Annotated in this window: 102 protein-coding genes, 2 tRNA genes and 1 riboswitch (1 of these 105 only partly in view); of the genes, 51 read left to right on the plus strand and 53 right to left on the minus strand. The window is 72.2% G+C overall.

Features of this window, described 5'->3' with window-relative positions:
- Positions 1–167 precede the first annotated feature (167 nt).
- Positions 168–238: transfer RNA gene (locus ACIQ9E_RS24405), tRNA-Gln, on the minus strand.
- A 298-nt stretch (positions 239–536) separates the two neighbouring features.
- Here ACIQ9E_RS24405 and ACIQ9E_RS24410 point away from each other — a divergent pair.
- Entirely contained in the window at positions 537–1880 is a 1344-nt protein-coding gene (locus ACIQ9E_RS24410) for a sensor histidine kinase (RefSeq protein WP_403710333.1), read from the plus strand.
- Between the two features lie 232 nt (positions 1881–2112).
- On the opposite strand, the gene ACIQ9E_RS24415 is transcribed toward ACIQ9E_RS24410, so the two are convergent.
- Positions 2113–2604, minus strand: coding sequence for an SUKH-3 domain-containing protein (locus ACIQ9E_RS24415; protein ID WP_403710335.1), 492 nt, complete (start codon positions 2602–2604; stop codon positions 2113–2115).
- Between the two features lie 10 nt (positions 2605–2614).
- Positions 2615–3130, minus strand: a complete 516-nt coding sequence (locus tag ACIQ9E_RS24420; RefSeq protein ID WP_403710337.1) for a YwqJ-related putative deaminase — start codon at positions 3128–3130, stop codon at positions 2615–2617.
- 295 nt (positions 3131–3425) lie between these two features.
- Here ACIQ9E_RS24420 and ACIQ9E_RS24425 point away from each other — a divergent pair, with 295 nt between their 5' ends.
- From ACIQ9E_RS24425 to ACIQ9E_RS24445, 5 genes are all read left to right on the plus strand, one after another.
- The gene (locus ACIQ9E_RS24425; RefSeq protein ID WP_403710339.1) at positions 3426–4466 is read left to right on the plus strand and encodes an SMI1/KNR4 family protein; all 1041 of its coding nucleotides are present in this window, start codon (positions 3426–3428) and stop codon (positions 4464–4466) included.
- Between the two features lie 7 nt (positions 4467–4473).
- Positions 4474–6882, plus strand: coding sequence for an SUKH-4 family immunity protein (locus tag ACIQ9E_RS24430; RefSeq protein ID WP_403710341.1), 2409 nt, complete (start codon positions 4474–4476; stop codon positions 6880–6882).
- Positions 6883–7079: 197 nt separating this feature from the next.
- Positions 7080–8015, plus strand: coding sequence for a cellulose-binding protein (locus ACIQ9E_RS24435; protein ID WP_403710343.1), 936 nt, complete (start codon positions 7080–7082; stop codon positions 8013–8015).
- 847 nt (positions 8016–8862) lie between these two features.
- Positions 8863–9651 carry an ABC transporter ATP-binding protein gene (locus ACIQ9E_RS24440; RefSeq protein ID WP_366258120.1) on the plus strand — a complete coding sequence of 263 codons (789 nt, stop codon included), beginning with the start codon at positions 8863–8865 and terminating at the stop codon, positions 9649–9651.
- Positions 9648–12221, plus strand: coding sequence for an ABC transporter permease (locus ACIQ9E_RS24445; RefSeq protein ID WP_403710345.1), 2574 nt, complete (start codon positions 9648–9650; stop codon positions 12219–12221). The genes ACIQ9E_RS24440 and ACIQ9E_RS24445 overlap by 4 nt, the downstream gene beginning before the upstream one ends.
- Before the next feature lie 101 nt (positions 12222–12322).
- On the opposite strand, the gene ACIQ9E_RS24450 is transcribed toward ACIQ9E_RS24445, so the two are convergent.
- The 3 genes from ACIQ9E_RS24450 to ACIQ9E_RS24460 form a co-directional block, all read right to left on the minus strand.
- Positions 12323–12667, minus strand: coding sequence for a hypothetical protein (locus ACIQ9E_RS24450; RefSeq protein ID WP_403710347.1), 345 nt, complete (start codon positions 12665–12667; stop codon positions 12323–12325).
- The gene (locus ACIQ9E_RS24455) at positions 12664–13380 is read right to left on the minus strand and encodes a DUF6232 family protein (protein WP_403710349.1); all 717 of its coding nucleotides are present in this window, start codon (positions 13378–13380) and stop codon (positions 12664–12666) included. Before ACIQ9E_RS24455 ends, ACIQ9E_RS24450 begins: the two co-directional genes overlap by 4 nt.
- 101 nt (positions 13381–13481) lie before the next feature.
- Entirely contained in the window at positions 13482–13646 is a 165-nt protein-coding gene (locus ACIQ9E_RS24460) for a hypothetical protein (protein ID WP_403710351.1), read from the minus strand.
- Positions 13647–13891: 245 nt separating this feature from the next.
- Here ACIQ9E_RS24460 and mfd point away from each other — a divergent pair, with 245 nt between their 5' ends.
- Positions 13892–17422 carry a transcription-repair coupling factor gene (mfd, locus tag ACIQ9E_RS24465; RefSeq protein WP_403710353.1) on the plus strand — a complete coding sequence of 1177 codons (3531 nt, stop codon included), beginning with the start codon at positions 13892–13894 and terminating at the stop codon, positions 17420–17422.
- 85 nt (positions 17423–17507) lie between these two features.
- On the opposite strand, the gene ACIQ9E_RS24470 is transcribed toward mfd, so the two are convergent.
- From ACIQ9E_RS24470 to ACIQ9E_RS24485, 4 genes are all read right to left on the minus strand, one after another.
- Positions 17508–18356 (minus strand): phosphotransferase, encoded by an 849-nt coding sequence (locus tag ACIQ9E_RS24470; RefSeq protein ID WP_403710355.1) that lies wholly within the window; start codon positions 18354–18356, stop codon positions 17508–17510.
- Positions 18353–19099, minus strand: a complete 747-nt coding sequence (locus ACIQ9E_RS24475; RefSeq protein ID WP_403710357.1) for an ATP-binding cassette domain-containing protein — start codon at positions 19097–19099, stop codon at positions 18353–18355. Before ACIQ9E_RS24475 ends, ACIQ9E_RS24470 begins: the two co-directional genes overlap by 4 nt.
- A gap of 7 nt (positions 19100–19106) precedes the next feature.
- On the minus strand, positions 19107–20138 hold the full coding sequence (locus tag ACIQ9E_RS24480; RefSeq protein WP_403710359.1) for a radical SAM/SPASM domain-containing protein: 1032 nt from the start codon (positions 20136–20138) through the stop codon (positions 19107–19109).
- 239 nt (positions 20139–20377) lie between these two features.
- Positions 20378–20794 carry a DUF4259 domain-containing protein gene (locus ACIQ9E_RS24485; RefSeq protein WP_403710361.1) on the minus strand — a complete coding sequence of 139 codons (417 nt, stop codon included), beginning with the start codon at positions 20792–20794 and terminating at the stop codon, positions 20378–20380.
- A gap of 143 nt (positions 20795–20937) precedes the next feature.
- Between ACIQ9E_RS24485 and ACIQ9E_RS24490 the strand changes: the two genes are divergently transcribed.
- The 17 genes from ACIQ9E_RS24490 (at position 20938) to ACIQ9E_RS24570 (ending at position 41776) form a co-directional block, all read left to right on the plus strand.
- Positions 20938–21690: an HNH endonuclease family protein gene (locus tag ACIQ9E_RS24490; protein ID WP_403710363.1), complete on the plus strand. Its 753-nt coding sequence runs from the start codon at positions 20938–20940 to the stop codon at positions 21688–21690.
- Positions 21691–21794: 104 nt separating this feature from the next.
- Positions 21795–22790, plus strand: coding sequence for a hypothetical protein (locus tag ACIQ9E_RS24495; protein WP_403710365.1), 996 nt, complete (start codon positions 21795–21797; stop codon positions 22788–22790).
- 749 nt (positions 22791–23539) lie between these two features.
- Complete coding sequence (locus ACIQ9E_RS24500; protein WP_403710367.1) at positions 23540–25663, plus strand: N-6 DNA methylase; 2124 nt, start codon at positions 23540–23542, stop codon at positions 25661–25663.
- 163 nt (positions 25664–25826) lie between these two features.
- Positions 25827–26495, plus strand: coding sequence for a hypothetical protein (locus ACIQ9E_RS24505; RefSeq protein ID WP_403710369.1), 669 nt, complete (start codon positions 25827–25829; stop codon positions 26493–26495).
- Positions 26492–28018: a protein kinase gene (locus tag ACIQ9E_RS24510; RefSeq protein ID WP_403710371.1), complete on the plus strand. Its 1527-nt coding sequence runs from the start codon at positions 26492–26494 to the stop codon at positions 28016–28018. Before ACIQ9E_RS24505 ends, ACIQ9E_RS24510 begins: the two co-directional genes overlap by 4 nt.
- Positions 28019–28175: 157 nt before the next feature.
- Positions 28176–28619 (plus strand): GtrA family protein, encoded by a 444-nt coding sequence (locus tag ACIQ9E_RS24515; RefSeq protein WP_403710373.1) that lies wholly within the window; start codon positions 28176–28178, stop codon positions 28617–28619.
- A 298-nt stretch (positions 28620–28917) separates the two neighbouring features.
- Complete coding sequence (locus tag ACIQ9E_RS24520; protein ID WP_403710375.1) at positions 28918–29574, plus strand: SurA N-terminal domain-containing protein; 657 nt, start codon at positions 28918–28920, stop codon at positions 29572–29574.
- A gap of 56 nt (positions 29575–29630) precedes the next feature.
- On the plus strand, positions 29631–30602 hold the full coding sequence (locus ACIQ9E_RS24525) for a nucleoside triphosphate pyrophosphohydrolase (RefSeq protein WP_403710377.1): 972 nt from the start codon (positions 29631–29633) through the stop codon (positions 30600–30602).
- 291 nt (positions 30603–30893) lie between these two features.
- Positions 30894–32195, plus strand: coding sequence for a cytochrome P450 (locus ACIQ9E_RS24530; RefSeq protein WP_403710379.1), 1302 nt, complete (start codon positions 30894–30896; stop codon positions 32193–32195).
- A 161-nt stretch (positions 32196–32356) separates the two neighbouring features.
- Positions 32357–33292: a transglycosylase family protein gene (locus ACIQ9E_RS24535; RefSeq protein ID WP_403710381.1), complete on the plus strand. Its 936-nt coding sequence runs from the start codon at positions 32357–32359 to the stop codon at positions 33290–33292.
- A gap of 288 nt (positions 33293–33580) precedes the next feature.
- Positions 33581–33760: riboswitch (cyclic di-AMP (ydaO/yuaA leader) on the plus strand.
- A 3-nt stretch (positions 33761–33763) separates the two neighbouring features.
- Positions 33764–34474 carry a transglycosylase family protein gene (locus ACIQ9E_RS24540; RefSeq protein WP_403710383.1) on the plus strand — a complete coding sequence of 237 codons (711 nt, stop codon included), beginning with the start codon at positions 33764–33766 and terminating at the stop codon, positions 34472–34474.
- 458 nt (positions 34475–34932) lie between these two features.
- Positions 34933–36219 carry a phosphopyruvate hydratase gene (gene eno / locus ACIQ9E_RS24545; protein WP_403710385.1) on the plus strand — a complete coding sequence of 429 codons (1287 nt, stop codon included), beginning with the start codon at positions 34933–34935 and terminating at the stop codon, positions 36217–36219.
- Positions 36220–36361: 142 nt separating this feature from the next.
- Positions 36362–36844, plus strand: coding sequence for a septum formation initiator family protein (locus ACIQ9E_RS24550; RefSeq protein WP_366258062.1), 483 nt, complete (start codon positions 36362–36364; stop codon positions 36842–36844).
- Between the two features lie 74 nt (positions 36845–36918).
- A complete protein-coding gene (locus ACIQ9E_RS24555) occupies positions 36919–37458 on the plus strand; it encodes a DUF501 domain-containing protein (protein WP_403710387.1) in 540 nt (179 codons plus the stop codon).
- A complete protein-coding gene (locus ACIQ9E_RS24560) occupies positions 37455–38369 on the plus strand; it encodes an exopolyphosphatase (protein ID WP_403710389.1) in 915 nt (304 codons plus the stop codon). Before ACIQ9E_RS24555 ends, ACIQ9E_RS24560 begins: the two co-directional genes overlap by 4 nt.
- Before the next feature lie 390 nt (positions 38370–38759).
- Complete coding sequence (locus ACIQ9E_RS24565) at positions 38760–40142, plus strand: NAD(P)/FAD-dependent oxidoreductase (protein WP_403710391.1); 1383 nt, start codon at positions 38760–38762, stop codon at positions 40140–40142.
- A 326-nt stretch (positions 40143–40468) separates the two neighbouring features.
- Positions 40469–41776 carry a class I SAM-dependent methyltransferase gene (locus ACIQ9E_RS24570; protein WP_403710393.1) on the plus strand — a complete coding sequence of 436 codons (1308 nt, stop codon included), beginning with the start codon at positions 40469–40471 and terminating at the stop codon, positions 41774–41776.
- Positions 41777–41890: 114 nt separating this feature from the next.
- On the opposite strand, the gene ACIQ9E_RS24575 is transcribed toward ACIQ9E_RS24570, so the two are convergent.
- Both ACIQ9E_RS24575 and ACIQ9E_RS24580 read right to left on the minus strand, forming a co-directional pair.
- Positions 41891–44431 (minus strand): ABC transporter permease, encoded by a 2541-nt coding sequence (locus tag ACIQ9E_RS24575; protein WP_403710613.1) that lies wholly within the window; start codon positions 44429–44431, stop codon positions 41891–41893.
- A gap of 47 nt (positions 44432–44478) precedes the next feature.
- The gene (locus tag ACIQ9E_RS24580; RefSeq protein WP_403710615.1) at positions 44479–45240 is read right to left on the minus strand and encodes an ABC transporter ATP-binding protein; all 762 of its coding nucleotides are present in this window, start codon (positions 45238–45240) and stop codon (positions 44479–44481) included.
- A 452-nt stretch (positions 45241–45692) separates the two neighbouring features.
- Here ACIQ9E_RS24580 and ACIQ9E_RS24585 point away from each other — a divergent pair.
- Together ACIQ9E_RS24585 and ACIQ9E_RS24590 are read left to right on the plus strand one after the other, a co-directional pair.
- Positions 45693–45778 (plus strand) — tRNA-Leu (locus tag ACIQ9E_RS24585).
- Positions 45779–46228: 450 nt separating this feature from the next.
- A complete protein-coding gene (locus ACIQ9E_RS24590) occupies positions 46229–47113 on the plus strand; it encodes a Bax inhibitor-1/YccA family protein (RefSeq protein WP_403710395.1) in 885 nt (294 codons plus the stop codon).
- A gap of 163 nt (positions 47114–47276) precedes the next feature.
- Here the strand turns inward: ACIQ9E_RS24590 and ACIQ9E_RS24595 are convergent, their stop codons facing one another.
- Positions 47277–47513: a DUF4287 domain-containing protein gene (locus tag ACIQ9E_RS24595; RefSeq protein WP_403710397.1), complete on the minus strand. Its 237-nt coding sequence runs from the start codon at positions 47511–47513 to the stop codon at positions 47277–47279.
- Positions 47514–47611: 98 nt separating this feature from the next.
- On the opposite strand from ACIQ9E_RS24595, the gene ACIQ9E_RS24600 reads away from it, so the two are divergent.
- On the plus strand, positions 47612–47950 hold the full coding sequence (locus ACIQ9E_RS24600) for a hypothetical protein (protein ID WP_403710399.1): 339 nt from the start codon (positions 47612–47614) through the stop codon (positions 47948–47950).
- Between the two features lie 7 nt (positions 47951–47957).
- Here ACIQ9E_RS24600 and ACIQ9E_RS24605 read toward each other — a convergent pair whose 3' ends face one another.
- From ACIQ9E_RS24605 to ACIQ9E_RS24615, 3 genes are all read right to left on the minus strand, one after another.
- Complete coding sequence (locus tag ACIQ9E_RS24605; RefSeq protein ID WP_403710401.1) at positions 47958–48863, minus strand: hypothetical protein; 906 nt, start codon at positions 48861–48863, stop codon at positions 47958–47960.
- A 404-nt stretch (positions 48864–49267) separates the two neighbouring features.
- Positions 49268–50488 (minus strand): acetyl-CoA C-acetyltransferase, encoded by a 1221-nt coding sequence (locus ACIQ9E_RS24610; RefSeq protein ID WP_403710403.1) that lies wholly within the window; start codon positions 50486–50488, stop codon positions 49268–49270.
- 122 nt (positions 50489–50610) lie between these two features.
- Complete coding sequence (locus ACIQ9E_RS24615) at positions 50611–51663, minus strand: SGNH/GDSL hydrolase family protein (RefSeq protein ID WP_403710617.1); 1053 nt, start codon at positions 51661–51663, stop codon at positions 50611–50613.
- 151 nt (positions 51664–51814) lie between these two features.
- Here ACIQ9E_RS24615 and ACIQ9E_RS24620 point away from each other — a divergent pair, with 151 nt between their 5' ends.
- Positions 51815–53215, plus strand: coding sequence for a cystathionine beta-synthase (locus ACIQ9E_RS24620; protein ID WP_403710405.1), 1401 nt, complete (start codon positions 51815–51817; stop codon positions 53213–53215).
- Between the two features lie 605 nt (positions 53216–53820).
- On the opposite strand, the gene ACIQ9E_RS24625 is transcribed toward ACIQ9E_RS24620, so the two are convergent.
- A complete protein-coding gene (locus tag ACIQ9E_RS24625) occupies positions 53821–54261 on the minus strand; it encodes a hypothetical protein (protein WP_403710407.1) in 441 nt (146 codons plus the stop codon).
- Between the two features lie 347 nt (positions 54262–54608).
- Here ACIQ9E_RS24625 and ACIQ9E_RS24630 point away from each other — a divergent pair, with 347 nt between their 5' ends.
- Complete coding sequence (locus ACIQ9E_RS24630; RefSeq protein WP_403710409.1) at positions 54609–55454, plus strand: MurR/RpiR family transcriptional regulator; 846 nt, start codon at positions 54609–54611, stop codon at positions 55452–55454.
- A 108-nt stretch (positions 55455–55562) separates the two neighbouring features.
- Positions 55563–56144: a hypothetical protein gene (locus tag ACIQ9E_RS24635; protein WP_403710411.1), complete on the plus strand. Its 582-nt coding sequence runs from the start codon at positions 55563–55565 to the stop codon at positions 56142–56144.
- Positions 56145–56258: 114 nt separating this feature from the next.
- Here the strand turns inward: ACIQ9E_RS24635 and ACIQ9E_RS24640 are convergent, their stop codons facing one another.
- The 3 genes from ACIQ9E_RS24640 to ACIQ9E_RS24650 all read right to left on the minus strand — a co-directional run bounded on the left by ACIQ9E_RS24640 (position 56259) and on the right by ACIQ9E_RS24650 (position 58446).
- Positions 56259–56468, minus strand: coding sequence for a hypothetical protein (locus ACIQ9E_RS24640; protein WP_366258041.1), 210 nt, complete (start codon positions 56466–56468; stop codon positions 56259–56261).
- Positions 56469–56562: 94 nt separating this feature from the next.
- Positions 56563–56952: a roadblock/LC7 domain-containing protein gene (locus ACIQ9E_RS24645; protein WP_403710413.1), complete on the minus strand. Its 390-nt coding sequence runs from the start codon at positions 56950–56952 to the stop codon at positions 56563–56565.
- A 153-nt stretch (positions 56953–57105) separates the two neighbouring features.
- Entirely contained in the window at positions 57106–58446 is a 1341-nt protein-coding gene (locus ACIQ9E_RS24650; protein ID WP_403710415.1) for a diaminopimelate decarboxylase, read from the minus strand.
- A gap of 160 nt (positions 58447–58606) precedes the next feature.
- Between ACIQ9E_RS24650 and hutU the strand changes: the two genes are divergently transcribed.
- The 4 genes from hutU (at position 58607) to hutI (ending at position 64320) form a co-directional block, all read left to right on the plus strand.
- On the plus strand, positions 58607–60325 hold the full coding sequence (gene hutU, locus ACIQ9E_RS24655; RefSeq protein ID WP_403710417.1) for a urocanate hydratase: 1719 nt from the start codon (positions 58607–58609) through the stop codon (positions 60323–60325).
- The gene (locus ACIQ9E_RS24660; RefSeq protein ID WP_403710419.1) at positions 60322–61554 is read left to right on the plus strand and encodes an allantoate amidohydrolase; all 1233 of its coding nucleotides are present in this window, start codon (positions 60322–60324) and stop codon (positions 61552–61554) included. Before hutU ends, ACIQ9E_RS24660 begins: the two co-directional genes overlap by 4 nt.
- Positions 61539–62921: a formimidoylglutamate deiminase gene (locus tag ACIQ9E_RS24665; RefSeq protein WP_403710421.1), complete on the plus strand. Its 1383-nt coding sequence runs from the start codon at positions 61539–61541 to the stop codon at positions 62919–62921. The genes ACIQ9E_RS24660 and ACIQ9E_RS24665 overlap by 16 nt, the downstream gene beginning before the upstream one ends.
- A 211-nt stretch (positions 62922–63132) precedes the next feature.
- On the plus strand, positions 63133–64320 hold the full coding sequence (gene hutI, locus ACIQ9E_RS24670) for an imidazolonepropionase (protein WP_403710423.1): 1188 nt from the start codon (positions 63133–63135) through the stop codon (positions 64318–64320).
- A 19-nt stretch (positions 64321–64339) separates the two neighbouring features.
- On the opposite strand, the gene ACIQ9E_RS24675 is transcribed toward hutI, so the two are convergent.
- Positions 64340–65581 carry an MFS transporter gene (locus ACIQ9E_RS24675; protein WP_403710619.1) on the minus strand — a complete coding sequence of 414 codons (1242 nt, stop codon included), beginning with the start codon at positions 65579–65581 and terminating at the stop codon, positions 64340–64342.
- 162 nt (positions 65582–65743) lie between these two features.
- Positions 65744–66484, minus strand: a complete 741-nt coding sequence (locus tag ACIQ9E_RS24680; protein WP_403710425.1) for an ArsR/SmtB family transcription factor — start codon at positions 66482–66484, stop codon at positions 65744–65746.
- Between the two features lie 65 nt (positions 66485–66549).
- Here ACIQ9E_RS24680 and ACIQ9E_RS24685 point away from each other — a divergent pair, with 65 nt between their 5' ends.
- A complete protein-coding gene (locus ACIQ9E_RS24685; protein ID WP_403710427.1) occupies positions 66550–67209 on the plus strand; it encodes a flavin reductase family protein in 660 nt (219 codons plus the stop codon).
- Between the two features lie 21 nt (positions 67210–67230).
- Here ACIQ9E_RS24685 and ACIQ9E_RS24690 read toward each other — a convergent pair whose 3' ends face one another.
- The 3 genes from ACIQ9E_RS24690 to ACIQ9E_RS24700 form a co-directional block, all read right to left on the minus strand.
- Positions 67231–68124, minus strand: a complete 894-nt coding sequence (locus ACIQ9E_RS24690) for an SDR family oxidoreductase (RefSeq protein WP_403710429.1) — start codon at positions 68122–68124, stop codon at positions 67231–67233.
- A gap of 118 nt (positions 68125–68242) precedes the next feature.
- Positions 68243–68374: a DUF397 domain-containing protein gene (locus tag ACIQ9E_RS24695; protein ID WP_403710431.1), complete on the minus strand. Its 132-nt coding sequence runs from the start codon at positions 68372–68374 to the stop codon at positions 68243–68245.
- Positions 68331–69275, minus strand: a complete 945-nt coding sequence (locus tag ACIQ9E_RS24700) for a Scr1 family TA system antitoxin-like transcriptional regulator (RefSeq protein ID WP_403710433.1) — start codon at positions 69273–69275, stop codon at positions 68331–68333. Before ACIQ9E_RS24700 ends, ACIQ9E_RS24695 begins: the two co-directional genes overlap by 44 nt.
- Positions 69276–69463: 188 nt before the next feature.
- Here ACIQ9E_RS24700 and ACIQ9E_RS24705 point away from each other — a divergent pair, with 188 nt between their 5' ends.
- The 5 genes from ACIQ9E_RS24705 to ACIQ9E_RS24725 all read left to right on the plus strand — a co-directional run bounded on the left by ACIQ9E_RS24705 (position 69464) and on the right by ACIQ9E_RS24725 (position 73006).
- Complete coding sequence (locus ACIQ9E_RS24705; RefSeq protein WP_403710435.1) at positions 69464–69880, plus strand: ATP-binding protein; 417 nt, start codon at positions 69464–69466, stop codon at positions 69878–69880.
- A gap of 283 nt (positions 69881–70163) precedes the next feature.
- Entirely contained in the window at positions 70164–70601 is a 438-nt protein-coding gene (locus ACIQ9E_RS24710) for a hypothetical protein (RefSeq protein ID WP_403710437.1), read from the plus strand.
- 124 nt (positions 70602–70725) lie between these two features.
- Positions 70726–71112 (plus strand): hypothetical protein, encoded by a 387-nt coding sequence (locus tag ACIQ9E_RS24715; protein ID WP_403710439.1) that lies wholly within the window; start codon positions 70726–70728, stop codon positions 71110–71112.
- Between the two features lie 377 nt (positions 71113–71489).
- Positions 71490–71936, plus strand: coding sequence for a hypothetical protein (locus ACIQ9E_RS24720; RefSeq protein ID WP_403710441.1), 447 nt, complete (start codon positions 71490–71492; stop codon positions 71934–71936).
- A 92-nt stretch (positions 71937–72028) separates the two neighbouring features.
- The gene (locus tag ACIQ9E_RS24725) at positions 72029–73006 is read left to right on the plus strand and encodes a hypothetical protein (RefSeq protein ID WP_403710443.1); all 978 of its coding nucleotides are present in this window, start codon (positions 72029–72031) and stop codon (positions 73004–73006) included.
- Between the two features lie 129 nt (positions 73007–73135).
- Here the strand turns inward: ACIQ9E_RS24725 and ACIQ9E_RS24730 are convergent, their stop codons facing one another.
- From ACIQ9E_RS24730 to ACIQ9E_RS24755, 6 genes are all read right to left on the minus strand, one after another.
- On the minus strand, positions 73136–73708 hold the full coding sequence (locus ACIQ9E_RS24730; RefSeq protein WP_403710445.1) for a dihydrofolate reductase family protein: 573 nt from the start codon (positions 73706–73708) through the stop codon (positions 73136–73138).
- A 111-nt stretch (positions 73709–73819) separates the two neighbouring features.
- Positions 73820–74305 carry a hypothetical protein gene (locus ACIQ9E_RS24735; RefSeq protein ID WP_403710447.1) on the minus strand — a complete coding sequence of 162 codons (486 nt, stop codon included), beginning with the start codon at positions 74303–74305 and terminating at the stop codon, positions 73820–73822.
- Between the two features lie 61 nt (positions 74306–74366).
- Positions 74367–74591 (minus strand): DUF397 domain-containing protein, encoded by a 225-nt coding sequence (locus ACIQ9E_RS24740; RefSeq protein ID WP_403710449.1) that lies wholly within the window; start codon positions 74589–74591, stop codon positions 74367–74369.
- A 105-nt stretch (positions 74592–74696) separates the two neighbouring features.
- On the minus strand, positions 74697–75539 hold the full coding sequence (locus ACIQ9E_RS24745; RefSeq protein ID WP_403710452.1) for a helix-turn-helix domain-containing protein: 843 nt from the start codon (positions 75537–75539) through the stop codon (positions 74697–74699).
- Complete coding sequence (locus tag ACIQ9E_RS24750) at positions 75529–76053, minus strand: DUF6879 family protein (RefSeq protein WP_403710454.1); 525 nt, start codon at positions 76051–76053, stop codon at positions 75529–75531. The genes ACIQ9E_RS24745 and ACIQ9E_RS24750 overlap by 11 nt, the downstream gene beginning before the upstream one ends.
- Positions 76037–76243, minus strand: coding sequence for a hypothetical protein (locus ACIQ9E_RS24755; RefSeq protein WP_403710456.1), 207 nt, complete (start codon positions 76241–76243; stop codon positions 76037–76039). Before ACIQ9E_RS24755 ends, ACIQ9E_RS24750 begins: the two co-directional genes overlap by 17 nt.
- 230 nt (positions 76244–76473) lie before the next feature.
- Here ACIQ9E_RS24755 and ACIQ9E_RS24760 point away from each other — a divergent pair, with 230 nt between their 5' ends.
- Both ACIQ9E_RS24760 and ACIQ9E_RS24765 read left to right on the plus strand, forming a co-directional pair.
- A complete protein-coding gene (locus tag ACIQ9E_RS24760; RefSeq protein WP_403710458.1) occupies positions 76474–76980 on the plus strand; it encodes a DUF6879 family protein in 507 nt (168 codons plus the stop codon).
- Positions 76981–77147: 167 nt separating this feature from the next.
- On the plus strand, positions 77148–77918 hold the full coding sequence (locus ACIQ9E_RS24765; protein WP_403710460.1) for a glyoxalase: 771 nt from the start codon (positions 77148–77150) through the stop codon (positions 77916–77918).
- 113 nt (positions 77919–78031) lie between these two features.
- Here ACIQ9E_RS24765 and ACIQ9E_RS24770 read toward each other — a convergent pair whose 3' ends face one another.
- The 5 genes from ACIQ9E_RS24770 to ACIQ9E_RS24790 form a co-directional block, all read right to left on the minus strand.
- Positions 78032–79285, minus strand: coding sequence for a cytochrome P450 (locus tag ACIQ9E_RS24770; protein ID WP_403710462.1), 1254 nt, complete (start codon positions 79283–79285; stop codon positions 78032–78034).
- Positions 79282–79836 (minus strand): ATP/GTP-binding protein, encoded by a 555-nt coding sequence (locus ACIQ9E_RS24775; protein ID WP_063838401.1) that lies wholly within the window; start codon positions 79834–79836, stop codon positions 79282–79284. The genes ACIQ9E_RS24770 and ACIQ9E_RS24775 overlap by 4 nt, the downstream gene beginning before the upstream one ends.
- Before the next feature lie 178 nt (positions 79837–80014).
- Positions 80015–80398, minus strand: coding sequence for a DUF742 domain-containing protein (locus ACIQ9E_RS24780; protein WP_006348887.1), 384 nt, complete (start codon positions 80396–80398; stop codon positions 80015–80017).
- On the minus strand, positions 80395–80841 hold the full coding sequence (locus ACIQ9E_RS24785; protein WP_006348888.1) for a roadblock/LC7 domain-containing protein: 447 nt from the start codon (positions 80839–80841) through the stop codon (positions 80395–80397). Before ACIQ9E_RS24785 ends, ACIQ9E_RS24780 begins: the two co-directional genes overlap by 4 nt.
- Positions 80838–82790, minus strand: a complete 1953-nt coding sequence (locus ACIQ9E_RS24790; protein ID WP_403710465.1) for an ATP-binding protein — start codon at positions 82788–82790, stop codon at positions 80838–80840. Before ACIQ9E_RS24790 ends, ACIQ9E_RS24785 begins: the two co-directional genes overlap by 4 nt.
- Positions 82791–83165: 375 nt before the next feature.
- Between ACIQ9E_RS24790 and ACIQ9E_RS24795 the strand changes: the two genes are divergently transcribed.
- From ACIQ9E_RS24795 to ACIQ9E_RS24805, 3 genes are all read left to right on the plus strand, one after another.
- Positions 83166–84314, plus strand: coding sequence for a GNAT family N-acetyltransferase (locus ACIQ9E_RS24795; protein WP_403710467.1), 1149 nt, complete (start codon positions 83166–83168; stop codon positions 84312–84314).
- Positions 84315–84751: 437 nt separating this feature from the next.
- Positions 84752–86122 carry a glycosyltransferase gene (locus ACIQ9E_RS24800; RefSeq protein WP_403710469.1) on the plus strand — a complete coding sequence of 457 codons (1371 nt, stop codon included), beginning with the start codon at positions 84752–84754 and terminating at the stop codon, positions 86120–86122.
- A complete protein-coding gene (locus ACIQ9E_RS24805; RefSeq protein ID WP_403710471.1) occupies positions 86119–86934 on the plus strand; it encodes a polysaccharide deacetylase family protein in 816 nt (271 codons plus the stop codon). The genes ACIQ9E_RS24800 and ACIQ9E_RS24805 overlap by 4 nt, the downstream gene beginning before the upstream one ends.
- Before the next feature lie 85 nt (positions 86935–87019).
- On the opposite strand, the gene ACIQ9E_RS24810 is transcribed toward ACIQ9E_RS24805, so the two are convergent.
- The 6 genes from ACIQ9E_RS24810 to ACIQ9E_RS24835 form a co-directional block, all read right to left on the minus strand.
- Entirely contained in the window at positions 87020–88018 is a 999-nt protein-coding gene (locus tag ACIQ9E_RS24810) for a glycosyl hydrolase (RefSeq protein WP_403710473.1), read from the minus strand.
- A gap of 95 nt (positions 88019–88113) precedes the next feature.
- Entirely contained in the window at positions 88114–89526 is a 1413-nt protein-coding gene (locus ACIQ9E_RS24815) for a hypothetical protein (RefSeq protein WP_403710475.1), read from the minus strand.
- Positions 89523–91421 (minus strand): glycosyltransferase, encoded by a 1899-nt coding sequence (locus tag ACIQ9E_RS24820; RefSeq protein WP_403710477.1) that lies wholly within the window; start codon positions 91419–91421, stop codon positions 89523–89525. The genes ACIQ9E_RS24815 and ACIQ9E_RS24820 overlap by 4 nt, the downstream gene beginning before the upstream one ends.
- 345 nt (positions 91422–91766) lie before the next feature.
- Entirely contained in the window at positions 91767–94016 is a 2250-nt protein-coding gene (locus ACIQ9E_RS24825; protein WP_403710621.1) for a lipopolysaccharide biosynthesis protein, read from the minus strand.
- 46 nt (positions 94017–94062) lie between these two features.
- A complete protein-coding gene (locus ACIQ9E_RS24830) occupies positions 94063–95469 on the minus strand; it encodes a DegT/DnrJ/EryC1/StrS family aminotransferase (protein ID WP_403710479.1) in 1407 nt (468 codons plus the stop codon).
- A gap of 303 nt (positions 95470–95772) precedes the next feature.
- Positions 95773–96732 carry an RNA polymerase sigma factor SigF gene (locus tag ACIQ9E_RS24835; protein ID WP_403710481.1) on the minus strand — a complete coding sequence of 320 codons (960 nt, stop codon included), beginning with the start codon at positions 96730–96732 and terminating at the stop codon, positions 95773–95775.
- Between the two features lie 254 nt (positions 96733–96986).
- Between ACIQ9E_RS24835 and ACIQ9E_RS24840 the strand changes: the two genes are divergently transcribed.
- The 6 genes from ACIQ9E_RS24840 (at position 96987) to ACIQ9E_RS24865 (ending at position 102248) form a co-directional block, all read left to right on the plus strand.
- Positions 96987–97358 carry an STAS domain-containing protein gene (locus tag ACIQ9E_RS24840; RefSeq protein ID WP_403710483.1) on the plus strand — a complete coding sequence of 124 codons (372 nt, stop codon included), beginning with the start codon at positions 96987–96989 and terminating at the stop codon, positions 97356–97358.
- A gap of 171 nt (positions 97359–97529) precedes the next feature.
- On the plus strand, positions 97530–98078 hold the full coding sequence (locus tag ACIQ9E_RS24845) for an ATP-binding protein (protein ID WP_403710485.1): 549 nt from the start codon (positions 97530–97532) through the stop codon (positions 98076–98078).
- A 260-nt stretch (positions 98079–98338) separates the two neighbouring features.
- Positions 98339–99058 carry a peptidase gene (locus ACIQ9E_RS24850; protein ID WP_403710623.1) on the plus strand — a complete coding sequence of 240 codons (720 nt, stop codon included), beginning with the start codon at positions 98339–98341 and terminating at the stop codon, positions 99056–99058.
- A 3-nt stretch (positions 99059–99061) separates the two neighbouring features.
- On the plus strand, positions 99062–99889 hold the full coding sequence (locus ACIQ9E_RS24855) for a hypothetical protein (protein ID WP_403710487.1): 828 nt from the start codon (positions 99062–99064) through the stop codon (positions 99887–99889).
- Positions 99886–100926 carry a neocarzinostatin apoprotein domain-containing protein gene (locus ACIQ9E_RS24860; protein ID WP_403710489.1) on the plus strand — a complete coding sequence of 347 codons (1041 nt, stop codon included), beginning with the start codon at positions 99886–99888 and terminating at the stop codon, positions 100924–100926. The genes ACIQ9E_RS24855 and ACIQ9E_RS24860 overlap by 4 nt, the downstream gene beginning before the upstream one ends.
- Positions 100927–100964: 38 nt before the next feature.
- A complete protein-coding gene (locus ACIQ9E_RS24865) occupies positions 100965–102248 on the plus strand; it encodes a hypothetical protein (protein WP_403710625.1) in 1284 nt (427 codons plus the stop codon).
- 13 nt (positions 102249–102261) lie between these two features.
- On the opposite strand, the gene ACIQ9E_RS24870 is transcribed toward ACIQ9E_RS24865, so the two are convergent.
- From ACIQ9E_RS24870 to ACIQ9E_RS24920, 11 genes are all read right to left on the minus strand, one after another.
- Positions 102262–102774, minus strand: a complete 513-nt coding sequence (locus tag ACIQ9E_RS24870) for a beta-carotene isomerase domain-containing protein (RefSeq protein WP_403710491.1) — start codon at positions 102772–102774, stop codon at positions 102262–102264.
- 157 nt (positions 102775–102931) lie between these two features.
- Positions 102932–103519, minus strand: coding sequence for a GNAT family N-acetyltransferase (locus ACIQ9E_RS24875; protein ID WP_403710493.1), 588 nt, complete (start codon positions 103517–103519; stop codon positions 102932–102934).
- Positions 103516–103797 (minus strand): acyl carrier protein, encoded by a 282-nt coding sequence (locus ACIQ9E_RS24880; protein WP_403710495.1) that lies wholly within the window; start codon positions 103795–103797, stop codon positions 103516–103518. Before ACIQ9E_RS24880 ends, ACIQ9E_RS24875 begins: the two co-directional genes overlap by 4 nt.
- Entirely contained in the window at positions 103787–105319 is a 1533-nt protein-coding gene (locus ACIQ9E_RS24885; protein WP_403710497.1) for an AMP-binding protein, read from the minus strand. Before ACIQ9E_RS24885 ends, ACIQ9E_RS24880 begins: the two co-directional genes overlap by 11 nt.
- On the minus strand, positions 105316–107322 hold the full coding sequence (locus ACIQ9E_RS24890; RefSeq protein WP_403710499.1) for a class I tRNA ligase family protein: 2007 nt from the start codon (positions 107320–107322) through the stop codon (positions 105316–105318). The genes ACIQ9E_RS24885 and ACIQ9E_RS24890 overlap by 4 nt, the downstream gene beginning before the upstream one ends.
- Positions 107319–108407 carry an NAD(P)/FAD-dependent oxidoreductase gene (locus ACIQ9E_RS24895; RefSeq protein ID WP_403710627.1) on the minus strand — a complete coding sequence of 363 codons (1089 nt, stop codon included), beginning with the start codon at positions 108405–108407 and terminating at the stop codon, positions 107319–107321. The genes ACIQ9E_RS24890 and ACIQ9E_RS24895 overlap by 4 nt, the downstream gene beginning before the upstream one ends.
- Before the next feature lie 77 nt (positions 108408–108484).
- The gene (locus ACIQ9E_RS24900) at positions 108485–109804 is read right to left on the minus strand and encodes a lysine N(6)-hydroxylase/L-ornithine N(5)-oxygenase family protein (protein ID WP_403710501.1); all 1320 of its coding nucleotides are present in this window, start codon (positions 109802–109804) and stop codon (positions 108485–108487) included.
- Positions 109794–111149 (minus strand): saccharopine dehydrogenase C-terminal domain-containing protein, encoded by a 1356-nt coding sequence (locus ACIQ9E_RS24905; protein WP_403710503.1) that lies wholly within the window; start codon positions 111147–111149, stop codon positions 109794–109796. The genes ACIQ9E_RS24900 and ACIQ9E_RS24905 overlap by 11 nt, the downstream gene beginning before the upstream one ends.
- Positions 111139–112236 carry a saccharopine dehydrogenase gene (locus ACIQ9E_RS24910; RefSeq protein ID WP_403710505.1) on the minus strand — a complete coding sequence of 366 codons (1098 nt, stop codon included), beginning with the start codon at positions 112234–112236 and terminating at the stop codon, positions 111139–111141. The genes ACIQ9E_RS24905 and ACIQ9E_RS24910 overlap by 11 nt, the downstream gene beginning before the upstream one ends.
- A gap of 160 nt (positions 112237–112396) precedes the next feature.
- A complete protein-coding gene (locus tag ACIQ9E_RS24915) occupies positions 112397–113599 on the minus strand; it encodes an acyl-CoA dehydrogenase family protein (protein ID WP_403710507.1) in 1203 nt (400 codons plus the stop codon).
- A protein-coding gene (locus ACIQ9E_RS24920) for an FAD/NAD(P)-binding protein (protein WP_403710509.1) crosses the window boundary here: on the minus strand, positions 113596–113949 show its 3' end. Its footprint extends 1533 nt past the window's final position; the window shows 354 of its 1887 coding nt (coding positions 1534–1887); its start codon lies off the right edge, out of view; it ends in the stop codon at positions 113596–113598. The genes ACIQ9E_RS24915 and ACIQ9E_RS24920 overlap by 4 nt, the downstream gene beginning before the upstream one ends.

A 113949-nucleotide genomic window follows, 5' to 3' on the forward strand; every position in this document is an offset into this window, starting at 1 on the left:
ACCCATCTCCGCTCCATCGAAGGCCGCCTTGACTCCACCTGGTGGTAGGGCCCCCCCCCCCCCCCCCCCCCCCCCCCCCCCGCCCGGGGGGGGGGGCCCCCGCCCCCCCCCGCCGGCCCCCCGCGCCCCCTGCCTGCGGATGCCGTGAGGCTCCCGCGGCGGTACGGCTCCCAGGGAAGGAATCGAACCCTCATTCAATGGACCAAAACCATTTGTCCTGCCATTAGACGACCTGGGATCGCCAACCCGAGGTGATACGGGTCTCATGACCGGGGAGCACCTGGGCAGCCCCTACTATGCCGTACGGGCAGCCTCCCCCGCGACGGTGTAAGGCGCCCGATCCCCGCCGCCCGTCCCGAACCGGCCGCCGCGGCACCGGGTTCCGGCCCTTCGGCAGCGGCCCGCCGGGCTCCGGCACCGGCTTCCCGCCCCCGGTCGTGGCGGGCGGCCGGAACCGGCCCGAGGGCCGTGATATCCCGGGGAATCGCGGAAAACACCCCGGGTGTTCGGTGCCCGCCGCCCGTAGGGTGGACGGCATGACCATAACGGGGGCACACCGGGACGCCGCGGGCACGAGGCCCCGCGTCGGGGGGTGGTGGGAACGCCGGCGGAGCGCCGCGCTGGACGTGGGGCTCGCCCTGGTGTCCGCGGTGGAGTGCGCCTTCGAGGGCGCGAGATTCGCGGACGGTACGGGCGCCCCGCTGCCGCTCGGGGTGCTGTTCGGCGTGCTGGCCGGATCCGTGCTGGTCGTACGGCGCCGGTGGCCCATCGCGGTCGTGCTCGTCGGCATCGCGATCACGCCCGCCGAGATGGGCTGGCTGATGACCCTCGTCGGCCTCTACACCCTCGCCGCGTCCGAGGTCCCCAAGCGGATCACGGCCACGCTGACGAGCATGTCGCTGGTCGCCATGTTCATCGTGGCCTACGCCCAGATGGCACAGGACGTACGGGACGCGCCGGAGGACTTCGGCGACCCCGGCGTCTGGTTCGTCCCCGCCATGTCCTCCTTTGTCGCCGTCGGCCTGTCCCTGCCACCGGTCCTCTTCGGCCTCTATATAGGTGCCCGGCGCCGGCTGATGGAGAGCCTCCGGGAGCGCGCCGACAGCCTGGAGGCCGAGCTGTCCCTCCTCGCCGACCGCGCGGAGGAGCGTGCCGAATGGGCGCGTACGGAAGAACGCACCCGGATCGCGCGCGAGATGCACGACGTCGTCGCCCACCGGGTCAGCCTCATGGTCGTCCACGCCGCGGCCCTCCAGGCCGTCGCGCTCAAGGACCCCCCGAAGGCCGTCAAGAACGCCGCCCTCGTCGGGGACATGGGGCGCCAGGCACTGACCGAACTGCGGGAGATGCTCGGGGTGCTCCGGGCGGGCGAGGCCGACCGGCCCCGGAGCGCGGTGATACCACTGGCCGCGGTGGGCGTCGCGGCGGCAGCGGCGGCAGCGGCGGCCGCCGGGGGCGATACGGACGGCCCCTGCATCGCGGACGTCGAGGGCCTCGTGGGCCAGTCCCGGCAGGCGGGGATGGCCGTCGAGTACCTGGTCCACGGCGAGGCCCGCGGCTACGCCCCCGAGGTCGAGCAGACCGCCTACCGCGTGGTGCAGGAGGCGCTGACCAACGTCCACAAGCACGCGGCCGGGGCGAAGGTCCTGGTCCGGCTGGCGCACCGGGAGGAGGAGGTCGCCATGCAGGTCGAGAACGGCGCCCCGGACGCGGCGGGCGGCGCCCCCGGCGCGGACCTCCCCAGCGGGGGCAACGGCCTGGTGGGCATGCGGGAACGGGTCCACGGCCTGGGCGGCGTCTTCGTCTCGGGCACGACGGACGCGGGAGGCTTCCGCGTCTCGGCGGTCCTTCCGACGGTGGCGCCTCCCGCTGTGGGGTAGCCCGGGGCCCCCGGGGCTGGATTGCCCGCGGGGTACGGGCCGCTCCTGCACCTCAATCGCCGACGGGGCTCAAGAAGCCGGAGTCATCGCGGCTCCGGGGTGCAGGCCCTTCGGTGGTCGGATCGCGTCACTCCGTGGGGTAGGCGCGGGGTTTTGCCGGGTGCGGGTGGGTCGGTGGCCTCAGAGCTCACCAGCAGGAGGCACCCCCCCGGCCAGGCCCCGGAGGCCCCGGCTAGCCCGGGGTGAGCCGGGCCGGGACGCGGCCCGAGAGCAGATGGGTGAGCGCCGCGTCCACGCTCGGCCCCACGTACCAGTCGCCCGTGTGGTCCACGCTGTACACCCGCCCCCGTACATCCACCGCGAGGACCGCCTGGTCCTCCCCCTCCGCGCCCAGCGGCGCCAGCTCCGTGTCCAGCGCCCGCCCCAGATCGCCGAGGGTACGGGCGAGGTGGAGCCCGTACAGGGGGTCCACCCGCAGATCCGGCGGCGCCACCTGGCGGCCGGGCGCCGGAGCCGAGATCCGCAGTCCGCCGAATTCGGCCCACGCCTCGACCGCCGCCGGGAACACCGCGTGCCGGTGCCCCGCGGGCGACTCGTACGCGCGCAGCGTGTCCGCCCAGTGTTCGGCCAGCTTGATGTCCCAGCGGCCGGGCAGCCAGCCCGCGTTCCGGAGCGCGGCGTCGATGCCGACGGGGAAGCGTGTCGTACTCAGTCTGTCGGACATGGGCGGGTGGTCAGCCGTTCTCGGGGGCGGTGGGATCGACGGCGCGTACGCCGAAGTGGTCGAGCATCGCCGTACAGGACCGGCACGGCGGCGCGTAGCTGCCGTGCAGCGGATCTCCGTCCTCGCGGATCCGGCGCGCCGTCAGCCTGGCGTTCTTCAGGGCGCGTTTGGCCTCGCCGTACGTCATGGGCCTGCGCTGGGACCGTCTGGAGCGTTTCCCGTCGGCCTCGGTGAGCTGCCGGGACAGCAGCAGGGCCTCGGCGCAGCGTCCGGTGAATCGTTCCCGCTGGCTGCTGGTGAGGGTGTCGAGGAAGTCCTGGACGAGGGGGTGCAGGACCGGCGCGCGGTCCGCCTTCGCGGCGGTGGAGATGAGGACCGTACCGCGAACGGAGAGCGCCGCCGCGACCGTCGGCAGAATGCCGTCGCGGCGGTGACCGAGCACCGGTGTGTGCGTTCCCTCGTCGCTGCTCCAGCTGAGACGAGGATCACCCGTGTTGCTCTGTGTAAACGGTTGCGCTGTGTGCATGGTGCCGTGGTCCCTCCAGTGCACTCCCCCCGAGCAGGTAACAGCCTGCCAAATGCTGTGCTTACTGGGGAAGCTGGGGCGATGAAACGTGCTTTCCCGTCGGCGTTCGGTCACTCGGTCGTGACACTTGGTGAGCGTTCGGGACGGGGTCCGGCACGGAGTCCGGCGGCCCGGCGGAGCGCCGTGAGGACCGGTGCGGCGGTACGGCAGCGCCGGGGAAGCGCCGGGCGACGCCGCCGACCCCACCGCATAGGCTGTCCCGGACAGTCAGTAGCCAGCAGGGGGTGCAGATCCCATGACGACAGGGACGACAGGCAGGCAGGGGCCGGGGGCCCCGCCTCCGGGCCCCGATGCCCAGTCGCCCGCCGGGCCGCCGAACGCGGCCTACGCCGGTCAGGTCGTGCACTTCCCGGATCCGGTCCGGGCCTCCCGCCATCCCCGGGGGGTGCGCGTGGACGCCGACGGCTACCCGGACTTCACCCCGTACGCCCGTGCCGCCGCGGAGATCGCGGAACCGCCCGAGGGCTTCGGCATCGACGAGCTGCGTCTGACGGACTACGTATCGGCGAACGCCGCCCTCCACGCCGACGGCCACGAGTTCTGGGACGGCCTGTCCTCCGTCGCCACCCCCCACGGCTGGACCTGGCACCACGTCCGCGGCAGCCGCCGGATGGAGCTGATACCGGTCGAGGTCAAGGCGCTGCTGCGGCACCACGGCGGTCTCGCCACCGCGCCCGTCGACCACGGCAAGCGCGGCACCCGCCCGCTCCAGGAGACCCGCCCCGCCCATCTGCGCCTGCCCCGGCGGGGTACCGCCGTCGCCGAACCGCAACTCCTCGGCGTCGAGGAGGATCTCGGCTACCGCCTTCCCGGCGCCTACCGCGATTTCCTGAAGGCCGCGGGCGGCTGCGCCCCGGTGGGGCCGGCTCTCGACCCCGAGCTGGGGCTCCTGGTCGACCAGCCGTTCTTCACGGTCCGCGACGAGGCCGCCGCCGACGATCTCGTCTATGTCAACAAGTGCCTGCGCGACCATCTCACCAAGGACTACCTCGGCATCGCCTATGTCCAGGGCGGGCTGCTCGCGGTGAAGGTGCGGGGCACGGCGACCGGTTCGGTCCGGTTCTGCGCGTACGACGATATCCGCGACCGGGACGGCGAACCCGCCGACCAGCGGGTGGAGCGACTGCTCCAGCACTGCGGCGACGATTTCGACGCCTTCCTCGGGCGGCTCGCGGGCAGTCCGCCCGAGCTGGAGACCGTGGCGGGCCTGATGGTCGACGGCGGTTTCGCCCGGGCCGTGCCCGTGTCCGCGACCGATGCACCGGATGGGGAGTGACGCGGCGATGGTGACGTTCGCGCAGGCGCAGGAGCGCGCCGAGGAGTGGATCAACGGCGATGTCCCCGCCTACCAGCACCGCGAGGTGCGGGTACGGGAGTTCGACCTGGGGTTCGTGGTGTGGGCGGAGGACCGCGAGGGCGGTGTCCGTTCGGACGGCGGCAGCCAGCGGATGGTCATCGCCCGGACCGGCGGTGAGACCACGCTCTGGCCCGGACTGCCGGTCGGTGAGGTCATCCGGCGGTACGAGGAGGAGTACGGCGGCCCCGCCGACGCACCGCCGCCCGCCGCCCCCGAGCGCCCGCGGCGGATCGACCTGAACCAGACGTCGTTCCTGATCACCCCGCCGGAGTGGCTCCAGGAGGCCGCGGACCGTGCGGCTCCCGTGCCGGGTGCGGCGGATGCCTCGGATGCCACCGGTGCCACAGGTGCCACCGGTACCGGGGACACGGTCGGTGACGCCCCGTCGCCCGTGCCTGTGGTCGCGGACGCGGTGCCGGAGCCTGAGCCCGCCGATGCCGTGCCGGGCGCCGCCCTGACCCCGCCGCCCCCCGCGGACACCCCCGCCGACACCGCCGGGAGTGCCTGGCCCACGCCCAGCCAGGGCAGTCCGGCCGTCGGCGCCGGTGACGGGTCCGTACCGCTGCCGGTGACCGTGCTCGAATCGCCCGCCGATCCCGAGGAGGACGCGGCTGCCGCCGAGCTGCCGACCGCGCTCATGGAGGGCGGCAGCCAACTCCCGCCCACTGCCGTCGAGAGCGCGATGAAGCCCGTCGCCTCCACGCCCGCCTCGCCCCCCGCCGTACCGGAGACTCAGGCTTCGGCCACGCCCCCGCCCGTACCTCCGGGGCCGCCCGGACCGCCCGGACCGCTGCCGGGCGCCACCCCGGCTTTGGCGACTCCCCTGGTACGTCCCGCGGCGGGCGCCGCCGACATCGCCGATGCCGCCACCGCCAAGGCCGCGCCCCCGCGGCGCCCCGGCAGCCCTTCAACGAGCCTGCCGACCCCGCCGACCCCGCCGCCCCCCGGTCCGCCCGGTCGACCGGGACAGTCCGGACAGTCGGTGGGGGGATACACCCCTACCCAGCTCGTCTCCCAGGTGACCCCCGACCCGACTCCGCCGCCCGGCCCTCCGCCCGCGCCCCCGGGGCCCGGGGGAGAGGTCCACCACGCCCCGACCATGTTCGCCCGGCCGAACCCGCCCGGCCCCGGCGCGCCCCCACCGCCCCCGGGAGCACCCGGGGTTCCCGGCGCCCCTGGCGCGTCCGGCGTCCCCGGCTTCCCCGGTGTCCCCGGAGCCTCTGGTGCCACGCCCCCGCCGCCGGGTCCCCCCGGCGCACCCTCCGCGCCCGGACGGCCCCCGATGGCCGGACCGCCCGCGCCTCCCGGCCCGCCGCCCCCGGCACCGGGTGCGTACGGCTACCCCCAGCAGCCGTCCGGCGTACCGACTGTCGGCCCCGGCTACCAGGCCGTCCTGCGCTACCGCGCCCCCGACGGCTCCGAGGCGCAGATCATCCGCCGCAGCGCCCCCGGCACTCCCCACCCGGAGTGGCAGATCCTCCACGAGCTGCGCGCCATGAACGTCCCGCCCAACCAGGTGCTGGGGCTCCACACCGAACTGGAGTCCTGCGAACTGCCCGGCGGGTACTGCGCCCGTATGATCCGGGAGACCTGGCCGCAGGCACGGATCACCAGCATCGCCCCGTACGGCCGCGACCACGCCGGACGGCAGGACGGCATGCGGCAGTTGATCACCCACCAGGGGGAGCTGCACCAGGTCGCCGACGGGCCCGCCAGGCCCGCGCCGGTCCGGGTCCCGCTGCCGCAGGTCCAGCCCGCGCCGCCGGTGCCGCCGCAGGGCGTCGCGCACGAGCTGCTCAACGCCTTCGGGCCGCAGGGCATCCTCCGCTTCGACCAGCGGGCGGTCTCCCGCCAGGGCGTACCGGACATCGTCGCCGCGACCCTCGTGTACGCCGGGCTGCCCGGGGACTTCAACCCCTTCTTCTGGGCCCAGCCCGCCCGGCCGGTCATCCCCACGCTGGCCGAACTCGCCGCCCAGCGGCAGGTGCAGGCCGCGCCGGACGCCAACTCCTATCTGGTCGTCGGCAGCGACTTCGGCCGGGCGATCTGTGTGCAGTACGGCACGGCGAACATCGTGGCCGTCCCGGTCGAAGCCGGTCCGGGTGGAGCGGCGACCGCGCCGCAGTTCGTCAACACCGGACTGCCCGAGTTCGTCCGCTGCATGGCCCTGCTGGGGCAGATGTGGCGGCTGAGGTACGGGCTCAACCCGGAGCAGGCGGGCCGCTGGACCGTCGACTTCCAGGCGTATCTGGCCGCGCTCGACCCGGCGGCCCTGGCATCGCCGGAGAGCTGGTGGTCCGTACTGCTGGAACAGATGTGGGACGGCCTGCTGTAGCGGTCGTACGTGTTTCTGCGAGGCGCTGTGGACGGGGCGCCGGTTCTCCGGGACCGGCGCCCCGTTCGTCTTTTCGGTCCCCTTGGTGGCCGTTCCGAGTGTCGTCATGTGACCACTTAGTCCGTATCGCGGATGATATGCGAACTGTTTGTGTTGTTCGTCATGTCATCGGTCACGGGAGACGAAGGGGTCGCAGGATGACCATCACAGAAGCCCGCACACCACAGCCTCCCTCGACTCCCGCGCCGCCTTCCGTCCCGCCCGCCGTCTCCGCCCGCGGTTTCGACGTCGCGCGCCGCGGCTACCGCGCCGACCAGGCCGACGAGTACCTCGACAGGCTCTCCGGCGAGCGTGACGCCGCCTGGGAGCGGGTGGCCCGGCTGACCGTGCTCGCCCGGCGGATGGACGCGGACCTCACCCGGCTGCGCGAGACCGCGGAGGAGGCCTCGCCGCAGACGTACGAGGCCCTCGGCGCCCCCGCCCGCGAACTGCTCGCGGTCACCTGGGAGACCGCCGACCACGTCCGCACCTCCGCCCGCGACGAAGCCGAGCGCACCACGGGTGAGGCGGAGCAAGCGGCCCGGCGCCTCGCCGACGAGGCCGGGGCGGAGGCCGGAGCCGCACTGGCCGGGGCCGAGGAGCACGCCCGGCGCCTGACCACCGCCGCCAGGACCGCGGGCGGCAGGCTTCTCATGGACGCCCGCCGGGACGCCACCGCGGCGCGCGCCGAGGCGACGGTCGTCTGGGAGTCGATGCGGGAACGCTCCGAGCACATGCTCGCCGTGCTGGAGGCCGAACAGGCCGACCGGTGGGCGGAGGTGGACCGCGACGCCGAACGCCGGGCGGCCGCGGGGGACGAGCGGAGGGCGGGCGCGGAGGAGCGGGCGGCGGCGCTGCTGCGGGAGGCGGAGCGGGAGCTGGCGGAGGCGGAGGAGTACGCGCGGCGCACGAACGAGGAGTCGGAGGCGCGGGCGGAGGCGCTGCGGGCGGGGGCGCAGGGGGAGGCGGAGGCGGTGGCCCGTGAAACGGAACGCATTCTGTCCACGCACGCGACGCAGCGCGAGGAGGCGCTGGCCCCGCTGAAGCTGCTCCAGGACTCCCTCCCGACGGTGACGCCTCCGGCTGGGGGGTAGCCCGGGGCGGGGCCGCGTTCCGCCGGGGGCGGCCCCGCCCGCATGGTGCGGGTTTCTCCGGCGGTCGGGTCGCGTCACTCCGTGGGGTAGGCGCGGGGTATTGCCGGGTGCGGGTGGGTCGGTGGCCTCCGGGCTCGCCTCCTCGCGGCCTGCGATGCACCGCCCCGAAGCGCGTCCGGTCTTGTCGCCCACGGCTGCGGGGGCGACCCTGCACCCCCCTCCCACCTGATCCCGACATGATCAGGTGCCCAAGGATCTCTGTTTGCCGCGGGAGCTTCACTCTCCAGGGGCGGAGAGGCAGGTAACCCAGGGACGCGAGGAACTGCGCGAACGGCCCACGACGGCCCGCGGTCGGAAATGCACCCCCGCCAGGCACGGCGCTCCCCGGGGAGGGAAGAAGGGGCGCTGGGGGTCCTCCCGCGCCGCCAGGCATAGGGGCGCGGGGAACTGCGCGACCATCCACATCCGGGCCGCAGCCGGAACACAGCCCTGCCGGGCACGGCGCTTCCCGGACAAGACGCGGCGCACGGGACTGGGCGCCCCCCCCACACCCGGGGCTCGGGGAACCCCGACAGTCGCGGCCCGTCCTCCTAGGGGACGCCTCCACCTCTGGGTGGAGAAGCCCTAGGGGGAGCGCCCTAGAGCACGGCCTGCCGCATTCGTTCCGAGGGACGACGAACCCTCCGGCCTCCGTTCTTTAACTTGGTCTTACGGCGCACCGGGGGGTGGGGTAAACCCCCGCATCAACACGGTGACTCGCACCAGCGCGCCGACCCCGCCCCGCCGACAGACTCTTTACCAAGGCAGTTGGCGACAGCAGACCGCGCACCCATCGAGGAGACCGACCGTGACTACGGCCACGACCATTTCGCCCCACGGGGCCACCGGAGAGCGTTCGGCCGTCGCCGCGCGCGGACGGCAGATCGTCAAGGCCTACGGCTCGGGCGAGACCCGTGTCGTCGCCCTCGACCAGGTCGACGTGGACATCGCCCGCGGGCAGTTCACCGCCATCATGGGCCCGTCGGGCTCGGGCAAGTCGACGCTGATGCACTGCCTCGCCGGGCTGGACACCGTCACGTCCGGCCAGATCTATCTGGACGATACGGAGATCACCGGCCTGAAGGACAAGAAGCTGACGCAGCTCCGCCGGGACCGGATCGGTTTTATTTTCCAGGCGTTCAATCTGCTGCCGACGCTCAACGCCCTGGAGAACATCACGCTGCCCATGGACATAGCGGGCCGCAAGCCGGACGGCGCCTGGCTGAACCGGGTGGTGGAGACCGTCGGTCTCACCGGCCGGCTGAAGCATCGGCCGACGCAGCTCTCCGGTGGGCAGCAGCAGCGTGTGGCCGTCGCCCGGGCGCTCGCCGCCAGGCCGGACATCATCTTCGGGGACGAGCCGACGGGGAATCTGGACTCCCGCGCCGGTGCCGAGGTGCTGAGCTTCCTGCGGCGCTCGGTCGACGAGCTGGGGCAGACCATCGTGATCGTCACCCATGACCCGGTGGCCGCCTCGTACTCGGACCGGGTGCTGTATCTCGCGGACGGCCGGATCGTCGACCAGATGTTCCGGCCCACCGCCGAGGCCGTGCTGGACCGGATGAAGGACTTCGACGCCCGGGGGCGTACCTCGTGACCATGTTCAAGACGTCCCTCAGGAACTTCTTCGCCCACAAGGGGCGGATGGCGCTTTCGGCGACAGCCGTGCTGCTGTCGGTGGCCTTCGTCTGCGGCACCCTGGTGTTCACCGACACCATGAACACGACGTTCGACAAGCTCTTCGCGGTCACCTCCTCCGATGTCACCGTCTCCCCGAAGGAGCCGGAGGAGGGCGAAGAGGCCCCGGCCACCGGCCGCCCCGACACCCTGCCCGCGTCGCTGGTGGAGAAGGCCGGTTCGGCCGAGGGCGTCCAGGACGCCGTGGGCATGGTCCACACCACGGCCGTGACCATCGTCGACAAGAAGAACAAGAACATCGGCGCCACCGGCGGCGGCCCCACCATCGCGGGCAACTGGACCGAGGTCGATCTGAAGACCTTCGACATCAGCTCCGGACAGGCCCCGCGCAGCCCCACGGAAATCATGGTGGACAAGGACACCGCCGAGAAGAAGAAGCTGAAGATCGGCGACCCGATCCGCACCATCACGGTGGACGGCGACTTCACCGCCACCATCAGCGGGATCATGGCCTTCAAGGTCACCAACCCCGGTGCTGCCATGGTGGTCTTCGATACCGCCACCGCCCAGCGCCAACTGCTCGGCAAAGAAGGCCTCTTCACCCAGATCGCGGTGACCGCGAAGGACGGCGTCTCCGACGACCGGGCCAAGCAGAACCTCGCCGCCGCCCTCGGCGCCGGCTACGACCTCAAAACCGCGGACGAGGAGGCCGACGCGGGCCGCAAGGAGGTCGGTTCCTTCCTCAACGTCATGAAGTACGCGATGCTCGGCTTCGCCGGGATCGCTCTCCTCGTCGGCATCTTCCTGATCGTCAACACCTTCTCCATGCTGGTTGCCCAGCGCACCCGTGAGATCGGCCTGATGCGGGCCATCGGCTCCAGCCGCAAGCAGGTCAACCGCTCCGTTCTCATCGAGGCCGTACTGCTCGGCATCGTCGGCTCCGCCCTCGGCGTCGCGGCCGGTGTCGGTATCGCCGTCGGTCTGATGAAGTTGATGGGCAACATGGGGATGAACCTCTCCACCGACGACCTGACGGTGAAGTGGACGACACCGGTCGTCGGCGTGGTCCTCGGGGTCGTCGTGACGATCGTCGCCGCGTACGTCCCGGCCCGCCGGGCGAGCAGGATCTCCCCGATGGCCGCGCTCCGCGAGACCGGCGTCCCGGCCGACGGCAAGTCCGGCCGGGTGCGGGCCGCCGTCGGGCTGCTGCTCACCGCGGGCGGCGCCCTGGGGCTGATCGCGGCGACCCAGGCGGACAAGGCATCCGAGGGCTCCATGGTCCTCGCCGTCGGTGTGGTGCTCTCCCTGCTGGGTTTCATCGTGATCGGCCCGCTGCTGGCGGGGGTGGTCGTCCGTGCCCTCAGTGTGGTGGTGCTCCGCGCCTTCGGCCCGGTCGGCCGGATGGCCGAGCGCAACGCCCTGCGCAATCCGCGCCGCACGGGTGCCACCGGCGCCGCGCTGATGATCGGACTCGCCCTGGTCGCAGGCCTCTCGGTGGTCGGCTCCTCCATGGTCGCCTCCGCGACGGAGGAGCTGGACAAGTCGGTCGGCGCGGACTTCATCATCCAGGCGCAGCCGGGCCAGCCGGTCGTGCCCAAGGCGCTGGAGGCGGTGCGCAAGACCGAGGGCATCGCGTACGTCACCGAGTACCGCGACATCCCCGCCGAGGTCACCGCCCCTGACGGCAGCTCGGAGAAGATGACGCTGGTCGCCACCGATCCGACCTACGCCAAGGACCTCCGGAAGGAGATGGTCGCGGGCAAGCAGTCGGACGCCTACCGCAAGGACTCCCTGTCGGTCGGCGAGGAGTACGCCGAGAAGCACGGGCTGAAGGTGGGCTCCGAGCTGACCGTCGCCTTCAGCGGCGCGCGGCCCGCGCAGCTGACGGTCCGGGCGATCACCTCCGACGACAGCGCCATGGAGCAGGGCGCGATCATCCTGAGCACGGAGACGGCCCGCAGCCACATACCTGCGGCGAAGCTGCCGCAGAACTTCATGCTCTTCGCCTCCGCGAAGGACGGCCGGGCCCAGGAGACGTACGAGGCGCTGAAGACCTCACTGGAGCCGTATCCGCAGTACCGGGCCTCCAACCAGGCGGACTTCAAGGAGGACCTGAAGGACCAGGTCGGCCAGATGCTGAACCTCGTCTACGGTCTGCTGGCCCTGGCCATCGTCGTCGCCGTCCTCGGTGTGGTGAACACCCTGGCCCTGTCGGTGGTCGAGCGGACCCGTGAGATCGGTCTGATGCGGGCCATCGGCCTCTCCCGCCGCCAGCTGCGCCGCATGATCCGCCTGGAGTCCGTGGTCATCGCTCTCTTCGGCGCACTCCTCGGCCTCGGTCTGGGCATGGGCTGGGGCACGTCGGCGCAGAAGCTGCTGGCGCTCGAAGGACTGGGGGTGCTGGAGATCCCCTGGCCCACGATCGTCACGGTCTTCTTCGGATCCGCGTTCGTCGGCCTGTTCGCGGCGCTGGTCCCGGCGTTCCGCGCGGGCCGGATGAATGTCCTGAACGCGATCGCCAGCGAGTAGGCCCGGCGGCTCCGGCCGCCCGACCACGGGGGACGGGGCCCGGTGCCCGAGCATTCCGCTCGGGCACCGGGCCCGCTGCCGTGGCCGCGCCGGTGGGCTGGTCAGCCGCCGAGCAGTTGGAGGAGCTGCCGCGCCAGGGAGAGTACGGATTCCCCCAGCGTTCCGGCAGTCGCGGCGACACCGATGATCGCCATCAGCGCGTTGCGCCGGTTCTGCGGCTGGGCTTCGGGCTCGGCCAGAACGCCCAGCGCCTCGTCGAGGGTTCGGCCGTCTCCCTCGGGGATCCCGGCCCGCAGTCCCGCGAGCAGCGGCCGCAGCTCCCGGAGTCCGGCGTCGAAGGAGACGGGGGCGGTGGTGCGCTGGTCGTAGGAGATGCCCCTGTTCCCGGTGCCGCCGTACATGTTCACGGTGTTGTGGTGCTCCTGGAAGCCGCTGCCGCTCGTCATCCGCTCACTCCCGTGTTCCCGTTTCCGCCGAACATGTTGACGTTGTTGTTGTACTGGTAGTTCCGCATATTGCCCATGACCAGGGTCTGCACCGTGAGTTGGAACTCGGTCTCGGGGTGCTCCAGGGCGTGGGCGATCCTGAGGGTGATCCGGTGGAGTTCCGCACGGTCCCGGCCGGGAAGCACCGCGGCCGGCGGGCCGCTGGTCTCGATGACCAGGACATCACGGCTGGGGCTCAGGACGATGACGAGCGTCCGGATGACGAGTGCGATCGTGCCGAGGACGGCCAGCACCCAGATCGTCGTCAGGAGTGCCGAGGCACCGGAGGGTTCGTCCGAGCCGTAGCCGCCGCTGGGTGCCGTCGCCTCCTCCAGGAGTCCGATGATGATGAACACAGGGACGAGGACGACCAGGACCTTGACGAGGGTCAGTACCGCTCGCTTCCGGTCCGGTGCGAGCATCGTGGTGTGGACCCGGGTGATGTTCTGGAGCGGATACACGGCCTGGTCGACCCAGAGCAGCCGCTGGGTGACCCGGATGCCGACCGTGCGGTAGGCGCCGTCCGCGGGGAAGCGCTCCGGCCCCGCCGGGTCGGGCGGAAGTCCGGGCGCGGGAGGGTGCCGGGGCGCCGGTGGGCTCCCCGCGGGCGGCCGGGGCGGATTGCGCCAGGGCTGCTGGGGCGGTGGATCCGGGGCCGGATCGGGTTGGGACATCGTTCCCCCGGGGTGAGAAGAGGCTGGGGCGGTACGGGTCCTGTGCCGGGGGTCGGCTCCTGAGATCGCCGCTGGGGCGCGACCGGGGCCGGACCGGGGCATCAGGAGATGACTACACCAGGGTTCCCGGTGCCGTCGAGCAGATTGACCTCGTTGCTGATGTGGCACCTCCGGGGATCACCGATCACCGGCGTTGCCACCGTCATCCGGAGTTCGGTGTCCGGATCCTCGACGGCCCGGATGATCCGGGCGCGGATCTCCCGCATCCGCTCCGGCTTCCGGCCCGTAATCACCGCCTTCGGCGCCCCGGCCGTCCCGGCGCAGCGGGATGGCCGTCATCGCGCTGTCACGGACCGTGGCCGGTCCCTGTCGCCGGGCGCGCGGGGCCCCGGGCGCGGGCGTAGGCTGGGGAGACCCCGGCCCGTCGCACGTGCCGGGTCGTTCGCGTTGCCCGTTGGCCGCAGCGCTGCCCGTACCCGTCGGATCGCATCACCGGGATGGAACGTCTTTCATGAGCCTGCACGGTCTGCTGGACGCAGTCGTACGTGACCCCGCGCTCGCCGAGGCCGTCGAGGCCGCCCGTGGCGCCGGACGGATGCACGTGGATCTGGTGGGGCCGCCCGCCGCCCGGCCCTTCGCCGTCGCCGCGCTGGCCAGGGACGCCGGGCGGACCGTTCTCGCGGTCACCGCGACCGGCCGGGAGGCCGAGGACCTCGCCGCGGCCCTGCGCTCCCTGCTGCCCGAGGACTCCGTCGCCGAGTACCCCGCCTGGGAGACCCTGCCCCACGAGCGCCTCTCGCCCCGCTCCGACACGGTGGGCCGCCGGCTCGCCGTGCTCCGACGGCTGGTCCACCCCTCCGCCGACGATCCGGCCGCCGGGCCCGTCTCCGTGGTGGTCGCCCCGATCCGCTCCGTACTCCAGCCGCAGGTCAAGGGCTTGGGGGAGCTGGTTCCCGTGGCCCTGCGCACCGGCGAGCAGGCCGATCTGAACGAGGTCGTCGACGCGCTCGCCGCCGCCGCGTACGCCCGGGTGGAGCTGGTCGAGAAGCGTGGCGAGTTCGCCGTCCGCGGCGGCATCCTGGACGTCTTCCCGCCCACCGAGGAGCACCCCCTGCGGGTGGAGTTCTGGGGCGACGACATCGAGGAGATCCGCTACTTCAAGATCGCCGACCAGCGGTCGCTGGAGGTCGCCGAGCACGGTCTGTGGGCCCCGCCCTGCCGTGAGCTGCTGCTCACCCCCCAGGTCCGGGAGCGGGCCGCCGCGCTCGCCGAGGCCCACCCCGAGCTGGGCGAACTCCTCGGCAAGATCGCGGAGGGGATCGCGGTCGAGGGCATGGAGTCCCTGGCGCCGGTCCTCGTCGACGATATGGAGCTGCTGCTCGACGTCCTCCCGGACGGCGCGATGGCCCTGGTCTGCGACCCCGAGCGGGTCCGGACCCGGGCGGCCGACCTGGTCGCCACCTCGCGCGAGTTCCTGCACGCCTCCTGGGCGGCGACCGCGGGCGGCGGCGAGGCGCCGATCGACGTCGGCGCGGCGTCGCTGTGGAGCATCGCGGACGTCCGCGACCGGGCCCGCGAACTGGACATGATGTGGTGGACGGTGGCGCCGTTCGCCGCCGACGAGGAGCTGTCCGAGGACACCGTCAAGCTCGGGATGCACGCCCCGGACTCGTACCGCGGCGACACCGCCCGCGCCCTCGCCGACACCAAGGGCTGGCTGGCCGACAACTGGCGTACGGTCTTCGTCACCGAGGCCCACGGCCCGGCCGCCCGCACCGTCGAGGTCCTCGGCGGCGAGGGCGTCCCGGCCCGGCTCGACACCGACCTCACCGAAATCGCCCCCGGGGTCGTCCAGGTGGCGACCGGCTCCATCGACTACGGCTTCATCGACCCCGGGCTCCGTCTCGCCGTCCTCACCGAGACCGACCTCACCGGCCAGAAGGCCGCGGGCAAGGACGGCCGGCGGATGCCGACCCGCCGCCGTAAGACGATCGACCCGCTGACCCTGGAGACCGGCGACTACATCGTCCACGAGCAGCACGGTGTGGGCCGCTACATCGAGATGGTGCAGCGGACCGTCCAGGGCGCGACCCGCGAGTACCTCGTCGTCGAGTACGCCCCCGCCAAACGCGGCCAGCCCGGCGACCGGCTCTACATCCCCACCGACCAGCTGGAGCAGATCACCAAGTACGTCGGCGGCGAGGCCCCCACCCTGCACCGTCTCGGCGGCGCGGACTGGACCAAGACCAAGGCGCGGGCGAAGAAGGCCGTCAAGGAGATCGCCGCCGATCTGATCCGGCTCTACTCGGCCCGGATGGCGGCCCCCGGCCACACCTTCGGCCCCGACACCCCCTGGCAGCGGGAGCTGGAGGACGCCTTCCCGTACGCGGAGACCCCCGACCAGCTCTCCACCATCGCCGAGGTGAAGGAGGACATGGAGAAGTCGGTCCCCATGGACCGGCTGATCTGCGGCGACGTCGGCTACGGCAAGACGGAGATCGCGGTACGGGCCGCGTTCAAGGCCGTCCAGGACGGCAAGCAGGTCGCCGTCCTCGTCCCGACGACGCTGCTGGTGCAGCAGCATTTCGGCACCTTCTCCGAGCGGTACTCGCAGTTCCCGGTGAACGTCCGCGCGCTGTCCCGCTTCCAGTCCGACACCGAGGCCAAGGCCACCCTGGAGGGCCTGCGGGACGGCATGGTCGACGTCGTCATCGGCACCCACCGGCTGTTCTCGTCCGAGACCAAGTTCAAGGACCTCGGGCTGGTCATCGTCGACGAGGAGCAGCGGTTCGGCGTCGAGCACAAGGAGCAGCTGAAGAAGCTCCGGGCCAACGTCGACGTACTGACGATGTCCGCGACGCCGATCCCGCGGACCCTGGAGATGGCGGTAACCGGCATCCGCGAGATGTCGACGATCACCACCCCGCCGGAGGAGCGGCACCCGGTCCTCACCTTCGTCGGCCCGTACGAGGAGAAGCAGATCGGCGCCGCGATCCGCCGCGAACTCCTCCGCGAGGGGCAGGTCTTCTACATCCACAACCGGGTCGAGTCCATCGACCGGGCGGCGGCCCGGCTCCGGGAAATCGTGCCGGAGGCACGGATCGCCACCGCTCACGGCCAGATGTCGGAGAACGTACTCGAACAGGTCGTCGTCGACTTCTGGGAGAAGAAGTTCGACGTCCTGGTGTCCACGACGATCGTCGAGTCCGGTATCGACATCTCCAACGCCAACACCCTGATCGTGGAGCGCGGCGACAACTTCGGCCTCTCCCAGCTGCACCAGTTGCGCGGCCGGGTGGGCCGGGGCCGGGAGCGGGGGTACGCGTACTTCCTCTACCCGCCGGAGAAGCCGCTCACCGAGACCGCCCACGAACGCCTCGCCACCATCGCCCAGCACACCGAGATGGGCGCGGGCATGTACGTGGCGATGAAGGACCTGGAGATCCGCGGCGCGGGCAACCTCCTCGGCGGCGAGCAGTCCGGCCATATCGCGGGCGTCGGTTTCGATCTGTACGTACGGATGGTGGGCGAGGCGGTCGCCGACTACCGGGCGTCCCTGGAGGGCGGCGCGGAGGAGGAGCCCCCCCTGGAAGTCAAGATCGAACTCCCGGTCGACGCGCATGTCCCGCACGACTACGCCCCCGGCGAGCGCCTCCGCCTCCAGGCCTACCGGTCGATCGCCGCGGCCAATTCGGAGGAGGACGTCAAGGCGGTACGCGAGGAGCTGACCGACCGCTACGGCAAGCTGCCCGAGCCTGTGGAGAACCTCCTCCTGGTCGCCGGCCTGCGGATGCTGGCCCGCGCCTGCGGCGTCGGCGAGATCGTCCTCCAGGGCAACAACATCCGCTTCGCCCCGGTGGAACTGCGGGAATCGCAGGAGCTGCGCCTGATGCGGCTCTACCCGCGCACGGTCGTGAAGCCGGCCGCGAACCAGATCCTGGTCCCGCGCCCGACGACCGGCAAGATCGGCGGAAAGCCGGTGGTGGGGCGGGAGCTGCTGGCGTGGACGGGCGAGTTCCTGACGACGATCCTGGGGAGCTGACCAGGGGCCCGGACCGGTGGGGCACGGGGCTGATTCCGAGCCTGTGGCCTGACCGGTCCGGGGCCGAGCGCCCCACCCCGGACGGTCAGGCCATGCTGGTGAGTAGCTGCTGCGCGAGGCTGCGGAGTGGCCGAGTGAGATGGGGATGGTCGCCCAGCCCGGACCGGTGGAGGAGGCGGGCGGCGACATACAGCTGGGCGCGGCGCCCGTCGGACGTGGCGAGGACGGGAAAGTGGTCGCGGACCTTCTGCGCGAGTGCCGGGGAAGTGAGGCTGTAGCAGTAGAGAGTGGCTGCGTCCGTTCCCAGAGGGCCCTTGCCCCAAAGTTCCCAGTCGAGTACCGAGAGGGGGGTGAGGAGATTGGCCCAGTGCAGGTCGCCATGGACCGTCTCCCAATTCCGGATCCGGATGACGACCTCTTCGCCGAAAGCCGCGCGTACCCGCTGGTCGACCTTTTCCTGATCGGCGTTGATGCGGTCGGTCGCTGTTGCGGCCAGACGCCGGACGGCTTGCTGGAGGCCCTTCCACCAGATGCCGGACGGGTCGAGTCCGGATGGCGCTGTGTCGGTCGGTGAACAGGGCGTTCCGGATACATAGGTCATCATTTCGGCGCGCTGCCGCCGCCAGTCGCCTTCAGCCCATTCGTGGACCCTGAGGACTTGGGGTTTGGGAATGCCTGTCAGCACATTGGCATCGGTGTTCCCTGTCCAACCACGGCCGTGGGCCCACTCGGTCTGCTCGGAGACGACCCGCAGCCAGCGGATGCCGTCCGGACTGTCCGCCGCAGAGCTGATGGAACGATCGCGCCAGCCGAAGACGGGCGGGCCCGTGACCGTGAGGCCGAAATGGCCAGCGGCATGGTCGAGATTTCCGTACATCCAGCGGCGGAAACGACGGTCGGCCTCGGCTGCCTCGTCGGGATCGGCGGTGGTCACGGGACGATATGACGCAGATAGGCGGCAGGGTTGTTCAGGTAACGGCGCCAGTGGTCGACCAGTTCGAGGTCCTCCCAGGAAGTCCGGTGGAAACCGTGCTCGCCGACTTCGATGATGTCGGCGCCGGGAGTACTGGCCAAAATGGGTGAGTGAGTTGCGCACACCACTTGGGCCCCGCTCTCGCCGAGTCGGTGCATCAGGCCGACGAGCTGAAGGCACGAGCTGAAGGACAGGGCGGCTTCCGGCTCGTCCATGAGGTAGAAGCCTGGTGTGCCGAACATGGCCTGGAACATCGTGAGGAAGCCCTCACCATGACTCATGGCGCTGGTGTCCTCATCCCAGTACCCGGGTACGCCGCCCAGATTCTCGGTCATGTCGAAAGCGGTCTCGGCTCGTAGGAAGAAACCCTTCTTGTTTCTGCGTGGGCCGGCCAGCATCCGTGCCCCGGCCCGGGTGGTGTCCGCGCGCAGAATCTCACCCAGGGGCGTCTTGGTGGGGTCGGGCCGGCCGTGAACCCGAGCCAGCCGCCCACCCCTGGCATCCAGTTTGAAGCTCTCCGCGATGGCCTCGACCAGGGTCGACTTTCCCGAACCGTTCTCTCCGACGAGGAAGGTAACCGGTCGGGTAAAACTCATTCCGTCATTGAGGAGCTGAGCGACAGCGGGGACGGTAAAAGGCCACCGGTTCCGGTCTGCGCGGTCCGGCGCCAGCCCTTCGGGTACCGAGACCCGGTCAACGAACACGGTGCTCCTAGTCGTAGTTCGGCTGGCAGCCCCCCTTCGGCGTGCAGGGGCCCGTTCCCGTCGGCCAACAGGAGGGGGTGCAGGCCGGCCCGCACGACGGGCCGCACTTGGGATCGCAAGGCGTCGGTTTTGGCTTGCCTGCCCCGGCGATCTCACGGTCCGCGAATTCAGCGGCCAGTTGCTCCCGCACCCGCTGAGCCTCGGGGCTGGTCAGGATATCCCTCAGAGGGGCCGCCAGGACGTTTCCCACGGGCAGCCAGCGGGAGAAGACACAGGGCCATACCGAACCGTCAGGTGATACTGCTATCACCCCGGAGGCGCAGTGGCCGCAGAGCTGAGACATGTCCGGAACCCGGTCACGCGCGCCCCGCCCGACCTGGCGGAGCCGGTCCCTACCTATCCGACGGACTCCGAGGCCCCGCAGTTCCCGCTGGGCGGCGGTCACACGTTGGCCTGCTCGTACCTCGATGACGCCCGCGCGTAAAGGAATCCCCCGGTGGACGGCCTCCAGTATGTTCGCCCGGGTACGGCCGTAGCTCGGTCGACCCGTGACAGCCGCGTGCTCGGCCGGTTCGTCCGAGTAGTAGCTCGTCGCCAGGGAGACGCCGTTCCGCTGCAGAACAGGCCAGAGGTCTTCGGGGACGTGCACGAGATTGGAGAAGACTTCCACTCGCAGCCCGCTGTCGAGTGCGGATCCCATCAGCAGGGGAAGGCCGGGATGAAGCATGGGTTCCCCGCCGATGAACTGAACCGCTCCGACGCCCTCCGCTGCGAGCTGTGCGATCACCCGCAGCCAGTCCTGGGTCGCCATCCTTCCGTGGCCGTGCCGGGGCCCGGAGTCTGCATAGCAATGGTCACAGACCAGTTGGCACTCCGCCGTGATCTCCAGCCAGGCAAAGGTGATGCCGTTCAACGCTGACCTCCCCGGGGCGGAAGCGGCTCCACGAGGGCTGTAGCCGGAGCCCGAACATCCACGCCGGGCCGTGAGCAGAGCCGTCGGCGATCCGCCTGTTGTGCTCTGAGCCTGCCCGCCGTGCATGTCGGGACGCGCCCCGCGCGCCGGGGAGCCCGGTGGATGCGCCGCGCGCCGGGCTGCCCAGTCATTGCTGCCCGGACTCCACTGCCAGTACCGCCTGAAGTGGGGCTACCCGGTAGCTCGCGGCGCACGGTCAATACTCGAAGGGGAAAGCCCGTGGGTGGCCGAGTCCGGGAAGGGCGCACAGGTGCGCGAGGGAGCCCGGCGGAAGGTAAGCGCGCCGCCGGGCCCTTTTCCGTCCCCTACTGCGCGGGCGCCGCCACCAGGATCGCCCGCATTCGGGCCACCTGCTTGCGCCATTCCACCGCGTCCTCGCCCTCCCACAGGTCCGCGGACTCCGAGTCCGGGGCCGTGGTCCGGTCCAGGGCCGCGACGGCCAGGGGGCGCAGGTCGGGGGAGAGGACGGGGACGGGCTTCTTCGGGCCGTAGCTCGGGTCGACCGTCTCGCCGTCCGGGCACTGCGCCGCGACCAGCGCCGCCGCGGCGACCGCGCGGTTGCCCTCGTAACTGTCGAGGTAGTCCGATGCGGAGGTGTTCGCGGCCTCCGTGAGGGTGCGGCGGATCAGCTCCTCGCGCTGCTCCGGCTCCGCGTCGTCGAGGTGGCCCGAGAAGTCGGCCGCCGTGTCGTTGTCGAAGGGTCCGATGTCCCAGGCGCCCATGGTGCTGTCCCTCCCCTGGGGACCGGGCGCGTCGCCGCGCCGGTCCCGCCCCTGATATGTGCTCGGTCCGATCGTGACACGGGGCACTGACAATGCCGCTGCCAGGGGCGTCACCCGGCTGCCGCCGTCAGTACCCTGCCGGGGTGGAGAACAGTCGCAAGGCCCCCATAACGTATGCGATCGCCCTGCTCGGCGCGGCCGTGCTGGTCACCGGCTGCGAGGGCGGCGGGCCGCCGGGAGCGGAGGAGGCACGGGGGAGCGGGCCCGGCGCGGTCGGTCCGCCGGCCAATCCGGACGGTACGCGCCCCGGGCTCGCGCCCGTCGCCGACGCGGACCGGGCGGCGGCCCGGAAGCTGATCGGTTCGCTGGCCACCAAGGGCCGTGGGCCCGGGACGGGTTACGAGCGGGAGAAGTTCGGCCGGGCCTGGAGCGATACGGCCGACGGCGTACCGCTGGCCCGTAACGGCTGCGACACCCGGAACGACGTCCTCCGTCGCGACGGGCGGGAACTGCGGTTCCGGGACGGTTCGGACTGCGTCGTCGTTGCGATGACCCTCTCCGACCCATACACCGGCAAGGACATCGTCTGGAAGAAGGCGAAGGCCGCCGAGGTGCAGATAGACCATGTGGTGCCGCTGGCGTACGGCTGGCGGATGGGCGCCGCGCGCTGGACCGCGGACCAGCGGGAACGATTCGCCAATGACGCGCTCAATCTGCTCGCGGTCGACGGCCCGGCCAACCAGGCCAAACGGGACTCCGGCCCGGCGTCCTGGCTGCCGCCGAACAAGGCCGTCCGCTGTGCTTACGCGATGCGGTTCGCGCAGGTGGCACGGAAGTACGAGCTGCTGGTGACGGCCCCGGACCGGAACATGATGCTGAAGCAGTGCGGCTCCTGAGACTGCCGGTCGGGACCGGACGCCGCCCGCCGGAGGCATCCGGATCCTCCGCACGTATCCTGCCGTGATCCTTATGATCATCCTAGGGACGGACGGGTATCGAAGTGTCTGTACTGGCGGGCCTTGTCGTCGCGCTGCTCGGTGCCCGGATCGTTCTGCTCGGTTCGCCGAAGCGGCTCCACCCCGTGCTGCCCGGCCCCGATCGGCAGCTGGAGAAGGCCTGGAAGGCCGCCCGCCGCGGGCGGTGGGAGCCCATGGCGGAACTGCTCGCCGACACCGGGCAGGACTGGGACCGCCGTGCGTACCGCGTCGGCAGGATCGGACGGCTGGCCGAGGGGAAGAGCGACGCCTGGCTCACGGGCTGGGAGCGGGCACGCCCCGACGACGCGGACGCGGCGGTCGTCCGGGCCGCCTTCCAGGTCCGGTATGCGTGGCACCTGAGAGGTGCGCGACGTGCTGCGAATACTTCTCCGAAGCAGTTCGCCGACTTCCACCGTGCGCTGGAGGTCGCACGTGAGGCCACCGCGCGTGCCGCCCGGCTCAACCCTGACGATCCCTCTCCGCTTGTCCAGGAAGTGTGGGTGGCCTTGGGCCTCGGTTATCCGCACAGTGCCATGGACGACCTCTGGAAGCGGATCACCGAGCGGTCGCCGCACAACTTCGAAGCCCACGCGGTGGCGCTCCAGTACTGGTGCAAAAAGTGGCACGGTTCGGAGAAGCCGGCCCGGAAGTTCGCGGAGTCGGCCGCCGCCCGGGCACCGTCCGGATCACCCCTCGCGGCCCTGCCTCTCTTCGAGTGGTACGAGCACCAGGACGAGACGGCGAGCGAAGCGCGTTACCGCAGCGCGCGGGTGACGGCCGCGGTCGACACGGCCAGGGCCCGGATGGAGTCGGCCCCGCCGGACCTCCCCGGGGTGGTGGATGCCCACCACATGCTCGCGTACTTCCTGGTGCGGCAGGGGCGCTACCAGGAGGCCAAGGAGCATTTCCGCGTGGTCGACGGCTATGCCGGTGCCCTGCCTTGGCGGTACTACCCCTGGGGTCTCTCCCGGATGGTCTTCCGGCGGTACCGCACCAAGGCCGAACGGGGCGGCCGCTGATGGGGATGCGGGAGGCTTCGTGCCGTCCCGTGGCCGAACCAGTGGTGGGCGCCGTCCCGTGGCCGAACTCGTGGCGCGCGGCGGCCGGTGGCCGTACCCGGCAGCGGGTCGAAGGATGCGGCGGAGGGCTGACCGCAGCGCGGGCGGCCGGCCCGCTGCCGTAAGCGTCGGACAAAACGGGAGAGCGGGGCGGACCACGACCTCCCCGTCGTGGTCCGCCCCGCTCCCGTCCGTGGCGGGACCTCGCAGTCCCTTACCCCGTGGCCGGTGACGGACATCGTGCCGCTGCGCCGGCCGTCCCGGGGCGCGGCGGGACCCCCGTACGCGCCGCGCCCCCGCCCTGCTTCACGGCGCCGCCGGGCCCCCGCCCGGAGCACCGCCCCACCCCGGCTCCGGCTCCGTTCCCGGCTCCCAGTCGGGGTCGGTCGCGGAGCCCGTCGCGCCGGGCGGAGACTGCTGGGTGTCGTACGGCATGGGGTCGCCCTTCGAGGGGTGGTGGTGTCGGATCGGCGATGCACGCGATGAACACGGGCAGACAAAGGGGTTGTTCACGCTGCGCCCCGGGCGGACCGAGGCGGCCGTGAAGTGCTGGGTCAATAAGAACAGAGCCTGTGAACCGAGTCAACGGAAAAAATGTTGGAGTGGTTTTTGATCCCTGTGAAGGGGGCTCTCGTGTGGGCTCGGTATGATCGGCGACACAACAGCCGGTTCCGCGGACCGTCGGAACGGATCATCACGGAGGCCGTCAGGTGCCCGAGAGCGCAAGCGAAGTCACCGCGGCCGGAATCGCCCGGCTCGCGGGGGTGGGACGGGCCGCCGTCAGCAACTGGCGCCGCCGCCACCCCGATTTCCCGAAGCCCGTGGGCGGCACCGAGACCAGCCCCTCCTTCGCGCTCGCCGACATCGAACGCTGGCTGCGCGACCAGGGCAAACTGGCCGAAGTCCCGCTCCGTGAACGGGTCTGGCAACAACTGGCCGACCACCCCGCGTCCGCCGCCGCCGATCTCACCGGCGCCGGAGTCGTCCTCCTCCTGGTCCGCGACCGGCCCGCCCTCTGGCGCGAACTGATCACCGGTGACGACCGGCGGATGGCCGAACTGCTGCCCACCGCCGTCGAACAGCTCCTGCCCCAGCGCTTCGGCGACGACCGGCTCGAAGCACTCGCCCCGGCCCTGCGCGGCGGCCGGAACCCGGACCCCGCCGCCATGCCCTTCCTGCGCTCCGTCGGTGAACTCGCCGCCGAACTGGGACCGCGCCGGACGTACGAGTTCCTCCTCGGCCGCTTCCTCGACGCCAACATCCGCCAGTACACACCGACCCCGCCCGGACCCGCAGCCCTGATGGCGGCCCTCGCCGTACCTCCGGACACCGCCCGCGGCGGCGCCACCGTGCTCGACCCCGCCGCCGGGAGCGGCACCCTGCTGCGCGCCGTGGAGCACCCCGCCGCCCTGCTCGCCCAAGACAGCGACCCCGCGCTCACCGCCCTCACGGCACTCCGGCTCGCCCTCCACAGCGAACCCCCGGTGACCGTCGCCGCGCGCGCCGGGGACACCCTGCGCTCCGACGCCTTCCCCGACACCCACGCCGACGCCGTGCTCTGCCATCCGCCGTTCAACGAACGGAACTGGGGCCACGACGAGCTGGGGTACGACCCCCGCTGGGAGTACGGCTTCCCCGCCCGCACCGAATCCGAACTGGCCTGGGTCCAGCACGCCGTCGCCCGCCTCCGCCCCGGCGGCACCGCCGTCCTGCTGATGCCGCCCGCCGCCGCCTCCCGCCGCTCCGGCCGCCGGATCCGCGCCGGACTGCTGCGCCGGGGCGCCCTGCGCGCCGTCATCGCCCTGCCCGCGGGCGCCGCCCCGCCGTACGGCATCCCGCTCCACCTCTGGGTGCTGCGCCGGCCCGAACCCGGCCGGCTGCCTCCCGCCGGGCTCCTCGTCGTCGACACCGTCGACATCGGCGGCACCGGCGGCGGCCGCGACCGGGTCGACTGGCAGGCCGTGCACAACACCGTCCTCGACATCTGGCAGACCTTCGACGAGAACGGCAGCGCCGACGGAACCGCCGACCGGGCCGGGATCAGCCGAGCCGTCCCCGTCATCGAACTCCTCGACGACGACGTCGACCTGGCCCCCGCCCGCCATGTGCCGCCCGCCGCCACCGGCGGTGACGCGGGCGAGCTGGAGCGCGTACGGGAACGCCTCACCGACACCCTGCGCCTCACCGGCGAGCTGACGCCCTCACCCGCTGCCCCCACCCACCCGGCGCCCTGGCCCTCCACCACCGTCGGCGAACTCGCCCGCGCGGGCGCCCTCACCATCCGCGCCGGAGCCGGCTCCGCCCTGCCCGGCGGCGGCCACCACGGCCGTACCCCGCAGGGCACCCGGGACGCCGTCCTCACCGAATACGACGTCCTCGCGGGCACCCCGCCGACCGGCGTCCTGCCCGATACCCCCGACGACGAGCCCGTCCGCACCCGCGCCGGAGACGTCGTCATCCCCGTAGTCGGCGGCGCCTCCGTGGTCCGCGTCGTCGACGAGACCACCGCCGGGGCCGTCCTCGGCCGCAACCTCCAGCTGCTGCGCCCCGTGCCGGAAGCCCTCGACCCCTGGTTCCTCGCCGGATTCCTGCGCGGCACCGCCAACACCCGGCAGGCCAGCAGCTACGCATCGACCGCGACCCGGCTCGACGTGCGCCGGCTGCAACTGCCCCGCGTCCCCCTTCCCGACCAGCGCCGCTACGGCGACCGGTTCCGCGCCCTGGCCGCCTTCGAGGACGCGCTACGGCTCGCCGGACGGCTCGGGGAACAGCTCGTCCAGGGCCTGTACGACGGACTCACCGACGGTACGGTCGAACCGGAACGTGGGCCGTGACCCCCACCGTGAATCCCACCGGGCCCGCCCCCGGCGCCCCCACGGCCGACCGGAACCGATAGCACGGGCCCGGCCCGGCATCCCGTCCCCGTATACCCCGGGACGGCTCCGCCCCCGGTGTATACCCTCGTCCGTAACCAGGCCCTCGTCCCCAGGAGCAGCAATGCACGGCCCCGGCTACGGCCCACCGCACGGGAAGCCGCGTTCGTCCGCGACGGTCGTGGTGCTGCATATCTGCTTCCTGGTGATCACCTTCGGGACCTGGGGCCTGCTGGCCTGGCTGACGATGCTGCGGATCGCCTTCATGCGGCGGCGGCCCGTCGACTGGATGCTCTTCGCGGCGTGCTGCCTGGTGACCGTCGGCCTGATCGCAATGATCGGAATCTGGGGCTCCGACCCGGACGCGGAAACGGGCAACGGCGTCGATGTGGCCGCGATCCTGGCGCTGTTCGCCGTGGCCGTCGCCGTCACCGTCCACTACTTCGTCGCCGATGTGCGCCATCAGGCCGGGCTGCGTCGGCAGTGGGAGTCCGCGCAGAGGTACCAGGGCGGCCCGGCCGCGGGCCCCGGCTACGGATTCGGTCCGCCGCCGCAGGATGCCGGCCCGGTTCCCGCCGCCCCCGGCTACGGCTACCCGCCCCAGCGCCCCGGCTACGGATATCCCCCGGTGAACCCGGTGAACCCGGTGAACCCGGTGCCGGCCGTACCCCCGCAGCCCGCGCAGCGGCCCCCCGCGGCCCCCGCCAACGGGCCCCGGATCGACCAGGTCCGCGCCGAACTCGACGAGCTGAGCGACTACCTCCGCAAGGGCCGCCGGGAGCAGAACCCGTGAACGGACGCGTCATCGCGGACCGGTACGAACTCTCCACCGTCATCGGCCAGGGCGGCATGGGCCAGGTCTGGACCGCCTACGACGACCGCCTCGACCGCCGGGTCGCCGTCAAACTCCTCCGCCCCGACCGCATGACCCAGGGCACCGACGCCGACGAGATGCGCCGCCGCTTCGTCCGCGAATGCCGCGTCACCGCCCAGGTCACCCACCCCGGTCTGGTCACCGTCCACGACGCGGGCAGCGACGGCGACGATCTGTACCTGGTGATGCAGTACGTCGAGGGCGCCGACCTCGCCGACCACTTCGCCGAACACGAGCCGTACCCCTGGCAGTGGACCGTCAGCGTCGCCGCCCAGCTCTGCGCGGTGCTCGCCGCCGTCCACGCCGTCCCGATCGTCCACCGCGACCTCAAACCGCGGAACGTGATGGTCAAACCCGACGGTACGGTCACCGTCCTCGACCTCGGTGTCGCCTCCGTCATCGACACCGACACCACCCGCCTCACCCATACCGGTTCCCCCATCGGCAGCCCCGCCTATATGGCCCCGGAACAGGCCATGGGCGGCGCCGTCGGCCCGTACACCGATCTCTACGCCCTCGGTGTGCTGATGCACGAACTCCTCAGCGGAAACGTCCCCTTCGCGGGCTCCACCGCGCTCGGTGTGCTCCACCGCCATCTGTACGAGCCCCCGCTGCCGGTCCGGCGGGTCCGCCCCGATATCCCCGAACCCCTGGAACAGCTCGTGCTGCGGCTGCTCGCCAAGGACCCCCAGCACCGGCCCTCCGGAGCGCAGGAGGTGTACGCGGCGCTGGCACCGTTGCTGCCCCGGCACGGCAACCCCGGCGGACCGCTCGACCCCACCCGCCCCTTCCTGCGCCCGCACGCCCCCTGGCCGGACCGCGCCGGGGGCGCCGTCACCCCGCCGCCCCCGCCCCGGACTCCCGAGGCCCCGCCGCATGGCGGCCGCGGACCCGATGTGGCCGCCGCCGTCGACGAGGTGAAGAAGGCGCTCGGCGAGGGCAGCATCACCCGCGCCGTGGACATCCTCGGCGGCATCCTCCCGACCGCCGCCGCCGAACACGGCGAACACTCCCCGGTCGTCCGCATCCTGCGCAAGCAGTACGCGACCACCCTGATGGACGACGGCCAGTACCGCCGCGCCCTCCCCGAACTGCGGCGGCTCGCGGACGACCGGGCCGCCGAGGCCGGGCCCGCCGACGCCCAGACCCTCCAGTTCCGCTACGACGCGGCCCAGTGTCTGGAGCAGCTCGGAGAGGCGGCCGCGGCCATCGCCGAGTACCGCGCGGTCCTCCCCTCTTACGAGCACGCCGGGGACACCGGCCGCGCCTTCGACATCCGGCAGCGCATCGGGAACCTGCTGCTCGCGATCGGTGACCACACCGGGGCCCGGCACGAGCTGCAGGCCCTGCTGTACGACGCCGAGCGCGTCCACGGGCCGTACCACCAGCTCCCCGTCGAACTGCGCCGGGCCCTCGAACGCCGGCGCCAGTTCAACCGCTGACCGCTGACCGCTGACCGCTGACCGGACCCGCCCCGCGGGGTCCGGGGCGCGGGGCCGTCATGCCGTACGCTTCCCGGGGAGCGGCCGTGCCCGCCGCGGCGCGGCCCGCGGCACACGGCCTCCAGCCCCTGTGCCACCCGAGAGACCGAGAGACCGAGTGACCGGCGAGAAGACGACGATCCGCGGCCAGCTCGTCCGCTTCGCCCTCGTGGGTGCGGTCAACACGGGCACCTACTACGGTCTGTATCTGCTGCTGCTGAACGCACTGCCGTACGTCGCCGCGCACATCGTGGCCTTTGTGCTCAGCATGATCGGTTCCTTCTTCCTCACTTCGTACTTCACCTACCGGACCCGGCCGACGTGGCGGAAGTTCTTCCTCTTCCCGCTCTCCAACCTCACCAATTTCACGGTGACCACCAGTGGTGTCTATCTGCTGGTGGACGTGCTGGAATTCGACGACCGGTACGCGCCGCTGATCGCGGCGGCCGCGGCGATCCCGGCGACCTTCGTGGTCTCCCGCATGATCATGCTCCGTCCGGAGCCGGGCGCGCGCGACGAGGAGCAGCCGTCCGAGCCGGTGAGCTCCACCGAGCGCCGCTGACGCGACGGGACGGGACGGGACGGCGGGGCTGGTGCCGGTGCCGGGCCCGGGGCGGCGCGGGCCGTGCCGCGGTCTGCGGTCCGGGTTGGGTCCGGGTCCGGGTCCGGTGCCGCTGGCCGGTGCCCGGGTCGGGTCCGGGTCCGGTGTTCCGGGTGGCATCGTCCGTATCTCCCGTATCGGGCGTCTCGTTGGACCAAAACAGTCGCGGTGAAGTAGTGGCCCCCGCCCCGCCGACTGCCTACCATCGGTCACCGCAGGACTTTGTGACTCGTCGCACAAACCTCGTCAGGAGGCTCCTTTGCACCGCCGTCGTCGCACCGCGATCTCCGTCTCCGCCGTACTGCTCGCCGCCGCCCCCCTGCTCACCGCCTGCGGCAGCGAGGCCCACCCGGGCGCCGCCGCCGTCATCGGCGGCCAGCGGGTCGAGGTGTCCACGCTCCAGGCCCAGGTCGCGGACGTCCGCGCCGCCCAGGCGAAGGCGCCCGAAGGGCAGCAGATGATCGCGGACACCGGACAGCTCGGCCGGGCCAAACTCTTCGACCTGATCGTCGACCGGGTCGTGAAGAAGGCAGCCGACGACGCGGGCATCACCGTCACCCGCAAGGAGCTCCAGCAGGCCCAGGCCGCCTACACCGCGCAGGCGGGCGGCGCGCAGGCCCTCGCCGCGACCTTCCTCCAGCAGCGCGGGGTCGCCCCCGACCAGGTCGGCGGGGTCATCGAACGCGAAGTGCTGATCGGCAAACTGGCCGAGTCCATCGGCGCCGCCAACACCCCGGACGGGCAGCAGAAGCTCAACGCCGTCTTCATCGCCGCCGCGAAGTCCCTCGACATCGACGTGAACCCCCGCTACGGGACCTGGGACAACCAGAAGCTGGTCCTGGGCGACTACAAGGCGCCGTGGATCAACCAGCTCACCCGGCAGGCACCGCCTGCCAACGAGGTGCCGACCGCCTGAGCCCGAGGGGCGGCCGGGCCCGCCGGGGGTGATCCCGCCCGGGGTAGGTTCGAGGGGTGACCACCACGAATACCTCCGCCGGGCGCATCGTCCTCCTGACCACGAGCCACCGGGTCGCCCCCGGACTGCTGTCCTGGCCCGCGTGGCGCGCCCTGCACGAGGCGGGCCGGGTGCTCTGCGCCGACCCCGGCCACCCCCAGCTCCCGTACCTCCGCGACGCCGGGGTGGACGTGGACATCTCCGACCCCGACGCACGGGAACTGGTGGAGCTGTGCGCCGGGGGGACGACCGTCGCCGTCCTCGTCTCGGGCGAGGGGGACCGGGCCCTGACCGACGGCCTCGCCCGGCTCGCCGGATCCGGCCGCGGCGGCATGCCCGATCTGGAGCTGCTCCCCGGCTCGTACGATCTGCCCGGCGCCCGGCTCCTCGACCTCGTCCAGATCATGGACCGGATCCGCGACGCCTGCCCGTGGTCCTCCGTACCGACGCATCAGGACCTCGCCCGGTACGCCATCGAGGAGGCGTACGAACTGGTCGAGGCGATCGAACACGGCGACCGCGACGAGCTGCGGGAGGAGCTGGGCGACGTTCTGCTCCAGGTCGTCTTCCACGCCAGGATCGCCGAGGAGGACCCGGCGGAGCCGTTTTCCGTCGACGACGTCGCCGCGACGATCGTGGCGAAGCTGATCCACCGGCATCCGCACGTCTTCGGCGACGAGGAGGCGGCGACACCGGAGGACGTACGGCGGATCTGGCTGCGCACCAAGGCGGAGGAGAAGGCGCGGGACTCGGTCACCGACGGCATTCCGCTGGGGCAGCCGGGCCTCGCGCTGGCGGCGAAGCTGGCGTCCCGGGTCCGTACCGCCGGACTCGACGTGCGGCTCCCGGCCGGGGACGGCGTCGGATACGAGCTGCTGGCGCTGGCGGTCGCGGCGGAGGCGGAGGGGGCGGACCCGGAGGCGGCGCTGCGGGCGGCGGCGCGGGCGTACCACGCGGCGATCCGCACCAGCGAGCACGCCGCCCCGTAGACACCTCCGCCCCCCGGGGACCCGTCTCCCACGGGGTGGGCCAGGCGGAGGTCCTTTAGGGGCGCGCCCGCCTCCACGAGGGGGCCAGGTGGAGCACATAGGGGTGCGGCCTGTCTTCCGCCAAGGCGGCTTGGGTGGAGGCATTCAGGGGCAATGGGGGGACCCCCAGCGCCCCTAACAACCTCCACCCGACCGCCCCGGAGAGGGGAAGCGGGGCCGCGCCCCTGAGGGCCTCCACCCGACCGCCCCGGAGGGGGCCCGCGGCCTGGTCCGCCGCCAGGGGATAGCGTCATGGGGGTGAGCAGCAACCCCCATGAACCCGGCGGCCCGGGACCCGCTCCCGCACTCTTCACCTGGGAGTTCGCCACCGACCCCTACCCCGCCTACGCCTGGCTCCGCCAACACGCGCCCGTGCACCGGACCACCCTCCCCAGCGGCGTCGACGCCTGGCTGGTGACCCGGTACGCCGATGCCCGGCAGGCGCTCGCCGACACCCGGCTGTCGAAGAACCCCGTGCACCACGACGAACCCGCGCACGCCCGCGGCAAGACCGGCATCCCGGGCGAACGCAGCGCCGGGCTGATGACGCATCTGCTGAACATCGACCCGCCCGACCACACCCGGCTCCGCCGCCTCGTGGCGAAGGCGTTCACACCCCGCCGGGTCGCGGCCTTCGAACCGCGGGTGCAGGAGCTGACCGACCGGCTGATCGACGGGTTCGCGGCCCGGGGGAGCGCGGACCTGATCCACGAGTTCGCGTTCCCGCTCCCCATCTACGCGATCTGCGATCTGCTGGGCGTACCCCCGGAGGACCAGGACGAGCTGCGGGACTGGGCGGGCATGATGATCCGTCACGGCGGGGGCCCGCGCGGCGGGGTGGCCCGTGCGGTGAAGCGGATCCGGGGCTATCTCGCCGAGCTGATCCACCGCAAGCGGGAGAACCTCGGCGACGAGGACACGGACGATCTGATCTCCGGTCTGATCCGGGCCAGCGACCACGGCGAGCACCTCACCGAGAACGAGGTGGTCGCCATGTGCTTCGTCCTCCTGTTCGCGGGCTTCGAAACGACCATCAACCTGGTGGGGAACGGGCTCTATGCCCTGATGTGCCACCCGGCGCAGCGCGCCCGGCTCCAGGAGTCGCTCGCCGCGGGGGAGACCTCGCTGCTGGTGACGGCCGTGGAGGAGCTGCTGCGCTACGACGGCCCGGTGGAGATGGCGACCTGGCGGTACGCCACCGAGGCGCTGACCATCGGCGGTCAGGAAGTGGCCGCGGGCGATCCGGTGCTCGTGGTGCTGGCGGCGGCCGACCGGGACCCGGAGCGGTTCGGCCGGCCGGACGTTCTCGACCTCGCGCGGCGTGACAATCAGCACCTCGGGTACGGCCACGGCATCCACTACTGCCTGGGCGCGCCGCTCGCCCGGCTGGAGGCACAGACCGCGATCGCCACTCTGTTGCGCCGCCTTCCCGACCTGCGACTGGCGGTGGATCATCACGATTTGCGGTGGCGTGGCGGCCTGATCATGCGTGGACTGCGCACCCTTCCGGTGGAGTTCACCCCCACCAAATATGATAGTCCGTCATATTCGTGATGTGCGCGTGATCTCCGCTGCATCGACTTGTGACAGACGTTCGAGTGCGGCTACGTTCACCCCCGTCTCAGCCGTCACGCGAAAGGCAGCACCGCATGCTCTCCGGGAATGGTCGACATCGCCGTCCTCGCCAGGCCCCGGCCCTGGTCGTCGCAGCGGGGGTGACGGGGTCCGCGATTGCGATCCCGCTCCTCGGCGCCACCTCGGCGTCCGCCGCCGACTCCGCGACCTGGGACCGTGTCGCGGAGTGCGAGAGCGCCGGGCAGTGGACCGTGAACAACCTCAACGGCTACTACGGCGGGCTCCAGCTCTCCCAGGAGACCTGGAACGCCTACGGCGGCCGGGAGTACGCCGACCGGCCGGATCTGGCCAGCCGCTCCCAGCAGATAGCCGTGGCGGAGAAGGTGCTCGCCGCCGAGGGGCCCAAGGCGTGGCCGTCCTGCGGGATCGCGTCGGGCCTCGGCGGTGCCACGGGCGCCGTGACCGATCCGGGCGGTGCCGACCCGGTGCCCAGCGGCCCCGCCGCCGGACGCCCGGCGGGCCAGGCCAAGGCGGGCGACCTCCCCGCGGAGCCGCCCAAGGCGGGGGAGAAGGCGCCGGACGCCTCCGCTTCCCCTGCCCCCTCCGCCGGTAAGGCGGAGAAGAAGGGGGCGGCGGCCAAGCCCGCCGAGGGCGTCGGCAAGCACCGCGGCGCACCCGCCGCCGAGGAGGCCGCCAAGGAGACCCCTTCGGGCCCGGCCGGCCCCGGCGCTCCCGGGAGCACCGGCACCCCGTCCGTGGAAACCGCCGACCCGTCCCGCGCCTCCGGCCCCGACCGGACCTCCCGCTCCGAGACCGCCCGTTCCGATGCCCTGAATCAGGGCGATCAGGGCGGTACGGGCACTCCGGCCAAGACCGGCACCGCGGACGGTACGGGTGAAGCCGGGCAGCCCTCCGGTACGTACACGGTCCGCTCCGGCGACAACCTCTGGTCCATCGCCGAGGAGAAGAAGGTCCCCGGCGGCTGGCCGGCGCTCTATGAGGCCAACCAGGAGCTGGTCGGAGCTGATCCCGATCTGATCCTCCCTGGCCAGAGCCTTGATCTCCAGGCGAAGTAGCCTCCGGAACACCGAAATTGACGCCCTATTTTGCTGGGATATGTCCATTTCCGTGTAAGTGAGACATGAGTCTCTTCGGTCCGGCCGTGGTCCCCACTCTTCCGGAATCCCTCATTCCGCACGCCACCTGCGAAAACGCGAGTTTCCGGAGGGGTGGGATGGGCGTTTTGCCCACGATGTTCCGTCGTTGAAGAAGCGGGACGCCTGTGACTACGGTCTGGACCGCTCGCCAAAGCGGGCACCACTGACCGTCACGCCGAATCCTGCCGTCGGTCGGGGGGAACAGTCGTCGCGAAAGCGCCGAAGGCAGGAGCGGGGGACCCAGGTTTGTGCCGGTCCCGTCCGACAGCCCGCGAGGGCGGCGGACGACCGGCTTGGGGTGAAGCCGTACGACGCGGGTCGTACGGCCGGGCAACTCACTGCGCCCGAACCCGACAGCTCACCTCGTAGGCGTCGGTGAGGAGAACCTCCATGCTGTTTTCCAGCAAGGGCAAGCACCGCCGCCCGTCCAAGGCCGCCCGCTTCGCCGCCTTCGCAGGCATCACCACCGTCGCCGTCGCCGCCCCGATCATGGGCGCCACCTCGGCCTCCGCCGCCACCGCCGCCGAGTGGGACAAGGTCGCCCAGTGCGAGTCCGGCGGCAACTGGTCCATCAACACGGGCAACGGCTACTACGGCGGCGTCCAGTTCTCCAGCTCCACCTGGGCCGCCTTCGGCGGCACCAAGTACGCCCCCAACGCGCACCTCGCCACCAAGGCGCAGCAGATCGAGATCGCCGAGAAGACCCTGGCGGGCCAGGGCAAGGGCGCCTGGCCGAAGTGCGGTGTCGGCCTCTCGAACACCCCGTACGGCGGTGCCGCCGCCGAGCAGGCCCCGGCCCAGCCGAAGCAGGAGAAGCCGAAGCAGCAGGCCGAGCCCGCGCAGCCGAAGCAGGAGCGCGCCGAGGTTCCGACCACCCGCTCCGAGCGCGCCCAGGCCCCGGCCTCGGCGAAGTCCGCGGCTCCGGCCAAGGGCTTCGAGAAGGGCGACGGCGAGTACGAGGTCAAGTCCGGCGACACCCTCAGCAAGATCGCCGACGCCGAGCAGGTCGAAGGCGGCTGGCAGAAGCTGTTCGAGCTGAACAAGGACATCGTCGACGACGCCGACGTCATCTTCCCGGGCCAGCAGCTCCACCTCGGCTGACGGGCCTGACCCTCCCGGGCCGGCAGCTCCACCTCGGCCAACGGACCTGCGGCTCCCCGCGAACCGCACCCCCGGGGCCGGTCCCTTTCCGGACCTGCCCCCACCCGGACCCCGGACCGCGGCTCCCCCCTGCGGTCCACCCCCCACGGGTCCGACCCCCCCGCACCCCGGGCCGGCGCGCTTCCCCCGTACGCGCCGGTCCGGGGTTCCGTCTGCCGCCCCGGACTGCTCCGTACGGCCCCGGAGAACCGCCCCCGTGCACCCGTCTGAGCGAGCAGATGCCCAGCTGAGAACTGTTACCCATCGGTAGGAACGCGGCTTTTGCCCACCACCGCAGTTCTTCGCACTCTTTTTCGTCCCAGGGGGCGGGCATCGGCGGGGCGGCGCCCGCCGTCCGGTTAGGCTCTTGGCGCAAGGCTCAAGAGACCCGCACCCCACGCGTCACATCCCAGAAGGAGATGCTCGTGCCGTCCATCGACGTCGTCGTAGCCCGGGAAATCCTCGACTCCCGGGGGAACCCCACGGTCGAGGTCGAGGTCGGCCTCGACGACGGGAGCACCGGCCGCGCCGCCGTGCCCTCCGGTGCCTCCACCGGCGCCTTCGAGGCCCTGGAGCTGCGCGACGGGGACCCGAACCGCTACCTCGGCAAGGGAGTGGAGAAGGCCGTCCTCGCCGTCATCGAGCAGATCGGCCCGGAGCTGGTCGGCTACGACGCCACCGAGCAGCGCCTGATCGACCAGGCGATGTTCGACCTGGACGCCACCCCCGACAAGTCGTCGCTGGGCGCCAACGCCATCCTCGGTGTCTCCCTCGCCGTGGCGCACGCCGCCTCCGAGGCCTCCGACCTGCCGCTCTTCCGCTACCTCGGCGGCCCGAACGCGCACCTGCTGCCCGTTCCGATGATGAACATCCTCAACGGCGGCTCCCACGCGGACTCCAACGTCGACATCCAGGAGTTCATGATCGCCCCGATCGGCGCGGAGTCCTTCTCCGAGGCGCTGCGCTGGGGCACCGAGGTCTACCACACCCTCAAGAAGGTGCTGAAGGGCCGCGGCCTCTCCACCGGCCTCGGAGACGAGGGCGGCTTCGCCCCGAACCTGGACTCCAACCGGGCCGCCCTGGACCTGATCCTGGAGGCCATCAAGGAGGCCGGCTACACCCCCGGCCAGGACATCGCGCTGGCGCTCGACGTCGCCGCCTCCGAGTTCTACAAGGACGGCGCCTACCAGTTCGAGGGCAAGAGCCTCTCCGCCGCCGAGCTGACCTCGTACTACGAGGAGCTGGTCGCCGCCTACCCGCTGGTCTCGATCGAGGACCCGCTGTTCGAGGACGACTGGGCGGGCTGGAAGGCCCTCACCGAGAAGCTGGGCTCCAAGGTCCAGATCGTCGGCGACGACCTCTTCGTCACCAACCCGGAGCGCCTCGGCCGCGGTATCGAAGAGGGCTCCGCCAACGCCCTCCTGGTCAAGGTCAACCAGATCGGCTCGCTGACCGAGACCCTCGACGCCGTCGAGCTGGCCCAGCGCAACGGCTTCAAGTGCATGATGTCCCACCGCTCCGGCGAGACCGAGGACGTCACCATCGCCGACCTCGCCGTCGCCACCAACTGCGGCCAGATCAAGACCGGCGCCCCGGCCCGTTCCGAGCGCGTCGCCAAGTACAACCAGCTGCTGCGCATCGAGGAGATCCTCGACGACGCCGCCGTCTACGCGGGCCGCAGCGCCTTCCCCCGCTTCAAGGGCTGACCCCTTCAAGGGCTGACCCCTTCCAGGGCCGGACCGAGCCCGCAGGGTTCGCCAGCCCGTCGTACGCCACGTCCCCGGCCGCGGTCCCGTACCGTGTCCGGGGACGTGCGCACGTACACACGGAGCAGGGGAGGCGGACGGCATGGCCCGGAAGAGTGCCGGATCCGGCGGCGACCGGTTCTCCACGGCGACCCGGCTGCGTCTGCTCGGCGAGCAGACCGCCGCCCGGGTCTACCGCTCCCAGAACAAGCGGCAGGCCCGCCGCTCCCGGCTCACCGGCCGGGCCGCCTTCCTCGCCCTGATCGTCTGCTCCCTCGTCGTCGCCCTCGCCTACCCGATGCGGCAGTACGTCTCCCAGCGCGGAGAGATCGCCGAACAGCAGGAGCGGCGGAAGGAAGCGGAGGAGCAGGTCGAGAGGTTGCGCGACGAGAAGGCCCGGCTCCAGGACGACAGGTACATCCGCAAGCTGGCCCGGGAGCATCTGCACTATGTGGAGCCCGGCGAGACCGGCTATACGATGATCGACCCCGAGGCGGCCGAGCAGCGCCGCACCGACCAGGGCTCGGCCGACCGGCCCTGGTATTCGAACGTCTGGGAGGGCGTCGACACCGCGGACCGCGAGTAGTCCGCCCCGTACCCCCGCCCTCCCGGCAGCAGCACCAGCAGCACCAGCAGGCACGACCCGGACCCAAGGCAGGCATGGAAACCCCTCCTCCCACCACCGAGCACACCGCCCCCACGGACGCCGATATCGCGGCCTTCGAGGAGCAGCTCGGGCGGCCGCCGCGCGGGCTGCGCGCGATCGCCCACCGCTGCCCCTGCGGACTGCCCGATGTGGTCGAGACCGCGCCCCGGCTGCCCGACGGCACCCCCTTCCCCACGCTCTACTATCTGACCTGCCCGCGTGCCGCCTCCGCGATCGGCACGCTGGAGGCCAATGGCGTGATGAAGGAGATGAGTGAGCGGCTGGCCGCCGATCCCGAGCTGGCGGCCGCCTACCGGGCCGCCCACGAGGACTACATCGCCCGCCGCGACGAGATCGAGGAGCTGACGGGCTTCCCGAGCGCCGGTGGTATGCCCGACCGGGTGAAGTGCCTGCACGTCCTGGTCGGCCACTCGCTGGCCGCCGGGCCCGGGGTGAACCCGCTGGGCGACGAGGCCATCGCGATGCTGCCCGAGTGGTGGGCCAAGGGCCCGTGTGTGACCCCCTGCGCCCCGGCCGCCGAGGCCTCCGTATGACCCGGGTCGCCGCCGTCGACTGCGGTACGAACTCCATCCGCCTGCTGGTCGCCGATCTCGACCCCGCGACCGGGGTGCTCGGCGAACTCGACCGGCGGATGACCATCGTCCGGCTGGGCCAGGGCGTGGACCGCACCGGGCGGCTGGCGCCGGATGCGCTGGAGCGCACCTTCGCCGCCTGCCGCGAGTACGCGGGCGTCATCGAGGAGCTGGGCGCCGAGCGGGTGCGCTTCGTGGCCACCTCCGCCTCCCGCGACGCCGAGAACCGCGACGAGTTCGTCCGGGGCGTCCTGGACATCCTCGGTGTCGAGCCCGAGGTGGTGACCGGGGCGCAGGAGGCGGAGTTCTCCTTCACCGGCGCCACCCGCGAGCTGCCCGGCCACGAGGAGCGGCTGGTCGTCGACATCGGCGGCGGCTCCACCGAGTTCGTCACCGGCCGCGAGCACGTGGCGGCCGCCCGCTCGGTCGATATCGGCTGCGTACGGCTGACCGAGCGGCACGTCCGCAGCGACCCGCCGGCCGAGGCCGAGCTGGCGGCGATCCGCGCGGACGTGGCGGCCGCCCTCGACCTGGCCGAGGAGACCGTTCCGCTGCGGAGCGCGGCCACCCTGGTCGGGCTGGCCGGTTCGGTGACCACGGTCGCCGCGATCGCGCTGGGCCTCGACCGCTACGACTGGGAGGCCATCCACCACTCCCGGATCTCCTACGAGACCGTCGCCGGGATCACCCGTACCCTCGCCGCCGCCACGCACGACGAGCGCGCGGCGATTCCGGTGATGCACCCCGGCCGGGTCGACGTCATCGTCGCGGGCGCCCTGATCCTGCTCGGGATCATGGAGCGGACCGGGGCCGGGGAGGTCGTCGTCAGCGAGCACGACATCCTCGACGGCATCGCCTGGTCCCTCGTATAAATCCGACATAAGGCCCGTATAAAGCGGGCCCCCGCACCGCCGCGCGGGGGCCCGGAAACCAAGTTCGTGAAGTTCTTCACAAGGAAAACGGGCCTGCTGGGGGCCTTGGGGGGCCGAAAGGCCCGTTCCGTCCGGTCCAAGGGCCCGACAGGACCCCGACAAGGGGAACTTCACCCTGTTTCGGGCGTGTGAACCAGATGGGGGGCAATCCCCTCGGCCGGGCCCAAGCGGCCTGCTCACGGCGGGTTCCCAACGACTGGACCACCGGCCGGGTTCCCTCTTTGTGGTGTCATCTGGATCACGGGGGCCGCGCAGTGTAGCAGAGGTGCCCACGGTTCTTGTGAAGGGGCTCACGAGCACCCCCTCGGGAGGGGGTGGATACTCGATGGCATGAGCACCACGGAGCGTCCCAGGATCCTCGTCGTAGGCGGTGGGTACGTTGGCCTGTACGCGGCCCGGCGCATTCTGAAGAAGATGCGTTACGGCGAGGCGACCGTCACGGTCGTCGACCCCCGTTCGTACATGACGTACCAGCCCTTCCTCCCCGAAGCCGCCGCCGGCAGCATCTCGCCCCGGCATGTCGTCGTCCCGCTGCGACGCGTGCTGCCCAAGGCCGAGGTGCTCACCGGTCGGGTCACCACGATCGACCAGGACCGCAAGGTCGCCACGATCGCCCCGCTCGTCGGCGAGGCCTACGAGCTGCCCTTCGACTATCTGGTCGTGGCGCTCGGCGCGGTCTCCCGTACCTTCCCGATCCCCGGCCTCGCCGAGCAGGGCATCGGCATGAAGGGCATCGAGGAGGCCATCGGCCTGCGCAACCACGTTCTGGAGCAGCTGGACAAGGCCGACTCCACCACCGACGAGGAGGTCCGCCGCAAGGCCCTGACCTTCGTCTTCGTCGGCGGCGGCTTCGCCGGTGCCGAGACCATCGGTGAGGTCGAGGACCTGGCCAGGGACGCGGCCAAGTACTACCGCAACGTCAAGCGCGAGGACATGCGCTTCGTCCTCGTCGACGCCGCCGACAAGATCCTCCCCGAGGTCGGGCCCAAGCTCGGCGCCTACGGCAAGGAGCATCTGGAGAGCCGCGGTATCGAGATCTACCTCTCGACGTCGCTGGACTCCTGCGTCGACGGCCACGTGGTGCTGAAGAACGGCCTGGAGGTCGACTCCAACACCATCGTGTGGACCGCCGGTGTGAAGCCGAACCCGGCGCTCGCCCGCTACGGCCTGCCGCTCGGCCCCCGCGGCCATGTGGACACCTCCACCACCCTCCAGGTGCAGGGCACCGACTACATCTGGGCCGCGGGCGACAACGCCCAGGTCCCGGACGTGGCCGCCCGCAAGGCCGGGGTGGAGAACGCCTGGTGCCCGCCGAACGCCCAGCACGCGCTGCGCCAGGCCAAGGTCCTCGGCGACAACGTGATCTCCGGTATGCGGGGCTTCCCGCAGAAGGAGTACAGCCACGCCAACAAGGGCGCCGTGGCCGGCCTCGGCCTCCACAAGGGCGTCGCGATGATCGTCATGGGCAAGATGAAGATCAAGCTCCGCGGCCGTCTCGCCTGGTACATGCACCGCGGCTACCACGGTCTGGCCATGCCGACCTGGAACCGGAAGATCCGGGTCTTCGCGGACTGGACGCTCCAGATGTTCCTCAAGCGCGAGGTCGTATCGCTCGGCGCGATCCAGTCCCCGCGCGAGGAGTTCTACGAGGCCGCCAAGCCGGCGCCCGCGCCGGCCGCGACCGCGGCCCCCGAGAAGGCCAAGGCTTCCTGACCCCGGCCTCTTCACCGGCACCCTGAACAGAGGGGCCGCCCGCCTCCGTGGTGCGGGCGGCCCCTCTGCCGTGCCCGGAGGGCGCAGGCCCGGGGCCCGCCCCTCCGCCGTAGCCGCGTGCCGTGGTCCCGGGGGCCGCACAGGCGGGTACCAGGGGGCCATGCGGACGTTTCGGCACGGTGCGAAGGGGTGGCCGACGGCCCTCTGACCGCTCGTCGGCGGACGAGCGGGGAAGCACCCACCGTAGGCGGGTTGTTGTGGGGGACAACGACCCGGCCATCCAGCGTCCGCGGACACCGGACGCGGGACCCCACGGAGGTGTGTGCATGACCCCGGTCGCGCCGAAGCTGACCGCCCTCGCCGAAGCCCTGCTGGACGCCCCGTTCCCCCTGCGGATCCGGGCCTGGGACGGTTCGGAGTCCGGGCCGCCCGGCGGCCCGGTCCTCGTCGTACGGCACCGCCGGGCACTGCGGCGGCTGCTCTGGCGGCCCGGCGAGCTGGGCCTCGCCCGCGCCTGGGTCGCGGGGGACCTCGATATCGACGGCGACCTCTACACGGCGCTGGACCGGCTCGCCGGGGTGGTGTGGGACGTGACCCCGGACGACGGCGCCCCGCCCCGGGCCGGCGGACTGCGGCAGCTCCGCGACCCGCGGGTCCGGTCCGCCGTACGGGAGCTGTTCCGCACCGGCGGCCTCCTCCCGCCCCCGCCGCCGCCCCCGGAGGAGGACCGCCACCGGCACGGCCGTTCGCACACCCGGCGCCGCGACCGCCGGGCCGTCCGCCACCACTACGACGTCGGGAACGACTTCTACGAACTGGTCCTCGGGCCGTCCATGGTCTACTCGTGCGCCTACTGGGGCGACGGCGTCACCACCCTGGAGGAGGCCCAGCACGCCAAGCTCGACCTGGTCGCCAGGAAGCTCGGACTGCGGCAGGGCGACCGGCTGCTGGACGTCGGCTCCGGCTGGGGGTCGATGGCGATCCACGCGGCCCGGGAGTACGGGGCCCGTGTCACGGGCGTCACGCTCTCCCGGGAGCAGGCCGCCTACGCCCGCAAACGGATCGCGGAGGCCGGGCTGACGGACCGGGTGGAGATCAGGGTCCAGGACTACCGGGACGTCACGGACGGGCCGTACGACGCGATCTCGTCCATCGGGATGGCGGAGCACGTCGGCGCGGCCCGCTACGGCGAGTACGCCACCCGGCTGCACGCGCTGCTGAAACCCGGCGGCCGGCTGCTGAACCACCAGATCGCCCGCCGACCCGGGACCGACGAATCGGCCTACCGCCTGGACGATTTCATCGACCGCTACGTCTTCCCCGACGGGGAGCTGCTGCCCCTGGGGTCCACGGTGACGGCCTTGGAGTCCGCCGGGTTCGAGGTGCGGGACGTGGAGTCGATCCGGGAACACTACGCGCTGACGCTGCGCCGCTGGGTGGCGCGGCTGGAGTCCGGCGGGCAGCAGGCGGTACGGCTCACCTCGCCCGGCCGGGCCCGGGTCTGGCGGCTCTACATGGCCGCGTCCGCGCTCTCCTTCGAACGGAACCGGATCGGGGTGAACCAGGTCCTGGCGGTCCGGACACCGGCCGGCGGCGCCTCGGGCCTGCCGCTGAGGACCCGTACCTGGAACTGAGGTACGGCAAGGGCCCCGGGCGTACGGAAAGGCCCCCGGCGTACGGGAAGGGCCCCGGGATCTCGGGATCCCGGGGCCCTTGCGCCGTACCGCCCGGCGGACTGCTCGGTGCCGCTATTCGGTCTTGATGGCCGTCAGCATGTTCAGCTTCGCGGCGCTGCGGGCGGGCCACAGCGAGGCCAGCACGCCGACCACTCCGGCCAGCAGCAGGAAGATGCCGATCCGGCCGTACGGGATCACCAGCTCGTAGTTGGGGATGGAGCTGCGGAAGGTCTCGCCGATGGCCCAGCCGAGGAAGGAGCCGAGGCCGACGCCGATCACCGCGCCGAAGACCGAGATGACCACGGCCTCCAGACGGATCATCCGCTTCACCCGGCGCCGGTCCAGGCCGATCGCCCGCAGCATGCCGATCTCCTGCTGGCGTTCGAAGACCGACATCGCCAGGGTGTTGACGACCCCGAGGACCGCGATGATCAGCGCCATGGCGAGCAGACCGTACATGATGTTCAGCATCGTGTTGATCATGCCGCCGAAGAAGTTGCGGATGTCCTGCTTGTCCATGACGCTCATGGCCGGGTTGTTGCCGAGGGAGTCGATCAGGGCCTGTTCGTTGGCCTTGGTCTCACCGCCCGCCATCTTCACCCACACCTCGGGGAGGTAGGGCTTCTCCTCGAAGGGGTCGAGCACCTTGTGGTCGACGACGTACGAGGAGAACAGTTCGTTCTCGGCGATGACCGCACCGACCGTCAGGGTCTTCGTGGTCTTCTTGCCGTCGCGTTCGAAGACGAGCGGCAGCTGGTCCCCGGCCTTCCACTGCTGCTTCTCCGCCGTCTTCTCCTCGACCACCAGCTGTCCCCGGGTCAGGGTGTCCAGGGAGCCGGAGACGGTCTTGATGCTGAAGACCTTGCCGAAGTCCGCCGGGTCGACCCCGGTGATCATCTGCTCGGAGCCCTTGATCTCCGCGGAGCCGATCTGCTTGCGCGAGAGGCCCTCGACGCCCTTGGCCTTGCGCAGCGCGTCCACGGCCGAGACGTCGAGCGGCGTACCGCTGGACATGGAGACCAGATAGTCGGCGCGGACGTTGTCGGTGGTCATCCGGTCGATGGCCTGGCCGACGGTCACCCCGATCACGGTCAGACCGGTGACCAGGGTCAGCCCGATCGCCAGCGCGGACGCGGTGGCTCCGGTACGGCGCGGATTGCGGACCGCGTTCTGCGCGGCGAGCTTGCCGGAGACCCCGAAGAAACGGACCAGCAGCGGACGGATCAGGGCGATCAGCGGGTGGGAGAGCTGCGGGATCAGCACGATCACACCGATGAGGGCGAGGAACGCGCCCACGGCGATCATGATCCGGCCGTTGCTGCCGTCGCTCGCCCCGGCACCGGCGCCGATCAGCGCCAGACCACTCGCGGTGATGACGCTGCCGATGATGTTCCGGATCAGCAGGGACTTGGCGGAGGCCACCGCGTGGACGCTGCTCATGGCGGCGACCGGCGGGATCTTCGCCGCCCGGCGGGCGGGCAGCCAGGCGGCCAGGACGGTGACGACCACACCGACCGTGAGCGCGGAGATCACCGCGGTCGGGGAGATGATCAGCGGACCGTTCGGGATCTTGGCGCCGATGGACCCGATCAGCGAACGCAGACCGACGGCGAGGCCGAGACCGAGGCCGAAGCCGACGGTGGAGGCGAGGACGCCGACGAGGCCGGCCTCCAGGATCACCGAACGCTTGACCTGGCGGCGGGAGGCGCCGACGGCGCGCATCAGGGCCAGTTCACGGGTGCGCTGGGCGACCAGCATGGTGAAGGTGTTGGCGATCAGGAAGATGCCCACGAAGAGCGCGATCCCGGCGAAGGCCAGCAGCATCGTGCTCAGGCCGCTCAGCTCGCGCTTGATCAGGGCGGCTTCGTCGTCGGCCAGCTTGGTGCCGGTCTCGGCGTCGGCGCCCTTCGGCAGCAGCGGCTTGACCGCGGCGAGGACCTGCTCGTCGGTGGCGGAGTCCTTGGCGGTGAGGGTGAAGGTGCTGAAGAGGCCCGGCTTCAGATACTGCTTCTGGGCCACGGCGGTGTCGAAGAGCACCATGCTGCCGCCCGCGCTCACCGAGCCCAGCTCGGTGGTGAAGACTCCGGAGAGGGTGTACTCGGCGACGGGGCCGCTGGTGGCGACCCGGACGGTGTCACCGACCTGGTACTTGCCCTTTTTCGCGGTGTCCTTGTCGAGGGCGATCTCCCCGGCGTTCGCCGGGCCGTTGCCCTCGGTGAAGTCGTACGAGGGGTCCTTGCCGTCCTTGCCGGGGGCGAAGTTGCTGCCGGTGTTGGACCAGCCGTTGCCGATCAGCTTGCCCTTCTGGTCGGCGACGCCCGCGAAGCCGGAGACCCGGCCGGTGGCCTCCGCGACCTGGGGCAGCCCCTGGATCCGGGCCAGTGTGCCGGCCGGCAGGCCGGTCTCGGTGTCGCCCTCGCCCCGGGTGGGGCTGTCGACCTGGACGGCGATCTTCTCGAAGCCCTTCGCGGACTGCTTGCGGAAGGCGTTGCCGAGGGTGTCGGTGAAGACCAGGGTGCCGGAGACGAAGGCCACGCCGAGCATCACGGCGAGCACGGTCATCAGCAGCCGGGCCTTGTGCGCAAGGATATTGCGCAGTGCGGTACGGAGCATTGTCATTCAGTCCTGTGGTGAGAGCCGGGCGGGGAGGCGGCCAGGGGTCAGCTCGTCCGTCCCTTGGCGTCGAAGGCCTTCATCCGGTCGAGTACGCCGTCGGCGGAGGGGTCGAGCATCTCGTCGACGATCCGGCCGTCGGCCAGGAAGACGACCCGGTCCGCGTAGGAGGCGGCCACCGGGTCGTGGGTCACCATCACCACGGTCTGGCCCAGCTCACGGACGGAGTTGCGGAGGAAGCCCAGCACCTCGGCACCGGAGCGCGAGTCGAGGTTTCCGGTGGGCTCGTCACCGAAGATGATCTCCGGCTGGGAGGCCAGCGCACGGGCGACGGCCACGCGCTGCTGCTGGCCGCCGGAGAGCTGCGTGGGCCGGTGGCCGAGGCGCCCGGAGAGCCCCACCATGTTGATCACGTTCTCCAGCCACGCCTGGTCCGGCTTGCGGCCCGCGATGTCCATCGGGAGCGTGATGTTCTCCAGGGCAGTCAGCGTCGGCAGCAGGTTGAAGGCCTGGAAGATGAAGCCGATCTTGTCCCGGCGCAGCTGGGTGAGCTGCTTGTCCTTGAGGCTGCCCAGCTCGGTGTCCCCGATCCGGACGGAACCGGCGCTGAACGTGTCGAGACCGGCCACGCAGTGCATCAGCGTGGACTTGCCGGACCCCGAGGGGCCCATGATCGCGGTCAGCTCGGCCTGCCGGAAGTCGATGCTGACCTTGTCCAGCGCGACCACCTGGGTCTCGCCCTGTCCGTACACCTTGGACAGGTCCGTGGCGCGCGCGGCGACGGCGGCCGCGCGGTGGGTGAGGTGCATGGTGGTCACGAGGGGAGGCTCCTGTTCGGTGTCGATCGGGACATCCTTATCGTCTCGCCTGCCCGGGTACCGGTACGTCAGTCCCGGTACCGGTTCCCGGGGCCCTCTTGGGTCGCACCCCGGGCCCCGGTCCTCCTCCTTGGGGATGACCCCGTCCCCGAGTCCGGTCGGCCGCCGGGCGGACGCCGGGGAGACGGCGGGGGGTGCGCGGCGCACTTCCGGGGCACCGCGGGGACGGCCGTGCGCCGGTAAGGGGCACGGGCGTCGACTTTCCGTCAATCGCATGAAGTCGTGAGAGTGGCCATCTGTCGGGACATGTGCAGACGCGCCGCCCTGACCTGCACTGACGTTCTCTCAGACGGTAATGAAATCAGACAACTTCCCGCCAGGATAAGGCCGCTGACGGGTCGTCCGAGGCTAGGCTCATCCCCCGTAGCGAAGCCGCTCGCCAGGCCCGGATGGTGGAACGGTAGACACGGCGAGCTTAAACCTCGCTGCCCCTTCCGAGGGCGTGCCGGTTCGAGTCCGGCTCCGGGCACTGCCGCCCCAGGACGTCTCTCAGGGGACCCGGAAACCGGTTGAATCCCGAACGGTCGCCGGGGTCCCGGACCCCGGCCCGGCCGGCCCCCTTCCGCCGGCCCCGCCGCCTCCTCCGCGGACCCGGGCCGCCGCCCCGTCCCCACCCCCGGCCCGTTCCGCCCCCGGCCCGGACCACCCGCACCCCAGGCCCGGACCACCCGCCCCAGGCCCGGACCCGTCCCGCACCCCCCGGCCGGACCGCGCGGTCACCGTGCCCCGGGGGCCGTCCGCCGGGCCCCGCGGCCCGGCACGCCGCCCCACGGCATCGGAAACGGCCCACGACAGGTCGGGAACGATCTGAGAAAAGGGTCACGATCCGGAAAGATCCTCCGTTGGCACGAGGGCCGGATCTTTGCCCTCCGATTACTCTTGTCGCTAAGGCCGCGCAGGGCGGCCATGAAGGAGTGAAATGAGGAGCAGTAACCCGGTCTTCTCGCGACGGGGGTTCAGCCGCGACAACGGCATGGCGGGCTTCAACGCGCAGCCGCAGGCCGGGGGCGCCGTAGGAACCAACCCGTACGCCCAGGGCACCGCCACGGGCAACCCGTACGCCACCAACCCGTACGCCCCGACCGCCACGCCGGTCGACGGCGGCCCGCAGACGCGCTCCGGCGCGATGACCATCGACGACGTCGTCTCGCGCACCGCGATGACGCTCGGTACCGTCGTGGTCACCGCCGCGCTCGCCTGGACGCTGCTCCCCGTCGACGAGAACAACCTCGGCAAGTCCTACGGCATCGCGATCGGCGCCGCACTGGTGGCCTTCGTCCTCGCGATGGTCCAGTCCTTCAAGGCCAAGCCGGTCCCGGCGCTGATCCTGGCCTACGCGGCCTTCGAGGGTGTCTTCCTCGGTGTGATCTCGAACGCCGTCAGCACCTACATCAGCCCGGGTGTCGTCGCCCAGGCCGTGCTCGGCACGATGGCGGTCTTCGCCGGAGTGCTGGTCGCTTACAAGATGCGCTGGATCCGGGTCAACCGCCGCTTCTACGGCTTTGTGATCGGTGCCGCGATCGGCTTCATGCTGCTCATGGCCGTCAACCTCCTCGTCGCCCTGATCGGCGGCGGCGACGGTCTGGGCCTGCGCAGCGGTGGCCTCGGCATCCTCTTCGGTGTCATCGGCATCATCCTCGGTGCCTGCTTCCTCGCCCTCGACTTCAAGCAGGTCGAGGACGGCATCACCTACGGCGCTCCGCGCCGCGAGGCCTGGTTCGCCGCCTTCGGCCTCACGATGACCCTGGTCTGGATCTACCTGGAGATGCTCCGGGTGCTGTCGATCCTCCAGGGCGACGACTGATCAGCCTCTGATCGTCCGATGACGGACCGGCCGGGTGCCGCACCCGGCCGGTGACGAGGGGCCCGCGGGCATCGCGCCTGCGGGCCCCTTCCGTTTCCCCGTTGCCTGCTCTATCTGCTCCGGCCGCTCTGCCGGACTTCGGATCCTGCTCCGCCGCCACGGTCTACAGCAGTCTGCGCGCGGCCCGCCGCAGGTCGTACTCGTGGATGATCGCCTTCGCATGGCCGTACGACAGTTGGTGCTCACTCCGGAGCCAGCTCACCTTCTCCTCGAAGCGCAGGAGAGAAGGGCCTTCCTCGACGGTGTGCAGCCATTCCGCGATCTCACGGCCGGTGCAATGGGGAATACGGGAGAGCAGATTGCGATGGGTCTCTTCGGAGAAGACAGGGGCTGGGGACATGGGCGCCTCCGGACGCGTTGCGCGTGTGCTCCTTCCCGACACCGTGCCCGAGGGTTCGCCCGTTGGCAACAGTCCGCGGAGTGTGCATAGGCTGCGCTGTGCTCGATACGACCCCCCTGCTCGATGCCCTCGACCGCTTCGCCGACGCCCTGCGCGCGGCCCCGCAGAGCCGTCTCGCGCGCGGCGCCGCGACGGAAGGGCTCGGGCTGGCCAGGGAATTGGCACGGCGTGCCCAGCTGCTGGAGGAGCCCGCCCGGCCGCCGCGGATCATGCCGGACGCGGGGCTTTTCGCCGTCGCCGACCAACTGCTCGTGGCCGGAACGGATTTTTCCGAGGCACTGAGAACGGCCCCGTCCGCGGGGGCCGCCGCGGGGGCGGCGGACCTGGACGAGGCCGTGGCGCTGGTCGTCGCGGCGAAGCGCCGCGCCTTTCCCTGAGGGCCTTTCAGAGGGACGCGATGACCCGGTCCGCGAGGATGTAGACGGGCTCGTCACCGCAGAGGAAGGTCAGTGCGTACGCCCCGGAGACCCCGGAGCCGCCCAGCAGGAAGGGCGTGTCGCCGTCGCGCAGGGCCTGTGCGAGGCGTTCGGCGGTCTCCCGGTGGCCGGGGGTCATGCAGAGCGTCGTCCCGTCGACGAAGACGTACACGTCGAGGGTGCCGAGCGGTCCCGGCCGTACGTCTGCCAGTTCGGTTCCGGCGTCGGCCAGCTCCTCCAGCCGGGCCACCGTGCGCTCGTGGTCCGTGGTGACCGGCGACTGCGCCGGAACGAAATCGGGGTGCGAAGGGTGCCGGCGGCGGGCGGCGGCCAGCTCCGGGGAGTCCTCCGCATACTCGGGGCCCCCGGGGATCTCGGGGGCGTCGGTCGCGTCGGCGAGGTCCGCCAGCTCCTCCAGCGCCTCGGCCATGTCGTAGTCCACGGCTTCCAGGGACTCCAGGCCCACGAGGTCCGCCTGCCGCGGTATGTAGAAGGGCAGCTCTTCGGCGGGAGCACCGGCCGGAGCGGGCGCCGATACCCCGCCCACGAGCGGTGCGGGCGCGTCGGCGGCGTCCCGCGCCTCCTGAGCGGCCCAGAACGCCCTGGCCTCCGCCAGCTCGCGCTCACGCTCCTCGGCGAGCGCCTCGGCGACGGCCGCGCGTATCTCGGCGGCCGGGGTGTGCCGTGCCTGCGGTACGGACGCGGCGGCGGACGCGGCGGCCGTGGTGGCACGGGCGGCGACGGTGACGGCGGACAGTTCGGTGCGCAGGGCGGTGACCTGGCGGCGCAGACCGCGGGCGGCGTGCAGGGACGCGGCGCCCACGACCGTGGCAGCGGCCGTGGTCAGCAGCAGAGCAAGTGACAGAACGCTCACTGACGTACTCCCGGTTTCGTCGACACCCCCGACTTCCTACCTCAGCTTGCAAGGGGGATGCCGGTCCTGTCAGTGCAATACGTCACGAATTGGACAGGACTTTTGGCCCGGGGTTTACCGTGCAGACGTTTCTGACCTGCGGAAATGTAGCAGAGGGAGGGGTTAGATTACAGCCTGGGGCTGTTTCTATCACGGCTGGAGAACGTGCCTCATTTTCCGGCCCCGGAGAGGGAAGGCGCCGGAAACCGGGCCTTTGCCCGATTCCGGCGCGAACGTCTTTCCGGGGGTTCTCCGGGTTCCCCGCCCGGCTCGGCAGCGGGTGTTGTCGGTCGCGCTGCGCTTCGCGTCCGCGGAGGGCACGCGCCGCCCTCGTTCCCCGGGCGCCCCCTGCCCTCCGCTGCCGCTCAGCTCAGCCGCTCCAGCACCATCGCCATGCCCTGCCCCCCGCCCACGCACATCGTCTCCAGTGCGAACTGCTTGTCGTGGAACCGGAGGCTGTTGATCAGGGTGGTGGTGATCCGGGCGCCGGTCATTCCGTACGGGTGGCCCACCGCGATCGCGCCGCCGTTGACGTTCAGCTTGTCGAGGTCGACCCCGAGATCCCGGTAGGAGGGGATGACCTGCGCGGCGAAGGCCTCGTTGATCTCGACCAGGTCGATATCGCCGATCGTCAGCCCGGCTCGGGCCAGCGCCTGCTTCGACGCCTCCACCGGGCCGTACCCCATGATCTCCGGGGAGAGCGCCGAGACGCCCGTGGAGACGATCCGCGCGAGCGGGGTCAGACCCAGCTCCCGGGCCTTGGTGTCGCTCATGATCACCAGAGCGGCGGCGCCGTCGTTCAGCGGGCAGCAGTTGCCCGCGGTGATCAGGCCGTCCGGCCGGAACACCGGCTTCAGCGCCTCGACGCCCTCCAGGGTGACGCCCGCGCGGGGGCCGTCGTCTGCGCTGACGACCGTGCCGTCGGGCGTGGTCACCGGGGTGATCTCGCGCTCCCAGAATCCCGCCGCGATGGCTGCCTCCGCGAGGTTCTGCGACCGTACGCCGAACTCGTCCATCTCGCGGCGGGTGATGCCCTTCAGCCGGGCGAGGTTCTCCGCGGTCTGGCCCATCGCGATATAGGGGTCGGGCAGGAGCCCGTCCTCGCGCGGGTCGTGCCAGCCGTCGACGCCGCCCTCCGCGACCTTCTCGGTCCGGGCCTGCGCCTCGGCGAAGACCGGGTTCTGGGTGTCCGGCAGACCGTCGGACGACCCCTTCGTGAAGCGCGACACCATCTCCACCCCGGCCGAGACGAAGACATCGCCCTCACCGGCCTTGATGGCGTGGAACGCCATCCGGGAGGTCTGGAGGGAGGACGAGCAGTAGCGGGTGACCGTGCAGCCCGGGAGGTGGTCCAGGCCCATCCGGACGGCGACGATCCGCGCGAGGTTGTAGCCCTGCTCACCGCCGGGCAGACCGCAGCCGAGCATCAGGTCGTCGATCTCGGCGGGGTCCAGCTCGGGCACCTTCGCCAGGGCGGCCCCGATGATCGTCGCGGTCAGATCATCGGCCCGAAGCTCCTTCAGGGAGCCCTTGAAGGCCCGGCCGATCGGGCTGCGGGCGGCGGAAACGATGACGGCTTCGGGCATCACGGCTCCAGGTGAAGAGGGCGGACGGGATGGAAGCTACCGCTAGGTAGCCACGGGGTCACGGGTGCCGGAGTGTGACGGTCACCTCAATTCTAAGCGCCCGCTCACCGCATGCTCCAGGCTCAGTGGCGGTGCACCCGGAAGCCGGACCGGTGGGCGGAGGGGTCCGCGCCGGGGCGCCCGGCCTCCGGCCCCCCGGCCGTCGTGGTGTGCCCGGGCTCCCCGGCCTCCTCCGGGAGGCGACGGCGGCGGCGGTGTTTGAGGAGGGCCCAGGGGGCGCGGGACGGGGTGACTTCGGTACCCGCTTCCCGGGCCGCGGTGGCCGCCGCCTGGGCCACCGGGAGGACGCTCTCGTCCCGCGAGGCGTCCGGCCGGTCCGGCTCCGGCCAGAGGCCGAGGGCCGCGCAGAGCGTGGGGAGCATCGCCATGGCCGCCGTCGCGTACCCCTCCGCCGAGGGGTGGTAGTTGTCGATGGAGAACATCTCCCGCGGATTCGCCGCGAACTCCGGGCCCAGCAGATCCCCCAGCGATACCGTCCGGCCGCCCTGCTCCACCGTGACGATCGTCTGGGCCGCGGCCAGCTGGCGCGAGACCCGGCGGGCCAGCCAGCGCAGCGGCTGGTACACCGGCTCGATGGTGCCCAGGTCCGGGCAGGTGCCGACGACCACCTCCGCGCCCGCGGTACGGAGCCGGCGGACGGCCGCCGCGAGATGCCGGACGGACTCCGTCGGCGGCATCCGGTGCGTGACGTCATTGGCCCCGATCATGATCACGCAGACATCGGGCAGCCGCGAGGTGTCCGAGAGCAGCAGGGTCACCTGGCGGTCGAGATCGTCGGAGCGGGCCCCCGGGAGGGCGACGTTGACCACGTCCACCGGCTGCTCGGCGACCGCGGCCAGACCGGAGGCCAGCAGGGCCGCCGGGGTCTGCCCGGCCCGGCGCACGCCCTGTCCGGCCGCCGTGGAGTCGCCGAGCAGTCCCAGGAAGAGCGGCCGGGACCGCCCGAAGGCCAGCCCGTACAGCCCGTCGCCGCGCGGCGGCAGCGGGGCGATGCCGCCGCCCACCGAGCGTTTCGCGAGCTGCACCTCCGCCAGCAGCACACCCACCGCGGCGACGCCGACCAGGCCGACGCCGCCTCCGCCGTAGGCCGCGCCCGCGGCGATCCGCCGTGCCACTCTCGCTCCCGACACCGCCCACCTCCTGTCATCAAGAGCTAACTGCCCGGTAACCGGCACCGCCCAATCACCGTCACCTCCGCATACGCTTTACCGCACCCTCAATGGGCTGCCCTTCAGCACCCTCAGTCGGAGATCCCGGAGAACAATTGTGCGCTTTCACGATTCGATGATCAGCCTGGTCGGCAACACCCCGCTGGTGAAGCTGAACAGCGTGACCGAGGGCATTCGGGCGACCGTCCTGGCCAAGGTCGAATACTTCAATCCCGGCGGCTCGGTCAAGGACCGGATCGCCCTGCGCATGATCGAAGCGGCGGAGGAGAGCGGCGCCCTCCGGCCGGGGGGCACGATCGTGGAGCCGACCAGCGGAAACACCGGGGTCGGCCTGGCGATCGTGGCCCAGCGGAAGGGCTACAAATGCATCTTCGTCTGCCCGGACAAGGTGTCCACGGACAAGATCAACGTGCTGCGGGCCTACGGTGCCGAGGTCGTCGTCTGCCCCACCGCGGTCGACCCCGAGCACCCGGATTCGTACTACAACGTCTCCGACCGGCTGGTCCGGGAGACCCCCGGGGCCTGGAAGCCCGACCAGTACTCCAACCCGAACAACCCCCGTTCGCACTACGAGACCACCGGTCCCGAACTCTGGGAACAGACCGAGGGAAAGATCACCCATTTCGTCGCGGGTGTCGGTACCGGCGGCACGATCTCCGGCACCGGCCGCTATCTCAAGGAGATCAGCGACGGCCGGGTCCGGATCGTGGGAGCCGACCCGGAAGGCTCGGTCTACAGCGGCGGCTCGGGCCGCCCGTATCTCGTCGAGGGCGTCGGCGAGGACTTCTGGCCGACCGCCTACGACGCGACGGTGACGGACGAGATCGTCGCCGTCTCCGACAAGGACTCCTTCCAGATGACCCGCCGCCTCGCCAAGGAGGAGGGCCTGCTGGTCGGCGGCTCCTGCGGGATGGCCGTCGTCGCGGCGCTGCGGGTCGCGGAGCGGCTCGGCCCCGACGATGTGGTGGTCGTGCTGCTGCCCGACAGCGGGCGCGGCTATCTGTCGAAGATCTTCAACGACGAGTGGATGGCCGACTACGGATTCCTGGAGGAAGCGGGTCCCGCCGCCTCCGTCGGCGACGTCCTGCGCCACAAGGAGCGCGGCAGGATCCCCAGCCTGGTGCATATGCACCCGGAGGAGACCGTGGGCGAGGCGATCGACGTGCTGCGGGAGTACGGGGTCTCCCAGATGCCCATCGTCAAGCCGGGCGCGGGTCATCCGGACGTGATGGCCGCCGAGGTCATCGGTTCGGTGGTGGAGCGGGAGCTGCTGGGTGCCCTCTACACCGGGCGGGCCGTCCTCGGCGACCCGCTGGAGAAGCATATGAGCGCCCCGCTTCCGCAGGTCGGCTCCGGGGAGCCGGTGGCGGACCTGATGGCGGTGCTGAGCGATACCGCCAGCGCGGCGGATGCGGCGATCGTCCTGGTGGAGGGGAAGCCCACGGGCGTCGTCAGCCGCCAGGACCTGCTCTCCTTCCTCGCGGACGCCGCGAAGTAGCGGCCGGCGGAACAGGGGCAGGGGAAAGGGAAGGGGCAGAGGCGGGGGCGGGAGCGGGCGGAGAAGGGCGCGGCAGCCCGGCTCCGGGCCGTACCCGTCGGCAGGGGCAGGGGCAGGGGCAGGGGCAGCCGGGGCCCGGTCCGTACCCTGTCCGTACCCATGGGCAGCGGGGCAGCCGGGCCCCGGGCTGTAACCGGAAGGGTCCGCCGGGCCGGTTCACCGGGCTGGAACACGGCTTTCACACCGCCGCAGCACCCGGTTAACACGGATCGGGGAGAGTGGAGGTGTCGGCTCGGGGGCCTCGCCAGACGGCCCCCGCCGACGCCAAGCCGGCGTCTTGGATCCTCCGGAGCGGCTCCCGGACCCGTAGGCGCCCGACGCGGTGGTGACCGGCCGGAGACGGCCCGGTCCGGCCGCGTCCTACGCGGGGACCGCCGTCGTCCCGCCCCCGGGCAGGCGGCCCGGGGTGTACGGCGGCCCCCGCGTACTCCCCAGCTCCCGTACGGCCCCCGCGCTCGTACGGGAACCGGCGCCGCGCCTCCACCCGTGAACGGTCCCGAAGCAGGGGTGCCGGGACCCGGCCCGGGTGCCGGGGCGGGTGCCGGTCAGCCCTCCCAGCCGGAGCCCGAACCGTCCTTGCCCCGGTCCTCGTCCGACCGGCGCCGCCACGGGAAACCGCCCCGGGCCGCATGGACGAAGTTCACCCCGACAATGCCCAGCCACGCCACCACCAGGCCCTTGAACCCGGCGTTGACCACGCCTATCGCGGTCAGCGGCACCGCCAGGATCATCGAGATGATGCCGAAGCCGAACCGCTCGCCGAAGTTCGAGTCGACCGGCTGCTGGGGGCGGGTGCCCCGCGCCACGACCATCTGCTGTTCCGCCAGCTGTCTGCGGACACGGCGGTCGACCGTACCGTCCACACGCTGTTCCACCTTCTCCAGGAACGAGTCGACGAGCGCGGACTCGTACTCCTCGCCCAGTTCGCGGCGCGCGTACAGCGTCGCGTCGAGTTCTCTTTTCAGCTCTGGGTCGCGGGCTTCCATGCCCACCACGCTACGTTCCCGCCCCAGCCGCGTCAGTGGGGGTAACCCCCGTCTTCCCGGCGGGGCTCGCAGGTGGGCGGGGGCCGTGCCCGCCCCGGCGCCGGGACCGGACCGCAGGGGCCGCCCCCACCGGGCTGCTGTATATGGTCATTCAGAGGGGTGTGTGGCTGAATAGCGGAGCGGGTGCGGGTACCGGCCGGCTGCTGGCGGAGCCCGTATCACCCCGTCCGGATCCCGGCGTCCGGCCGCACCGCCGGCGCCCGGCGGCCCATGATGGACCGCGACCGCGGCGGTCACCCGGACGGATCCGCGCGCCACGAGACCAGCAGAAGACGAGGACCATGGGCATGACGGGCACGACGGACAGCCCCGCCGCGCGGCTGCAGCAGCTTTTCGAGGGGCACCGGCTCACCCCCACCCAGCGGCGGATCGCCCACAGCATGGTCCGCCGCGCCGCCGACGTGCCCTTCCTGTCCAGCGTGGAACTGGCCGAGGTCGCCGGGGTCAGCCAGCCCTCCGTCACCCGCTTCGCCGTCGCCCTCGGCTTCGACGGCTATCCGGCGCTGCGCAAGTATCTGCGCGAGGTCGCCCCGCCCGGCCCGGGTCCCGCCGGGGACGAACTCAACGAGTACCAGCAGGCGGTCCGCGCCGAAATCGAGAACCTGAAGCACCTCGGCGAACTCCTCGCCGACCCGGCGCCCGTGGTCCGCGCCGCCCGGCTCCTCGCGGCCTCCCGCCCGCTGCCCGTCCTCGGACTGCGGGCCGCCGCCGCGCAGGCCCGCGGTTTCGCGTACTTCGCGGCCAAGGTCCACCCCGATGTCCGCCTGCTCGACGAGGGCGGCTCACTGCTCACCGACCGGATCGACCACGCCCGCCGCGCGGGCGCTACCGCCCTGCTCTGCTTCGCACTGCCCCGCCACCCCCGCGAGGTGGTGGACGCCCTCCGGCACGCCCGTACCGCCGGGCTGACGGTCGTCACCGTCGCGGACTCGGCGTTCGCCCCGGTCGCCGCCGTCAGCGAGGTGCTGATCCCCGCGGCGGTGGGTACCGGCCTCTCCTTCGACACCGCCTGCGCTCCCATGCTGCTCGGCCGGGTGCTGCTGGAGGCCATGTGCGACGAGTTGCCGGACGCCCAGGCACGGCTGGAGGAGTTCGACTCGGGCGCTGCGGCGCGCGGCCTCTTCGTGGAGTAGCCGCCGGGGCAGTAAGGGGCAAACCGCCGTTCTCAGGCGGTGCTCAGAAACCGCCGCTAACCTCCCCCGGAAGCAACGGCAGAGGCATGGCGGCGGAAGGGGTACGGAGTGGGACGCGGGGCGCAGTCGCTGGCGAGAGTGGCGGTCGTGGTACGGGCGGGAGCGGCGCCCCTGTGGTGGCTCGGGCTGCTCGGCGCGGCCGTCGGCGGCCTGCTGCCCGGCCTCACGGGCCGCCGGATCGGCCTGCTGTCCGGGGCCGCCCTGTTCCTGGTCGCCCTGGCCGTCACCTCCGTCGCCCGCCGGAGCCGCTACACCCACTTCGCGGGCGCGGCGACCCGCGCCGGGCGCTCCGACGTCCTCCAGGACCGGGCGGTGACGCTGAAGCTGCGCCGCCGGGCCCTGCGCTGGTGGCTCCTCGGCGCCTTCGCCGCGGCGGTCGTCAGCTCCTTCGCCCTGCCCGGTGCGCTGGGCCTGCTGCTGGCCGGAGCCGGCGCGGGCCTGTGGGCGAAGGCGCTCTGGCTGGGCCGTCTGGAGCGCGATACCGAGACGCTGCTCTGGGTCCGTACGGACTGGATGTCCCGCGGCCCGGTCGGCAGGCAGGCGAAGGGTTTCCGTACGACGGGCATCGCCGCGGGCGACGCGGTGCCGGGCGGCGCCCGCCGCCGGACGGCCCCGCCGAAGCGCCGCTGATTTCGGTCCGCCCGCGCCGCGGGGCCGGTGCTGGAGACGCCGGCCCCGGTTTCGGTCCGCCCGCGCCGCGGGGCCGGTCCGCGAGTCCGCCGACCGGCCCGGCGGTGCCGCCGTTCAGCAGGCCAGGCAGGGAACCGAGACCGGCCCCCGGGTGCCCTCCGTCACGAGGACGTGGACGCCGAGCGCGCCGCATTCGGGGCACGGTGTCCGGTCGGGTCTGCGGAACGCGCGGCTGATCTCGCGGTCCACATGCTCCGCCAGTTCGCCGTAGCGGGGGTCCACCCAGTCCGCGCGCCGGCCGCCCAGACCGCCGCCCGCAGTCACCGGAGCCGCCTTCCGCGGGGCGTGGCCGTCACGGCCGACGGCCGTCCGCTGCGGAGGACCGCCGGGACCCGCCGCCTTCCGCGGCGCGCGCCCGTCATGGGCCCGGACACGCGCGGCGCGGGTGTCCGTCGAGCAGATCGCCGATGCGGGCGCCGGAGCGGCGGGCCTCCCGGTGGAGGCGGTCGATGTTGACGCGCGGCCCGGCCAGCAGGGTCAGGACCGCCGACGAGCCCGCCGCATAGCTGGCGACGTACCCCCGCTCGCCCCGGACCAGCAGCTCCTGGAACCGGCCCTGGCCGCCCGCCTCGGTGAGCCGCACACAGACCCCGAGCGCCGCTGCGGTCAGCGCGGCCACGCCCTCCGGGTTCCCCGCGTCGGCGCCGAGCACCAGGCCGTTGGTGCCTGCCGCGAGGGCCCCGGTGAGCTGGGGCATGCGCAGTCTCAGCCGTCTGAGTTCGTCGAGTACGTTCTCCTCGGCTGCCACCAGTCGTCTCCTCCCCGCGCGCGGGTCCGCGCGCCACGGCACGACAGTGACCAGGACACTACGCAACGTGGCGGGCCCCGGTGGGAGTTGTGGCATTTTCCAACGGAACATGCCCGGGGCCGGTAGAGTGCCCGGCCTTCACCGGCGGTGCGCCTACAGCAGCGCGTCCCGGTGCGCCCCGCCCGACTCCGCGACGATCTCCGCCACCGTCTGTGCTTCCCGTACGGTCGCGAACGACACCGGCCCGTCCGGTCCGGTCTCCCGGAAGCCGTACACCCCCGGCCGCGGCAGGCTGTTGTAGCCGTAGTGGTTCGAGAAGTAGTACGCCCCGGTGTCCAGCGCGGCGACCACGTCCCCAGCCGCCAGCTCCGGCAGCGCCCGCTCCCGCGCCAGCAGATCCCCGGCGAAACAGGCCGGTCCCGCCACGTCCTGCACCACCTCCGGTCCGGTCTTGGGCCGGCCCGCGCCGTCGTAGGCGGCGATCCGCAGCGGCCAGGACTCCGGGTCGTACACCGTCCTGGTGGCGACCTGGACCCCCGCGTGGGTCAGGGCGATCGGACGGCCCCCGGACACCTTCGCGTACTCGACCCTGGCGAGGATCAGCCCGTGCTTGGCCAGCAGCGACCTGCCGAACTCGGTGACCAGCCCGTACCGTCCGTCCAGCAGCCCCGGGACCTCCGCCTTCAGCAGCCGGGCGTACTCCCCGTACGACGGAGTCTCCTCGTCGGAGCCGAAGTTCACCGGCAGCCCGCCGCCGATGTCGATCGTGTCGATCTGCTGCCGCCCGGCCGCCGCGTTGACCTCCTCCGCCAGGGCGTACACCTCCCGTACACCCGCGACCATCCGGGCGAGCGGCACACCCTGCGAACCGGAGTGGGTGTGCAGCCGGGTCAGCCACGGCCGGTCCAGGCAGAGCCCGACGAGTGCCTTCCTGGCCCCCTCGTCCTGGAGCGCGAAGCCGAATTTGGACGTCGCGGTCGCCGTCGACAGCGCGCCGATCGCCCCCGCGCCGACCTGCGCGTTCACCCGCAGACCCAGCGGCGGTACGGTACCGGCCCCGGCGGCCGCCACCAGACCGTCCAGCCGGTCCATCTCCTGCGCGTTGTCGGCGTTGAGCGCGATGCCCAGCGCCAGCGCCTCGCGCAGCTCGGCCCCGGTCTTGGCCGGGGAGTCCAGTACGGTCCGCTCCGGCGGGATCCCGGCCGCGCGGGCCAGGGCGAGTTCACCCGGGCTCGCCACTTCCGCGCCGATGCCCTCGGCGTTCAGCAGGGCCAGTACGGGTACGAGCGGCGCGGCCTTCACGGCGAAGGCGTGCAGGACGGGCGCGTCCGTCACGGCCGCGAAAGCGGACCGCAGCGCGGCGGCGGAGGCGCGTATTCCGGCGGTGTCGAGCAGCGCGGCGACCATCTGGTCCCCGTCGAGCAGCCCCTGTTCGACGGCGGCGCGCACGGCCGCGTCCCGGCGGCGGGCGCGGTCAGGTCCTTCGAGAGTCATGTGGTTCAGCCAACCATCCGCCGGCTGCCGGGCGCGACTGTTGACTAGTCCTATTCATGAGATCAGGATGTGAATAGTTCGAGTCGGAGCCGGTGGCGGTCCCGGGCAGGCACGCGGCCGGGGCCGCCGGACCCCCAGCGGGATTCAGGAGGCACACACCATGTCAGGAGCCGCACCCGGACCCGGGCCCCGGCCCGTCCGAGCCGCCCGCGGTACGGAACTGACCGCCGCGGGCTGGCCGCAGGAGGCCGCCCTGCGCATGCTCGCCAACAATCTGGACCCCGAGGTCGCGGAGCACCCCGACCGGCTCGTCGTCTACGGCGGCACCGGCAAGGCGGCCCGCGACTGGCGCTCCTACGACGCCATGGTGCGCACCCTGACCACCCTCAAGGCCGACGAGACGATGCTCGTCCAGTCAGGCCGCCCGGTCGGCGTGATGCAGACCCACGAATGGGCCCCGCGGGTCCTGATCGCCAACTCCAACCTCGTCGGGGACTGGGCCAACTGGGAGGAGTTCCGCCGCCTCGAAGCCCTCGGCCTCACCATGTACGGGCAGATGACGGCGGGCTCGTGGATCTACATCGGCACCCAGGGCATCCTCCAGGGCACCTACGAGACCTTCGCCGCCGTCGCCGCGAAACGCTTCGGCGGCACCCTCGCCGGGACCATCACCCTCACCGCCGGACTGGGCGGTATGGGCGGCGCCCAGCCGCTCGCCGTCACCATGAACGACGGCGTCGCGATCTGCGTCGACTGCGATCCCCGTGCCATCGAACGCCGGATCGCCCACCGCTATCTCGATATCCGCGCCGATTCAGTCGAGCAGGCGCTGAAACTGGCCGTCGAGGCCCGCGACGCCCGCCGCCCCCTCTCCATCGGACTCCTCGGCAATGCCGCCGAGATACTCCCGAGGCTGCTCGCGGAGGGCGCCCCGGTCGATATCGTCACCGACCAGACCTCCGCCCACGACCCCCTCTCCTACCTTCCCGCCGGTCTGGACTTCGGCGAGATGGCGGCCGCCGCCGCGAAGGACCCGGCCGGATTCACCGACCGGGCCCGCGAGTCCATGGCCCGGCACGTGGAGGCGATGGTCGGCTTCCAGGACGCGGGCGCCGAGGTCTTCGACTACGGCAACTCCATCAGGGGCGAGGCGAAACTCGCCGGATACGACCGGGCGTTCGCCTTCCCCGGTTTCGTACCGGCCTATATCCGGCCGCTGTTCTGCGAGGGCAAGGGCCCGTTCCGCTGGGCCGCGCTCTCCGGCGACCCCGCCGATATCGCGAAGACCGACCGGGCGGTCCTGGACCTCTTCCCGGAGAACGAGTCCCTCGCCCGGTGGATCGGGCTCGCGGGCGAACGCGTCCGGTTCCAGGGGCTGCCGGCCCGGATCTGCTGGCTGGGGTACGGGGAGCGGGACCGCGCCGGGGAACGCTTCAACGACATGGTCGCGAGCGGGGAGCTGGCCGCGCCGGTCGTCATCGGGCGCGACCATCTCGACTGCGGCTCGGTGGCCTCCCCGTACCGCGAGACCGAGGCGATGCTCGACGGCTCCGACGCCATCGCGGACTGGCCGCTGCTGAACGCCATGGTCAATGTGGCGTCCGGCGCGTCCTGGGTCTCCCTCCACCACGGCGGGGGCGTCGGCATGGGCCGCTCCATCCACGCCGGGCAGGTCACCGTCGCCGACGGCACGGCCCTGGCGGGGGAGAAGATCCGGCGGGTGCTGACCAACGACCCGGGGATGGGCGTGATCCGGCACGTCGACGCGGGGTACGGGACGGCGGAGACGGTAGCGGAGGAGAAGGGGGTGCGGATCCCGATGCGCGAAGGCGGGGACCTCGGGGGCCCGGCGGACTCCGGAGCGGGGGACCGGACATGATCGCATCCCCCGTCGGCCCCTCCTTCCACGCCATGTGGAAGGAGCTGGCCCCGATCGGCCGCGATACCCGTACCGGCGGCTACCGGCGCCACGCCTGGACCGGCGCCGATGCCGACTGCCGTACCTGGTTCCAGGAGCAGGCCGAGACCCGCGGACTCGCGTACGAGACCGACCGCAACGGCAACCAGTGGGCCTGGCTGGGCGATCCCACCGCCGGGAACGCCGTGGTCACCGGCTCGCACCTGGACTCCGTACCGGACGGCGGCGCCTTCGACGGACCCCTCGGCGTGGTCTCCGCCTTCGCCGCCCTCGACGAACTCCGGCTGCGGGGAGCCGCGTTCCACCGGCCCGTCGGCATCGTCAGCTTCGGCGACGAGGAGGGCGCCCGCTTCGGACTGGCCTGCGTCGGCTCCCGCCTCACCGCCGGGGTGCTCACCAGGGAGGCCGCGTACCGGCTCCACGACGCGGACGGCGTCACGCTGCCCGAGGCCATGGAGAACGCGGGCTACGACCCCGAAGCCATCGGCCCCGACCCCGTACGGCTCTCCCGGATCGGCGCGTTCGTCGAACTCCATATCGAACAGGGCCGCGCTCTCGACCTCTCGGGCGACCGGATCGGCCTCGCCTCCGCGATCTGGCCGCACGGCCGCTGGCGCTTCGACTTCGCGGGCGAGGCCAACCATGCGGGCACCACCCGGATCGCCGACCGCCGCGATCCGATGCTCGGCTTCGCCGCGACCGTGCTCGCCGCCCGCCGGGCCGCCGAGGACACCGGCGCGGTCGCCACCTTCGGCCGGGTCGCGGTCGAACCGAACGGAGTCAACGCCATCCCGTCCCTGGTCCGCGGCTGGCTGGACGCCCGCGCCGCCGACCCTCAGGTGCTGGACGAGGTGGTGGCCGCCGTCGAGTCCGCCGCCCGGGAACGCGCGGCGCACGACCGCGTCGACGTGACGCTGGTACGGGAGTCCTTCACCCCCGTCGTCGAGTTCGCCCACGTCCTGCGCGACGAACTCGCCGGACTCCTCGGCGGCTCCGTCCCGGTCCTGGGCACGGGCGCGGGCCATGACGCGGGCATCCTCTCCGGCTCCGTACCGACCGCGATGCTCTTCGTCCGCAACCCGACGGGCGTCTCCCACTCCCCGGCGGAGTCGGCGTCCGAGGACGACTGCACGGCCGGGGTCCTGGCCCTGGCGGACGTACTGGAGGGACTGGCATGCGGGAGCCGCTGACCCCGTCCTCCGGCGGCCGGACCTTCTGGGCCGAGTACGCGTGGCTCGGGGACCGGGCCGAGCCCGGGACCGTCCTCTCCACCGGCGGCGACGGGCGGATCACCGCCGTACGGACCGGGGCCGCCGCCCCGCCGCCCGGCGCCGTACCGCTGCGCGGACTCACCCTCCCCGGGCTCGCCAACGCCCACTCCCACGCCTTCCACCGGGCCCTGCGCGGCACCGTCCAGACCGGCTCCGGCACCTTCTGGACCTGGCGCGATGTCATGTACGGGGTCGCGGCCCGGCTCACCCCCGACACGTACCACGCACTCGCCCGCGCCGCCTACGCCGAGATGGCGCTCGCGGGCATCACCGCCGTCGGCGAATTCCACTACCTCCACCACGGCCCCGACGGCACCCCGTACGCCGACCCCAACGCCATGGGCGAGGCGCTGATCGAAGCCGCGCGGGACGCGGGCATCCGGATCACCCTCCTCGACACCGTCTACCTCCACGGGGGCCTCACCGCCGAAGGACACCGGCCCCTCGAAGGACCCCAGATCCGGTTCGGCGACGGCTCCGCGGACGCCTGGTACGAGCGGTGGACCCGGCTCCGGGAGCGGGCCGACGGCGACCGCGTCACCGTCGGCGCGGCCGTCCACTCGGTCCGCGCCTTCGCCGAGAGCGACGGATACGCCGCCTTCGCGGAACGCACCGACGGCGTCCCCGTCCATGTCCACCTCTCCGAACAGCCCGCCGAGAACGAGGCGTGCCTCGCGGTCCACGGCGTCACCCCGGCCGCGCTCCTCGACCGCCACGGCTTCTGGAAGCCCACCACCACCGCCGTCCACGCCACCCATCTCACCGGCGACGACATCCGGATCCTCGGCGGCTCCGGAGCGGGCGTCTGCATGTGCCCCACCACCGAACGCGACCTCGCGGACGGTATCGGGCCCGCCGCCGCGCTCCAGCGGGCGGGCAGCCCGCTCAGCCTCGGCAGCGACAGCCACGCCGTGATCGACCTCCTCGAAGAGGCCCGCGCGATGGAGCTGGACGAACGGCTGCGGACCCGCACCCGCGGCCACTGGACGGCCGCCGCCCTGCTCCGGGCCGCGGGCGAGGACGGGCACGCCGCCCTGGGCCGCCCCGGGGCGGGCCGCCTGGAGCCCGGCGCGCCCGCGGACTTCACGACCGTCGCCCTCGACACCGTACGGACGGCGGGGCCGGTGCCCCGGCTCGCCGCCGAAGCGGTCGTCTTCGCGGGGACGGCGGCGGACGTCCGCGAGGTGGTGGTCGGCGGCCGGACCGTGGTCGCCGGGGGGGTCCACCGGACGGTACCGGACACGGCGGGGGAGCTGGCGCGGGCGATCGCGGCGGTGACGAGGTGACGGCGGCGCGAGCGGTACGCCCGGTGCGGGCGGTACGGGTGGGAGGGGTGCCGCGGCCCGTACCGGCACCGGCATCCGCGCCGGCCCGCGTACCGGGGCCCACCCGGCTCGCCGCCGTACCCGCACTCGGGCGGCCCCGCACCGCCGCCGCCGCACCGCAGCCCCTCCCTCCCCCGCACCAGAACGCAGCCCCCACCCCCGGAGCCACCCCATGACCGCCGCCCCCGCCCCCACCACCCTGGTCACCAACATCGGCAGCCTCGTCACCAACACCCCCGGCACCGGCGACACCGCAACCCCCCTCGGGCTGCTCCCCGACGCCGCCGTCGTCATGGCCGGGGGCCGGTTCGTCTGGGCGGGCCCCGCTGACCGGGCGCCCGAGGCCGACGAACGGTACGACGCCGGGGGCCGGGCCGCGATCCCCGGCTTCGTCGACTCCCACTCCCACCTCGTCTTCGCGGGGGACCGCACCGCCGAGTTCAACGCCCGGATGTCCGGCCGTGCCTACCGGGCGGGCGGTATCCGGACCACGGTCGCCGCCACCCGCGCCGCGACCGACGACGAACTCGACGCCAACGTCACCCGCTATCTCACCGAGGCGCTGCGCCAGGGCACCACCACCTTCGAGACCAAGTCCGGCTACGGCCTCACCGTCGAGGACGAGGCCCGCGCGCTGCGGATCGCCGCCCGGCACACCGAGGAGACCACCTATCTCGGCGCCCATATCGTCGCCCCCGAGTACGCGGACGACCCCGCCGGATACGTCGACCTCGTCACCGGCCCCATGCTCGACGCCTGCGCCCCGCACGCCCGCTGGGTGGACGTCTTCTGCGAGCAGGGCGCCTTCGACGGCGACCAGGCGCGGGCCGTCCTCACCGCCGGAGCGGCGAAGGGACTGGTCCCGCGGGTCCACGCCAACCAGCTCGGCCACGGCCCGGGTGTCCAGCTCGCGGTCGAACTGGGCGCCGCCAGCGCCGACCACTGCACCCATCTGACGGACGCCGACGTCGACGCCCTGGGAGGCGGCACCACGGTCGCCACCCTGCTGCCGGGGGCGGAGTTCTCGACCCGCGCGCCCTGGCCGGACGCCCGCCGTCTGCTGGACGCGGGCGCGACGGTGGCCCTCTCCACGGACTGCAACCCGGGCTCGTCGTTCACCTCGTCCATGCCGTTCTGCATCGCCCTGGCGGTACGGGACATGGGCATGACGCCCGACGAGGCCCTCTGGTCCGCCACCGCGGGCGGCGCGGCCGCGCTGCGCCGTACGGACATCGGCCGGATCGCGGTCGGCGCCCGCGCCGACCTCGTCCTGCTCGACGCCCCCAGCCATGTCCATCTGGCCTACCGGCCGGGGGTGCCGCTGGTCCGGGAGGTATGGCGGGCGGGCGTCCGGGCCTGAGCGCCTCTTCCCGGCTTCCTCAGGGCATGCCCGGTGCGCGCTTCAGGCCGCGCACGGCCGGGATCGCCAGCAGCAGGGCACTGACGACCAGCGCCATGGCGGCGGACACATACAGCAGCTGCACGGTGCCCACGACGAGCGCGAGCGGGCCGGCCACCGCCTGCCCGACCGGCTTCATCACCAGTGAACCGGCCGCGTCATAGGCGTGCACCCGCCCGAGGACGTCATGCGGGATATGCGTCTGCACGCTCGTGTGGAACATGACGATCCAGAACGCCATGCCCACGCCGCTCACGCCGTAGCAGACCGCGATGAGCGGCGCGGGAAGGCCGAGGGCGACGCTCAGCGGCATGGGCACCCAGAGGATCATGGAGAGGGCGCCGGCCCGGAGCGGATACCGCGGGCGGAACCGCATCGCGATCAGCCCGCCCACCACGCTTCCCGCCCCGAGGGACGACATGACCAGGCCGAACACCGATGCCCCGTGGTCGGTGACGAGCGTGCTGTTGCCGAGGGTCGTGGTCGGCCCGGCTCCGGCCAGCTGCCAGAGCATGAAGACGACAATGACACTCCACAGCCAGGTCCTGGCCCGGAACTCCCGCCAGCCCTCCACCAGATCGGCCCGGAACGTCGACGCGCCGGCCCGTCCGGCCGGACCCATCGGGACCGAACGGAGCCGGAGCAGACAGACGCCGCTCACCGCGTAGGTCAGGGCGTCGACGCCGACCACCACCGCCGGTGAGGAGACCACCAGCAGGAGGCCGGCCACGGACGGCCCGATCACGACGGCGACGGACTCCGCGACCCGCAGCGTGGCATTGGCCTTCTGCACGTCATGGGCGATCAGCGGGGTGACGGTGGCGACTCCCGGCTGGAACAGCGCGCTGCCCGCACCGATCAGCGCCAGCAGCGCCAGGATCTGCCACAACGGCGGTGTGCCCAGCAGGAACAGCAGCGCGAGCACTCCCTGGGAGCCCAGCCGGGCGACATCGGAGATGATCATCAGCCGCCGGGCGCCGAAGCGGTCGGACATCACCCCGCCGAAAATGATCAGCGCGGCGAACGGCGCGACGAGCGCAGCGAGCGCATAGCCGACCCCGCTCGTTCCGTATCCCGCCCGCAGCACGGCCGCCGTGATCGCTACGGGGAGCATCGCGTCCCCCAGCAGCGAGGCGGTGCGCGCGGTGAAGAACAGCCGGAAGTCCGGCGTCCACAGGCCCTGACCGGGCGGAATGTCCTTCGCTCCCAGACCGCGCGCCATATCGGTACCGGTCACGCCCACCGTCCCCCCGTTGATGCCGCCGGGGGCGACGCTCTCATGCTCCGGCCGCCCCCGGTCAACAGGATTTCCGGAGCCCGACAGGGCCCTTCGGGGCGGTCGCCGAGCGGAGGCGGGGCGTCGCCGGAACCGGAGTGCGGTGGCTCAGCCGGAGCCGGATGCCCGCAGAGCCGGGACCGCCGCCCGTGCGGCCCCCGCGTCCACGCCGAAGTGCCTCGACAGCTCCCGGCCCCCCTTCTCCGTGACGGCGACGGCCCGGGTGGATCCGGTCCTGACGATCCAGCCCTCGTCGAAGGCATGGCGGCAGAGCGCCGCGCCCACCGCGCCCGCGAGATGGGGGCGGCGTTCGGTGAGGTCCAGACAGGAGAGCACCGCCGGTCTGCGGGTGACCGGGAGGGTGATACCGAGGCCGGTGAGGAAGGCCCGGCCCTCGGGGGTCAGCGCCAGCCCGCCGCGGTCGTCGAGGAAACCGCGGCCCGTCAGCGCATCGGTGACGGCTACCCCCAGCTCACCCGCCAGATGGTCGTAGCAGGTCCGGCCCCGGGCCAGGGCCCGGGAGGTGCGGGCCGCCGAGAGCGAACGCGGCGGAACCCGGGAGACCCCCGGGGCGAGCGCGGCCAGCGACTCCACCAGCCCCGCGACCTCCGGCCCCGCCAGCGCGACATACCGGTGGCGGCCCCGTCGCTCCTCCACCAGCAGCCCCGAGGCGACCAGCAGATGGAGGTGCCCGGTGGCCGTGGAGGCCGCGACACCGGTGTGCCGGGCCAGCTCCCCGGCGCTCCAGGGCCGTCCGTCGAGCAGGGCCAGACAGAACGCGGCCCGGGTGGCATCGGCGAGCAGCGAGGCGACGGCGGCGAGATCACGCCCGGATTCTCGGGTGTCCATCCTTCGATTGTCGCGCCGTATCGCTTCGGCGGCCGCCGAAGTATTGCCGTCCTACGGTTCCGGCCATGGAAACAACCTCGCTGCTCCCGTCCCCGTCCCCGTCCGCGGCGGTGACGATCACGCCGAGCATCCTCTACTTCGGCACCCCCGTGGTCCTGCTCACCACCCTGAACGAGGACGGCACGGCGAACCTGGCGCCCGTCTCGTCCGCCTGGGCCCTGGGCCACACCGTCGTCCTCGGCCTCGGTCCGGACGGGCAGACGGGCCGCAATCTGCTCGCCGGACGCTCCGGACTCGTCCTGAACCTGCCGGGCCCCGGGCTGTGGCCGCAGGTGGAGCTGCTGGGCGGGCTGACCGGCCGGCCGCACACTCCCGACGATCCGCGGGGCCACGTCACGTACGAGCCCGACAAGTTCGCCGCCGCCGGTCTCACCCCCGTGCCCTCGGAAGTGGTCTCCCTGCCCAGGGTGGCGGAGTGCCCGCTCCAGCTGGAGGCCCGGGCGGCGGCGGTACGGCACGACGGCGCGGGCGAGTTCCTGATCGTGGAGGCGGGCGTCCTGCGGGTGCACGCGGCGGCGGACATTGTCGTCCCGGGTACCCAGTACGTCGACCCCGCCGCCTGGACCCCCCTGGTCTACAACTTCCGCCACTACTTCGGCCTCGGACCCGAACTCGGACACAGCGCACGGTCCCAGACGCCCCGCGTTCCTGCGGCCCCTCGGTAACCCGGCGGGCTCCGGCGGGCGTCAGAAGCGCAGATGCGCGTACGCCTCCGGGTGCTCCCGCAGATAGTCCGCGAAGGACTGCGCCGGGCGCCCCGCCAGCCTTGGGACGGCGTCCGACACGAGCGCCAGTTCGCCGGATGCGATCGCCTCGTAGGAGCTGACCCAGCCCGTGACCGCCCACTCCGGGGCGCCGAAGGAGGCGCGTGACTCCAGGGCCTCCGCGTGGCTCTCCGGGACGTAGGTCACGGTCCGGCCCGAGAACCGGGACAGTTCCTCCGCCGCCTCCGCCAGGGTGATCGCGGCCGGTCCCGTCAGGTCGTACACGGCGCTGTCGTGGCCCTCGCCGAGCAGTACGGCGACGGCCGCGTCCGCCACGTCGTCGTGCGCCACCGCCGACACCCGGCCCTGCCCGGCCGGACCCCGGATCACCCCGTCGGCGCCCGCCATCGCGGCGATCCCCCCTTGGTAGAGGCTGTCCCGCAGGAACGTGTACCGCAGGGACGAGGCGCGGATGTACTCCTCCGTGTACCAGTGGTCGCGGGCGAAGGTGAACGTCGCTTCGGGCGCCGCGCCCAGGAACGACACGTACACCACCCGCTCCACCCCGGCCGCGACCGCCGAGTCCAGCGCGATCTGGTGCTCCCGCACCCGGCCCGGGTCCTCGTGCGCGGAGACCAGGAAGAGGGTCCCGACGCCGTCGCAGGCCCGGCGCATGCCTTCTTCGTCGCCGTACGACCCGATCCGGGCCTTGCTGCTGCCGGCCGGTTCGGGCAGCCGCGCCGGATCCCGCCCGATCAGCCGGACCGCCGCCCCGTGCTCGGCGAGCCGCCGGGCGACCCGGCCGCCGAGCCGCCCGGAGGCCCCGGTGACGGCGACGACGGGGGCGCCGGGATCGGCGGGGGTGGTGCTGCTCATGGCGGCGGTCCTTCCGGTGGGCGGGCGTACGGCGGTGTACGGGGCCAGTGTCCGCGATCACCACCGCCGCCGCAGCCCGGCAGCCACCCAGGGGCCGCCGCACCCCACCGGCGACCCGTCAGACGCCGGTGCCTCTCGCGTAGCCGATGAGCCCGGCGAAGGCCCGGGGGGTGAGGTGGAGGTGGGGGCCGGTGGGGTTCTTGCTGTCACGTACGGCGACGGCGGCGGTGTCCCCGGATACGTGGGCCACCTCGACGCAGTTGCCGCCATTGTTGGCGCTGTAGCTGCTCTTGACCCATGTCCCAGTGCCCGGACGCTGTTCCATCTGCCCAGTACCCTTCCGCGAAGTCGCTGATAAATGCGGCGGACTCATGTGCGGACAGGGCGTCCGCTCTGAGCACATCATAGGTACGGACGTGCCGGGCGTAGATGCTCGGATCGCTGTCGAAGTGGCCCCGGTCCAACGACTCCGAGTACACCCATTGATGCCCGTCCGGCAGGGTGATCAGGGAGAGGGAATTCGCAGGCCGAACCAGTTGTGCGCCAGCGGGCGCGACGTGGATGCGGATGTTCGGGCGTCGGCCCATGGCGAGCAGATGTGCGCACTGCCCGCGCATCACGGCGGCGTCTCCCACGAGGTTACGCAAGGCGCTTTCGTCCAGCACCACTATCAACAGCGGTCCGTCCGGCGCGAGAAACCGCTGCTGCCGACTCATCCTTGCGGCGACCCGCTCCTGCGCGGCGGTCTCGTTCAACACCTGAGAGAACAGGGCGTGGGCGTAACCAGGGGTCTGCAACAGCCCTGGCACTTCCTGTGTCTGGAACTCCCTCAGCGCTGTCGCCTCTGCCTCCATCTCGGCCCGCCGACGGAACCAGTCCGGATGGTCCACCTGCGGATACCAGTTCACCCGTGACCACAGGCTCACCAGCATTCCGTCCGCACCCAGCAGCTCGTCGCAGCGGGTGACGAACGGCAGTTGAGGGACCCGCGTGCCCGCCTCCACTCGCGTGACCAGCGACCGGTCGCAGGGGATCCGGGCCGCGAGCTGCTCCTGTGAGAGGTTCGCCCGCTCGCGGTGGTGTCTCAGCAGCTCCCCGAAGAGTGCCGCCGACGTTGCTGCTGCTCCGGAGTTGTCGTGGCGTCGCCCCATGGCCGTCTCCCCTCGTGACACCCCCTTGGTGTCACTGCTTCCGACCTGGTGAAGCTAACTCCCGCCCACCATCCTGGAACCATCAAGTGCAGTGCAATTCACCTGATCCGACTAAGGATCAGATGATTCCGGTTAGTTGATAGAGGTTCCTCCGCTTTTGTGCGGGTACTCAGAGGAGCAGCGCAGATATGAACGGGCCCTGTAGCGGCGGCACATGGACCGCCCGGTGGAACCGCCACCCCCGGAGCGTCGGCAGAGCCCGGCTCGGGTTGCGCAAGGCCCTCGCGGGCTGGGGGCTCTCCGCCATCGAGGACCTTGCCGCGCTCGTCCTCTCCGAGCTGGTGACGAACGCGGTCCGGTACGGTGCGGCGGCCGGGCGCCAGATCGAGACCCGGTGCGCCCGCACCCCCGGCGGGCTGCGGATCGAGGTCCACGACACCGGGGACGGACGGCCCTCGCTGAGGATGCCCGCGCCCGACGCGGACGGCGGGCGCGGGCTGTGGCTGGTGGCGGAGCTGGCCGACCGGTGGGGGGTGGAGAACCGGGTGGGGCCCGGCAAGTACGTCTGGGCGGAGCTGTTCGTACCGCCGGACATCTATCCGTGAGGGCGACCGCGCTCACCGGTCCCGCGCCGTGCCTGTTGACGGCGAACTGCCTCCGGTGCGGCCGGATCACCTACGCACCGGTGCCGGTCCGCTGGGTGGAGAACGCCGTACGGTACGCCTGCCCGCAGTGCGCACCGCTGACGCCGCCCGGCCCTACGCCGGGTGAGCACCCGCCCGAGGACAGGGCGATGCGACGGAGGTCGGGAACGGCCGCTGCGTACACTCGCAGTGAGGGCGAAGCGCCGGGCCGAGATTTCGGCACCGGTGTGAGGGAGGGGCCAGGATGTTCGGTTCGAAGAAGAAGCACAACGATCTGATGGCGCAGCTCAGACCCGACCTGAGCCGGGAGTCGCTCGGCGTAGGGCCCGACTTCCCGGGCGTCGCCCCGAACCCGCTCCTGAGCAGTGATGCCCGGAAGCGCAATGCGGAACTGCGTACGGGGGCGCTTGCGATCGGCGTTCTCGTCGACTGGCGGGAGGTCAACAGCAATCCACGCGTGATCCTGATGTTCGACGTGGAGACCGCCGGCGGCACCTCGTTCCGCGGTATCGCTGACGAAGGCCTCACGATCACCGAACTCACCCGACTCGCCCCGGGGCAGACGTTTCCCGTGCGCTACCGGCCGGCCGTCATGGACCACTACGTCGCCCTTGCCCGGGACGCGGACCCCGCCGACGTGCAGCATCTCTCCGATGTGATCGCGAGCCGCAAGCGGACCTGACCCGGCGCCATCGGCCGGACCCCCGGGCTCATGGCCGCCCTCGTCGATCCGCTCCCTGGCCGCCTCCTCCTCGGGGGTATACCGGGGGTCACCCGGGGCACAGGCCACTGGGGATACTGGGGAGATGGACAGCTACCAGGCGACGGCGGCGCTCGAATGGTGGGCGAACACGTCCCTGTGCCTGGGTGGGTACGAAGTCCTGGTCACGGTCCGCGTCACCGGCGACGACTGGGCCTGTGAGGCGGTGTTCGGCCCCGAACCGCTCTCGGACGAGGACCGCGAGGGCTTCGACTTCCTGATGGATCTCGATCCGGTCTTCACCCTCCGCTTCCACGAAGGGAGCGAGATCCTGGTCGACGTCCGCAGGACCGGGGATGCCGGGCGCCTGGTCCTCACCGCCTTCGAGGCCTCCGAGTCGTTGTCGTCCGAGGCGCTGGCCATGGCGGCCGAAGTCGGAGCCGCCCTCCGCGCTGCACGGCCCGGCGGAGGGTCGGCAGCGCCGCGCGGCTGATACGGAGGGCAGGGCGCCCGGTCGGCGGACCGCGTCGAAGACGTTGAGCCGGAGGCCGTTGGCGTACACCTCGTGCCGGACCGGCTTCAGCCTCCGGACGTCCTTGTCCGTGGTGCCCGATCTGCTGCCCGAGCCGAGGAGCCGCGGGGAGCCCGGCGGGCGGTGACAGTCGATCAGGCCGGCGAGGTCGTATCGCGATGCTTGATCTCAAGTGCACTCCAGGTTCTAGGTTTCTTCCAGGTCCGCAGGGACCGGTCGTCGTTGCCGCGCTGTCATGTGCTCGGCAACGACGGGCGCTCGCATATGCGGCCCTGCGCTCAACCTTCCCCAGGTCGAAACTCAATGCCGCCAGCGGCATCAGAACTCCGGAGTAAGTGATGACAGAGTCAACATTGAAGATGCGTTTCGGCCGATCGGCGCTCTCGGTAGCTGCGGCTGTCTGCATTTCCCTGACCATGGCCGGTACTGCAAACGCCGCCGAGGACGACGGAAGGCTGGATGACACCGAATTCGGCCTCTACTACAACTCCAACAATGCCGGCTGCGTCTTCGACATCTGGGTCGGGGATGCCGACTTCCGCAACAACTATTTCAAGTCGCCTTCGATTCTCCTGAATTGCAGTGGAATAGGGAGGCTGGTCGACAACGACGCCGCCTCGTACTGGAATCGCGCGCACGAGACTTTCTACGTCTTCACCGGTTACAAGGGTGGAGGTTTGGAGGGGTCGATACCTGCCGGATACTCCGGAAACGCTTCTACGAACTACAAGAATGCCCTGTCCTCGGCCGGAAACAAGACCATGCGGGACATCTGGAAGCCGTAACGGCAACCGCGGGTAGTTCTAAGCCACCGCCCCGCCCCGCAGGGGGGCGGTGGCGTTATTCTGCCGACTATGCGAGAAGCAGGGGCGCTGTCATGCGATCACGCCGTCAACTCAATAGCCCGCTGGTCGCGGCAATGGTGGCCGGTCTGGTCGCCGCTCTTGCTGCGTGCTCGGGAAAGAGCAACGCCACGGAGGAGGCAAGGGAGGAGGTAGTCGAAGGATCGACCAGCCGGCCCGGCGCGCTCGCTGTGCAGGATCTGAGGTTTCCCCTGGACGACTACGAACCAACCGCCCAGGAGCAGCGGACCCTCGACGAAGCCCAAGGCGTCCTGCTGAAGGAATGCATGGCGCGCCTCGGGTTCCATTACACTCCCCCGAAGCCTTCACCGGTGGCGGACGATAAAAAGCACAGCCGCGTTTTCGGTCTCCTTGACCTGAACGTCGCATCGAAATATGGGTACGGGCCGCAGAAGGAATCTGAAGAGAATTCGAGCGGCGAGGTCCGACCTGCTCGTACGGAGGCAGAGCGTACCGCTCTCGTCGGCGCCTCCGACCTTTCTCCCGGCGATCTTCCGGCAAGCCAGGAAGAGGCCGAGCGAAAGAAGGGCGGGCCAATGATCAACGGAAGGGTGGCGCCCGTAGGCGGGTGCACCAGAGAGTCGTTCTTGAAGCTTTACGCACCTCGCCCGGGTGCTGTTGACATCATGTTCGCATTTTCCCTGAAAAGGGAGGCGGAATCTCGAAGCGTCAGTGATGGGCGAGGCGTGAAGGTCGACGGGCGCTGGTCCGTATGCATGAAGGACGCCGGATTCTCCGTACGGAACCCTCGAAATCCGATGAAAGATCTCGGGATCAGTCAGGAAGACTCATCCGGTCCCGAGGCCGTCAGGGCGGCCGTGGCGGACGTCAAGTGCAAGGAGCGGGTCGATTTCGCAGGCATTCATTATTCGATCCAAAGCGAATATCAGCGGGCCCTCATTCGCGACAATCGAAAGACGCTTGAGTCGGCCGGGCGGCAACTGAGGGATCGCATCGAGCTTGCTGCCGCTGTTCTCAAGAAAGGCCAATAGGCTCCGTCAGCCTGTTTCGAATGATGTCTTCCGAGGGGCTCGGGTGTCCAAGACGGCCGGAGCCGCGCCGCCGGGCTCCGGCCATGGGCCCGGCAGCGGCGCCGGTGCTGCGGAGGGCCGGGCGCCCGGTCAGCGGACCACGTCGAAGACGTTCAGCTGAAGGCCGTTGGCGTAGGCCTCGTGCTCGACCAGCTTCAGCTTCTGGACGTCCTTGTCCGAGGCGCTGAAGAGGCGCTTGCCCGCGCCGAGGAGCAGCGGGAAGACCAGCAGGTGGTAGCGGTCGATCAGACCGGCGTCCGAGAGGGCGTGGTTCAGGGTGGCGCTGCCGTGCACGATGATCGGGCCGCCCTCGGTCTCCTTCAGCGCGGCGACCTCGTCCACCGAGCGCAGGATCGTGGTCTCGCCCCAGTTCGACACCAGATCGCCCTCGCCGAGGGTGGTGGAGACGACGTACTTCGGCATCTCCTTGTAGTCGGCGAAGTCCTCCATCGTCGGCCAGACCGGGCTGAAGGCCTGGTAGCTGGTGCGGCCCAGCAGTATCGCCGTGGCCTCGCCCTGCTCCCGGCCCTTGATGGCGAAGGCCTCGGGCAGGAAGTCGGTGTGCTGGAAGGTCCAGCCGGAGTTCCGGTAGCCGGGCTCGCCGCCCGGGGCCTCCACGACACCGTCGAGGGAGATGAAGGCGGTGCTGATCAGGGTGCGCATGTTCTGGTTCCTCGGTGTCTCGGGTCCGGCCCACCCTCCGGTGGCGGGCCAGTCATGATCTCTGACCGGGGACCGTACCGAAACTCATCGGCCTCGGCGGGTTCTCTTCGATCACCTGTCCAGCGGGCAGCCCAGCTCGGGCCGGACGCGGTTCGGGGAGCAGGTGACAAGGGCGAGGGAGTGGAAGAGGGGGCCGCGCAGGTAGTGCCCGAGGGACACGTCCCCGCCCCGGCCGAGGCGCTCGACCGCGTCCCGTACCAGCCGCTCGGCCCGCCCGGGGTCGGACTCGGTCCGTACGGCGAACCGGGGTGCGGCCTCGGCGAGCCGCTCCGCCAGCCAGGCGCCGGCCTCCTTGGGCTCCTCCCAGGTCCCGCGGACCAGTGCGGCGGGCTTCACCAGCCAGTAGGCGCTCTCCATGGGCGGCACCCCGGTGACGGCGAACTCGGCGACGACCTCGCGATACCGCTCCAGGAGCCGCTGCGCGACGGCGTCCCCGGGCGCTGCGGGCGGCGGCGGATCGGGATACGGGGGGCGCCGTACGGCCTCGTCGTCGAAGGCGCGCTTCTCGCCGGTCCAGCTGTAGCCGTGGTGGTGCACCCGGTCCCTCCGTTGGGGAAGGGCCCCGCCCGCGGGGGAGCGGGGCCGGTCGGCGAGGCGGTCAGACGGAGAGCCCGAACCGCGCGGGGTCGATCCCGGCGGCGTCCAGCTCGGCCCGGTCGAACCGCAGCGGCGCGAGATCGGGCCGCTTGCTGTCCGCGAGGGCGAAGACGTCCTCACCGATCCGGGCGAGGGTCACGCAGGACTCGCCGTCGGGGTGGGTGTTACCGCCGCAAGCGCGGGAGAACTCGGTTCCGTCGAGGGGGATGCCATACAGATCGGTCATGGGGGTGCCTTTCTGAATCCATGTCAGGACGGGCCGGGGCCGGTGCCTCCGGGCTCGCTCCGGTACGCCATGGATGTTCCCGCGAAACGCGCTTCACCTGGTGTTTTATTGGTGTTGTCGGGTAAAGATCCCGGCCCAGTCGGAGAGGAGCGTCCGGGCTTCCCGGCCGAACAGCGCGTGCTGCTCGTACCGTGCGAAGTCGTCGCGGTATGCCTCCACGTCCCGGTGGTCTCTGAGGACAAGTGCACCCGTCCCGGTTTCCACCGTGGCGAGTCTCCGGTCATACACGGTGAAGGTGCTGAGGGGGCGTTCGTTGATGTGGCCACCCAGCGGAATGATGCCCAGACGGACGGTCGGGATACGGGAGACCGAGGCGAGCCGGTCCAGTTGCATGGCCATGGCGAGCGGCGGAAGCAGGGGCCAGCGGACAGCCTGCTCGGTCAGCAAGAAGGTGAACGACTTCTCCGGGCTGTAGAGCACGCTCTGGCGTTCGAGCTTCTGGGCGATGGTCCTGGACTGGTCCCCCGGTACATCCGCGATGCTCGCCCGTACGTAGTCGGGGGTCGCGAGAAGCCCTGTGATCATGGAGAGCAGAAAGAACCGGAACTCTGTTGTTACCGCTTCCAGACGGGCCAGTTCGTTCTGTTTCTTGTCCAGGCCCCGCCGCCGTGACGACCAGTCGTCCTGCCACTCGGTGTTCGCCGCCCGGACGAGGGCGAGCAGCTCATCGGCCACAAGGCCTTCTGCCCCCAAGGCCTCAATGATCAACTCGACATCGACGAGAGCGGGGGGTGCCTTCCCGCTCTCGATGTTGCTGATCTTCGTCTGTGACATGGCACAGCGGCGGGCGAGCCAGGTCTGAGTCTTCCCGGCTCGCTTCCGCAGTTCTCTCAGGGCCTCGGCCAGATCGGATCTCGACTGGCCCAGCCGTTGGGGCTCAAAGGTCAATGCCCTTGACGTACTCCTCGTAAGGCACGGATGCGGCGACGGCGATGCGCTGGTACTCGATGAAGGGTGCCGTATCGCCCTCGTGAACCCGGCGGTTGATCTGTCTTCCGTCCGGGTGGTAGTTCATCAGTACCACCTCGGTGCGGTCGAACATCCAGAAGTCCTGCACGCCTACCAGGGGGTTGGCGCGCTCGGTGACATCGAGGATGCGGATCTGCTCGCCGGCCAGTGTATGTGGCGCGTAGTAACGGGCGAACTCGAAGCGAAGGTACTCCGACAGAGGCCGGCGCACGATGTGCACCCGGCCCTTCACGCGGCCCTCGCGGGTCTGTCGGCGGAGCTGGTCGATGTAGTCGTCGGAGACCGACGCCGGATCCGGACGGAGGCCGTCCCGGAATGCCTGCAGTTCCTCCTCCTCCTGCGGAACGAGGTACTGCGGCAGCGTCTCCAGACGCCATGCCTCCTGTCGGTAGTCTTCGAAGCGTGCGGCCCACGCCTCACCAGCCAAGAGCACGTACGGCCTCCCTCAACACCTGCTCGGGGATCTCCACGAGTGCCTCACCGTTCGGTGGAGTGAATTCATCGGACACCGGACCTTGCACGACGAACGATCCCGTCGTGGTCCGGTACACGTTGGGGCAGTCGTTCTTCCCGCACTCGCCGTTGCCGCTTCCGGTGAGCCTGGTTAATCCCTGACGAGTCATGCGCCCAACCTCCTGTTCATCAAACCTGCTTGGACGGGGCGGGACGACCGTACGGGCTCTGCCGAACGGGGGCTATACGCCGATCTCGATATTGGCGTAGTCGAATAAATCCAGGCCGGGTACGGAGGCGCGCCCGTGTCCGAGCCCGCAACCGGGCGCTGCTTGCCGCGCACAGGGGCTCCGGAGACCATGGGCGGTCAGGGATGTTGTGTTCATGAGAGGCGAACGCGATGGCCGACTCTGTCTTCGAGAACCTGTTCCGCTCCGTGCGCAGCAGTGCGTACCACTTGGAGATGAGGGACGGGTACGGGCTCGACGACGACTACCGGCAATGGGTGCGGGGGGATCGTTTCGATCCGGCGGAACGCTGGCCCTGGTGGATTGAACTCATCGGATCCGGAGTGGCACGTGGTGTGGCCGTGCACCGGGCCCGCGTGGTCTCCGAACCGGTCTCGCCCTATGTGCGCTACGAGTACGAGTTGACCACCGGCCACAACATCAAGGCCGGGGAAGAGGTGCGGTGGCTGCCCCGCCGCCGGGCGTCCGGGCTGGCTCTTCCCGGCAATGATTTCTGGCTCTTCGACGGTACGACCGTGCTGTTCAACCACTTCGCCGGGAACGGGACGATGACCGGTGAGGAAGTGGTCATGGACCCCGTGGTGGCCGAGCTGTGTGCGGCCGCTTTCGCGGCGGTCTGGGGTCTCGCGGTACCTCATGAGGAGTACCAACCCGGCTGATCGCTGAGACGAGCCTCTCGATGATCCCGGCCTGCCTTCCTGCTTTCGTCCAACCCCCGCCGAGCTGCATGGATAAAGGGCAGATAAAAGTCCCATAGGCGAGGAGAGGCGATCTGCCCCACTCTTGGGAGGTCCCCGGCCGGGGCGGGAACCCGAGAGGTGGCGAGATGGCGGAAGAGACGATGCGGCCGAACGAGACCGCGGTGCCGGTGATGCCGTGCGTGTCGGTCGACGAGACGCTGGAGTTCTACCAGGCGCTCGGTTTCGAGGTCATCCACCAGCAGCGGCGGCCGTACATCTATCTGGCGTTCCGATGGAGCGGGTTCGAGCTGCACTTCGGAGGTGCTCCGAAGCATCTGGACCCCGGCGCGGAGGACGGCGGCGGGTGTCTGATCATGGTGGACGCGGTTGCGCCGTACCATGCCGAGTTCACCCGGGCGATGCGCGAGAAGTACGGGAAGGTGCTGGCCAAGGGGCGGCCGAGGATCACCCGCTTCCGGCCGGGGGCCAGCCGGTTCACCCTGGTCGACCCCTCCGGCAACGGGATCATCTTCATCCGGCGGGACGAGCCCGAGGAGCTGGAGTACGGCGGGTCGAAGCGGTTCGAGGGGCTGGCCAAGGCGCTGGACAACGCGCGGATCTTCAGCGAATTCAAGAACGAGGACCGGACCGCCCTGCGGGTGCTGACCACCGCCCTGCGCCGGTACGGGGACACCGCGCCCGCCGTGGACCTGGCCCGGACGCTGGCCACCCTGATCGAACTGGCCACCGCGCTGGAGGAGTACGAACCCGTCGAGGAGTGGCGCCTGCGGCTGGCCGCGATCGAACTCGGGGACGCCGAGCGGCAACAGGTCGAACAGGGTCTGCGCAACGCGAGCGAACTGCACCTGTGGCGGACCGGGACGACCGGGGAACCGGAGCCGGGCGGTACGCCCTGAGGCCCGGGTCGGTGCGACCGGGCGAAGACGGGTGTCCGGGCGGCGACCCGGGCCGCGGGAACGGCGGAACCGCTGGTCGACGGTTCCCCCGGGACGACCCGCCCCTGACCGCGTCAGCGCCTCGGCCCGAACCGCACCGGCAGCGCCGCCAGGCCCTTGCTCCACGGGGAGCGGAGCCACGTCAGCTGGGACTCGGGGACGGACAGGCGCAGGTCCGGGAGGCGGTGGTGGAGGGTGTCGACCGCGGTGCGGGTGATCAGGCGGGCCGGGTCCTGCGCCGGGCAGGCGTGCGGGCCCGCGCCGAACGCCAGATGGGAGCGGTTGCCCACCACCGGGGCACCGTCCGGCGGGAGGATCGCCGGGTCCTGGTTGGCGCCCGCCAGGCCGAGGAGGAGCATATCGCCAGCGCGGATCGCGCGGCCGCCCAGGACCAGGTCGCGGGTGGCGTAGCGGGCCGGGAAGTGCTGGGTCGGGGGGTGGCGCCAGAGCACCAGGTCCAGGGCGTCGTCCACGGTCAGATGGCCGCCCGCGAGGGAGGAGCGGAACGCGGGGTCGGAGAGCAGCACCCGCAGGGTCGCGGAGATCCAGTTCACCGTCGTGTGGTTGCCCGCCAGGAACATCACCGCCAGGTTGTGCACCACCTCTTCGTCGGTGAGCCGTGCCGGGTGGCCCAGCAGCGTGGAGGTGAGGTCGTCGCCGGGGTGGGACCTTTTCTCGGCGACCAGTTCGGAGAGGATCGCCCCCATCCGCCTGCTGGCGTTCACGGAGTCCGCGTTCGCCGCGACCGTACCCGTGATCGCCCAGATCAGCTGCTGGCCGGTGCGCTCGTCAAGACCGAGCAGCCGGATGATCACCTGGGACGGCAGCTTCTGCGCATAGTGGGCGACGAGGTCCGCCTCCCCGCGGGCGGCGAACGACACGATCAGCTCCTCCGCCGTCGCCCGTACGCTGCGCCGCAGTTCATGGCCGTCGATCCGGGCGATCGCCTCCGATACCGCCGCCCGCATCCGCCGGTGCTGCTGCCCGTCCGCGTACAGCAGCGCCGGACGCCAGCCCACCAGCGGCATGATCGGCGACTCCGGCAGCACCCGCCCCTCCCGCAGCAGCGACCAGCGGCGCGGATCGTGCGAGAAGTCCCCCTCCTCACGGGTGAGGTGGAGCACCTCGCGGTGCCCGATCACCAGCCACGCCGAGACCCCGGGCGCCACCGTGACCGGTGCCACCGGCCCGTACTCGCGCCGCAGCTCCTCGTAGAAAGCGGGCAGCGCACGGCCGTCCGGCTCCGGACCGTACAGCGACGGCGCCACCGGACAGCGGCCGCCGGGGGTACGGGACGCGGGGTAGGCGTGCTGCGGGGGATAGGTCACCGAGGGCCGCCCGCGGCCGTGTCCCGGCCCGGGGCGTCGTCGTCGATCAGATGCTCCAGCAGCGCGATCAGCGCCCCCACGGACGACCGCAGGTCCCGCGCGTCGCAGTACACCAGCGGGGTGCCCGGCAGCAGGTCCAGGGCACCGCGCAGCTCCTCCTCCGGATAGCGCGGGCTGCCCGGGAAGTCGTTGACCGCCACCGCGAACGGCAGCCCCAGATCCTCCAGATTGCCCAGCGCGTCGAAGGACGCCGCCAGATTGCGGGTGTCCACCAGCGCCAGCGCGCCCAGCGCGCCCCGGGCCAGCTCCCGCCAGGCCGGCAGGAACCGCTGCTGCCCCGGCGTACCGAAGATATAGAGCACCAGCGCGCCGTCGATGGTCATCCGCCCGAAGTCGAGCGCCACGGTCGTCGTGGTCTTCCCGGCCCGGACCAGGGTGTCGACCTCCGCGCCCGCCTGGGTCATCACCGCCTCCGTGGAGAGCGGTTTGATCTCCGAGACCGTGCCGATCAGCGTGGTCTTCCCGACCCCCAGCGGGCCGACGACCAGGATTTTGGCCGCGCCCCTGACGCTCGCCGGGACGTACTTCCCGGGAGCGCCGCCGCCGGCGGGGGCAGGAGCGGCAGGAAGAACGGCAGGAGCGGCAGGAAGGGCGGCGGGAGCGGACTGGCTCCGGTGTCCCGGGCCGTGTCCCGGGCCCCGCTCACCGGGGGTGTCCCGGTCCCGGGGGTCAGAGACGGTGTTCGAGGCCATGGAGGACCTTTCTCAGCATGGTCACATCGGTGCGATCGGCCGGTGGAATGGGGGGACGGAGCACCACCAGGCCCCAGTCGACGAGGTCGGCCAGCAGTACCTGCACCACGGACGGCGGCTGCCCGAGGTACGCGGCCACCTCGGCGACCGAGAGCAGCCCCTGGCACTGCCGGAGGATCATGTGGTGCTCCGGCTGGAGGGACGCGGGGAACGCGGCGTCCGTCGCCATCACCAGGGTCTCCCACGGCAGCGGTTCGGCACCGGTGCCCGCACGACCCTGGGTGATCACATACGGCCTGACCGCCGGGGTGGTCCGCTGTTCCGGACCCTGCCCGGGGCGTTCCTCCGGAAGGTCCGTCATCGTGTATCGGCCACGGGGTCCCTCGGCTGACTGCTCAAGTGTGCCCCGATCTTGGCCACCAGCAGCTGCATCTGCTGGGCGACCAGGCCGACATCGGCGTCGGTGCCCGTCGCCACGGCCAGATGGGCACCCACCCCGGCCTGCGAGAAGAGGACGAAGCCGTGCTCGGACTCCAGCATCAGCTGCCGCATCCCGGCCCCCGCGCCGAACAGCAGCGACGCGGTGGATCTGCCCGTCATGTTCATCGCCGCGCAGGCCGCCGAGAGCGACTCGGCCTGCGCCACGCTCAGCTCGCCGACCGGGCCCCGGAGCCGCTGCGCCGAGGCGTGGCCCAGCCGCAGGCCGTCCTCCGAGACGACGACGGCGTGCCGGACGCCCGGGATTTCGATCAGCGGCCTGAGCATCCAGCCCACGTCGGGGAGTGTCGAAATGAACCCGGTCACGGTCTGCCTCCATGGTGGACGTCTGGTTCGGGGGGGCGGGGGGCGCCGCCGTCGGCCCGGGGGGAGACGGCGTCGGTGGGGGGTGTTCCGTAAGGGCTGTCGTACGAGGTGCCGTAGGTCGTGTTGCTGTACGTGTGGTGGGCGTCGGAGTCGTACGGCGGCTCGTACGCGGCGGGCGCGGCCTCCTCGTGCGGCGCGTCCCCGTGACCGGTGTCCCGGTACCTGTCGCCCGGCCACGCCTCCGCCTCGGCCCGCTCCCGCGCCTCCGCGACCGTCGCCCGGCCCCGGCGGGTGCCCGACAGGACGTTCGCCACCGAAGCCCGCGCGTCCTCCGGGCTCCAGCCCGCGGCCCGTTCCGGCATCGCGGGCGCGGGCGGGATCGGGGGCTGCGGCGCCGGGTGCAGGGGGCGTTCGGCGGGTGGCACCCGCGGGCCCAGGGCCTGCTGGGCCGCCGCCTCGACCGCCGCGCCCCGCCTGCTGCGGCGGCGCGGCAGGGCCGCCCGGGTTTCCCCGGCCGACGGGCCCGCCGACGGGACGGCCGGACCGTCCGGCGCGCCCCACGAACGCGCCTCCGGCGGGCGGTTGCCGTACGGATGGGCCGTACGGGCGGAGCGTCCGCCACCGGCCTCCGGGGCGCCGTACGCCACCGGAGCACGGCCCGCGGGAATCCCCGGCCCGCCCCCCGGCCCCGCCGCCTCCCGGGCGCCCGGCCCGCGGCCGTACGCGCTCGTACCCGTACCGCCCTGAGTGAAGTGCGACAGCGGCTCGGTCAGCAGCCGGTACGGCAGGAACGCCACCGCCCGGGTCCCGCCGTACGCCGAGGCCGCCGAAAGCTCCACGCCGAACCCCAGCTCCCGGGTCCAGCGGCCGACGCACGCAAGACCCAGCTTCGGCACCGCGCCCAGATTCGCCAGGTCGAGTTCGTCGCGGATCCGGGCCGTGGCCTGGTCCAGGACGTCCGGGGCCATTCCGAGGCCCGCGTCGTCGATCTCCACGACCGCCCCCGACCCCACCTCCCGGACCGTGACCACGACCTGGGTGCGCGAAGGCGAGAACACGGTCGCGTTCTCCAGCAGTTCCGCGATCGCGTGCATCACGCCCTCGACCGCGGGCGGTACGACGTACAGTGACTGGCCGCCGTGCACCTCGACCCGGGCGAACTCCACGATCCGCGACTGCGCCCCGCGCACGCAGTCGTACAGCGACACCGGGCGGTTCTCCCGCCTGGCCGGCCACACCCCGCACATCACCAGCAGCGTCTGCGCCTTGCGGGTCATCTGCGCGGCGGCGTGGTCCGCCTTCATCACCCCGGACATCAGCTCGGGGTCCTCGATGTTCTGCTCCACCTCGTCCAGCACCTGCTGCTGGACCGTGGCCATGGCGTGCATATGGCGGGCGACGGACTCGAAGGCCGCCTGGACCGCGTCGCGCAGCGCCCGCTCGCGGCGGACCGCCTCGTCCGAGCCGAGCGCGGCGACGATCAGGTCCAGCGCGGCGGCGAACTCCTCACCGGTGTCGGCGGCCGGTGAGAGGGGGCCCGGGACATCGTCCAGTCCGCGGCCCTCGCGCCGCCGCTCGGCGATCGCCGGGACGCGTACGGAGGCCAGATGCGCCACCTCGGCGGCGCGCGCCTCGTCGGTGCGCCGGCCCGCGGCGTACCTCATCCGCTGCCGGCGCAGCAGCCGCGCCAGCAGCAGCACCCAGCAGAACAGCAGCACCGCGGCGCCCGCGGCGGCGCCCGTGACGATCCGGCGCCAGTCGACGGGGGTGTACTCGGCGGCGCCCGCAGCCGCCGCGGCGACGGCCGCCAGGGTCAGCAGGGGCCACCAGAGCGGAGTCCGCACCGGAGGCGCGGGCGGGGACGCAGGGGAGGGTACGGGGGAGGCCGAGGGGCGGGACGCGGAGCCGCGTCCGGTCCGGGCGGCCGCCCGGGTGTCCCGGCTCACCATCTGCGGCCCGGCGCCGGTGAAGCCATAAAGCCGGGCAGATGCCTGTAAAACGGTTCGAGCGCGGAAGTTTTCTGACGTATATGGGCGACGAGCGCTGAAGAGGTCACTGGAGACAGAGTCCTTCCCGGACACGTCGGACTCCCGCAGGGGGACGGAAGCGTAAGAATCCTACGATCAACCGACCGTGTTCGAATATCAGTTGGTCAAGCCCGAGCCCGCCCGTTCCGCACCCCGGGGCCGGAACCGGACTTCCCGGCGGTAACGTCCTCCCCAAGTCTTCACAGCAACGGCACACCTCGCCGGGGCTGTCTATCCTGTCGGCAATGGCCCGGTACCGTCCTGTTCCGGGAGAACTCAGGGGAGGCCGGGGGTCCGATGAGCCTCGTCGACGCGCCGGGCGCAGCCGCCGCCGGCACCGTGCGCGGTATCCGTGTGCGGGTGCTGGCACCCGCCGAGCTGGGCGAGCGCGAACTGGCGGCCTGGCGGGCACTGCGCCGGGCCGCGATCGCCGAAGGGGCGCCCGCCAGCCCCTTCATGGAGCCGGGGTTCACCCTGGCCGTCGGCCGGGTCCGGCCGGAGACCCGCGTGGCGGTTCTGTGGAGAGACGGCGAAGCGGCCGAACCCGTGGGGTTCCTGCCCTTCGAACGCTCCGCGTTCGGTCGCGGCCGGGCCGTCGGCCTCGGCGTCTCCGACTGCCAGGGCGCGGTGCTCGCCCCCGGCCTCCGGCTCACCGGCCGCGAGCTGCTCGCCGCCTGCGGACTCTCGGTGTTCGAGTTCGACAATCTGGAGGACGGCCAGGAGCTGTTCGTCCCCGCCGCCGCTGAATCCTTTCGCTCACCGGTGATCGACGTCTCCGGCGGCTACCCGGCCTACGAGGACGTGCTGCGGGTCCGGGCGCCGAAGTTCCTCAAGACCACCCTCGCCAAGGAGCGCAGGCTCGCCCGGCAGGCCGGGGAGGTCCGGTTCGTCTTCGACGAACGCGACCCGGCGGCGCTGGCGACGCTCATGGCGTGGAAGTCCGCGCAGTACCGCCGCACCGGCCGGGGCGACCGCTTCGCCAAGGAGTGGATCGCGGAACTCGTCCGGCGACTGCACGCCTCCGACGATCCCGGCTGCTCCGGGGTGCTGTCCGTGCTGTACGTGGCCGACCGCCCGGTCGCCGCGCACTTCGGGCTCCGCTCCGAAACCCTCCTCGCCTGCTGGTTTCCCTCCTACGATCCGGAGTTCGCCAAGTACTCGCCGGGTCTGGTGCTGCATCTGCGGATGGCCGAGGGCGCGGCGGCGGCCGGGATCGCCCTGCTCGACCTGGGGCGCGGCGACGCCGAGTACAAGGATTCGCTGCACACCGGGGAACTCCGGGTCCACGAGGGCGCGGTACTGCGGCCGAAGCCCGGGGCCGCGCTGCACTGGCTGCTGCGCGAGCCGCCGCGCCGCGCCCACGGCTTCGTCCGGGAACGCCCGAAGCTCGCCGCGCAGGCTCAGCGGACGCTCAGCGGCCTCGCGAAGCTCCGCGCGGTCCGCTGACGCGGAGGCCGGGGGATGAGACCGGACGTACATGGTCCCGCCGGATGCCGGGCCGGACCCCGGCCCGGGGCGTACCGGGTCCGGCCCGGGCCGGGGTGGCGGCCGCCACTCGGCCGAGGGCGCCCGGCCCCGGATCCCGGACCCGGATCCCGGCCCCGGACTCGTTTCCGGACCGGACCCGGATCCGTACCCATACCGGGTCGTGTCCGTCCCCGGGGGAGGGGGCCGGACACCTCGCGCCGGTCGATGCCTCCGGGCCCGGGCCCGGGCGCCGGCCGCCCGGCGCCGGACCGAGCCGGGGGCCGGACGATGGACCGGTACCACCCGGTCCGGAAGCCGCCCGCCGGGCCCGCCCCCGTATCCCGGAGCCGTCCGCAGGACACCCCGCCGCGCCGAGCGGCCCCGTACCGAAGAAACCGAAGAAAGAACCCGCACCCGTGACACCCCAGCCCCCGCCGCCGGCCGCCCCCGCCGCGCCCGTACTGCCGACCCCGATCCGGGTCGCCCAGCTCGACCTGGCCGGACCCGACGGCGAGGTCGTCTCCTTCGGACCCGCCCTGCCGCCCGCCGCGCCCATCGAGAGCGGTGACGACGTCTACGCCCTGGTCCGGGTGCACGGCAGGCCCGTCGCCACCGTCGTCTGCAAGGTCCCCGCGGGCAAGAACCCCGCCGACGCCGTCGCCGCCCACGCCCGCGCCCGGCTCGCCCGCACCGGACTGCCCGCCGCCCCGGACGCCACCGGCACCCCGCCCCGTACCAGCGTCGTCGTCGCCACCCGGGAACGCGCCGACCAGCTCGCCCGCGCCCTCGACTCCCTCCTCGGCCAGGACCACCCCGACTACGAGATCGTCGTCGTCGACAACGCGCCCGCGACCACCGCGACCAGAGACCTGGTCGCGAAGTACGCGCACCGGGATGTGTCCGTGCGGTACGTCACCGAGCCCGTGCCCGGACTCGCCATCGCCCACAACCGGGGTGTGGCCGCCGCCGACGGCGAGATCGTCGCCTTCACCGACGACGACGTCATCGCCGATCCGCAGTGGCTGACCGCCCTCACCCGGCCCTTCGCCGACGACCCCGGGCTCGGCTGCACCACCGGACTGATCCTCCCCGCCCTGCTCGGCACCCCCGCCCAGATCCTGCTGGAGAGCCACGGCGGCTTCGCCAAGGGCTTCGCCGCCAAGACCTACGATCCGGCGCTGCCGCCCGCCGACGAACCGCTGTTCCCCTTCACCGCGGGCAGCTTCGGCTCCGGCGCCAATATGGCCTTCCGCGCCGCCGCCCTCCGCGCCGCCGGGGGCTTCGACCCGGCCACCGGCACCGGCACCCCCGCCCGCGGCGGCGACGACCTCTACGCCTTCGTCAGCGTCCTCGCCGGCGGCCACCGGCTGCGCTACAGCCCCGAGGCGCTGGTCTGGCACCACCACCGGGAGACCTGGCAGGACCTGACGAACCAGGCGTACGGCTACGGCGCCGGGCTCACCGCCTATCTGACCGCCCTGCTGGTCCGCCACCCCTCCCTGCTGCCGTCGCTGCTGCGCAAACTGCCCCGCGGCCTTGCCCACGCCCGTACCATCACGGCACACCGGGACTCCGTACCGGCGGACCCGCAGCCGCGTCCGCACCGGGATTCCGGCGGCGGGGCCGTGCCCGGGGCGCACGGCACGCACGACTATCCGTGGCCACGGCAGCTGTCGAAGCTGGAACGGCGGGGCATGCTCGCCGGACCCCTCGGCTACGCCAGGGCGCGCCGCAGGGTGCGGGGCGTACGGCCGCCGTGGGAGCCACGGGGCGAGGAGCAGCCATGAACGACCCGACGAACCCGGGCAGACCGTATATCCCGGTCCTGCTGTACCACGCCGTCATGGACGACCCCCCGGCGTGGATCGCCGAGTTCACCGTCACGCCCCGGGAGTTCACCGCCCAGCTCGACGCCGTCGTCGCCTCCGGGCGGACCCCGGTGACCGTCGGCGCGTTCGTGGCCCGTCTCACCGCCGGCGCGCCGCTGCCCGAACGGCCGGTGATCCTCACCATCGACGACGGTTTCGCCGATCTGCCCGGGCCGACGGCGGAGGCGCTCGCGGAACGCTCCCTGCCCGCCACGGCCTATCTGACGACGGGCGCGATCACCCCCGGCGGCCGGAGCCTGCTGCCGCCCGCGCCGATGATGACCCTCGACCAGGTGCCGCTCCTGGAGCAGTACGGTATGGAGATCGGCACCCACACCGTCACCCATCCCCAGCTCGACACCCTGCGCCAAGGCGCCCTCGAACGCGAACTGCGGGAACCGCGCGAGGTGCTGGAGGACCTCCTCGGGCACGAGGTGACCCATCTCGCCTATCCGCACGGCTACAGCAGCCGGGGGGTGCGGAAGGCCGCCCTGCGCGCGGGCTACGCCTCCGCGGTCGCCGTCCGGCACGCGCTCAGCTCGCAGACCGACGACACCTACCGCATCGCCCGGCTGATCGTGCGCCGTACGCATACGGTCGCCGACGTCGAGGCGTGGCTCGCCGGGACCGGGGTGCCGGTGGCGCCGTTCCCCGAATCGTTCAAGACGGCGGGCTGGCGCTGGTACCGGCGGGCCAGGGCGGCCGTCCGCGGACCGGTCTTCGCGGGCTGAGACCCAGCGGTCCGGGGCCAGCGGTCCGGGGCCCAGCGGTCCGGGGCCCGGGACGCAGGGGTCCGGGGGCCGCCCCCGGCGGGGTTCACCAGGGGCGGTTCTGCCGGAAGAAGGGGTCCGCGACGGCGTCGCCGAGGCTCTTCCACGACGAGTCACGGGCCAGGGAGAGATCGCAGTACGGGCCGGGGTCGCGCCAGTTCCACTGGAGCGCGGCGTGCACCCCGTCCAGCTCCTTCACCACCGACGGGACCTCCGCATACCACTCGGCCTGCCGGTCGGGCCGCGACGGATCGTCCGCCGAGCCGAACTCGGAGAGCATCAGCGGTTTGCGGTCCGAGAGGTTCTCCCGGATCCACCGGTGGACATCGCGCTGGGTCTCCCCGAAGGAGACCCAGCCGGTGTCGTGGCAGCGGTAGTAGTTGTAGCGGTTGTACGCGATCCAGTCGACGTACGCGTCCCCCGGATACAGCTTCGGGACCAGCTCGTTGTAGCCCGGATAGCCGGTGATGGTCCAGGTCCACACCGCATTGGTGACGCCCAGCTCCCGGAACCGGTCGTGGATGTGCCGCCAGGCGGCCGTGAACTCCTCCGGGGTCCCGTCGTCGGGGATCCGGGTGTCCATCTCCAGATCGAAGGAGAGGAACAGCGGCTTCCCGTACTCCTTGATACGCCTCGCCTGGACGTCGATGACGCTCTCGTCGTACGCGCCGGAGGCGATATCGGTCCAGCGCGGCTGCTGGGCGTCCGTACCGCCCCACCATTTGCTCTCCCAGGACAGCAGCAGCATCCGCTCCTGCCCGACCTTCCGCTCCTGCTCGGTGACGAGCTGCCCTTCGAGATCGTCCGTGGACATGTCGTGGTACGCGTACACGATGTCCAGCTTGCGGCCGATCCGCTTCTCGTAGGCGAGGACCTTCTCCTCCAGATCCGGCTTCTCGTGCCGGACGTACGCCCCGAACCAGGCACCGCACGGCGGCACCAGTTTCGCCGTCACCCGGCATTCCGGGGCGTCGGGGGACGGGCGGGCGTCGGTGCGCGGGGTGGAGTCCTCCAGGGCGACGAAGCCCAGGAGCAGTGCCCCCACGAGGGCTGTGGACAGTGCCCACAGCCTTCCGTGGTTCATCACGTGCGCTGATCGGCCTTCCCTCGGGGTCCGGGCCGCCCCCTGCCGGGGCGGATTCACCCCTCCTGGGGCGGTGTTCCGGGTGTTTCGTACCGATGTCTGCCCTCGGGAAGCCTCGGGCATGCGGCGGCGACCGCCGTCGTGCCGGTGAGGAGCAGCAGCAGACCCGTACCGCTGAAGAACTTCAGCGCGATCAGCGCGGTGGCGCCGAGCACGACCAGGGAGACGCTCAGGAACACGGCGAGCATCAGCAGTTCGAGCCGGTCGGAATCGCGGCTGAACCCGTGTTCCCAGTCGTCTTCGGGGCCGACCGCGCTGTCCCGGCGCAGCCGGGGCTCGCAGACCCGGAGGACGGCGATACCGGGACCGGCGACGAGGAACAGCACAACGGGCAGCCAGCGCAGCGGGTTCCCGTCCGGGAGGAAGGTCGCGAGCAGGGCGACGAGCCCGGCGGCGACCGGGCCGAACCGGACGGCGGGGGACTCGCGGGGGAGGGACCGCGGGGTCGCCTCCGGCGTGGGAGAGAGGGGCGGGAACAGAGCCGTGCCGGGTCCCTCACCCGGCGGGGGCCCGGGGCGGTCGGCCCGTCGGGCGCGGCGCGGGGCCGCCTCCGGCGGGGGAGAGAGCGGCGGTACGGGGGGTGCCGGGGGTGCCGGGGACGGGTACGGCGGTGGTACGGGGACCTCGCCGTTCCCGGCCCGGAAGCGGTCGGCCCGCCGGTTCCGCCGTGGCCCGGCCACGGGCGGGAACGGGCTGTCGGCCGGGGTTCCGGAGCCGGAGCCGGACCGGGGCTCGGCCCCGGACCCGGGTTCCGGACGGGCTCCGGTGCCGTTCGCGGGCGTGATGCCGGGCAGGCCCCCATGGTCGGAACCGGTGTCGGAACCGGTGCCGGTCGCGGACCCCGGACGCCGCCTGCGGCCGGGCGCGGGAAGGCCTCCGGTGCCGGGCCCGGGCCCGGCACCGGGCGGGGCCTCGGGCGCGGGCAGGTCCCCGGTGTCGGACCCGGCCCCGAGCGGGGATCCCGGACGGCGCCGTCGGCCGGTCGCGGGCAGGGCGCCCGGCAGGTCCCCGGTGCCGTATCCGGGCGCGGGCGGGCTGTCGGCCCGGGGCGCCTCGCCGGTGCCGGTCCCGTCCCCGGTGCCGTACCCGGGCGCCGGTGAATCCCCCGACCCTGCCCCGGGCTCCGGGCGGCGTCTGCGGCCGGGCGCGCGCTTCGGGACCGGCAGGATCCCGGGCTCGGGCCCCGTACCGTAGCGGGCGGAGCCCTCGGGCCCGGCCCCCGGGCGGGGCCCGTCGCCGCTGCCGGAGGCGAACCAGCCGCCTCCGTCCGTCCCGTACGGCTCCGGGAACCGCTCCCGTTCCCGTTCCTGCTCCCGTTCCTGCTCCCGTTCCTGCTCCCGTTCCTGCTCCCGTTCCCGTTCCCGCGACGCCCCGTCGCCTTCGTCGTCCCAACCGTTGCCGGGTCTCATGACGCCCTCCCCGCCGAACTCTTCAGCCGGTACACGGCCCCGGCGCTGTTGCTCGCGACCTTCTCGAACAGCGGCGACGCCGCCACGTCCTTCTCGATGCTCTGCATCTGCTCGACCGTGAGCAGCCCGTTCATCTCCGAGTTCGCCACCTGGGCGCGGGTGTAGAGGAAGTACGCCTCGCCCGGCGCCCGGACCCCGGACATATCACTCGCCAGCGTCTTCGCCGGCTCCTTCACGATCTGGTCCACATGGAACTTGGCGTCGTCGAGGAACCAGTAGTGGCTCACGTCCCAGTACCGGTCGTAGGCGGCGGGGTAGTTGCGGTGTGCCGCGACCACCATGGAGCCCTTCGGGGCCGTCCGCAGCAGGTCCTTGACCAGCTTCACCTCGTCCGGCGGGAAGTAGCTCAGCCGGTCCTTGCCCATATAGCTCGGGACGAACAGCGCGGTCAGCACCGTCAGCACCACGGCCGGGACCAGCCCGTACCGTACGCCGTTCGCGGGCCGCGGCCGTTCGGCGCCCGCGGCGGCCCGCGAGGTCCCGGCGGCCCGGGGCACCGGCAGCAGCGCGGCGGCCGCGAAGAACGCCAGGAACGGGAGCATGAACATCAGCACCCGGAAGATCATCTCGCTGCCGTAGCCGTTGGCGATGGCCAGCAGCGGCGGCACCCCGGCGAGCAGCAGCAGCGGCCGGGCCCGGGTCCGCAGCGGCTTTCCGCCGAGGAAGACCCCGGCCGCGGCCAGCAGGACCACCAGCGCCGACAGGATCCGCGCCGCCCAGGAGGCGAAGAGCGCCCCGCTGCCGGTCGGCACCGAGCCGTAGCCCCGCTCCAGATTGCTGGTGACATCCCCGAAGGACTTGATCATGTCGGGCACGGCCTGGCGGAGGAACGGCAGCGATGCGGTGAGGTTCCAGGCGGCGAAGACCAGGATCAGGACGATCACCAGGGTCCAGTCGCGGTAGCGGCCCATCACGCACAGCGCCGCCAGGCTGACCACCAGCATCACGGGGGTGAGCTGGTGGGAGACCACGATCGCGGCGATCAGCGGCACCAGCAGCGCGGTCCAGACGATCTGCCGGGCCCGGCGGCCCGGCGCGGGCGCCTCCGCCCGGCGCAGCGCCACCGCGATCACACCCAGATAGAGCAGGAACGCCATCGACTGCGGCGAGAAGTAGTCCTGCCCCACCCAGTTCGCCACGGAGAAGATCCACACGCCGGTCCAGATGAGCCGCCGGTCCTGGGTGAAGGTGCGGTAGATCAGCAGCAGCGGCAGCACCATCAGCAGGCTGGAGAGCAGCGGCCACCAGGCCATGAACGCCAGCGCGTTCTCCGCCCCGGTCAGCTTGACCACCGCGGCCTGGGCGGCGAAGAAGCCGGGCCACTGGTCGTAGACGGCCATCTCGGCGAGTTCGGGGCCTCGCTGGAGCCGTCCCGCGTCGATCAGGTGCTCGATGACGGCGTCGTGCTTCCAGGCCCAGGCGTACAGCGGGGTCGGATAGACCACGGCCTGGGTGGCGCGTTCGAAGACCAGCAGACCGACGGTGTACGCCAGCGGCCAGACGTTGCTGCGCAGGGGATCGCGGACGCAGTACCAGAAGCCGCCCGTCAGAACGGCCAGCCCCAGCCAGTAGACGAGCGGGAGTTCCTTGGTGAGGCCGAAGGCGGAGAGGTCGGAGACGTCGACGGTGGCCACCGCGATCGCCCACAGCAGCAGGGCGACGGCGAGCGGGGCGGCCAGGGTGATCAGCGTGCGGCGGTCGGGTATCTCGACACCCGGGAGGCGGCCGGGCCGCCGGGGCCCGCCCGGTTCACCGTCCGGGCCGCCGGGCGCCGGGGCGGCGGCCACCGCGGCGCGCAGACCGGCCACGGAGAGCCCCATGGTCGGCTGGTCCACCCCGGCTCCCGCCGTTCCGCCGGTCCGCCGGCGCCGACCGCCGGGGTCGGGGCGGCCGGGACCCGGCTGCGGCACCGGTCTGCCGGATTCGGTGGGTGGTCGTCGCACGCTTCACCTCGGATGGTTCTCGGTCCTGCTCAGAGTTCGACACAGCTCGGGGAGTACGGCACAGCTATCGGGCACTGCTTCGGTACGGCTTCGGTACGGCACGGCTTCGGCACTGCTTTGGTACGGCACTGCTTTGGTAGGGCACGGCTCGCGGGCACTGCTTCGGTACGGCACGGCTTTCGTACGGCACGGCTTCACTGCCGCCCGCGGTGTGCCGCCGTCGCCGGTCCCGACACGTCAATCGCCCGCCCGCCCGGCCCGCGCGTCCGGCCGTCCGGAAGCCGCGGCAGGGGTACGGGACCGCCGTACGGCCCGCCACACCAGCACCGCGGCGAGAACGGCCACCGCCAGATACAGCGGCAGCGCGACCGGGGCCAGCGGACGCTGGAGCGCCCAGCCGCACACCGTGAGCACCCACAGAATCCCCCACTGGGCGGGCTCGGGCACCGTCAGGGTCCGCAGTACGGCCACCGCGGCCACCAGCAGCAGCAACTGCGCGACCGTCGGCAGCCAGCGCAACAGGCCCTCGGTGTCCCCGAAACCGGCCGCCGCGCCCAGGAAGCGCGCCACCGTCTCGTACAGGGCGCCGTCCACCGGCTCCGGCTCCCAGCCCAGGGCGGCGGGCGCGGTGTGCAGTGCGGCGAACGTCATCAGCATCGCCGCCGACAGCAGTCCGGTCCGCGGCCGGAGCAGCGACAGCGCGGCGCTGTGCACCACGATCAGCAGCACCACCGCGGTGACCGTCAGCGGCGGCAGCGCCTTCAGCAGCTCCTTGCCCGACAGCACCTGGGCCGCGGGAAGGTCGGGCGCCGACAGCAGCGGACCCCAGAACAGCGCCGCCGCGAGCCCGAGGAGCAGCCAGAGGGCGAGCGCGATCCGCGATTCGGTGGGTCCCGCCGGGGCCGCCGGGCCGGTGACGGGCGCGGTCTCCTTCGGCTCGGGCGGTACGAAGACGGGGATGCCGAACGCGGGAGTCGCCGTATCGTGGCCGCTCCACCCGTAGGCGGCCGCGCCGTACTCCTCCTCGTCCCGGGCCACCCGCTCCCGCCGCTCGGCGGTCTTCCGCGCCCAGTCCGTGCCGTACTCGGCCTCCTTCGCGGCGCCCCGGGCGACCAGCCGCGTCCACAGCTTCGACGGTTCGGGCTCCCGGCCCGCCAGCGCGCCGCGCAGACCGGGCGCCACCACCACGGCCATCACCAGCATGGACAGCAGCATCGCCCAGCCCGCGCCCGCGATACCCGCCGGGCCGGTCAGCATCGCGGCGCTGCCGAGCACCATGGCGCACATCAGCCCCTGGACGACGGCGAGCATGCCCGTCCTGCCCTGGACCCGCAGCACGCCGATGTACAGCTCGACCGCGACCCGGGGCAGCGCCGCCGCGGCCAGCAGCCGCAGCACGGTGGTGCCGTTCTCCGCGTACGACGAGCCGAACGGGGCGAGGATCAGCGGCGCGAACACCACCAGGATCCCGACCACCGGCACCAGCAGCAGCGCCATCCGGCGCAGCGCCCCGCGCACTCCGGCGGCGAGCGTCTCGGGGCTGTGGGAGGCGTGCGCGGTCAGCGACGAGGCCATGTTGATGGCCATGAACTCCATCGTGCCGCCGACGGTGTACGCGATGTAGAAGTAGCCGTTGAGGGTGGAGTCGAAGCGGACGGCGACCATCACCGGCAGCAGGTTGATCATCGCCAGGGAGAACATCGCGCCGACCGAGTCGCCCGCGAGGAAGCGGCCGATCTCCTTCAGCCGGGGCGGTTCGCGGTCCCGGTCGGCGGCGGCCTGGCGGGGGATCAACTTCCGGAAGATCAGCCAGGCCAGCGGCACCGTCGACAGGGCGATCGCCGCGCCCCAGGAGACGAAGATCCCGAGGACGGGCAGCGCGCCCGCGAACGCGGCGAGCAGCAGCAGCTTGCCGATGGAGAACACGGCGTTGCCGAGGGGCACCCAGAAGGCCTGGCGGAGCCCGGTGAGCACCCCGTCCTGGAGGGTCAGCAGCGCCCAGCCGACGCAGGAGAGCACAAAGCAGAGTCCGGGCCAGAGCCCGCCCAGTGGTTCGTACGATTCGCCCCACAGCGGCAGGGTCAGCAGGAAGCCGGTCGAAGCGACCGCGACGACGACGGAGGCGACGACGTACATCCGCCACACCAGCGGACCGGTGCGGCGCCCGGCGCGGGGCACGTACCGCACCACCGCGCCGATCATCGTGGTGGCGGCGACCGAGGCCAGCAGCCGCATCGCGGCGATGGCGGCGGAGCCCTCGCCGACGGCCTCCTTCGAGTAGAAACGGGCGGCGACCAGCCAGAAGCCGAGCCCGAGGGCCGCCGATACGGCGGTCGACAGCATCAGGGCGTAGGCGTTGCGGAAGAGGGAGTCGCCGCCGCTGTCGTCCTCCGTACCGCTGCCTCCGCCGTCGCCTTCGCCGTTGCCGGGGGGCGGCCGGTGGGGTGCGGCGACGGCCGCGGACCACGGGACCCGGCGCAGCATCATGGTGTCGGAGGGGTCCGGCGGGATGCGCAGTTGGGTGGTGTCGGTGTCAGGCACGCGGCTCGTCCGGGAAGTGACCCGGGGCGGCCGGGGTCCGTATCTGCACCGTGTGGTCCCCGGGGAGCAGATCGGCCGCGCGGAGCTGCATGGTGGACTGCTCGTGGTAGCCGGGCGGACCGGCCGGGGCCGAGGTGCCGCGGGTGCTGGGGGTGCCGGGGGTGTTGTCCGCCGGGACGGCGACGGTGACGGGGCCGGGGGCGGCCGGGGCCTCGGGGAAGGTGGGGAAGCTGCTGAACGCCTCGGTCGTGAGGGTGCGTGACGACGGCCGCCGCACCTTGCGGCCGGTCGACAGCGGGTGCCGGGTGACCTGGCGGGGGGAGAACGGCGGCGCGGGGGCCACCCCGGCCCGGTCGAGGACCTTGAGGATCCGGTCCGCCTTCAGCGGATCGGCGGGCATCGCGTGCCGGCCGAACCACTCGGCGGCCTCGGGGGTCCGGGAGTGTTCGGTGAAGGCGGCGGCGTACACGTCGAGCGGCGGGTCGTAGAGATAGCCGGTGTTGATCCGGTTGCGGTGCAGCAGGTCCCTGGTCCCCTCCCGGTCCTCGACCAGCAGCGGCACCTGGAACAGCGGTTGTACGGGGCCGGGCCGGCTGATCGCCCAGCGGGAGGCCAGCAGCTTGGCCGTCCCCTCGCGGTAGGCCCGCAGCAGGGTGTCCAGTTCGGCGAGCATCCGTTCGGTGCGGCGGAGCCGCAGGGGGCCCGGCCGCATCCGGTAGTCGTGCATGTCCACCTTCACCCAGTCGTTGAAGGGGAGCAGCGACGGGGTGTGGTTGAGGGCCTCCACCAGCCGTGCGGCGCGGAGCGGCATCCGGATCTCGGGGCCGCGCTCCTCCATCCCGAGCATCCTTACCACGGCCCATGCCAGCGATGTGAGCCGCAGTCCCCGTACCGCGGTCTCCAGATAGGGGCGGATGCCGTACGCCAGCTCGGAGAGGAAGCTTCCCGGGGAGAGCAGTTCGTCCCTGGCCGCTTCGAGGGCGCGGCGCTGCGACGGGTCGGCGATCGACAGGATGCCGCCGGTCCTGGCGCCGAGGTGCTTGCCGAGGCTGTAGGTGGACGCCTCGCCGAAGGTGCCGACGAGCCGTCCGCCGACGCTGGTGCCGATGGCGTGGGCGCAGTCCTCGATCAGCGGGATACCCATCAGATGGCAGCGGGAACGCAGCTCCATGACGGGGTCGGGGTTGCCGTAGATATTGACCGTGAGAACGGCGGAGAGGCCCTCCCAGGTGGAGTCCGGGATGGCGGCCATGTCGATGGAACCGTCCTCGTGATGGACGGGGGCCATCACCGGCCGGAGTCCGGCCGCGAGCACCACGAAGAAGATGACGTCGTCGTTGACCGGTGCCATGAGCACCCGGCCGCCCGGTTTCACCCAGTGTCGCAGTGCCAGGTACATGCCGAGCCGGCACGACGGTACGTACAGACATTCACGGCCCAGCCTGGCCCGCATCATCTCCTCGATCGCCGCGTACGGCGCCGAGGATGAAACGGACGAAGGCCGGCCCTCCCCTTGAGCCATTTCCGTCCCCCCAAGAACCCGTCGCCAATGTGGACCACTCCGGGCGCTCCGTCAATGACGAACGGACAACGACGGAGCAGGGCCCCTCCCGGGCGGGAGGGACCCTGCGCGTCAGGGGCGGAGCGGGCGGCTCCGCGCCGTGCCGTCCGGCGGCCGTGGCGCCGGACGGTCGGTCCGGCGTCACTCCTCCAGCGTCAGTCCCTTGCGCAGCCGCACCAGCGTGCGGGAGAGCAGGCGGGACACATGCATCTGGGAGATGCCGAGTTCCTCACCGATCTCCGACTGCGTCATGTTCGCGACGAAGCGCAGAGACAGGATTTTACGGTCCCGCGGCTGAAGACCCGCTATGAGGGGCTTGAGGGACTCGATGTACTCGATGCCTTCCAGACCGTGGTCCTCGTAGCCGATCCGGTCGGCGAGGGTGCCCTCGCTGTCGTCCTCCTCCTGCTGGGCGTCCAGCGAGCTGGCCGTGTAGGCGTTGCTCGCGGCCATGCCCTCCACCACCTCTTCGCGGGAGAGCCCGAGGTGCTCGGCCAGTTCGGCGACCGTGGGGGAGCGGTCGAGGCGCTGGGCGAGTTCGTCACCGGCCTTGGCGAGGTCGAGGCGCAGCTCCTGGAGGCGGCGCGGAACCCGGACGGACCAGCTGGTGTCCCGGAAGAAGCGTTTGATCTCGCCGATGATCGTCGGCATCGCGAAGGTGGGGAACTCCACTCCGCGCGCCAGCTCGAACCGGTCGATCGCCTTGATCAGGCCGATCGTGCCGACCTGGACGATGTCCTCCATCGGCTCGCTGCGGGTGCGGAAGCGGGAGGCGGCGAACTTGACCAGGGCGATGTTGAGTTCGACGAGGGTGTTGCGGACGTACGCGTACTCGTGGGTGCCCTCCTCCAGCTCCTGGAGGCGGGCGAAGAGCGTCTTCGACAGGGCTCGCGCGTCGAGCGGAGCGACCTCGTCGAGGGGGATCCCGGAAAGGCCGAGATCGGCGAGCGGGTCCTGCGGGGCGGCGGTGTCCGTGGCCGCCGGGGGCACGGGGGCCGTGCCGGGCGCCGCCGTGGCGGCCGTTGCTGCGTTCGGTGTTACGGATGTTTCTGCCGTCGGCGCGGTGGTGGGGGTAACCGTTGCGTCGAGCCGGGGTGACATGCGTCTCCTCCATCGTTCTCGGCATATGGCTGCCGAAGCCCAGTGCGAGCTGCGGTGAGCGGCGCCTCCAATGCCGGTCGTGGGACGGTCTCGTAGCGTTGTCCTTACAAGCCCTACCCGGTTATCCCGGGTAGATGCAAATGTTAATTGAGGCTTATGTCTGTTTTGTTGAGCTTTCTGGGGGGTGCCGCATGGCTGGGGCGCGCCGATAAGGCGTAAGGTTCGGGGCACATCACAGGCGCGAAGGGGCGTACATGGACCGCGGTACCGCCATGGGCGGCGTCAGTCAGGGCCGCCTCCGGGTCGAGGTCAGGACCGAGGGCCGCAGCGCGGTCATCGCACCGGCCGGTGAGCTGGATCACCATACGGCCGAACTGCTCCGAGTCCCGCTGGACGAGGCACTCGCCGAAGGGCGTTCCCGGCTCGTCCTCGACTGCTCTCAGCTCGCATTCTGCGATTCCACCGGACTGAACGTCCTGCTGACCGCCCGGCTCAAAGCCGAGGCCGCCGGCGGCGGGGTCCATCTGGCCGCGATGCAACCGGTGGTGGCCCGGGTGCTGGAGATCACCGGGGCGGGTGCGGTCTTCACCCTCCACGAGACCGTCGACGCGGCCCTCGGCCGCTGAGCAGCACCTCCCGCGCGATTCCGCAGGTTTTTCCTTCGACGGCACGGGTGAGTGTTGTCACTGATCCGCGGGGCAGAAGAGTTTCCACAGGTCCCGCACGGAGCGTGCACCGTCGGGCACTCTGATGTCCAGCAAGCAGGCGATCTGGTGATTGGGTGAGGTGAAGCGCCGATGAGCACCACCCGGCCGCAGCCGGGCGACCTCGGCCCCGAGCCGAGCGACGCCGGGGGGCGCAGCGCCCCCACCGCGCCGTACGACACCGCGGCACCGTACGGGGAGCGCCGCCCGGCGCCGCACGAGGCCGCCCGCCCCGTGCGCAGGGCGCGGCGGCTGGCGCTGGCCGGCGCCGCCGGGATCGTGCCGCTCGCCCGCGACTTCACCCGCCAGGCGCTCTACGACTGGGGCTGGCTGCCCGCCGCCTCCGCCGACCGCCGGGCCGCCGCCGAAGACGTACTCCTCGTCGTCTCCGAACTCGTCACCAACGCCTGCCTGCACGCGGACGGCCCCGACGAACTGCGGGTCGCCTGCGACGGCAAGGTGCTGCGCCTGGAGGTCTCCGACGGGGGCGCGGGCCAGCCGGCCCCCCGCACCCCGCACCGGGCCGGCCGCCCCGGCGGCCACGGCATGTTCATCGTCCAGCGGCTCTGCCTCGACTGGGGCGTGGTCCGCACCCCGGGCGCCCCCGGCAAGACGGTCTGGGCCGAACTGGCCATGCCCTAGACCGCGTTCCCGGTTTCTGGCTCAACTCCGCCGGTGCCGCGGCCGCCGAAGCGCTGGAGCGTCTGGTCGAGGGCCTGTTGGCGCGGAACGGGGGCTGAGCGCACGCGGCCAGGCCGCTCCCTCGCCTACGGGCGGCTGCGCGGCCGCCCCCGGGGCCGGTTGCTGCCGCCGCATGGCGGCGTCTTTGGAGAGCGCGTCAACAAGACGCGCTCTGTGTCTTCCTTCCATCGGGTGCCCGGCGTACCTTGACCGGCGATCTGATGTTCCGTCAGTTCTGGTGGAAGGGGCACGAGGTGACGTACCGGACACGAGCCGCTCTCGCGGTCGCCGCGGTCGCGGGGCCGGTGGTGCTGTTTGCCGCCCCCGCCGCACGGGCCGCCGTCGTCGATGTGAACTACCGCTGCGCAACACCCATCGGCGTCAAGAGCGCGGTCTCGCCCGTCGGCATCACGGCCGAGAAGAGCGGCAGCGGCTACCGGATCACCATGTCCTTCGAGAAGGGCGTCTCGTCCAGCCCCATCGAACTCGGCAAGGGCGCCATGAACCCGAGCGCCCGGCTCATCGTCGGCGGGGCCGGGTCCGGGCAGGTCGCCGTCAAGGGTGTGCCCAATCCGCAGGCGGTGCCCGCCAACTCGCCCATCACCATCGGCAGGCTCACCGGGACCTGGACTCCGACGAAGAGCGGCAAGGTCACCTTCACCGCCGGGGAGCTGACCATCACGGCCCTCGGCACCAAGACGCTCTGCAAACCCACCAACAACCCCGGGCCCGCGCTGGAACTCGATGTGACGGCGGCCGGTGGGGGAGGGGAGCAGGACAGTGCGTCCGGCGGTGCTGCGGCAGGCGGTGGTGAACTGCCCAGGACCGGGCCCCTCGACTCCGCCGCCGCCCTCGCCACCCTCGGCGGAACCGTCGTCCTCAGCGGTGCCGCCGGAGTCCTCTGGCTGACCCGCCGCGGCGCCCGGCGCCCCGCCGCCTGAACCATGGCGGCCCGTCTGCGCACCGCCGCCCTGGCGGTCCTGCTGCCGGGTCTCCTCGGCCCGCCCGCCCAGGCCGCTCCCGGCTGGACCCTGGCGCCCGCGCCCGGCGCCGGACGGCCGTACGTCTACGCGGAGGGCGCGCCCGGCGCCGTACTGGAGGACCGGCTGACCCTGGCCAACCCCGGTGCCGCACCCCTGACCGTCCGGCTCGGGACCGGCGCCTGGGTGGCGCTCGCCGCGACCACCGTCACCGTGCCCCCGCGCACCCGCGCCGACATCCCCCTGACGGTCACCGTCCCGCCCGGCACACCCCCCGGTGAACGCACCACGGCCGTCACGGCCACCGCGACCGGACCCGCCGGGCGCACCGCCGCCGTCCGGCTCCACCTCCGGATCACCGGCCCCGCCGTCGCCGCGCTCTCCGTCGAAGACGTCAGCACCGAAGGCCCCACCGTCCGCTACACCCTCGTCAACCGCGGCAACACCGTCCTGCGGCCCCGGGTGGAGCTGTCCGCCGACGGCCTCCTCGGCACCGCCCACCGCCGCACCGCCCGCACCACCCCCGCCGAACTCCTCCCCGGCCACCGGGCCACCCGCACCGAGACCTGGGGCGGACGCCCCTTCCTGGACGCCGTCTCCGTCCGGGTCACCGCAGTCGATCTCAACGAGGACATCGGCATCCGCGCCGAAGCCACCGCGTCCACCACCACCTTCGTATCCCGGCCCGCGACGGCCGCCGCCCTCACCGGCACGGTCGTCCTTCTCTTCGCCGGGATACGCCGCCTGCGCCGATCCCGCACCCGCCCGCGAGCGACGGAGGCGAACCCGTGACCCCGAGAGTGAAGGACTTCTGCCGCACCCTGTCGGCCTTGCCGGCCCTGCTCGCCCTGCTGGTCGCCGCAGCCGTCGCCGCCGCGCCCGCCGCCGCCCAGGAGAAACCAGCGGTCACGCTCTCCGCACCCCGCGCCGCCCAGGGCACCGAACTCACCGTCAGCGGCACCGGCTGGCGGCCCGCGACCCTGCTCACCCTGCTGGTCTGCGGCCAGAACATGATCGGCGGTACCAACTCCTGCGCCAACGCCGCAGGCCGGGCCGTCACCACCGACGCCCGCGGCGCCTTCAGCCTCCGGCTCACCGCCGCCGCACCACCGAAACCCTGCCCCTGCGTCGTCCACGTGGCCGCGGCCACCGGTGAACGGGCCACCGCCGACGCCGAACTGGCGATCACCGGACACCCGACCGCCCCGCTGCCGGAACCGGCCGGCACCGGGCGCCTCGCCGTCCTGGCGACCACCCGCCTCGAAGGGGACTCGGGCATCCTGGTGTTCTTCGGCGCCCCGCCGTCGCGGCGGCTCGTCTTCACCGTCGGCAATCTGGGCACCACCCCCGTCAAGGACCCCGTCTTCGACCTCGGCACCTCCCACGGCGTCTACGCACCGCAGTGGGAGGAGCGGCAGTGGCGCGGCACGATCCCGCCCGGCGGGAAAGCACTCGTCGAACTGCCCGTCGAACTCGCCGCCGGCGCCCACGGCGACTACGAGGTCTCCGTCCGCTACGGCGGCAAGGTGATCGCCGGGCAGCCGTGGGCGGTCGGACGGCCGTGGGGCGTCACGCTCTTCTGGGTGCTGCTCGCGGTCGTCGTCCCCGTGGCCCTGTTCCGTACGGGAATGGCGGTCGTCGACCGGTTCCGCCCGGCCGCCCCCGCCGCACGTGGTCCCGGCCGCCACCGGGCCGCCGCTTCGGCCCTGTTCCGCCGCGGGCGCCCGGCCGCCGCTGCTGCCGATGAACCGGTACCCGGCGCCCTGCCGTGGTTCACCCCCGACTCCGCACCGTCCAGTACCCGACCCACGACGAAGGGACCATCGTGAGCAGGCGACGGAGGACGAGCGCGGCCGCGGTCGCGCTGATGCTCGGCGGCGCGGGGCTCGTGCTCACCGCCGGACCCGCCGGGGCCGCCGAGGCGGCGTACGCCACGGAGTGCATCCCGCCCGCGATCTCGGGGCTGCCACCGGTACGGGGCACCACCAAGGCGCTGATCACCGCGCCCGCGGAGGCGAAGGTCGGAGACGAGGTGGAGATCGTCTGGAAGACCGTCCAGGCCGCGTCCAAGAACCCCGACGTCCTCGACCTCGGCAAGGACACCGTCAAACCCAGCGGCACGATCACACTCGGCGGAGCGGCCACCGGCACGCTGAACGTGGAAGGGCCCCGGCAGAACCCGGCGATCCCGAAGAATAGCCCCATGGTGCTCTCCGATATGAAGGCGAAACTGACGCTCCGGACGGCCGGGGAACTGACCCTGACCCCCGACAAGTACACGATCAACGTCAACCGGCCCATCTCCACGGACACCCAGTGCGCCCCGAAGGAGGCGGTGCCGGTCGCGGCGAGGATCAGAGTGACGGAGGGCGGTACGACGTCCGGTTCCGGGGGTACGACGTCCGGTTCCGGAGGTACGACCGCATCCGGCGGGACCACGACGAGCGGCGGTACGACGAGCGGGACCACGACGAGCGGCGGCAGCACCGGCGGCGGCGCCGGGCCCGTCGACTTCCCCGGGAAGACCGTCCGGACCACCTACACCTGTACGCCCCCGGGCCCGGCGAGCATCCAGGCCCCGATCACCGTCAGCGCCCGCAAACAGGCCGGTGGCTACGCGCTCACCGTCAGGACCGGCGACTCCGTGATGAACAGCCCGGCCCCGCTGCCCGCGGGCGCCATGAAGGGGTCCATGGCCGTCGTCGTCCAAGGTGCCGACCAGGGGACCGTCACCGTCGTCGGAGAGCCCAACAAGGCGCCCGTCCAGGCGGGGAAGCCCGTCGGCATCGGTGAGCTGAAGGGTATGTACCAACCGGGGGCCACCGGCAGGTCCACCCTCAGCCCCGGCAAGCTGACCATCGACGTCACCCTCGGCGGCCAGAAGATCGTCATCCCCTGCACGGTCAAGGGCACCGCCGCCGTCTCCCTGGAACTGTCCACGCAGCAGCAGGACGGCGGCACCACCGGGGGCGGCGCCGACGGGCCCACCAGCAGCGGCGGGCCCACCACGAGCGGCGGCGGGCTCGCCGATACCGGCGGCGGCGACCACGGCACCCTGCGCGCCCTCGCCCTCGTCGCCGGGTCCGTGGTCCTGCTGGGCGGCGCGGTCTTCGCCTTCACCCCCTGGGCGAGGCTCCGCGGCCGCCGCTGAACGGTGCCGCCGTTCACGCCTCCGGGGCCCGGCGCTCCGGAGGCGTGTACGGGGTGAAGGTGACCTCGCAGGTCGCGGCCTTCACATCGGGCACCAGCGTCAGCGGGACGAACACCTTCTCGGTGAAGTACTTCTCCGTCGGGACCTTGCAGAGCCGGTGGCACATCCTGGGCGACGTACTCGTCAGGAAGGTGCAGCTGGTGATCCGCATCCGGTCCGGGCCCGTCCGCTCCATGGGTCCCACCAGCCAGCGGAACAGATGCGGTGTCAGCAGTGACAGGATCCGGGTCCCGGTCCGCGGGAAGCGCCGGGCGAACCGGCCCATCGCGGCGACCGTGCGGGGCCCGCCCATGAAGTCGATGTACGAGGCCTCGACGACCCGGTTCAGCTCCTCGCCGTCGCGGAAGGTCCGCTCCTCGTACTCCGAGGAGTCGACGAAGGCGTCCCAGCCGGTCAGCGGGGACTCGTAGCCGAGGTTCCGGGCGCGGAGCCTGTTGAACTTCTTCAGAAGCAGGGAGTCGAACACGAGGGGGACGCCTCCTCGGAGGTCGGGGCCGGTCGTACGGCGTACGGCCGGTGACTGTCGTGCTGTTCCGCGCTGTTCCGTACAGTTCCGTGCAGTTCCGTGCTGTGCCATGCAGGCCGGTGCCGGTGACCGGTGCCCCTGTCGGCACCGGCCCGGGTCAGTCCGCCGCGGTGAGCCGTTCCTTCACAGCCGGCCACTCCGCCTTCAGAATGCTGTAGTACACCGCGTCCCGTCGCCGCCCGCCCGGCATGTAGTTGAAGGAACGCAGCACGCCCTCCTCCGTCGCGCCGATGTTCACGAGTCCGCGCCGGGCCTGCTCGTTGAGGACGTCGGTCTTGAACTCGACGCGCTCCGCGCCGAGCCGTTCGAAGGCGTGCTCCAGGAGCAGGCACTTCACGTGCCGGTTGACGCCCTTGCCGCGGAAGTCGCGGCCCAGCCACGACCAGCCGATCTCCAGCCGGGCGTCCGCCTCGGCCAGATTGCCGTAGCACATGCTGCCCGCGATCCGGCCCGACTCCTTGTCGGTGACGACGAACACGATCCGGCGCCCGGCCGCGGTATCGGCGAGCGCGCTGTCGAAGAAGACCTTGAAATCGTTGTCGTCGTGGACGGCGGCCACGAAGTACCGCCAGATGGCGGGGTCCATCGCGACTGCCCGGACGCCCTCGCGGTCGTCCTCGGTCACGGGATGGAGACGTACGTGCGCGTTCTCCAGAACGGCCGGCGCCTGTTCCGCCCAGCTCATGCCTGTGGATTCCCCTCGGTCGAGTGTCGGGCCAGTGCTTCGGTGACGTGTCGCAGCGTGTGCATCCCTTCCAGGTCGTCCTCGGTGAAGTGGGCGAGGTCGACGCCGGTAGCGTCGCACAGCTCGGTCAGGAAGAGGACCTTGTTGAGCGACGTCAGTGCGTAGGAGCCGACCAGATCGGCGTCGAGGTCGAGGGCCGCGGGGGCCGGGGGCCGCAGCAGTACGGCACAGAGCTGCTCCCGGGCCGTGGTTTCGAGCGACGCGAGGTCAACGGGCATGGATTCCCTCCGAGGGGTCGTGGACGGCGGCGTGGTAGGCGTCGAGGATCCGCGCACGTCTCGGCTTGTACTGCGAGGTGAGCAGGCCGTTGCCGATGGAGAACGGCTCGTCGGCGACGACCGCCCGGCTGATCCGCTCGTCGGCGGCGAGCCGGGCGTTCGTCCGCTCCAGATGTGCGGAGATCGCGGTCCGGTCGGCGGGGACCGCGGCCGGGGAGACCACGGCGACCAGTTCGGTCTGGCCGGGGCAGAACACCACGCATTCGGCGACCGCGGGATCGGCCCGCAGGGCCTCCTCCACCGGCCGGACCACGACCTTCTTCCCGTTGTCGAGGACGATGACGTCGTCGGCGCGGCCCTGGATGTACAGGAAGCCGTCCTCGTCGACCCGGCCCAGATCACCGGTGCGGACGATACCGCCGGGGCGGAACATCTTCTCCGAGTCGCCGGGGGCGGCATAGGCGTAGTGGTCGTTGACGGGGTGGTCGCTGCGGACGGAGACGACACCGTCGGGCCCGATCAGCACCTCCTTGCCGGGCAGCACCCGCCCGACGCTGCCCTCCCGGTGGGCCCCCGGGTGGTTCTTGGTGACGATGCAGGTCTCGTTGAGCCCGTACCCCTCGTAGATCGGCAGTCCGGCTTCGGTGAGGAAGCGCAGCATGCCGGGCGATGCGGGCGCCGAACCCGTCCACAGATAGCGGATCCGGTCACCGAACACGGCCCGGCCCGCGTCCCGCAGCTCCTGTCCGCCGGTGGCGCCGGAGCGCCGGAGCCGGTTCTCCATCTGGCGTTTCGCGGTCTCGAAGAACGCGGGCACGCCCATCACCACCGTCGGCCGCACCCGGCGCAGCGCCGCGAACGCCGCCTCGTAGGTGGAGACGGTGACATCGTGCCCGTACAGCAGCGCCGAGTAGACCCAGTACCGCTGCTGGAGCAGGGAGAGCGGCAGAAAGACGAAGAGGTCGTCCCCGGGGCCGTGCCGGAAGATCTGCTGTACGGCCCGGAGGGAGCTGTCGACGCTGCCCGCGGTGGCCCCGAGGCCCTTGGGCTCGCCGGTGCTGCCGGAGGTGAACTTGACGGTCGTGACGGACTTCGGCTCCCAGGCGGCGGGCGGCAGCGGGCCGCCGTCGCCGGGCCCGGCCGCAGCGGCGCTGACCTCGTCCGTCGATACGGTCCCGGGCAGGCCCGCGGCCTCGGGCCGGTCGGTGAACAGCAGCCGCAGGCCGTACCGTGCGACGAGTCCACCGGGGGTGAACTTGCCGGGTTCGAAACCCGCGGTCTCCGCCCCGATCCGCAGCGCCGCCAGATCGAGCAGCACCCATTCGGGGCCGTTGGCGGCGAGGATCCCGATCCGGTCGCCGGGCCGTACCCCGTGGTCGAGGAGGAGCCGGGCGACCAGCCCGGAGCGGCGGTACAGCTCGGTGAGGGGGAGCCGCTCCGTACGGGTCAGCCGGGCGAAGGCGATCCGCCCGCCGCGGTCCGGGGGGCCGGAGACGATCCGCCCCAGGGTCCCCTCCGTCATCGGTCACCCTCCCCGGCCGCCGCGGCGGGGTGGAAGAACACGGTGTCCGCGAGACGGATCTCCGCTCCCGGCGGGACGAGTTCGACGGTCGTGGGCCAGTCGGCGGGCTCCGGCAGCCCCAGGGCAGCGGCCAGTTTCGCGCCGAAGCGGGGCATGACGGGTACGGCGGTATGCGCCAGCAGCCGGGCCGCGGCCAGTTCCAGGGCGATCGCGGTACGGGACTCGGAGCGCCACGCGTCGTCGTGCGCGGTCGGGGACTCCTGCCGGGAGAAGCGGCGGGTGTCCTCGACGATCCCGTCGAGTTCGGCGGCCGCCCGGTTGAGGGAGAAGCCGTCGGAGCGCAGGGCGCCGGTGACGGCGGCGAGCCGGCCGCCGAGCCGGGCCAGGAACGCGGAGTGCTCCGGCGTCCAGGTCCCGGCGTCGGGCGCGCTGCCGCCGTACTCCTTCGCGATCCGCTCCCCGAGTCCGCCCAGCCACCGCTGCCAGCCGCCGATCAGGGTGGTGTCGACGGTCCGCTCGAAGGCGGCGCGCCGGAAGTCGGTGCGCTCCTCCTCCGGCCGGGTGCGGGCGAGGAAGTAGCGGACGGCGTCGACGGATTCGGGGGTGAGGATCTCCTTGCCCCAGATCGCGTGCCGCCGGCTGGTGGAGAACTTGGCGCCCTCCAGCAGATAGAACTCGTTGACGTGGTAGTCGATATCGGGCCGCCAGCCGGGGTGGGCGAGCCGGTAGAGCACCGGGTACAGCACCGCGTGGTAGAAGCTGTTGTCGTAGCCGAAAAAGTGGACGATCTTCCAGTCGCCGTCGGGTGCGGCGGCCCGCCACTCCCGGCCGACGCGGTTGCCCAGGGCCTCGATGCCGTGCAGGAATCCGTAACTCATCTCCGGCCAGACCCAGATGACCTGCCCGTCGGTGCCGGTGCCGTTCTCGGCCGGGGGTACGCCCCAGTCGGCGGGGTGGCTGACGGGGACGTCCAGCGACGGCCGGGCGAACAGCCGGGCCGCCAGCTCCCGGAGCCGGGCCGGGACCCGGCCCGCGCGATGGTGTTCGGCGACCTCGGGGCCGAACTCGTGCAGCGGAAGCGACCAGCGGGCCTGCGGGCGGCGCAGCGGCTCCGCCTCCGACAGCGCGGAGCGCGGCGCGGTGAGGTCGGCGACGGTGTTGGGCTCGCCGCACTCCTCGCAGATATTGCCGCCGCTGCCCGCGCCGCAGCCGGGACAGCCGCCGCTGACGTCGACCTCGTACAGATAGCCCCCGGTGACGGCGTCGAAGAGGGCGTCCCGTTCGGCGACCGACACCCGGCCCGACGCGACCAGCCGGGAGAAGAAGTCCCGCAGCCCGTCGCGGTAGCCGGGCGCGGTGTCCGTGACCGTGTACTGGTCGGGGACGATGTCCATCAGGGCGAGCGTGCGGCGGATCTCGGCGCTGTAGTGGGCGGCGGTCTCGGCCGGGCTCTCGCCGCGGGCCCGCGCCGCGCCCACCACATAGCTCTGGTAGTCGTCGCTGCCGGTCAGATGCCAGGCGTCCGCGCCGTTCATCCGCTGGAACCGGACATAGGCGTCGGCGCCCAGATAGGGGCCGGAGAGGTGGCCGAGGTGGAGATCGCCGTTGGGGGTCGGCGGGGTGGAGAACACGAACACCGGCCGGTCCCCGAAGGCCGTCCGCCGCCGGTCGCCGGAGGAGGCGACGGCCCGGCGGGAGTCCCGCCAGTACTGGGTGAGGAAGACCAGGTCGGTGGAGCCGGTGTTGGTGAGGACATGGGTTTCGAAGGGTTCGAAGAGGGCGAGGACACCCGGTTCGGCGGGGTGGCGGCGGCCGTCGACGGTGAACTCGCCCCGGCCCGCGACGATCACGAAGAACTCGGTCTCGTCGTGCTGGTGGGCGGCCGACGACCGGCCGGGCGCCACCCGGCCCCAGCCCGCGCCGACCCCCAGTCCCTCGACACCGCTCATCCCGATGCCGAACGCCTCGTGCAGCACACTCTCGTCATAACGGCTGATGATCATGATGGCCCCTGGTTCCGGTTCCGGGAGAGGTCGGTGGTGCTCGGGGGGCGGCCCGCGGGCCGTTTCGTCAGCAGGCGTACGGTCTCCGCGGCGATCGCCGGGGCCAGCCGGTAGCCCGAGCCCCCGGCGGCCCCCGCGAACAGCAGGTTTCCGTCGCCGGTCAGCGGCCGGACCAGCGGTCCTCCGGCCGGGTTGTAGGCGTCGCAGAACACCCGGCCCGATACACAGCGGTCCGCGAGTCCGGGGGCGTACCGCCGCAGCACCGCGACGGCTTCGGCGCGGTGGACGGCGGACACCCCGGGGTCCACGGAGTCCGGGTCGACGTCCCACTCCCGGCAGGTGTAGCTGAACAGCCAGTGCCCGCGGTGCCGGTACGGCAGCAGGAACGCGTCCTCGTCGTGGAAGACGATCGCGCCGTCGTCCGGGGACGGCGGCAGTTCGAGATGGAGGGCGACGATCTTCTTCACCCGGATCCCGAGCGGTGCCAGCAGCTCCCGCCAGGCGGGGTGCGCCGTCCAGGGGCCGGGTGCCAGCACGGTACGGGCCGCGGTCAGCGTCCCGCCGGAGCCCAGGGTCAGTACGGTCCCCGCCGGGCCCGGGGCCGCACCGGTCACCCCCACCCCTTCGAGGAACCGGACCCGGGGCCGCAGTTCGGCGGCGACTGCCTGGGTGAGCGCGGGCACGTCCGCGTACTGGCAGCCCTCCCCGGTCCAGCAGGCCGACCCCTCCGGCACCGCGGTGAGCTGCGGCGGCAGCTCCCGGGCCGGCCGCAGACCGGCCTCCGGCAGATACGCCTCCCGCAGCTCGGCCTCCGCGCCGCGGGACGCGACCACCGTCATCGGCAGCGGGTGCACGGGCAGTCCGGGCCGGGCCGCGGCCAGCTCCGCCCAGTACCGCTGGCTCTCGGCGGCCATCGCCCGTACCGCCGGGGACGCGCCGCGCGGGAAGTGGAGGCCCGCCGAGCGGCGGGAGGCGCCCCCGGCGATCAGCTCCCGGTCCAGGACGGTCACCGAGGTGCCGGGCTCGGCGGCGATCAGCTCCCGGGCGATCAGGGTGCCGATCACCCCGGCGCCCACCACGGCCACATCCGTCGTACCCGCGGCCCCGGCGCCGTCCGTGCCGACAGCGGGCAGGGGCCGGGCGCCGGCCGCGCCGGGCCCGGTCACGACGCGCCCCCCGCGCGGGGGCCCGGTTTCGACGCCCATTCGATGAACGACGGCATCTGCTCATTGCCCGCCACCTTGCTCAGCCGGTCCGCGATCCGCCGGCTCCGCCAGGCGTTGAGACTGAGATTGGGGTCAGCGAGGCCGCGCTGGCCGCGCGCCGCGTTCTGGACGAAGATCCGCCGGTCCTCGGGGCCGTCCCAGTACACCGCGTAGTCCTCGTCGATCCGCAGTTCGTCGCCGTCGTGCTCCAGCCGGTCCGCGACCGGGGCGAGGAAGTCCATCGGGGTGGGCCGGAAACCGGTCGCCCAGATCACCACGTCCGCCTCGAACAGCTCGGTGGAGTCCGGATGGTCGTTGTGGCGGGCCGACACCTGCCAGCCCCCGTAGACCCCGGGGGCGACGTCGAGGACCTCGCGGCCCGGGTGCAGCCCGACCAGGTCGACATTGCCCTCGACGAAGCGGTGGAGGTAGACGCGCTGGTAGACATCGCGCAGCGTGCTCTCCGAAATACCGTCGCTGGTGAGGACGTGCCGTTCGTTGAAGGCGTGCCGGGTCTCCCGGTCCAGACCGTAGAAGTAGTCGGCGTAGGACGGCATGTAGTAGTCGTTGGTGAACGGCGAATCGTCGATGGGGAAGTAGTTGTTCCGGCGGGAGATCCACGAGACCCGGCGCGGCAGCTCCCCGGCGGGGCGCGAGACCAGATCGAGGAAGGCCTCCGCCCCGGACTGGCCGCCGCCGATCACCACGATCCGGCGGCCGGCGAGATCGCGGCCGGCCGTCGCGTAGTCGCTGACGTGGAAGTGGGTGGGGCCGAGGGCGCCGCGGGCCCGGGGCGGCACCCAGGCCCGGCTGCCGACCCCGATGACGATGTTGTCCGCGGTGACCGTCCGCCGGTCCGTGACGACCGTGAACACCCCGTCGAAGGACACCTCTTCGACGGACTCCCCGAATACGACATTGCCGTTGACCCGGCTCGCCCACTCCAGATAGTTGCGGAACTCGGAGCGCGGGACCGCGTCGAACTGCGCGTTGAGGAAGTGGTAGAGCCTGCCGTGTTCGTGGAGGTACGAGAGGAAGGAGTACGGGTTCCCCGGGTCGGCCAGGGTCACCAGGTCCTTGAAGAGGGAGACCTGGAGGGTGTTCCCGGGCAGCTGCTGCCCGTCGTGCCAGGTGAACCGCTTCTTGCGGTCGACGAAGAGGTGGTTCACCTCCGGGCGTCCGTGCAGCAGCGACGCCAGACTCAGATTCGCCGGTCCGGCGCCCACTCCCAGGCAGCGGTAGTGGGCCGGACCGGAGCGTATGGGCTCATGCGCCATGGGGGACCTCTCCTTCGGGCGGGGCACCGCGCTCGGTGCGGGACGCGGGACGTAGCGGATCGGCGGTGCCGCCGGGGAAGCCGGTGCCGGAGGCGTCCGGGGCGCCGGTCGCGGCGCGGGGACCGCCCGGGTCCGGGGAGCCAGGGCCGCCCGGGGCCGCGGACTCCTCCGCGGCCGCGGCCAGCCCGTGCCCGGCGAGCGCCGCCAGCCAGGCGGCGGCCTCCGCGGGTGTTTCCGCCGCCCGGTTCAGCCCCGGGCGCAGCGCCCCGTCCAGGACCCGGACCACCCCCAGCGCCAGCGGCAGCGACACACAGCGGGCCATGGCGCTCTCCGCCGCCGTCCCGGTCAGGTCCAGCAGCCGGGAGCCCCGCCACCGGGGCGTCCCGTCCGGGTCCGTGACGTCCAGCGCCACATGGAGCACCACCCGGTCCCGGTCCGCCTCCGTCGTCGGATACCGCTCCGCGAGCTGCTTCGCCAGCGCCCTGGTCCGGCCCTCGTCCCCGGCCCGTACCGTGGCGAACACCTCCGACCAGGCCGCCCGCCAGCCCGCGTTGCGCAGGGTGCCCCGGACGAAGCCGCCGAGCCGCCAGTGGTCCGGGAAGCCGTACTGGGCGGCGAACGGCTCGCTGTCGCGGTTCGGGTAGACCTCGAAGTCCTCCCCGGCCAGCGTCAGCGTGCGGGTGGCCAGCCACGGGTGCCGGGCCGTGCGCCAGGCGCCGTCCTCGGCGTAGTGCGCGGGGGTGCCGAGGGCGGCCAGCACCCCGTAGGGGGCCCAGCTGAAGCGGTAGCGGAAAGCGTTGGGCACGGCCGGGAGGCCGCCGCAGTACGAGGTGAAGACGGCGGTCGCCGCCCGGTCGCCCACCGCCCGCCGGGCCCGCTCGACCAGCTCGTGCGCCAGCAGATGGTCGATGCCAGGGTCGAGCCCCGCCTCGGTGAGCACCACAAGACCCTGTCCGGCGCCCGCCGCGGCGCCCCGGTCCAGTTCGGGCGAGGTGTAGCTGGTGCAGGCGAAATGGGCGCCGCGTCCGGCCGCGAGGTCCAGCAGCGCCGGGTGCTCGGCCGCGGGCAGCATCGACACCACCACATCGCCCGGCCCCACGGCGGCCGCCAGGGCGCCCGGTTCGAGCCCGCGGGCCCCGGCCCGGCCGGTGAGCCCGAGGGCGGCGAGCCGGCGGGCGGCCCGGTCGGCCGTACGGTCCCACAGCACCACCCGCCGGGCCCGCCCGCAGAGCAGCCCGAGCCCGCTGCGGCCGGTGGAGAGACCGGTCCCCACCCAGTGGACGACACCGCTCGCGGGGGCGGGCCGCGGGGCTTCGGGGGTACGGCTGCGTGGTTCACGGTTCACGGGATTCCTCCTCAACACGGGCGGCGAGTACGGCCTCGGTGAACCGGCGCAGCGTGCGCGACCAGGCCGGGCAGTCCGGGGCGCGGCCCCAGGCCCCGGGCCCCGGCAGGTTCAGCAGCTGCGGCCAGAGATCCGCCGAGAAACCGCGGCTCGCCTCGGCGGGCAGCAGCGACGGCAGATTGTCGATGGCGATCAGGTCCAGCGGCGGGGGCCCGCCGCGCAGCCGCCGCACCGGCCGCTCCCACGAGGTGACGGAGTCGTACACCGGCAGGACATTGCACTCCGAGCCCGCGTCGCAGGTGACGTCCGAGAGCACCGAGAGCCGCCGGCCCGGGGCGTCCAGATCCGCCGGGGTCAGAAACGGTGTCACCGGGCGCGTCACCAGCACCGTGTTCACCAGCAGACCGTGGCGCAGCAGCGCCGCCCGGTCCAGATCGCGGGTCTCGGCCAGATCCCAGCGGACCGGGGTCAGCCCGGCGGTCTCCAGCGCATCGCAGGCGCCCCGTCCGCTGCGGCCCAGCGCCCCGATCACCAGCGCCTCGTCCCCGCCGGCCTCCTCCGGCAGCCCGGCCCGCAGCAGCCCGTCCAGCTCGACCCGGTCCATGGTCCGCAGCGGCGTCTTCAGCGCCCCGCGCCGGTGGAGCACCGCGAGCGCGGCCCCGGCATAGCCCGCCCAGTAGCCGAAGGCCGCCACCCGGCGCCCCTCGTCGTCGGTGAGGTACTCCAGGTCGAGGAGGGCGCCGCCGCCCGCGGTGAACCGGCCGAGGAGGGCCCGGGCGCCGGGCTGTCCCTTGTAGGCGTGGCCGAAGAAGATATGCCGGTGGCGCAGCGCGTACGGTTCGTCGGGCAGCTCCTTCAGCCCGAGGACGTAGGTGTCGCCGGGCGCCGCCGGCCAGCTTCCGGCGGGCGCCGTCTCGCAGCCCGCCCGGACGTACTCGCCGAGTTCGACGGCGCGCTGCGGCGACTCCTCCACGGTGATCCGCACACCCCGGGCCACCAACTGCGCGGCGTCGGCGGGCACCAGCGGGGTCCGGCACTCGGTGGGGCGGGTCTCGTGGCGCAGCCACAACCCGGGCAGACTCGGCATCAGTGCTGCTCCTCGCCGGTCCTGGCCGCATCGGCCGGGCTGCACGGGCTGCCCGCCCGGCACGGGGTGCACGCGGTGAACGCGGTGAACAACGTCGTCTCCTTCGCATCGGTGGATGTCCCCGGCGGCGGTCCGGTCCAGGGGTTCCGGTGCCGGGCCGTCAGCCCGCCAGTGCGGCCCGCCGGTTGTCGAGGGCGTCGGCGACGGCCAGCCGCAGCACATCGTTGGCGCCCTCGTAGATGCGCAACGAGCGGATCTGCCGGTAGAGGCGCTCGGGTACGCCGTCTTTGACGACCCCGGCGGCGCCGAAGAGCTGGACCGCCTCGTCCACGACCCGCTGCGCGGTCTCGGTGGCGTGCACCTTGGCGATGCCCGCGTGCCGTCCGAAGCCGGGACTGCCGCGGTCGCACTCCCAGGCGGCCCGCGCCACCAGCAGGGCGGCCGCGTTCAGCCCGATCTCCATATCGGCGAGCCGGGCCTTGACCAGCTGGAGGTCGTACAGGGTGCCGCCGTAGGCCCGGCGGCCGCGGGTCCTGGCGAGTGCCGCGTCGGCGGCCCGGCGGCCGAAACCGCAGGCGGCCGCGCCGACCGTGATCCGGAACCGGTCCAGCAGTCCGACGGCGACCACGAAGCCCCGGCCGGGCCGGCCGAGGACGGCGTCCGCGGGCAGCCGGCAGTGTTCGAAGACGAGATGGCCGAAGGAGCGCGGGGCGATCGCGTCCAGTTTCTGCCCGACGCGCACCCCGGGCGTTCCGGCGGGCACCAGGAAGGCGGTCAGCCCCAGCGGGCCCGGTCCCTCGCCGGTGCGGGCGATCACCACGTACAGTCCGGCGATCGTGGCGTGCGCGATCCACGCCTTGTGGCCGTCGAGGACCCAGTCGCCGCCGCCGGTGCGCCGGGCGGCGAGCGCGACCGCCGCGAGATCCGATCCGGCGTCGTGTTCGGAGACCGCGAAGGCGCCGATCAGGGAGCCGTCCGCCATCGCGGGCAGAAACCGCTTCTGCTGTTCGGGGGTGCCGTGCCGGATGAGCGGGGTCGCGGCCAGGGACTGGATGGAGTAGGCGAAGTCCGCCAGATCCTCGGCATAGGCGAGGGCCTCCCGGGCCAGGCAGAGCGCCCGGATGTCGGCGGGCAGCCCGGACGGGGCGGCGGCCGGGTCGAGTCCGGAGAGCCAGCCGTCCTCGCCGAGCACCCCGACCAGCCGCCGCCCGGCCTCGTCCGGGTCCGTCCGGCGGACGGTGTCCCACAGCTCGCGGTAGCTGTCGCACCAGACGCCGATCTCCCGGGCCAGGCGCCGGTGCCCGTCGTCGTAGAAGGGGAGGTCGAGGAGTTCGGGATCGAAGCTGGTGACCGTGTCCGTCATAGCCCCAGCACCGCCCTGGCCACCGCGTCCGCGTCCTCCAGGATCACCGAGCCGACACCGGGCCTGATCCCGGCCGCCGTGGCCCAGTGGACGTTCTCCGTCGGCACCCCGAAGGCGAACCGGCGCGGATGGGGCACCCCCGCCGCGTCCACCACCCGGTAGGGACGGGGGGTGACCTCCAGACCACCGGTCCGGTACCCCTCGCCGCCGGGTTCCGGATCCGGTATCCGGTACGGGCGGCACTGGCCGGCCGCCAGCATCCGGCGCAGCAGCGGATCGGTGCTGCGCCGCACATCGGGGTCGGGGATCCGGGCCTCCACCAGGGTGGTGGCCCGGACTTGGGAGCCGGG

It is taken from the genome of Streptomyces sp. NPDC094448, assembly GCF_044763775.1.
GTDB lineage: Bacteria > Actinomycetota > Actinomycetes > Streptomycetales > Streptomycetaceae > Streptomyces.

Bases quoted from the DNA above. Each gene is read 5' to 3' on its own strand.
- ACIQ9E_RS24410 (WP_403710333.1), top strand. From the start codon at position 537: ATGACCATAACGGGGGCACACCGGGACGCCGCGGGCACGAGGCCCCGC.
- ACIQ9E_RS24415 (WP_403710335.1), bottom strand. From the start codon at position 2,604: ATGTCCGACAGACTGAGTACGACACGCTTCCCCGTCGGCATCGACGCC.
- ACIQ9E_RS24420 (WP_403710337.1), bottom strand. From the start codon at position 3,130: ATGCACACAGCGCAACCGTTTACACAGAGCAACACGGGTGATCCTCGT.
- ACIQ9E_RS24425 (WP_403710339.1), top strand. From the start codon at position 3,426: ATGACGACAGGGACGACAGGCAGGCAGGGGCCGGGGGCCCCGCCTCCG.
- ACIQ9E_RS24430 (WP_403710341.1), top strand. From the start codon at position 4,474: ATGGTGACGTTCGCGCAGGCGCAGGAGCGCGCCGAGGAGTGGATCAAC.
- ACIQ9E_RS24435 (WP_403710343.1), top strand. From the start codon at position 7,080: ATGACCATCACAGAAGCCCGCACACCACAGCCTCCCTCGACTCCCGCG.
- ACIQ9E_RS24450 (WP_403710347.1), bottom strand. From the start codon at position 12,667: ATGACGAGCGGCAGCGGCTTCCAGGAGCACCACAACACCGTGAACATG.
- ACIQ9E_RS24455 (WP_403710349.1), bottom strand. From the start codon at position 13,380: ATGTCCCAACCCGATCCGGCCCCGGATCCACCGCCCCAGCAGCCCTGG.
- ACIQ9E_RS24460 (WP_403710351.1), bottom strand. From the start codon at position 13,646: ATGCGGGAGATCCGCGCCCGGATCATCCGGGCCGTCGAGGATCCGGAC.
- mfd (WP_403710353.1), top strand. From the start codon at position 13,892: ATGAGCCTGCACGGTCTGCTGGACGCAGTCGTACGTGACCCCGCGCTC.
- ACIQ9E_RS24480 (WP_403710359.1), bottom strand. From the start codon at position 20,138: ATGCACGGCGGGCAGGCTCAGAGCACAACAGGCGGATCGCCGACGGCT.
- ACIQ9E_RS24485 (WP_403710361.1), bottom strand. From the start codon at position 20,794: ATGGGCGCCTGGGACATCGGACCCTTCGACAACGACACGGCGGCCGAC.
- ACIQ9E_RS24505 (WP_403710369.1), top strand. From the start codon at position 25,827: ATGCACGGCCCCGGCTACGGCCCACCGCACGGGAAGCCGCGTTCGTCC.
- ACIQ9E_RS24530 (WP_403710379.1), top strand. From the start codon at position 30,894: ATGGGGGTGAGCAGCAACCCCCATGAACCCGGCGGCCCGGGACCCGCT.
- ACIQ9E_RS24540 (WP_403710383.1), top strand. From the start codon at position 33,764: ATGCTGTTTTCCAGCAAGGGCAAGCACCGCCGCCCGTCCAAGGCCGCC.
- eno (WP_403710385.1), top strand. From the start codon at position 34,933: ATGCTCGTGCCGTCCATCGACGTCGTCGTAGCCCGGGAAATCCTCGAC.
- ACIQ9E_RS24550 (WP_366258062.1), top strand. From the start codon at position 36,362: ATGGCCCGGAAGAGTGCCGGATCCGGCGGCGACCGGTTCTCCACGGCG.
- ACIQ9E_RS24555 (WP_403710387.1), top strand. From the start codon at position 36,919: ATGGAAACCCCTCCTCCCACCACCGAGCACACCGCCCCCACGGACGCC.
- ACIQ9E_RS24560 (WP_403710389.1), top strand. From the start codon at position 37,455: ATGACCCGGGTCGCCGCCGTCGACTGCGGTACGAACTCCATCCGCCTG.
- ACIQ9E_RS24565 (WP_403710391.1), top strand. From the start codon at position 38,760: ATGAGCACCACGGAGCGTCCCAGGATCCTCGTCGTAGGCGGTGGGTAC.
- ACIQ9E_RS24570 (WP_403710393.1), top strand. From the start codon at position 40,469: ATGACCCCGGTCGCGCCGAAGCTGACCGCCCTCGCCGAAGCCCTGCTG.
- ACIQ9E_RS24575 (WP_403710613.1), bottom strand. From the start codon at position 44,431: ATGCTCCGTACCGCACTGCGCAATATCCTTGCGCACAAGGCCCGGCTG.
- ACIQ9E_RS24580 (WP_403710615.1), bottom strand. From the start codon at position 45,240: ATGCACCTCACCCACCGCGCGGCCGCCGTCGCCGCGCGCGCCACGGAC.
- ACIQ9E_RS24590 (WP_403710395.1), top strand. From the start codon at position 46,229: ATGAGGAGCAGTAACCCGGTCTTCTCGCGACGGGGGTTCAGCCGCGAC.
- ACIQ9E_RS24595 (WP_403710397.1), bottom strand. From the start codon at position 47,513: ATGTCCCCAGCCCCTGTCTTCTCCGAAGAGACCCATCGCAATCTGCTC.
- ACIQ9E_RS24610 (WP_403710403.1), bottom strand. From the start codon at position 50,488: ATGCCCGAAGCCGTCATCGTTTCCGCCGCCCGCAGCCCGATCGGCCGG.
- ACIQ9E_RS24625 (WP_403710407.1), bottom strand. From the start codon at position 54,261: ATGGAAGCCCGCGACCCAGAGCTGAAAAGAGAACTCGACGCGACGCTG.
- ACIQ9E_RS24630 (WP_403710409.1), top strand. From the start codon at position 54,609: ATGACGGGCACGACGGACAGCCCCGCCGCGCGGCTGCAGCAGCTTTTC.
- ACIQ9E_RS24650 (WP_403710415.1), bottom strand. From the start codon at position 58,446: ATGACTCTCGAAGGACCTGACCGCGCCCGCCGCCGGGACGCGGCCGTG.
- hutU (WP_403710417.1), top strand. From the start codon at position 58,607: ATGTCAGGAGCCGCACCCGGACCCGGGCCCCGGCCCGTCCGAGCCGCC.
- ACIQ9E_RS24660 (WP_403710419.1), top strand. From the start codon at position 60,322: ATGATCGCATCCCCCGTCGGCCCCTCCTTCCACGCCATGTGGAAGGAG.
- ACIQ9E_RS24665 (WP_403710421.1), top strand. From the start codon at position 61,539: ATGCGGGAGCCGCTGACCCCGTCCTCCGGCGGCCGGACCTTCTGGGCC.
- hutI (WP_403710423.1), top strand. From the start codon at position 63,133: ATGACCGCCGCCCCCGCCCCCACCACCCTGGTCACCAACATCGGCAGC.
- ACIQ9E_RS24675 (WP_403710619.1), bottom strand. From the start codon at position 65,581: ATGGCGCGCGGTCTGGGAGCGAAGGACATTCCGCCCGGTCAGGGCCTG.
- ACIQ9E_RS24680 (WP_403710425.1), bottom strand. From the start codon at position 66,484: ATGGACACCCGAGAATCCGGGCGTGATCTCGCCGCCGTCGCCTCGCTG.
- ACIQ9E_RS24685 (WP_403710427.1), top strand. From the start codon at position 66,550: ATGGAAACAACCTCGCTGCTCCCGTCCCCGTCCCCGTCCGCGGCGGTG.
- ACIQ9E_RS24690 (WP_403710429.1), bottom strand. From the start codon at position 68,124: ATGAGCAGCACCACCCCCGCCGATCCCGGCGCCCCCGTCGTCGCCGTC.
- ACIQ9E_RS24700 (WP_403710433.1), bottom strand. From the start codon at position 69,275: ATGGGGCGACGCCACGACAACTCCGGAGCAGCAGCAACGTCGGCGGCA.
- ACIQ9E_RS24705 (WP_403710435.1), top strand. From the start codon at position 69,464: ATGAACGGGCCCTGTAGCGGCGGCACATGGACCGCCCGGTGGAACCGC.
- ACIQ9E_RS24710 (WP_403710437.1), top strand. From the start codon at position 70,164: ATGTTCGGTTCGAAGAAGAAGCACAACGATCTGATGGCGCAGCTCAGA.
- ACIQ9E_RS24715 (WP_403710439.1), top strand. From the start codon at position 70,726: ATGGACAGCTACCAGGCGACGGCGGCGCTCGAATGGTGGGCGAACACG.
- ACIQ9E_RS24720 (WP_403710441.1), top strand. From the start codon at position 71,490: ATGACAGAGTCAACATTGAAGATGCGTTTCGGCCGATCGGCGCTCTCG.
- ACIQ9E_RS24725 (WP_403710443.1), top strand. From the start codon at position 72,029: ATGCGATCACGCCGTCAACTCAATAGCCCGCTGGTCGCGGCAATGGTG.
- ACIQ9E_RS24730 (WP_403710445.1), bottom strand. From the start codon at position 73,708: ATGCGCACCCTGATCAGCACCGCCTTCATCTCCCTCGACGGTGTCGTG.
- ACIQ9E_RS24740 (WP_403710449.1), bottom strand. From the start codon at position 74,591: ATGACCGATCTGTATGGCATCCCCCTCGACGGAACCGAGTTCTCCCGC.
- ACIQ9E_RS24755 (WP_403710456.1), bottom strand. From the start codon at position 76,243: ATGACTCGTCAGGGATTAACCAGGCTCACCGGAAGCGGCAACGGCGAG.
- ACIQ9E_RS24760 (WP_403710458.1), top strand. From the start codon at position 76,474: ATGGCCGACTCTGTCTTCGAGAACCTGTTCCGCTCCGTGCGCAGCAGT.
- ACIQ9E_RS24765 (WP_403710460.1), top strand. From the start codon at position 77,148: ATGGCGGAAGAGACGATGCGGCCGAACGAGACCGCGGTGCCGGTGATG.
- ACIQ9E_RS24780 (WP_006348887.1), bottom strand. From the start codon at position 80,398: ATGACGGACCTTCCGGAGGAACGCCCCGGGCAGGGTCCGGAACAGCGG.
- ACIQ9E_RS24790 (WP_403710465.1), bottom strand. From the start codon at position 82,790: ATGGTGAGCCGGGACACCCGGGCGGCCGCCCGGACCGGACGCGGCTCC.
- ACIQ9E_RS24795 (WP_403710467.1), top strand. From the start codon at position 83,166: ATGAGCCTCGTCGACGCGCCGGGCGCAGCCGCCGCCGGCACCGTGCGC.
- ACIQ9E_RS24805 (WP_403710471.1), top strand. From the start codon at position 86,119: ATGAACGACCCGACGAACCCGGGCAGACCGTATATCCCGGTCCTGCTG.
- ACIQ9E_RS24815 (WP_403710475.1), bottom strand. From the start codon at position 89,526: ATGAGACCCGGCAACGGTTGGGACGACGAAGGCGACGGGGCGTCGCGG.
- ACIQ9E_RS24825 (WP_403710621.1), bottom strand. From the start codon at position 94,016: ATGATGCTGCGCCGGGTCCCGTGGTCCGCGGCCGTCGCCGCACCCCAC.
- ACIQ9E_RS24830 (WP_403710479.1), bottom strand. From the start codon at position 95,469: ATGTACCTGGCACTGCGACACTGGGTGAAACCGGGCGGCCGGGTGCTC.
- ACIQ9E_RS24835 (WP_403710481.1), bottom strand. From the start codon at position 96,732: ATGTCACCCCGGCTCGACGCAACGGTTACCCCCACCACCGCGCCGACG.
- ACIQ9E_RS24840 (WP_403710483.1), top strand. From the start codon at position 96,987: ATGGACCGCGGTACCGCCATGGGCGGCGTCAGTCAGGGCCGCCTCCGG.
- ACIQ9E_RS24845 (WP_403710485.1), top strand. From the start codon at position 97,530: ATGAGCACCACCCGGCCGCAGCCGGGCGACCTCGGCCCCGAGCCGAGC.
- ACIQ9E_RS24850 (WP_403710623.1), top strand. From the start codon at position 98,339: ATGTTCCGTCAGTTCTGGTGGAAGGGGCACGAGGTGACGTACCGGACA.
- ACIQ9E_RS24855 (WP_403710487.1), top strand. From the start codon at position 99,062: ATGGCGGCCCGTCTGCGCACCGCCGCCCTGGCGGTCCTGCTGCCGGGT.
- ACIQ9E_RS24865 (WP_403710625.1), top strand. From the start codon at position 100,965: ATGCTCGGCGGCGCGGGGCTCGTGCTCACCGCCGGACCCGCCGGGGCC.
- ACIQ9E_RS24875 (WP_403710493.1), bottom strand. From the start codon at position 103,519: ATGAGCTGGGCGGAACAGGCGCCGGCCGTTCTGGAGAACGCGCACGTA.
- ACIQ9E_RS24880 (WP_403710495.1), bottom strand. From the start codon at position 103,797: ATGCCCGTTGACCTCGCGTCGCTCGAAACCACGGCCCGGGAGCAGCTC.
- ACIQ9E_RS24885 (WP_403710497.1), bottom strand. From the start codon at position 105,319: ATGACGGAGGGGACCCTGGGGCGGATCGTCTCCGGCCCCCCGGACCGC.
- ACIQ9E_RS24890 (WP_403710499.1), bottom strand. From the start codon at position 107,322: ATGATCATCAGCCGTTATGACGAGAGTGTGCTGCACGAGGCGTTCGGC.
- ACIQ9E_RS24900 (WP_403710501.1), bottom strand. From the start codon at position 109,804: ATGGCGCATGAGCCCATACGCTCCGGTCCGGCCCACTACCGCTGCCTG.
- ACIQ9E_RS24910 (WP_403710505.1), bottom strand. From the start codon at position 112,236: ATGCCGAGTCTGCCCGGGTTGTGGCTGCGCCACGAGACCCGCCCCACC.
- ACIQ9E_RS24915 (WP_403710507.1), bottom strand. From the start codon at position 113,599: ATGACGGACACGGTCACCAGCTTCGATCCCGAACTCCTCGACCTCCCC.